Origin of the sequence: Roseobacter sp., assembly GCF_045106495.1 — a bacterium.
In the GTDB taxonomy this organism is placed as follows: Bacteria; Pseudomonadota; Alphaproteobacteria; order Rhodobacterales; family Rhodobacteraceae; genus Roseobacter.
This window is the reverse complement of the sequence record NZ_JBGCEQ010000003.1, coordinates 168,202-283,544: the sequence shown is the minus strand read 5'-3', so window position 1 is coordinate 283,544 and position 115,343 is coordinate 168,202. Positions and strand designations below refer to the sequence as shown.

101 protein-coding genes (2 of these 101 only partly in view) are annotated in these 115,343 nt (G+C 54.6%); 43 read left to right on the top strand and 58 right to left on the bottom strand.

Annotation, left to right across the window (positions count from 1 at the left end):
- The 5 genes from AB8B75_RS03295 to AB8B75_RS03275 all read right to left on the bottom strand — a co-directional run.
- Positions 1 to 741 carry the 5' portion of a branched-chain amino acid ABC transporter permease gene (locus AB8B75_RS03295; protein WP_405359809.1) on the bottom strand. It extends 273 nt beyond the left edge of the window, so only the first 741 of its 1,014 coding nucleotides appear in the window; its start codon is at positions 739 to 741; its stop codon lies off the left edge, out of view.
- 132 nt (positions 742 to 873) lie between these two features.
- Positions 874 to 1,749, bottom strand: coding sequence for a helix-turn-helix domain-containing protein (locus AB8B75_RS03290; RefSeq protein ID WP_405359807.1), 876 nt, complete (start codon positions 1,747 to 1,749; stop codon positions 874 to 876).
- 153 nt (positions 1,750 to 1,902) lie between these two features.
- A complete protein-coding gene (locus AB8B75_RS03285) occupies positions 1,903 to 3,333 on the bottom strand; it encodes an aldehyde dehydrogenase family protein (protein WP_405359805.1) in 1,431 nt (476 codons plus the stop codon).
- On the bottom strand, positions 3,330 to 4,394 hold the full coding sequence (locus AB8B75_RS03280; RefSeq protein ID WP_405359803.1) for an iron-containing alcohol dehydrogenase: 1,065 nt from the start codon (positions 4,392 to 4,394) through the stop codon (positions 3,330 to 3,332). The genes AB8B75_RS03285 and AB8B75_RS03280 overlap by 4 nt, the downstream gene beginning before the upstream one ends.
- A gap of 86 nt (positions 4,395 to 4,480) precedes the next feature.
- The gene (locus AB8B75_RS03275; RefSeq protein WP_405359801.1) at positions 4,481 to 5,749 is read right to left on the bottom strand and encodes an ABC transporter substrate-binding protein; all 1,269 of its coding nucleotides are present in this window, start codon (positions 5,747 to 5,749) and stop codon (positions 4,481 to 4,483) included.
- 277 nt (positions 5,750 to 6,026) lie between these two features.
- Between AB8B75_RS03275 and AB8B75_RS03270 the strand changes: the two genes are divergently transcribed.
- The 6 genes from AB8B75_RS03270 (at position 6,027) to AB8B75_RS03245 (ending at position 14,813) form a co-directional block, all read left to right on the top strand.
- Complete coding sequence (locus AB8B75_RS03270; RefSeq protein WP_405359799.1) at positions 6,027 to 7,154, top strand: efflux RND transporter periplasmic adaptor subunit; 1,128 nt, start codon at positions 6,027 to 6,029, stop codon at positions 7,152 to 7,154.
- Position 7,155: 1 nt separating this feature from the next.
- Positions 7,156 to 10,314, top strand: a complete 3,159-nt coding sequence (locus AB8B75_RS03265; RefSeq protein ID WP_405359797.1) for an efflux RND transporter permease subunit — start codon at positions 7,156 to 7,158, stop codon at positions 10,312 to 10,314.
- A 536-nt stretch (positions 10,315 to 10,850) separates the two neighbouring features.
- On the top strand, positions 10,851 to 11,789 hold the full coding sequence (locus AB8B75_RS03260; protein WP_405359795.1) for a sugar ABC transporter substrate-binding protein: 939 nt from the start codon (positions 10,851 to 10,853) through the stop codon (positions 11,787 to 11,789).
- A gap of 99 nt (positions 11,790 to 11,888) precedes the next feature.
- The gene (locus tag AB8B75_RS03255) at positions 11,889 to 12,971 is read left to right on the top strand and encodes an ABC transporter permease (protein WP_405359793.1); all 1,083 of its coding nucleotides are present in this window, start codon (positions 11,889 to 11,891) and stop codon (positions 12,969 to 12,971) included.
- A gap of 10 nt (positions 12,972 to 12,981) precedes the next feature.
- Positions 12,982 to 13,758: an ATP-binding cassette domain-containing protein gene (locus AB8B75_RS03250; protein WP_405359791.1), complete on the top strand. Its 777-nt coding sequence runs from the start codon at positions 12,982 to 12,984 to the stop codon at positions 13,756 to 13,758.
- A gap of 53 nt (positions 13,759 to 13,811) precedes the next feature.
- Positions 13,812 to 14,813, top strand: a complete 1,002-nt coding sequence (locus tag AB8B75_RS03245; RefSeq protein WP_405359789.1) for a LacI family DNA-binding transcriptional regulator — start codon at positions 13,812 to 13,814, stop codon at positions 14,811 to 14,813.
- Positions 14,814 to 14,846: 33 nt separating this feature from the next.
- Here the strand turns inward: AB8B75_RS03245 and AB8B75_RS03240 are convergent, their stop codons facing one another.
- Genes AB8B75_RS03240 through AB8B75_RS03230 form a run of 3 tightly spaced genes read right to left on the bottom strand, consistent with a single transcriptional unit; the run spans position 14,847 to position 17,991 of the window.
- Positions 14,847 to 15,980, bottom strand: coding sequence for a Gfo/Idh/MocA family protein (locus AB8B75_RS03240; protein ID WP_405359787.1), 1,134 nt, complete (start codon positions 15,978 to 15,980; stop codon positions 14,847 to 14,849).
- Positions 15,981 to 15,991: 11 nt separating this feature from the next.
- A complete protein-coding gene (locus AB8B75_RS03235) occupies positions 15,992 to 16,882 on the bottom strand; it encodes a sugar phosphate isomerase/epimerase family protein (protein ID WP_405359785.1) in 891 nt (296 codons plus the stop codon).
- Between the two features lie 11 nt (positions 16,883 to 16,893).
- Positions 16,894 to 17,991 carry a Gfo/Idh/MocA family protein gene (locus tag AB8B75_RS03230; RefSeq protein ID WP_405359783.1) on the bottom strand — a complete coding sequence of 366 codons (1,098 nt, stop codon included), beginning with the start codon at positions 17,989 to 17,991 and terminating at the stop codon, positions 16,894 to 16,896.
- A gap of 117 nt (positions 17,992 to 18,108) precedes the next feature.
- Between AB8B75_RS03230 and iolD the strand changes: the two genes are divergently transcribed.
- From iolD to AB8B75_RS03200, 6 genes are all read left to right on the top strand, one after another.
- Positions 18,109 to 19,974 (top strand): 3D-(3,5/4)-trihydroxycyclohexane-1,2-dione acylhydrolase (decyclizing), encoded by a 1,866-nt coding sequence (gene iolD, locus AB8B75_RS03225; protein WP_405359781.1) that lies wholly within the window; start codon positions 18,109 to 18,111, stop codon positions 19,972 to 19,974.
- Positions 19,974 to 20,951, top strand: coding sequence for a PfkB family carbohydrate kinase (locus AB8B75_RS03220; RefSeq protein ID WP_405359779.1), 978 nt, complete (start codon positions 19,974 to 19,976; stop codon positions 20,949 to 20,951). Before iolD ends, AB8B75_RS03220 begins: the two co-directional genes overlap by 1 nt.
- An 11-nt stretch (positions 20,952 to 20,962) precedes the next feature.
- Positions 20,963 to 21,802 carry a 5-deoxy-glucuronate isomerase gene (locus tag AB8B75_RS03215; RefSeq protein WP_405359778.1) on the top strand — a complete coding sequence of 280 codons (840 nt, stop codon included), beginning with the start codon at positions 20,963 to 20,965 and terminating at the stop codon, positions 21,800 to 21,802.
- Positions 21,799 to 22,629 (top strand): class II fructose-bisphosphate aldolase, encoded by an 831-nt coding sequence (locus AB8B75_RS03210; RefSeq protein WP_405359776.1) that lies wholly within the window; start codon positions 21,799 to 21,801, stop codon positions 22,627 to 22,629. The genes AB8B75_RS03215 and AB8B75_RS03210 overlap by 4 nt, the downstream gene beginning before the upstream one ends.
- Position 22,630: 1 nt before the next feature.
- Complete coding sequence (gene iolG / locus AB8B75_RS03205; RefSeq protein WP_405359775.1) at positions 22,631 to 23,617, top strand: inositol 2-dehydrogenase; 987 nt, start codon at positions 22,631 to 22,633, stop codon at positions 23,615 to 23,617.
- A 415-nt stretch (positions 23,618 to 24,032) separates the two neighbouring features.
- Positions 24,033 to 25,592, top strand: a complete 1,560-nt coding sequence (locus AB8B75_RS03200; RefSeq protein WP_405359774.1) for a phosphate ABC transporter substrate-binding/OmpA family protein — start codon at positions 24,033 to 24,035, stop codon at positions 25,590 to 25,592.
- A 2-nt stretch (positions 25,593 to 25,594) separates the two neighbouring features.
- On the opposite strand, the gene radC is transcribed toward AB8B75_RS03200, so the two are convergent.
- The 3 genes from radC to dnaK form a co-directional block, all read right to left on the bottom strand.
- Complete coding sequence (gene radC / locus AB8B75_RS03195; protein ID WP_405360179.1) at positions 25,595 to 26,356, bottom strand: DNA repair protein RadC; 762 nt, start codon at positions 26,354 to 26,356, stop codon at positions 25,595 to 25,597.
- Positions 26,357 to 26,483: 127 nt separating this feature from the next.
- Positions 26,484 to 27,632, bottom strand: coding sequence for a molecular chaperone DnaJ (dnaJ, locus tag AB8B75_RS03190; RefSeq protein WP_405359773.1), 1,149 nt, complete (start codon positions 27,630 to 27,632; stop codon positions 26,484 to 26,486).
- Between the two features lie 76 nt (positions 27,633 to 27,708).
- Positions 27,709 to 29,619: a molecular chaperone DnaK gene (gene dnaK / locus AB8B75_RS03185; RefSeq protein ID WP_405359771.1), complete on the bottom strand. Its 1,911-nt coding sequence runs from the start codon at positions 29,617 to 29,619 to the stop codon at positions 27,709 to 27,711.
- A 212-nt stretch (positions 29,620 to 29,831) separates the two neighbouring features.
- Here dnaK and AB8B75_RS03180 point away from each other — a divergent pair, with 212 nt between their 5' ends.
- Positions 29,832 to 30,443 (top strand): alpha-ketoglutarate-dependent dioxygenase AlkB family protein, encoded by a 612-nt coding sequence (locus AB8B75_RS03180; RefSeq protein WP_405359769.1) that lies wholly within the window; start codon positions 29,832 to 29,834, stop codon positions 30,441 to 30,443.
- Positions 30,444 to 30,676: 233 nt separating this feature from the next.
- Positions 30,677 to 31,729, top strand: coding sequence for a Hint domain-containing protein (locus tag AB8B75_RS03175; protein WP_405359767.1), 1,053 nt, complete (start codon positions 30,677 to 30,679; stop codon positions 31,727 to 31,729).
- A 129-nt stretch (positions 31,730 to 31,858) separates the two neighbouring features.
- Here the strand turns inward: AB8B75_RS03175 and AB8B75_RS03170 are convergent, their stop codons facing one another.
- Positions 31,859 to 32,683, bottom strand: a complete 825-nt coding sequence (locus tag AB8B75_RS03170; protein WP_405359766.1) for an ABC transporter permease — start codon at positions 32,681 to 32,683, stop codon at positions 31,859 to 31,861.
- A 118-nt stretch (positions 32,684 to 32,801) separates the two neighbouring features.
- On the opposite strand from AB8B75_RS03170, the gene cysQ reads away from it, so the two are divergent.
- The 7 genes from cysQ to AB8B75_RS03135 all read left to right on the top strand — a co-directional run bounded on the left by cysQ (position 32,802) and on the right by AB8B75_RS03135 (position 40,558).
- Positions 32,802 to 33,599, top strand: coding sequence for a 3'(2'),5'-bisphosphate nucleotidase CysQ (cysQ, locus tag AB8B75_RS03165; protein ID WP_405359765.1), 798 nt, complete (start codon positions 32,802 to 32,804; stop codon positions 33,597 to 33,599).
- Positions 33,599 to 34,399, top strand: coding sequence for a manno-octulosonate cytidylyltransferase (locus AB8B75_RS03160; protein ID WP_405359764.1), 801 nt, complete (start codon positions 33,599 to 33,601; stop codon positions 34,397 to 34,399). Before cysQ ends, AB8B75_RS03160 begins: the two co-directional genes overlap by 1 nt.
- Positions 34,400 to 34,653: 254 nt before the next feature.
- Positions 34,654 to 35,547 carry a UTP--glucose-1-phosphate uridylyltransferase GalU gene (gene galU, locus AB8B75_RS03155; RefSeq protein ID WP_405359762.1) on the top strand — a complete coding sequence of 298 codons (894 nt, stop codon included), beginning with the start codon at positions 34,654 to 34,656 and terminating at the stop codon, positions 35,545 to 35,547.
- Positions 35,548 to 35,564: 17 nt separating this feature from the next.
- Positions 35,565 to 36,548, top strand: a complete 984-nt coding sequence (galE, locus tag AB8B75_RS03150; protein WP_405359761.1) for a UDP-glucose 4-epimerase GalE — start codon at positions 35,565 to 35,567, stop codon at positions 36,546 to 36,548.
- Positions 36,549 to 36,637: 89 nt separating this feature from the next.
- Entirely contained in the window at positions 36,638 to 37,615 is a 978-nt protein-coding gene (locus AB8B75_RS03145; protein ID WP_405360178.1) for a glycosyltransferase family 2 protein, read from the top strand.
- 193 nt (positions 37,616 to 37,808) lie between these two features.
- Entirely contained in the window at positions 37,809 to 38,795 is a 987-nt protein-coding gene (locus AB8B75_RS03140; RefSeq protein ID WP_405360176.1) for a glycosyltransferase family 2 protein, read from the top strand.
- Complete coding sequence (locus AB8B75_RS03135) at positions 38,792 to 40,558, top strand: beta-1,6-N-acetylglucosaminyltransferase (RefSeq protein WP_405359760.1); 1,767 nt, start codon at positions 38,792 to 38,794, stop codon at positions 40,556 to 40,558. The genes AB8B75_RS03140 and AB8B75_RS03135 overlap by 4 nt, the downstream gene beginning before the upstream one ends.
- A 28-nt stretch (positions 40,559 to 40,586) precedes the next feature.
- On the opposite strand, the gene AB8B75_RS03130 is transcribed toward AB8B75_RS03135, so the two are convergent.
- The 24 genes from AB8B75_RS03130 to AB8B75_RS03015 form a co-directional block, all read right to left on the bottom strand.
- Positions 40,587 to 41,051, bottom strand: a complete 465-nt coding sequence (locus AB8B75_RS03130) for a PTS sugar transporter subunit IIA (protein ID WP_405359758.1) — start codon at positions 41,049 to 41,051, stop codon at positions 40,587 to 40,589.
- Between the two features lie 43 nt (positions 41,052 to 41,094).
- A complete protein-coding gene (gene hpf / locus AB8B75_RS03125; RefSeq protein WP_405359756.1) occupies positions 41,095 to 41,661 on the bottom strand; it encodes a ribosome hibernation-promoting factor, HPF/YfiA family in 567 nt (188 codons plus the stop codon).
- Between the two features lie 251 nt (positions 41,662 to 41,912).
- A complete protein-coding gene (gene lptB, locus AB8B75_RS03120) occupies positions 41,913 to 42,671 on the bottom strand; it encodes an LPS export ABC transporter ATP-binding protein (protein ID WP_405359754.1) in 759 nt (252 codons plus the stop codon).
- Positions 42,671 to 43,162: an LptA/OstA family protein gene (locus AB8B75_RS03115; RefSeq protein ID WP_405359752.1), complete on the bottom strand. Its 492-nt coding sequence runs from the start codon at positions 43,160 to 43,162 to the stop codon at positions 42,671 to 42,673. The genes lptB and AB8B75_RS03115 overlap by 1 nt, the downstream gene beginning before the upstream one ends.
- 3 nt (positions 43,163 to 43,165) lie before the next feature.
- Complete coding sequence (locus tag AB8B75_RS03110) at positions 43,166 to 43,774, bottom strand: hypothetical protein (RefSeq protein WP_405359750.1); 609 nt, start codon at positions 43,772 to 43,774, stop codon at positions 43,166 to 43,168.
- A gap of 6 nt (positions 43,775 to 43,780) precedes the next feature.
- Positions 43,781 to 44,743, bottom strand: coding sequence for an SIS domain-containing protein (locus AB8B75_RS03105; protein WP_405359748.1), 963 nt, complete (start codon positions 44,741 to 44,743; stop codon positions 43,781 to 43,783).
- Positions 44,740 to 45,354: a ribonuclease D gene (locus AB8B75_RS03100; RefSeq protein ID WP_405359747.1), complete on the bottom strand. Its 615-nt coding sequence runs from the start codon at positions 45,352 to 45,354 to the stop codon at positions 44,740 to 44,742. The genes AB8B75_RS03105 and AB8B75_RS03100 overlap by 4 nt, the downstream gene beginning before the upstream one ends.
- Positions 45,355 to 45,718: 364 nt before the next feature.
- Positions 45,719 to 46,858: a Gfo/Idh/MocA family protein gene (locus tag AB8B75_RS03095; protein WP_405359745.1), complete on the bottom strand. Its 1,140-nt coding sequence runs from the start codon at positions 46,856 to 46,858 to the stop codon at positions 45,719 to 45,721.
- Complete coding sequence (locus AB8B75_RS03090; RefSeq protein WP_405359744.1) at positions 46,855 to 47,913, bottom strand: sugar phosphate isomerase/epimerase family protein; 1,059 nt, start codon at positions 47,911 to 47,913, stop codon at positions 46,855 to 46,857. The genes AB8B75_RS03095 and AB8B75_RS03090 overlap by 4 nt, the downstream gene beginning before the upstream one ends.
- A gap of 10 nt (positions 47,914 to 47,923) precedes the next feature.
- Positions 47,924 to 48,991, bottom strand: a complete 1,068-nt coding sequence (locus tag AB8B75_RS03085; protein ID WP_405359743.1) for a LacI family DNA-binding transcriptional regulator — start codon at positions 48,989 to 48,991, stop codon at positions 47,924 to 47,926.
- A 20-nt stretch (positions 48,992 to 49,011) separates the two neighbouring features.
- Complete coding sequence (locus AB8B75_RS03080; protein WP_405359741.1) at positions 49,012 to 50,634, bottom strand: dihydroxyacetone kinase subunit DhaK; 1,623 nt, start codon at positions 50,632 to 50,634, stop codon at positions 49,012 to 49,014.
- 13 nt (positions 50,635 to 50,647) lie between these two features.
- The gene (locus tag AB8B75_RS03075) at positions 50,648 to 51,643 is read right to left on the bottom strand and encodes an ABC transporter ATP-binding protein (protein WP_405359739.1); all 996 of its coding nucleotides are present in this window, start codon (positions 51,641 to 51,643) and stop codon (positions 50,648 to 50,650) included.
- Positions 51,636 to 52,733 carry an ABC transporter ATP-binding protein gene (locus AB8B75_RS03070; RefSeq protein ID WP_405359737.1) on the bottom strand — a complete coding sequence of 366 codons (1,098 nt, stop codon included), beginning with the start codon at positions 52,731 to 52,733 and terminating at the stop codon, positions 51,636 to 51,638. Before AB8B75_RS03070 ends, AB8B75_RS03075 begins: the two co-directional genes overlap by 8 nt.
- A gap of 6 nt (positions 52,734 to 52,739) precedes the next feature.
- Positions 52,740 to 52,928, bottom strand: a complete 189-nt coding sequence (locus AB8B75_RS03065; protein ID WP_405359736.1) for a hypothetical protein — start codon at positions 52,926 to 52,928, stop codon at positions 52,740 to 52,742.
- Positions 52,925 to 53,863, bottom strand: coding sequence for a carbohydrate ABC transporter permease (locus AB8B75_RS03060; RefSeq protein ID WP_405359734.1), 939 nt, complete (start codon positions 53,861 to 53,863; stop codon positions 52,925 to 52,927). Before AB8B75_RS03060 ends, AB8B75_RS03065 begins: the two co-directional genes overlap by 4 nt.
- Positions 53,860 to 54,807, bottom strand: coding sequence for a carbohydrate ABC transporter permease (locus AB8B75_RS03055; RefSeq protein WP_405359732.1), 948 nt, complete (start codon positions 54,805 to 54,807; stop codon positions 53,860 to 53,862). Before AB8B75_RS03055 ends, AB8B75_RS03060 begins: the two co-directional genes overlap by 4 nt.
- Positions 54,808 to 54,904: 97 nt before the next feature.
- Complete coding sequence (locus AB8B75_RS03050) at positions 54,905 to 56,224, bottom strand: ABC transporter substrate-binding protein (protein WP_405359731.1); 1,320 nt, start codon at positions 56,222 to 56,224, stop codon at positions 54,905 to 54,907.
- A 188-nt stretch (positions 56,225 to 56,412) separates the two neighbouring features.
- Positions 56,413 to 57,324, bottom strand: coding sequence for a DMT family transporter (locus AB8B75_RS03045; RefSeq protein ID WP_405359730.1), 912 nt, complete (start codon positions 57,322 to 57,324; stop codon positions 56,413 to 56,415).
- A 90-nt stretch (positions 57,325 to 57,414) separates the two neighbouring features.
- Complete coding sequence (arfB, locus tag AB8B75_RS03040) at positions 57,415 to 57,837, bottom strand: alternative ribosome rescue aminoacyl-tRNA hydrolase ArfB (RefSeq protein ID WP_405359728.1); 423 nt, start codon at positions 57,835 to 57,837, stop codon at positions 57,415 to 57,417.
- 8 nt (positions 57,838 to 57,845) lie between these two features.
- A complete protein-coding gene (locus tag AB8B75_RS03035) occupies positions 57,846 to 58,208 on the bottom strand; it encodes a VOC family protein (protein ID WP_405359727.1) in 363 nt (120 codons plus the stop codon).
- 260 nt (positions 58,209 to 58,468) lie between these two features.
- On the bottom strand, positions 58,469 to 59,089 hold the full coding sequence (locus AB8B75_RS03030; protein WP_405359725.1) for a queuosine precursor transporter: 621 nt from the start codon (positions 59,087 to 59,089) through the stop codon (positions 58,469 to 58,471).
- A gap of 87 nt (positions 59,090 to 59,176) precedes the next feature.
- Positions 59,177 to 60,094, bottom strand: coding sequence for an esterase-like activity of phytase family protein (locus tag AB8B75_RS03025; RefSeq protein ID WP_405359723.1), 918 nt, complete (start codon positions 60,092 to 60,094; stop codon positions 59,177 to 59,179).
- Positions 60,073 to 61,002, bottom strand: a complete 930-nt coding sequence (gene mepA, locus AB8B75_RS03020) for a penicillin-insensitive murein endopeptidase (RefSeq protein WP_405359721.1) — start codon at positions 61,000 to 61,002, stop codon at positions 60,073 to 60,075. The genes AB8B75_RS03025 and mepA overlap by 22 nt, the downstream gene beginning before the upstream one ends.
- The gene (locus tag AB8B75_RS03015; protein ID WP_405360175.1) at positions 60,999 to 62,366 is read right to left on the bottom strand and encodes an MFS transporter; all 1,368 of its coding nucleotides are present in this window, start codon (positions 62,364 to 62,366) and stop codon (positions 60,999 to 61,001) included. The genes mepA and AB8B75_RS03015 overlap by 4 nt, the downstream gene beginning before the upstream one ends.
- 155 nt (positions 62,367 to 62,521) lie before the next feature.
- On the opposite strand from AB8B75_RS03015, the gene AB8B75_RS03010 reads away from it, so the two are divergent.
- From AB8B75_RS03010 to yaaA, 3 genes are all read left to right on the top strand, one after another.
- Positions 62,522 to 62,809 (top strand): YggT family protein, encoded by a 288-nt coding sequence (locus AB8B75_RS03010; RefSeq protein ID WP_405359720.1) that lies wholly within the window; start codon positions 62,522 to 62,524, stop codon positions 62,807 to 62,809.
- Positions 62,810 to 62,921: 112 nt separating this feature from the next.
- Entirely contained in the window at positions 62,922 to 64,967 is a 2,046-nt protein-coding gene (gene recQ / locus AB8B75_RS03005) for a DNA helicase RecQ (protein WP_405359719.1), read from the top strand.
- Positions 64,968 to 65,018: 51 nt separating this feature from the next.
- Entirely contained in the window at positions 65,019 to 65,798 is a 780-nt protein-coding gene (yaaA, locus tag AB8B75_RS03000; protein ID WP_405359718.1) for a peroxide stress protein YaaA, read from the top strand.
- Here yaaA and AB8B75_RS02995 read toward each other — a convergent pair.
- From AB8B75_RS02995 to AB8B75_RS02975, 5 genes are all read right to left on the bottom strand, one after another.
- Positions 65,783 to 68,119: a response regulator gene (locus AB8B75_RS02995; RefSeq protein WP_405359717.1), complete on the bottom strand. Its 2,337-nt coding sequence runs from the start codon at positions 68,117 to 68,119 to the stop codon at positions 65,783 to 65,785. The two genes, yaaA and AB8B75_RS02995, sit on opposite strands and share 16 nt — an antisense overlap.
- 127 nt (positions 68,120 to 68,246) lie before the next feature.
- Entirely contained in the window at positions 68,247 to 70,289 is a 2,043-nt protein-coding gene (locus AB8B75_RS02990) for a hypothetical protein (protein WP_405359716.1), read from the bottom strand.
- Positions 70,286 to 73,063, bottom strand: a complete 2,778-nt coding sequence (locus tag AB8B75_RS02985) for a DUF4159 domain-containing protein (protein WP_405359714.1) — start codon at positions 73,061 to 73,063, stop codon at positions 70,286 to 70,288. The genes AB8B75_RS02990 and AB8B75_RS02985 overlap by 4 nt, the downstream gene beginning before the upstream one ends.
- Positions 73,060 to 73,941: a DUF58 domain-containing protein gene (locus tag AB8B75_RS02980; protein ID WP_405359712.1), complete on the bottom strand. Its 882-nt coding sequence runs from the start codon at positions 73,939 to 73,941 to the stop codon at positions 73,060 to 73,062. Before AB8B75_RS02980 ends, AB8B75_RS02985 begins: the two co-directional genes overlap by 4 nt.
- A 20-nt stretch (positions 73,942 to 73,961) precedes the next feature.
- Positions 73,962 to 74,969 (bottom strand): AAA family ATPase, encoded by a 1,008-nt coding sequence (locus AB8B75_RS02975; RefSeq protein ID WP_405359711.1) that lies wholly within the window; start codon positions 74,967 to 74,969, stop codon positions 73,962 to 73,964.
- Between the two features lie 66 nt (positions 74,970 to 75,035).
- On the opposite strand from AB8B75_RS02975, the gene AB8B75_RS02970 reads away from it, so the two are divergent.
- From AB8B75_RS02970 to AB8B75_RS02960, 3 genes are all read left to right on the top strand, one after another.
- Positions 75,036 to 75,611: a DUF1285 domain-containing protein gene (locus AB8B75_RS02970; RefSeq protein WP_405359709.1), complete on the top strand. Its 576-nt coding sequence runs from the start codon at positions 75,036 to 75,038 to the stop codon at positions 75,609 to 75,611.
- A gap of 373 nt (positions 75,612 to 75,984) precedes the next feature.
- On the top strand, positions 75,985 to 76,749 hold the full coding sequence (locus tag AB8B75_RS02965) for a hydroxypyruvate isomerase family protein (RefSeq protein ID WP_405359708.1): 765 nt from the start codon (positions 75,985 to 75,987) through the stop codon (positions 76,747 to 76,749).
- A gap of 97 nt (positions 76,750 to 76,846) precedes the next feature.
- A complete protein-coding gene (locus tag AB8B75_RS02960) occupies positions 76,847 to 77,077 on the top strand; it encodes a DUF2798 domain-containing protein (protein WP_405359707.1) in 231 nt (76 codons plus the stop codon).
- 13 nt (positions 77,078 to 77,090) lie between these two features.
- Here AB8B75_RS02960 and polA read toward each other — a convergent pair whose 3' ends face one another.
- From polA to AB8B75_RS02945, 3 genes are all read right to left on the bottom strand, one after another.
- Positions 77,091 to 79,895 carry a DNA polymerase I gene (polA, locus tag AB8B75_RS02955; RefSeq protein ID WP_405359706.1) on the bottom strand — a complete coding sequence of 935 codons (2,805 nt, stop codon included), beginning with the start codon at positions 79,893 to 79,895 and terminating at the stop codon, positions 77,091 to 77,093.
- A 292-nt stretch (positions 79,896 to 80,187) separates the two neighbouring features.
- Complete coding sequence (locus AB8B75_RS02950) at positions 80,188 to 80,364, bottom strand: zinc-finger domain-containing protein (protein WP_405359704.1); 177 nt, start codon at positions 80,362 to 80,364, stop codon at positions 80,188 to 80,190.
- Between the two features lie 80 nt (positions 80,365 to 80,444).
- Positions 80,445 to 80,912 carry a DUF1203 domain-containing protein gene (locus AB8B75_RS02945; RefSeq protein ID WP_405359702.1) on the bottom strand — a complete coding sequence of 156 codons (468 nt, stop codon included), beginning with the start codon at positions 80,910 to 80,912 and terminating at the stop codon, positions 80,445 to 80,447.
- Positions 80,913 to 81,040: 128 nt separating this feature from the next.
- On the opposite strand from AB8B75_RS02945, the gene AB8B75_RS02940 reads away from it, so the two are divergent.
- The 4 genes from AB8B75_RS02940 to AB8B75_RS02925 all read left to right on the top strand — a co-directional run bounded on the left by AB8B75_RS02940 (position 81,041) and on the right by AB8B75_RS02925 (position 88,026).
- On the top strand, positions 81,041 to 83,956 hold the full coding sequence (locus AB8B75_RS02940) for an error-prone DNA polymerase (protein ID WP_405359700.1): 2,916 nt from the start codon (positions 81,041 to 81,043) through the stop codon (positions 83,954 to 83,956).
- A gap of 81 nt (positions 83,957 to 84,037) precedes the next feature.
- On the top strand, positions 84,038 to 85,555 hold the full coding sequence (gpmI, locus tag AB8B75_RS02935; RefSeq protein WP_405359698.1) for a 2,3-bisphosphoglycerate-independent phosphoglycerate mutase: 1,518 nt from the start codon (positions 84,038 to 84,040) through the stop codon (positions 85,553 to 85,555).
- Entirely contained in the window at positions 85,540 to 86,673 is a 1,134-nt protein-coding gene (locus AB8B75_RS02930) for a murein hydrolase activator EnvC family protein (RefSeq protein WP_405359696.1), read from the top strand. Before gpmI ends, AB8B75_RS02930 begins: the two co-directional genes overlap by 16 nt.
- Positions 86,674 to 86,688: 15 nt before the next feature.
- A complete protein-coding gene (locus tag AB8B75_RS02925; RefSeq protein WP_405359694.1) occupies positions 86,689 to 88,026 on the top strand; it encodes a S41 family peptidase in 1,338 nt (445 codons plus the stop codon).
- A 446-nt stretch (positions 88,027 to 88,472) separates the two neighbouring features.
- Here the strand turns inward: AB8B75_RS02925 and AB8B75_RS02920 are convergent, their stop codons facing one another.
- Both AB8B75_RS02920 and ilvD read right to left on the bottom strand, forming a co-directional pair.
- Positions 88,473 to 89,246 carry a DUF6478 family protein gene (locus AB8B75_RS02920; RefSeq protein WP_405359692.1) on the bottom strand — a complete coding sequence of 258 codons (774 nt, stop codon included), beginning with the start codon at positions 89,244 to 89,246 and terminating at the stop codon, positions 88,473 to 88,475.
- A 167-nt stretch (positions 89,247 to 89,413) separates the two neighbouring features.
- Positions 89,414 to 91,177 carry a dihydroxy-acid dehydratase gene (gene ilvD, locus AB8B75_RS02915; RefSeq protein WP_405359691.1) on the bottom strand — a complete coding sequence of 588 codons (1,764 nt, stop codon included), beginning with the start codon at positions 91,175 to 91,177 and terminating at the stop codon, positions 89,414 to 89,416.
- A 206-nt stretch (positions 91,178 to 91,383) separates the two neighbouring features.
- Between ilvD and AB8B75_RS02910 the strand changes: the two genes are divergently transcribed.
- From AB8B75_RS02910 to AB8B75_RS02895, 4 genes are read left to right on the top strand one after another with little or no spacing between them, the layout of a single operon-like run.
- Positions 91,384 to 94,476 (top strand): ABC transporter transmembrane domain-containing protein, encoded by a 3,093-nt coding sequence (locus AB8B75_RS02910; protein WP_405360174.1) that lies wholly within the window; start codon positions 91,384 to 91,386, stop codon positions 94,474 to 94,476.
- 11 nt (positions 94,477 to 94,487) lie between these two features.
- Complete coding sequence (locus AB8B75_RS02905; RefSeq protein WP_405359690.1) at positions 94,488 to 95,387, top strand: CPBP family intramembrane glutamic endopeptidase; 900 nt, start codon at positions 94,488 to 94,490, stop codon at positions 95,385 to 95,387.
- 58 nt (positions 95,388 to 95,445) lie between these two features.
- Entirely contained in the window at positions 95,446 to 96,399 is a 954-nt protein-coding gene (gene accD, locus AB8B75_RS02900; protein ID WP_405359689.1) for an acetyl-CoA carboxylase, carboxyltransferase subunit beta, read from the top strand.
- Entirely contained in the window at positions 96,396 to 97,670 is a 1,275-nt protein-coding gene (locus AB8B75_RS02895; RefSeq protein WP_405359688.1) for a bifunctional folylpolyglutamate synthase/dihydrofolate synthase, read from the top strand. Before accD ends, AB8B75_RS02895 begins: the two co-directional genes overlap by 4 nt.
- Positions 97,671 to 97,757: 87 nt before the next feature.
- Here AB8B75_RS02895 and zapE read toward each other — a convergent pair whose 3' ends face one another.
- Positions 97,758 to 98,816 carry a cell division protein ZapE gene (gene zapE / locus AB8B75_RS02890; RefSeq protein WP_405359687.1) on the bottom strand — a complete coding sequence of 353 codons (1,059 nt, stop codon included), beginning with the start codon at positions 98,814 to 98,816 and terminating at the stop codon, positions 97,758 to 97,760.
- 131 nt (positions 98,817 to 98,947) lie between these two features.
- Here zapE and AB8B75_RS02885 point away from each other — a divergent pair, with 131 nt between their 5' ends.
- The gene (locus tag AB8B75_RS02885; protein WP_405359686.1) at positions 98,948 to 100,189 is read left to right on the top strand and encodes an MFS transporter; all 1,242 of its coding nucleotides are present in this window, start codon (positions 98,948 to 98,950) and stop codon (positions 100,187 to 100,189) included.
- Here the strand turns inward: AB8B75_RS02885 and AB8B75_RS02880 are convergent.
- The 7 genes from AB8B75_RS02880 to mbfA all read right to left on the bottom strand — a co-directional run bounded on the left by AB8B75_RS02880 (position 100,186) and on the right by mbfA (position 105,954).
- Entirely contained in the window at positions 100,186 to 101,109 is a 924-nt protein-coding gene (locus tag AB8B75_RS02880) for an alpha/beta fold hydrolase (RefSeq protein WP_405359685.1), read from the bottom strand. The two genes, AB8B75_RS02885 and AB8B75_RS02880, sit on opposite strands and share 4 nt — an antisense overlap.
- On the bottom strand, positions 101,106 to 102,023 hold the full coding sequence (locus AB8B75_RS02875) for an ornithine cyclodeaminase family protein (RefSeq protein ID WP_405359683.1): 918 nt from the start codon (positions 102,021 to 102,023) through the stop codon (positions 101,106 to 101,108). Before AB8B75_RS02875 ends, AB8B75_RS02880 begins: the two co-directional genes overlap by 4 nt.
- Complete coding sequence (locus AB8B75_RS02870) at positions 102,020 to 102,640, bottom strand: HAD-IA family hydrolase (protein WP_405359681.1); 621 nt, start codon at positions 102,638 to 102,640, stop codon at positions 102,020 to 102,022. Before AB8B75_RS02870 ends, AB8B75_RS02875 begins: the two co-directional genes overlap by 4 nt.
- A 24-nt stretch (positions 102,641 to 102,664) precedes the next feature.
- The gene (locus tag AB8B75_RS02865) at positions 102,665 to 103,120 is read right to left on the bottom strand and encodes a YaiI/YqxD family protein (protein WP_405359680.1); all 456 of its coding nucleotides are present in this window, start codon (positions 103,118 to 103,120) and stop codon (positions 102,665 to 102,667) included.
- A complete protein-coding gene (gene fghA / locus AB8B75_RS02860) occupies positions 103,117 to 103,947 on the bottom strand; it encodes an S-formylglutathione hydrolase (RefSeq protein WP_405359679.1) in 831 nt (276 codons plus the stop codon). The genes AB8B75_RS02865 and fghA overlap by 4 nt, the downstream gene beginning before the upstream one ends.
- A 66-nt stretch (positions 103,948 to 104,013) precedes the next feature.
- Complete coding sequence (locus AB8B75_RS02855) at positions 104,014 to 104,943, bottom strand: AEC family transporter (RefSeq protein ID WP_405359678.1); 930 nt, start codon at positions 104,941 to 104,943, stop codon at positions 104,014 to 104,016.
- A gap of 36 nt (positions 104,944 to 104,979) precedes the next feature.
- Complete coding sequence (mbfA, locus tag AB8B75_RS02850; protein ID WP_405359677.1) at positions 104,980 to 105,954, bottom strand: iron exporter MbfA; 975 nt, start codon at positions 105,952 to 105,954, stop codon at positions 104,980 to 104,982.
- A gap of 137 nt (positions 105,955 to 106,091) precedes the next feature.
- Here mbfA and AB8B75_RS02845 point away from each other — a divergent pair, with 137 nt between their 5' ends.
- From AB8B75_RS02845 to AB8B75_RS02835, 3 genes are all read left to right on the top strand, one after another.
- Positions 106,092 to 106,709 carry a TetR/AcrR family transcriptional regulator gene (locus AB8B75_RS02845; RefSeq protein WP_405359675.1) on the top strand — a complete coding sequence of 206 codons (618 nt, stop codon included), beginning with the start codon at positions 106,092 to 106,094 and terminating at the stop codon, positions 106,707 to 106,709.
- Positions 106,710 to 106,794: 85 nt separating this feature from the next.
- On the top strand, positions 106,795 to 108,456 hold the full coding sequence (locus AB8B75_RS02840) for a Y-family DNA polymerase (protein WP_405359674.1): 1,662 nt from the start codon (positions 106,795 to 106,797) through the stop codon (positions 108,454 to 108,456).
- A gap of 864 nt (positions 108,457 to 109,320) precedes the next feature.
- Positions 109,321 to 109,668, top strand: coding sequence for a DUF2794 domain-containing protein (locus AB8B75_RS02835; RefSeq protein ID WP_405359673.1), 348 nt, complete (start codon positions 109,321 to 109,323; stop codon positions 109,666 to 109,668).
- Positions 109,669 to 109,673: 5 nt separating this feature from the next.
- Here the strand turns inward: AB8B75_RS02835 and AB8B75_RS02830 are convergent, their stop codons facing one another.
- From AB8B75_RS02830 to AB8B75_RS02820, 3 genes are all read right to left on the bottom strand, one after another.
- Positions 109,674 to 110,465: an NlpC/P60 family protein gene (locus AB8B75_RS02830; protein WP_405359671.1), complete on the bottom strand. Its 792-nt coding sequence runs from the start codon at positions 110,463 to 110,465 to the stop codon at positions 109,674 to 109,676.
- Positions 110,462 to 111,847 (bottom strand): leucyl aminopeptidase family protein, encoded by a 1,386-nt coding sequence (locus tag AB8B75_RS02825; protein ID WP_405359670.1) that lies wholly within the window; start codon positions 111,845 to 111,847, stop codon positions 110,462 to 110,464. The genes AB8B75_RS02830 and AB8B75_RS02825 overlap by 4 nt, the downstream gene beginning before the upstream one ends.
- A 63-nt stretch (positions 111,848 to 111,910) precedes the next feature.
- Positions 111,911 to 112,291: a hypothetical protein gene (locus AB8B75_RS02820; protein WP_405359668.1), complete on the bottom strand. Its 381-nt coding sequence runs from the start codon at positions 112,289 to 112,291 to the stop codon at positions 111,911 to 111,913.
- A 148-nt stretch (positions 112,292 to 112,439) separates the two neighbouring features.
- Between AB8B75_RS02820 and AB8B75_RS02815 the strand changes: the two genes are divergently transcribed.
- Genes AB8B75_RS02815 through AB8B75_RS02800 form a run of 4 tightly spaced genes read left to right on the top strand, consistent with a single transcriptional unit; the run spans position 112,440 to position 114,885 of the window.
- Positions 112,440 to 113,090 (top strand): carbonic anhydrase, encoded by a 651-nt coding sequence (locus AB8B75_RS02815; protein WP_405359667.1) that lies wholly within the window; start codon positions 112,440 to 112,442, stop codon positions 113,088 to 113,090.
- A 57-nt stretch (positions 113,091 to 113,147) separates the two neighbouring features.
- A complete protein-coding gene (locus AB8B75_RS02810) occupies positions 113,148 to 114,125 on the top strand; it encodes a sodium-dependent bicarbonate transport family permease (RefSeq protein WP_405359665.1) in 978 nt (325 codons plus the stop codon).
- 4 nt (positions 114,126 to 114,129) lie between these two features.
- Positions 114,130 to 114,441, top strand: a complete 312-nt coding sequence (locus AB8B75_RS02805; protein ID WP_405359664.1) for a P-II family nitrogen regulator — start codon at positions 114,130 to 114,132, stop codon at positions 114,439 to 114,441.
- 36 nt (positions 114,442 to 114,477) lie between these two features.
- A complete protein-coding gene (locus AB8B75_RS02800) occupies positions 114,478 to 114,885 on the top strand; it encodes a hypothetical protein (protein WP_405359662.1) in 408 nt (135 codons plus the stop codon).
- A gap of 120 nt (positions 114,886 to 115,005) precedes the next feature.
- On the opposite strand, the gene AB8B75_RS02795 is transcribed toward AB8B75_RS02800, so the two are convergent.
- Positions 115,006 to 115,343 carry the end of an aspartate-semialdehyde dehydrogenase gene (locus AB8B75_RS02795; protein ID WP_405359660.1) on the bottom strand. 685 nt of this gene lie beyond the right edge of the window, so only the last 338 of its 1,023 coding nucleotides appear in the window; its start codon lies off the right edge, out of view — the gene reads right to left on this strand; its stop codon occupies positions 115,006 to 115,008.

Genomic DNA, 115,343 nt, shown 5'->3' with positions numbered 1-115,343 from the left:
AAAGGCGAAAACGCCAACAAACACCAATTGAATACGCGACCCGGTGGCCGAAAGCATATCGCGGTCATCAACCCCTGCACGGATCATCATGCCGATGCGGGTTTTGTTTAAAGCCAGCCACATGCCCACGCCCACCACCACAGAGGCCGCAAAAATCACGATGCGTACCATCGGGTACTTCATGTAAATCAGCTCACCCGAGGAGCGTTTCACACCGGTGACGAAAAACGTCTCTAGCGGTCCCGACAGCCATTTAGGTGGCGAAATGTTGAAAAAATCCCCACCAAACCCCCAAAGCATCAGATCTGCCATCACAATGGAAATACCAATGGTCACAAGAGTTTGACGCAAATCGTCCCCTTCCATGCGGCGAAAGATCAGGATCTGGAGCAATACACCGAAAAAGGCGACGACGATGAATGCGACCGGGAAAGCCAGAAGCCACATACCGGTTCCATCAGCCACGTAGAAACCGACGTAGCCCCCCAACAAATAGAGCGAGCCATGAGCCAAATTCACGTTTCGCATCAAGCCGAAGATCAGCGTGAACCCAGAGGCCACGAGGAAATAGAGACCGCCAAGGGTGATGCCGTTAAAGAGCGCGTTCAGGAAGACTTTCTTGCGGCCGATGACGTCGATTAGCCCCGGTGGCCAAATGGCAAAGATCAGCCATAGCAGGACCGCCGCTACGACAACCAGCACAGCGGTCCACCATGGGTGCGTCTGGGCGAAATCCCTCACAGGTATACCTTTGGCACACGCTTACCGCGAGCAGGCTTGCTGCAATACAGACAGATCAATGATGTCCTCCCTACGCGCCGGTTCAAGTCAAAAGACTGCGGCGTCCTTTGCAACAGGGTAGTGCGAGAAGGGCTAACTCGGCATACCTGAAAGTCTTGTCGGTTGGCCCATCATCGCAAAAGTGGAGCCGCTGACATGGGCCACGCGCCGGTATTCACTTGGCGCGATCCCGACGTTTGACGAGAAAAATCGCGTGAAGCTGGCTTGGCTCGAAAAACCGAGATCAAAAGCAATATCGGTGACTGTTTTGTCGGTGGTCAAAAGATCGTCGATGGCTTGTTCTGAGCGCAGCGTGTTCATGTAGACGCTTGGCGTGACGCCCAATTGCTGTTTGAATAACTTGAAGAAATGCGGCCGCGACAGTCCAACCGTGCGTGCCAGTTCTTCCATCTCCACATCTTCCGTCATTCGCTCCTGCATCACGCGCAAGGATTTACGTACGCGAAAATCGCTGAACCGACCGCTTACATTGCGCATCTGGCTGTCGTTGGTGTTTTTCCACGACCAGTCGAAGCATTCCCGGGTTAGGCAATAGAGCAGGTTATCAAATTGCGAATGCACTTCTTCTTCCAAAAGATGTGCAGTTAGGCGTTTGGTCAGGTCCGAAATCGCAGGTGTGATCCTGAGGCGTGTAGATCCAAAATTCAGTGCATATTCGGCTGACACACTGTTCTCTAGAAACCACATTGGCTTGATGTAAAGCGTTAGACAGATCGTTTCGCCGTTTTCAAGCTGGTTGTAGCTGTGCGGCGCCCACGGGCTGACTGCAGTGGCGAACTCAGGGTTGTTCGGATGGGTCTCATCGGACACGGTCACCGAGTTGGGCGTGCCGTCGACGTAAAAGATCAAATGCCCCTCGCGGTGGGCATGCGTAATGATTGGTTTGTTCAGTTTGTAGAGGGCGGCGCGGCCGAACTCTCCATGTGAAACTGCGATTGCATGGCTCATGATGTCCTCCCAAACATCAGCCAGCACCTCTTGTCCGGGCGCTTGACTGACCCACAGTGCGGCACAGATGACGATCAATAAGCAAGTGTTTACGCGCAAAAATCATACTTTGAGATATTTAAGGAGATGCTGCGCAGGCTTCGACACAAGCCTTTAGGGAGCGGTATAGGCGGTTTTGACCGTCGTAAAAAACTCGCGCGCATGGCTGCCTTGCTCGCGCGGGCCATAGCTGGAAGCTTTGCGCCCTCCAAAAGGAACATGATAGTCCACGCCCGCGGTGGGCAGGTTTACCATCACCATGCCAGCCTCGGCTTTACGCTTGAAATCACTGGCATATTTCAGGTTGGTGGTACAGATGCCCGCCGATAATCCATAGGTGCTATCATTGGCCACGTGAAGCGCCTCTTCATAGTCCCGCACCCGAATGACAGAGGCGATCGGACCGAACACCTCTTCGGTATTTATCCGCATCTCGGGAACTGTTTCGGTAATCAACGCGGGTTCGAGGAAGAATCCCTGAGTCTCATGGGTCATACTCGAGTTACCGCCGCGCAAAGAGCCCCCCTGACGGCAAGCGATGTCGATGTATTCGAGATCTTGTGCCAACTGAGTCGCATCCACGACGGGCCCGATCTGGGTATCGGCGGCCAGAGCATGCCCGACTTTCAGACCCCGCATGCGTTGGCTCAGACCATCGACAAAACGACCGTGAATTTCCTGTGTGACGATCAGACGCGAGGATGCGGTGCAACGTTGGCCTGTTGAGTAAAAGGCGCCGTTCAAAGCCGCTTCGATCGCGACATCCAAATCAGCGTCGTCCAAGACAACCAACGGGTTTTTCCCACCCATTTCGAGTTGCATTTTGCGCATATGTGTCACGCAGGCCTGGGCCACCCGCGCACCGGTGGCTTGTGACCCTGTGAAGGTGATGGCATCTATGCGAGGATCGTCCAACATGGTCTGACCAACCACGGAACCGGGACCCATTACCAGATTAAGTACGCCTTCAGGCAACCCGGCGCGGTGCAGAATGTCAGTGAGTTCCCAAGCGCTGCCCGGCACCAGTTCAGCCGGCTTGAACACGACTGTGTTGCCAAAACAAAGTGCGGGTGCGATTTTCCAAGCGGGTATCGCCACGGGAAAATTCCATGGTGTAATAACACCCACAACACCTATTGGTTCGCGGGTGATTTCCACACCAATACCCGGCCGTACGGAAGCGACAATTTCACCGGTTTGGCGCAGCGCTTCGCCTGCAAAAAAATGGAAAATCTGGCCGGCACGCGTGACCTCTGCAATGCCTTCGGACAAGATTTTGCCCTCTTCCCGGCTCAGCAGGGTTCCCAGTTCGTCTTTGCGAGCGATGATTTCGTCACCAGTCGTTTTCAACACATCATGTCGTTCTTGCGGTGTCGAAAACGCCCACCCTTCAAACGCCGCCCGTGCCGCTTGAATCGCGGTTTGAGTTTCGGCCACGCCGGCCTGCGCATATGTATCAATAACATCTGAAATGTCAGAGGGGTTAACATTCTCGACAGCCGAAGAGGTCGTAACGCGTTCGCCTCCAATAAAAAGTGGCTTCAAAACGCGGCCTCCATAATTTCCATGACATCGCCGCCACCTCTTTGCACCGGCAAGGTCAACCGATCCGACAGGTCTTGCGCCACCTGAGCCATGTCACTTCGCGTGACTCCCAGTGCGGACAGCGACTGCGGCATCTGAACATCCTTCAGAAGATGGGCCAGACCTTCCGGCAGATGCGTTCCATCACTGAAATTCAGCATCTTGCGGGCAAGTTCACGTTTTTCCTTGGTCAAAGACTGCGATCGCAATACGCCGGGCAAGAGCAAACTTGCGGCGATATTCGCATTCAAGTCTCCGTGGTGGATGGTTTGCAGAGCCTCGCCAATGACCTGAGCTGGTCCGACACCTTTTTGTTGGCACAACATCGCGTTAAATGCGGCGGCCATGAGATCGCGGCGCACCTCTATGGTTTCATTCTCCAGTCGGGGCAGCATTTGAGTCACCCGGTGCAACCCATCAAGCGCCATGCCATCAGCAGGTGGATTGAAGGCAGCTGACAAATACGCCTCCAAACATTGCACCAGCGTCTTTACGGCCGCACGCTCGCTATCGGCTGGATCGGCGCCCATGGTAACTGTTGGGTCGCAGATCAGAAGAGAGGGTAGACCCGTTCGCACGGAAAGATCGGAAGGAACCTCGTCGGGTCGGCACCCCTTGCGACAAGGACCTGGCAACCCGTCAACGCCGGGTATCGCAAAGAGATCGACTTTGGTCCCAGAAATTCGATCATGCTTCAAAACATGTCGGCACTTACGAGCGTATTCGATCGCTCGAGCAGATCCGTAGGCAATGAGCACATTGGGGGTCTTTTGTCGGGCGCGCTCAAGTACTCCTTGGGCAACATCGGCCTTACTGGTGCCCGCCGCAATAATATAGTGCTCCGGCCGATACGCGCGCGGAAAACTTGAAAACAAACGCTCAGAGAATTCGCTGCCCAATTCTGCCTCTTCCCCGATAATTAGGGGCGCGTCAAAGTGATGGGTCTCGAGCTCTGATCGGAGCGCCTCTTCGAGCACGCCGTCCGCAAAATGGGCGCGCACAGGATATGTGATCAGCGTCATGGTCGGGCACCGCTGGCGGGGAAAGAAAAAGTTGAGAATGACATCCAGGCTGCTAATCGAGCGGCCTGGATGTCAGAGAAGTTTCATCAATAAGATGATTTGCACTCAGGCACATCGCGTCCAGGCAAACCTATGGCATCAAATGCCTCTTTGCTCAGACCTAATGTCTGGGTGACGCCTTCTTTCATTGACACCAATTTGGTGGCCAATGTGCCGTCGTCCTGTTCGAAGACTTCGGTCACGAAGTTTGTTCCAATCGCCTGCCGGTTGCCATCCAATGTGATTTTTCCGTTTGGCGCATCCAGTTCCAGATTGGTCAAGCATTCTCTGAACGCCGCATGTCCGTCACTTAAATCACCGCCAACTTCTCCGACACAGATGTGCATCGCAGTTGTGGCGTTGTAGTAACCGGTGCCCAACAGTGAGGGGCTTGGGAAGCGATCTTCCGGTGCGAAGGTATCCTGATACTTTTTCACATAGGCCTGCCAAGCTTCGTTGTCCCATGTGTCGGCCTGTGGTCCAGAAGAAGGTACACCCACCAAAGCGTCCTTGGCCGATCCCTTCGAGTTCAACACTGTCCCGTCGACCATGATCGAGCCGCCGATCAAGTTCGCGTCACCGCCAGCTTGTTGGTACTGGTTGAGAAAGTTGACAGCATCGCCGCCGCCAAGACCCAGGTAGATCGCGTCAACATCATCCGGCAGAGCCGCGATGATCGAACCGAAGTCTTTTGTCCCGAGTGGTACCCAAAGCCGCTCGGTTATTTCACCGCCTGCAGCGCAATATTCCGTCGCGAACCCGAAGACCTGCGTATAGATGAACGAATAGTCTTCGCCAACTGTTGCAACTGTTTCGTAGCCCTTTTCGTTGAATACATATTCGCCAAGGCCAGCAGACCATTGCGAACCATCCGTGTTAAAGCGGAAAAAGTTCTCTGATGGCGTCACATAGGTGGTTTCCATCGCGCCAGAGATGCCGTTGATAAAGGTAACCTGAGGTTGGGTTTTCGAATAATCCCGGATCGCGATGCCTTCGCTTCCGGACAACGGTCCAAGCACAATATCGACGCCATCCTGCTCGACCAGCTTGCGCGCGCCGCGCACGGCTGAATCCGGTGTGGTATCCGTCGAGGTGATGATCAGCTCAATTTCACGACCCCCGGTTTCATTGCCAAGCGTTGCAAGCGCTGTTTTAAGCCCGCGGATACCATCTTCACCAAGCGCCGTGTAGGTTCCTTCAAGAGTAGCGAGAACGCCGACTTTCAACGGTGCGCTATGACCATCTGCATAGGACGCACTGGCCGCAACAGCAACAAGTGCACCAACAGACAAGCTATTTAAGAACGTTTTTTTCATTGAATCCTCCCTTAGACGAATCCGCTGCACATCACGTGCAGAAATTCTGCTCTCAGCGTTGCAGGCAAACGCAGTTCCGCTGATCTCGCAGAGTGCGGTTGCATATCAATGGGTCTTATTATTATGGCGTGGTGGAGAATCTACGCCGCGCTATTCAAAGAGGGCTTGTGTCCAGAATGATACGTGTTAACGTTTTCCTTGAGTGGCATTCCCTGCTTCTAAGTGGTTGAAAAAATTCACCTTAGGAGACTCGAAAAACAATCAAGCCGGTTGAGCAATGAAAAAATTCGCACGTACATTAGTCGCATTGGTCGCGGTCTTTCTGGCCTCCTCTGTCGGTGCCCAGCAAGGACCACCACCGGTGACGGTGGCGCATCCGGTGGTCAAAACAATCGTCGAAGACGATGAATTCGTAGGGCGTTTTGAAGCGCGTGCGGATGTTTCGGTGCGCGCAAGGGTGACAGGTTATCTGGAAGAAGTGCATTTTGCTGACGGCAGTCTGGTCGAAAAGGGCCAGGTGCTGTTCACGATTGATCAAAGGCAGTTCCGGACTGTGCTTAGGCAATCACAGGCACAAATTGACGTGGCTCAGGCGACATACGACTTTGCCGAAGAGCAATTGCAACGCGCCGAGTCCCTGATTGCCAACGGCAACATTGCACAAAGTTCGCTGGACTCGCGTAGGGAGGCCTATTTGGCGGCGCAAGGTACGTTGGAACAGACCCGCGCTGCGCTTGAGCTTGCGCAGTTGGATCTGGAATACTCGGAAATCAAGGCGCCAATGTCTGGACGCATTGATGAGGCGGAAGTCGATCCAGGCAATCTGGTCCTGGCCAACGACACGATGCTGACATCGATCGTCTCTTCGGATCCGATCTACTTTTTTTTCGATATCGATGAACGTTACTTTTTGGCCTATGCACGCGATGCGCGTGCGCGGGGCGCGACGCTTCAAGAAGGGGGCGGTAAACTTGAAGTGACGGTCTCTGTCTCTGACGAGACGATTCCGCCCCAAAAGGGATATCTCGACTTCTCGGAAAACAGGATTGATGATGAAACCGGCACCATGCGGGTGCGCGCCGTGCTGGAAAACCCGGATGAAATACTGACACCAGGGCTTTTTGGGCGGGTTAACGTGCCCGGATCGCTGCCTTACGAGGGGATACTTGTCCCCGATGCGGCGATTGTTTCCGACCAAAACCGGCGATTGGTGATGACCGTTGATGACGCGGGTAATGTCACGCCGGTACCCGTGCGTCCCGGCCCGAGGATTGACGGCTATAGGGTTATCCGAGATGGATTGGACGGATCGGAAGTTATTGTTATCGAGGGCGTCATCCGGGCACGACCGGGGAGTGTTGTCACACCCGAAATGGTTGAACTGCCACTGATCGCGCAAAACTGAGATGGGCCGATTTTTCGTCAGCCGCCCGATCTTTGCCATCGTCATTGCCGTCATCACGACAATTGTCGGGCTGATTTCCTATACGCAGTTACCGATCGAGCAATACCCAGAGATTGCGCCCCCTTCGATCGTGGTGCGCGCCAATTACCCCGGTGCCGATGCCGAGACAATTGCGGCCACCGTCGCCACGCCATTAGAACAGGAAATCAACGGCGTCGAGGACATGTTGTACCTGTCGTCCTATTCCACGGCGGATGGGTCTATGAGTCTGTCGATCACCTTTGAATTGGGCACAGATCTGGACGCGGCACAGGTGCTCGTGCAAAACCGGGTCGCCATTGCTGAGCCGCGTCTGCCTCAGGAAGTCAGAGCGTTGGGGGTCACGACCACCAAATCTTCGCCTGACCTTATGATGGTCGTGCATATGCTGTCGCCGGATGAGAGCTTCGATCAGCTCTATGTATCGAACTACGCGCGAGCGCGGGTGCGGGATCGGTTGGTGCGACTTGATGGTGTCGGGGATCTTCTGATTTTTGGCGAACGCGAGTTCTCTGCGCGCGTTTGGCTGGACCCTGACAGGCTGGCGTCTCTTGGTCTTACTGCGGGTGACGTTGTTGATGCGTTGCGAGAACAGAATGTTCAGGTGTCTGGAGGTTCGCTGGGTGCGCCCCCAAACGATACCGACAGTGCGTTTCAGGTCACCATCACAACACAGGGCAGACTGGAAAGCCCGCGCGAGTTTGGCCGGGTCATCATAAAGGCCTCGGAAGAAGGGCGTGTGGTACGGGTGCGAGACGTGGCGCGTGTCGAAATTGGCGCGCGTTCTTATGTCAACAATTCCTATCTAAATAACAAACCTGCTGTGGCGCTGGGGATTTTCCAGCGACCAGGCTCTAATGCGCTCGCGTCGGCGGATGAGATCATAGCCGTTATGGACGAATTGGCAGAAGACTTTCCCAAAGGCCTCGAGTACCGCGTCGTTTACAACCCGACAGAATTCATTGCGGCCTCTGTCAACGCAGTCTACGAAACCCTCTTTGAAGCTGTGCTACTGGTGGTCATCGTGATCATCGTCTTTTTGCAAAGCTGGCGGACAGCTATTATACCCCTGCTTGCCATTCCGGTGTCGTTGATCGGGACTTTTGCCGTGATGTTGGCAATGGGTTACACCTTGAACCTGTTGACCCTCTTCGGTCTGATCCTGGCTATTGGTATTGTGGTAGATGACGCGATTGTCGTGGTCGAAAACGTCGAGCGCAACATCGCAAACGGGATGACGCCGCATCAGGCATCTGCGCGCACCATGGAAGAAGTGCAGGGCGCGATCATTGGCACAACGCTTGTCCTTATCGCAGTGTTTGTCCCCGCGGCCTTGGTGCCGGGTATCACCGGGCAGTTCTACCGGCAATTTGCTGTCACGATCTCCGTGGCAACGGTGATCTCCACAATCAACTCACTCAGCCTCTCGCCTGCTCTTGCGGCCAGTGTCCTCAAACCGCATACAACGATCCCGTCCAATAACCCCCTTGCTCGACTGACGACACCTTTGGCCAACGGTTTTAACCGGGGATTTGACAAGCTGACCACGTGGTACGCGAGAGTGGTGACCCTCCTTGTCAGCTCTTCAAAAGCGCTGGCTCTGTCACTCGTGGTGTTTGCCGGGCTTTTGGCATCGACCTATTGGATCAATCAGAAAGTTCCAACGGGCTTCATTCCGGATGCCGATCAAGGCTATGCCATTGTTGTTGTGCAACTGCCGGACGGGGCATCACTGGAACGCACGGACGCCGTGATCCGACAAGCCACCGAATTGGCACTGGACACCCCCGGCGTAACCAACGCTGTCGCTTTTGCCGGGTTTTCCGGGGCAACCTTTACCAACGCCAGCAATCAGGGTGTGATTTTCACCACCTTTGACAGCTTCGAGTCACGCGCCAAAAGTGGATTAAGCGCCGGCGCGATTGTCGGCCAGCTATTTGGCCGTATGCAGTCACTTCGGGAAGCTTTCATCATTGCCATAGCACCCCCGGCCGTACGTGGCGTCGGTAACGGCGGCGGGTTCAAACTGCAATTGCGCGAAAACGAAAGCGCGGACATGTCCCGCGTGTTGGGCACAGCCTATGCCATCATGGGCGCCTCTGCTCAATCGGACCAGGTACAGGGTGTTTTCACAACCTTTTCTGCAGGCTCGCCACAGGTCTATCTGGAAATTGACCGCGTACGCGCACAGATGCTGAACGTCCCAATTGGCGCGATCTTTGAGACCCTGTCGATCAATCTCGGATCTGCCTATGTCAACGATTTCAATGCTTTCGGCAGGCTTTTCCAGGTGCGCGCACAGGCAGATGAACAATTCCGCCTGGAAGAGGCGGATATCTCTGCGTTGAAGGTGCGGTCGGCGACCGGCGCCCTTGTGCCGCTGGGTACGCTCGTCTCTATCGTCGAAACCGCTGGGCCCGCGCTGGTGCAGCGTTACAATCAGCAAGTTTCCGTTCCAGTTCAAGGATCTACTGCGCCCGGTGTTTCAACTGGTGAAGCTTTGATCGCCATGGAGGAAATGGCGGCAGCGCTCATGCCACCGGGGGTTGACTTCGAATGGACGGAACTGGCCTTGCAAGAACGAAACCAAGGTGACACGGCGACCTACATATTTGCGTTCTCGCTGCTCTTTGCATTCCTTTTTCTTGCAGCCCTTTATGAGAGCTGGGCGCTGCCTTTTGCGATCATCCTTGTGGTGCCTTTGTCCGTGTTGGCGGCTTTGGCTGGCGTCATGTTCCGTGGCATGGACAACAACATCCTGACACAGGTCGGTCTGATTGTCCTTGTTGGACTGGCGGCCAAAAACGCGATCCTGATCGTTGAATTTGCCAAACAGGCGCAGGAAGAACGCGGTATTTCGCCGGTTGCCGCAGCCATCGAAGCAAGCCGGTTGCGCCTGCGTCCCATTCTGATGACGGCTTTTGCCTTTATCCTAGGTGTGGTGCCTCTCCTGATTGCGACGGGTCCTGGCTCAGAGATGCGTCAGGCACTGGGGACTGCTGTGTTTTTCGGGATGTCTGGAGTGACCTTGCTAGGCTTGTTCTTTACGCCGGTTTTCTATGTCGCGATCAGACGGATTTTCCCACATAAGATGGTCGTGGCAGAGCAGGCAAAGGGCTGATTACAATAGGTTTCTCATAGTACCGACCAAGGCTTAGCCCGAAACTGACTCAGAAAATTGCGTGTGCTGCCTTTCTGCTTGAAATCGCTCGCCTATCCTCGAGCGTTTATTTGGTTGCTTGCGAAGATCTCTGTTTTACATTTTTTGTTCGTGCGCACAGAAAAAGTAAGATTCGAATGCACGGTGTCCTGCGCTTAAGCCGCTCACTTTGTGCATTGGTGAACGCGACCTGTGCTGATGAATGCTTGGGCGATCTCGAAACTTCCCAGTATTTTCTGATACTTGCTCGTCACAAAAAAAAATAATTGCAACCGGTTGCAAAAAACCGAATAACACGTAGTCTTTGTCATGGAAGTTGGTTGTCAGACGAACGTCAACCATCGATCGTTTTTGGGGAGAGACGGCTGACAACTGGAATTCATCACTTGGGAGCAGCACATGCTACGGGTGATCAGACTTTACCGGCCAAATAAATTCTACGCTGGATAATCCCGGATTTGACACATGCGTGATCCGGGCACGCACTGGGAGGTACTATGAAAAAACTACTTTTGACTGCGGGCATTTCCGCACTGCTTGCAACATCTGCCGTCGCTCAAACCATTGGTGTTTCGGTCGCGCGTTTTGATGATAATGGATTGACCATCATGCGTAACGGTATGACCGACCATGTTGATACACTGGACGGTGTCGATCTTCAGGTTGAGGATGCGCAGGACGATGTGGCCCGCCAACTGGACCAGATCAACAACTTTGTGGCATCGGGCGTCGACGCGATCATCGTGAACGCGGTCGATACAAACGCAACGGATGCCATGTCTGTTGCGGCTGCATCCGCGGGTATCCCGCTGGTCTATGTCAATCGTCAGCCGATCAACATGGACACATTGCCAGATGGTCAGGCGTTTGTGGCGTCAAATGAAGTCGAGTCCGGTACTCTTGCCGCCTTTCAAATGTGCCAGGATCTGCGCGCTCAAGGCAAATCAGGTGGGGCGCAAGCCTATATGCTGATGGGTCAGCTATCGAACCAGGCCGCTGTACAGCGGTCGAAAGACTTCCACGATGTGATCGGCATGGACATGTGCAATTTCATCACGCTGATCGATGAGCAGACCGCAAACTGGTCACGCGATGAAGCGCAGGATATGATGACCAACTGGATTTCTTCAGGTGAGCCTTTCGACGCTGTGTTCGCAAACAATGACGAAATGGCCATTGGTGCTATCCAGGCCATGAAAGCATCAGGTCTCTCGATGGAGGAAATTGTCGTCGGCGGTGTCGACGCAACAGCAGACGCATTGGTTGCCATGCAAGCCGGTGAATTGGATGTGACTGTATTCCAGGACCTCGCAGGTCAAGGCGCCGGCTCGATCGACACGGCGCTGAAACTGGCGGCAGGTGAAGAGGTCGACAAAACTGTCTTCATCCCGTTCAAGCTGGTCACCCCGGAAAATGTCGCGGACTTTTTGAACTAGATCGAATTTCGAAAGTCAAAAGCGTAGGGCGATGCTGCTGCATCGCCCTATCGCGAAATTCAGATCCGGCCACAGGCTATGGCAAATGGGAGAGTGAACATGTCTGACACCTCACACGGGACAGGGGGTTTAAAGTTCGATGCGACGAAGCGGAGCTGGCCAAACGAACTGAACATTTTCTTTGCGCTGATCATCATCATAGCGGTGTTCGAAGTTCTCGGGCAGACGCTTCCCTACATGAACAGTCAAAGCTTCTTGTTCGATACGCGAGACCGCTTTGACTCGATTTTCAACGAAGCGCGACTCCAAATCATTATTTTACAGGTCTCTATCATTGGGATCATCGCTTTGGGTGTGACCCAGGTCATTATTTCCGGCGGAATCGATCTGTCATCTGGCCCGCTCGTGGGTGCGACGGCCATGATCGTGATGTCGTTTGCTCAGACCGAACTGGTCAATGGCAACCCCAATCCCAAAGCTGTCTTTGGGTCCTGGGCCTTCGACTTGCCGGTCTTGATCCCTATTGTCGTCGGCTTGGCCTTCGGCGCATTCATAGGATCCATAAACGGGGCCTTGATCGCTTTCACGCGGATCCCGCCGTTTATAGCAACCTTGGGTATGTTCCTTATTTGCCGCGGGATTGCCCAGGCCTGGACACGGGGCCAACCGGTCTCTTTCCCAACGGAGAGTTTTGCAGCGCTCGGTAAAGGCATGATGCCGGTTTTCTGGTTTCTGATGCTGGCAATTCTGTGCCACATCGTATTGCGATACACGCTTTACGGTAAACACACATACGCTATTGGTTCCAATGAGGACGCAGCGCGGATGTCCGGCATCAACGTCAAGCGTCACAAGGTGCGGGTCTATATGATCGCATCTATGCTGGCTGCATTTGCCGCGGTGATCCTAAGCTCCAAGAACCTGACAGCGCAATCTGGCATGGGCATCTTCTATGAGCTTTATGCGATCGCCATGGCTGTGATTGGGGGCGTGAGCCTGACGGGCGGGCGCGGATCGATTATTGGAACGGTTCTGGGGGCGATGGTCTTTGGTGTCATCCAATCGGGTTTCACCTACATCAAGCTTGATGCCTTCTATCAACTTATGGCGATGGGCGCGATTATCATCAGCGCGGTGGTTTTGGACAAAATTCGCCAAGAACGTTCGGCGTTGCGAAGTTAGGGAGAAAGACATGAGCAATATCATTCTGGAGACCAAAGGCCTTACAAAACACTATGGCGGTGTGCATGCCCTAACTGATGCGAATTTTGTACTGCACCAAGGCGAGCATGTCGCGATCATGGGCGACAATGGCGCGGGTAAATCCACATTTGTCCGTCAGATAACTGGGGTTGAGCAGCGTACAAGCGGCACAATCATGTTTGATGGCCAAGACGTGCATTTCGCCGGTCCGATTGACGCGCGTGAGGCTGGGATTGAAACGGTTTTTCAAACGCTCGCCCTAGCCGATGATTTGGACGTGCCGGACAACTTGTTTCTGGGGCGGGAAAAGACCTGGGCCAATTGGTTGGGCCCGTTTCGTTTTCTGGATTACAAGGCGATGCGAGAAGACACAATTGCCGGATTGAAGAAGACCGCCGTTAAGATTCCAAACATCCGCAATACCATCCGCAACATGTCGGGCGGCCAACGGCAATGCGTGGCGATCGCACGCACGGCAACGTTCCACTCCAAGCTGACGATCATGGACGAACCCACTGCCGCTTTGGGAGTACAGGAAACGGCGCAGGTCGAAAACATTGTACGCACCTTGAAAGAGGCAGGCGAACCCCTGATTCTGATCAGTCACAACATGCGTCAGGTGATGGATCTCGTGGACCGTATTGTCGTTTTCCGGCGGGGTCGGATCGTTGCCAATCTTCGCAAAGAAGAGACCGACGGTCAGGATATCGTAGCTTACATCACCGGGGCGAAGACACAGCCTGAATATGACCTCGAAACCGCATGATCGTTTTCGCCGCAGCTTCGCGTTTAGGTCCGTGGCGGTCTGGGGTCCCCTAGATGGCAGTGACGCTTAAAGAAGTTGCGGCATTGGCGGGCGTATCACGGTCCGCCGTTTCAAGGTTCTTTACCGAAGGCGCATCGGTGTCGCCCGCAACCCGCGCCAAAATCAAGAAAGCAGCAGACCAACTCGAGTATCAGCCCAACGCCCTGGCCTCGTCGCTGACAACAGGGCGCACCAAGTTAATCGGACTGGTCAGCAACAACTTTCACAATCCGTTTTTTCTTGAGGTTTTTGACCTCTTTACGCGCAGCCTGCAGGAGCGTGGTTTACGTCCTTTACTGGTGAATTTGAGCGACGAAACCGATCCTGACAAATCAGTCCGGATGCTCCAGCAGTACTCCGTCGATGCTGTGATTGTCGCATCTTCCACGCTCCCTGTGAGCTTTGCTGAGAGTTTTCAAGCGGCTGGAGTTCCGGTCGTGCACTCCTTTGGACGTTATGCTGAACACCCCAAAGTAAATGTTGTAGGAATAGACAACAAGGAAGCCGGACGAATGGCCGCTCGGGAGTTCATCCGCCGTGGCTACCGTCATATCGCCATGTTGGCGGGTCCCGAAGACGCGACATCCACGCAGGATCGCATGTTCGGGTTTCTGGATGCTTTGAAATCCGAACCAGACGTAAAGGTTTCAACCTCCTTTGCTGCGGCATACTCTTTTGATGCAGGTTGGGACGAGATGCAGCGTCTCATGGCATTGGGGCCATTAGCGGAAGCGTATTTTTGCGGCGATGATGTTCTGTCAATTGGAGTGTTATCTGCGCTGCAAGCGGCGGGCATCCACGTTCCGGACGACGTCGGGTTGATCGGACTTAACGATATGGAAATGGCGCGGTGGCGCAACATCAACCTCACGACAATCCGCCAACCCATATCCGAGGTAATCGGTCTGTCAGTTGATATGGTTTGCACCATGTTGGCGGAGAACGACCCAGTGCCACAGGCACATCTTTTGCCGTGCGAATTGGTCGAACGTGGCACCCTGCGCCCCGTCAAGTGAGGGAGCTGGCCTATACAGCCAACTCTTCACAAGCTAACGCAGCGAAGCTGGCCGTGCATCGACCCAAGTTCCGCCGCCTTTGGCGGAAGCCACACATTGGTGTACCGCTGACATGGACCGTAAACCGTCTATAGCCGTCGGAAAAGCGCCATGTGGTTGTCCTTGGATAGCAGCTGCCAGATCAACGTAAATATTCGCAACGGCCATTGGGAAGCCTTCTGGATGGGCGATGGCGACGCGACTGAGGCGGCTGGCTTCTTCCGATAACTCCGCTTCGCCCTTTTCCATGATCTGGGTACGACCTCCAAGAGGCGTGTAATAAACTTGGTTTGGTTGCTCGGCCCACCACTTCAACCCGCCCGTTTCACCAAACACCTGAATCTCGAATCCATGCTGGCGTCCGATTGCAACGGAAGACGTCCACAAGCGCCCAACAGCGCCTGCTTCCAGGCGGAAATTGACCATTGCGTCATCTTCCAGAACACGACTCGCAATGGTTGATGCAAAGTCTGCCGAGACGGTTTTGACATCGCTGCCAGCAACAAAACTGGCCAAATGCAAGGCGTGAATGCCGCAATCGGCAAACTGACCTGACACGCCCGCCATGGTCGGGTCATAGCGCCAACGGACCCGGGGATTGTCAGCATCACCTGCGTCTCCATGGTGACCGTGGCTGAAGTTCGCAACGATCACGCGCACCTTGCCGATATCGCCCCGGGTCACCATGTTGCGCATTTCGCGCACCATGGGGTAGGCGGAATAGCAATAATTGACGGCGCAGACATTGCCTGTGGACTTGGCAATTGCGACGATCTCCTCGCCTTCTTCAACGGTCATGGTCATCGGCTTTTCACACAGCACATTGAAACCGTTTTCCAGAAAGGCCTTAGTAATTTCAAAATGCGTCGCGTTCGGTGTGGCTACCGTGACCAAATCCACCCGATCCTCACGGCCTTTTTCGCCTTCCAGCATCTCTTTCCAATTGCCGTAGGCGCGGTCGCCTGCAATGCCGAGGCGCTGCGCATAATCTTTTCCCTTACTTGCATCGTGATCCAGCGCGCCAGCTGCCAGAACAAAGTTGCCATCAGCCTGTGCGCCCATGCGGTGCGCTGGTCCGATCTGGCTTCCCTCGCCGCCGCCGATCATACCCCAATTCAGTCGTTTCATCGCACGCCCTTTCAAAAGCCGATGGATTGCAGATATTCGCGGTTGGCACGGGCGTCGTCCGTGGGTGTACCCGGCAGTGTTGGATCGCAATCCTGCTCAACGGTGCACCAGCCATCAAAACCAGCCTGCAGGAGTGTCTCACGCACCATCCGGAAATCGACATCTCCCTGGCCCAGATTGCAAAAAATTCCCTGACCACAGGCTTTGTAAAAGTCTGTGCGATTTGCGACGACATCCGCTTTAACGGCCGGGTCAATGTCCTTGAAGTGCATGTAGCTGATGCGGCCCATGTGACGTTTCATGAAGGCCACCGGATCGAACCCCGCGTAAGAATGGTGTCCGGTATCAAAACAGATCTTCAATGTGTCATCGCTGACTTCATTCAACAGCCGTTCCAATTCCGGTTCAAAATCAACAAACCCGCCGGCATGGGCATGAATGCCCACTGTCAGACCATGATCGACCCCGATCCGCGCCGCTTCGGCAATTCTGTCTCGAAAAGCGGCCCATTCAACAGCGTCCATCTGTTCCGCCTCAGCGGCGCGGCCCGCCGTTGGGGCGCGGCGTGGTGAGATCGAATCAATCAAAACAAGATGCTTTGCGCCATGGGCCTGCAAGGATTTGCAGGTACGCAATGTGCCGTCCAACACATCGTCTTCCCATTTTAAGGCATCATGGAATGGGCGAAAAACAACACCGCCGATTAACGTCAAATCAAATTCATCTAAGGCCTCGCGCAACTCAACCGGGTCTTCCGGCATGAAGCCAACAGGGCCCAGTTCAATGCCTTTGTATCCCGCCTCGGCACACTCCTGTAGAACAGTGCGCCATGCAGGATTGCGAGGGTCCTGAGCAAATTCAACACCCCATGAACAGGGCGCGTTGCCAATGAGAATGGTCATCTTTGGTGTCCTTATGAATGGGAAACGTCTTCCCAACGTCCGCTTTCAGCAGAGCGCAGGGCTGCGTCGGTGACTTGGATGACGCTGAGGCCATCCTGAAAGGTTGGCCAAACCGGTTGTCCCGTGTGAATTGCCGTCAAGAAGTCTTTAGCTTCGATGATGATTTGGTCCTGGTATCCGGTGCCATGCCCGGGGCCCTGGCAAAATGGTTCATAGTCGGGGTGGCTTGGTCCGGTCAGGATCTTTGTAAAGCCGCGAGTGGCATCAGGCCCGTCCATTTTGTAGAGCCACAGAGCATTCTGGTCTTCCTGATCGAAACGGATCGAACCCTTGGTGCCCATGATTTCGTAGGCGTATCCCATTTTTCGACCAGTCGCGACACGGGACGCATATATGTGGCCCATCACGCCAGAAGAAAACCGGCACATCATCTGCATGTGGTCGTCGTTTGTTACAGTGCCACCGGGACGTTTTGCATGGACGGTTTCAATCTCGGCGTTGACGCGATCGATGGGACCCATGAGAGCCAGCGCCGCATTGAAAATATGCGGGGCCAGATCACCGATGCACCCGTTGGCCATGCCATCCGTGCGCCATGTGGTTGGCAGCGCCGGGTCCGCAAGAAAATCCTCAGTCATCTCTGCGCGGAACCATGTCACATCGCCTATCGCGCCTTCTTTCAACAGCTTGCGCGCATATTGGGTCGCAGGTGTGCGGACATAGTTGTATCCGACCATATTCGCATGGCCTTTGGCCGCGGCTGTCATCGCTTTTGCATCTTCCAAAGATGCACCCATTGGTTTTTCGCACAGGACGGGCTTACCAAGTGCAAATGCCAATTCGGCGATCTCGCGATGAAACTTTTGCGGCGTCGCAATAACAACGGCCTCAACCCTTGGGTCTTCAACGAGCTTGCGCCAATCGGAGGTAGCGCGCGCGAAGCCAAAACTGGCGCGGTATTTTTCGGCCGAGGCATCTGACGATGCCGAGATCATTTCTAATCGGGGTCGCAGTGCAGTATCAAAGAGGGCTGCAACCGCGGACATGGCAACCGAATGGGCCTTGCCCATATAGCCGCCACCAACAATCCCAATCCCAATTTCCGCCATTTTGCCCCCTCCCCAGAAAACACTTGCAACCGGTTGCAAAGTTGATACCTTCTGAATCGCCAAGGCTCAAGCGGCAATATGCGTCCATGGCAATTTTGCCGCGATCGGGGAGGAACCATGAAAATTCAATCGGTGCGCCTGACGACGACGCAGGCGATAATTCGCTATCTGGAAAACCAGTATATCAACATTGCTGGTCGAGGGCTTCGGGTCTGCGGTGGCGGCTTGGGCATCTTTGGTCATGGCAATGTCACATGCCTGGGCGAGGCTCTTTACGGTGCGCGCGGCACCTTGCCGCTATACCGTGGCCAAAACGAGCAGGGCATGGGTTTTGCGGCCGCCGGATACGCCAAACAATGGTTGCGCCAACGGTTTATGTTTTGCACTGCGTCGGCAGGTCCTGGCACTGCAAACCTACTGACGTCAGCGGCACTGGCCCATGCCAACCGTCTGCCGGTTCTGATGCTTTGTGGGGACACATTTTCTACACGTTTGCCGGATCCTGTCTTGCAACAGCTCGAACACTTCGGTGATCCGACATTTGGCTTGAATGACGCATTCAAAACGGTGTCGCGCTATTGGGATCGGATCACCCATCCGGCGCAAATCATTCAGTCCCTGCCTGCAGCGCTTGCGACCATGCTGGACCCTGCAGATTGTGGCCCCGCGTTTATTGCCTTGCCGCAAGATGTTCAGGGGTGGACTTATGACTACCGGGTCGAGATGTTCGAGAAAAAAGTGCATCGTATTCGGCGTGTGACACCAGATGCGGCAGAAATCGCAGATGCGGTTGCCGCCCTCAAGGCAGCGCAGCGCCCGATGATCATCGCCGGTGGCGGAGTGCAATATTCTCGCGCTGTTGACGAATTGACGACTCTTGCCGAAACGCACAATATACCTGTTGTCGAGACCATTGCCGGACGAGCCAATTTGGTTGCGACACATGCCTTGAACATTGGTCCCGTGGGTGTCACCGGATCGAATAGCGCCAACACGATTGCTGAACAGGCGGATGTGATTTTGTCGGTCGGCTGTCGCCTGCAGGATTTCACGACCGGATCTTGGACAGCTTTTGCCAAGGATGCGCAGATAATCAGTCTCAACGCAGCCCGTCACGATGCAGGCAAACATCGGTCATTGCCAGTGGTGGGTGATGCAAAACTAGGCCTTGAGGCCCTGAGCGTGTCGCTGGCAGGTTATGCCGCACCTGACGAATGGACGACAAAGGCCAAAGCCGAACGTACCAAGTGGGATGCCTATGTTGCCAAGAATGTATCGGTTGGAAACAGACCGAACTCCTACGCGCAGGCCATTGGAGTGGTCAATGATCTTTGTGACCCACGCGATCGCGTGGTTGCAGCAGCGGGCGGGCTGCCAGCAGAAGTAACGGCCAATTGGAGGACGCTTGAGACCGGTACAGTGGACGTTGAATTCGGGTTCTCCTGCATGGGCTATGAAATTGCCGGCGCCTGGGGCGCACGTATTGCGCAAATGCAGCGTGAACCAGAGCAAGACACGATCGTGTTTTGTGGAGATGGGTCCTATTTGTTGATGAACTCGGACATCTATTCCTCGGTTCTGACAGATAAGAAGTTGATCATTCTGGTTCTGGATAACGGAGGTTTTGCGGTCATCAACAAGTTGCAGAACAACACCGGGAACGAAAGCTTCAACAACCTGATAGCGGATACGCCAACAGCGAGCACTCAAGTCAGCGTTGATTTCGCAGCACATGCAGCCGCTATGGGAGCGCATGCGGAAACGGTTGCCAACCCTACAGAACTTGGTGAAGCATTCAAGCGTGCCAAGGCTGCTACGGGAACATGCGTTATTGTCATGAACGTTGACGCCTATGACGGCTGGACAACCGAAGGGCACACCTGGTGGGAGGTCGGAACACCGCATGTAACCGAAAGCGAGCGCGTGCGTGATGCCCATGCAGAGTGGGAAAGCAGCCGCATCAAACAGCGACGCGGTGTGTAATGACTGACTTATATGCAGGAATAGAGCAAAACAACTTCGTTGTCGTTGGGCGAGCAGGTATCGACTTTTTTACTGACGCAGGGGTCGCCGCAGAAGATGCCGACCGGGTGACTGTGGGGCTTGGTGGATCATCCGCCAACATTGCCGCAGGGATCTGCAAACTGGGCGGCCAGGCGGCACTTGTTACTCGTGTATCAGATGACAGCGTGGGCAGCTATTGCGTAGGGCAGTTGAAACGCTACGGGGTGGCCACCGATTACGTGACACCGGTTGGCGGGGAGTATCGCAATTCGCTGGCGTTTTATGAAAGCCGGGTCGAAGGCCATCGCAATGTGATCTATCGCAACGGTGCGGCAGATTTTCAGATGACTGATGACGATGTCGCAGCGGTTGACTACAGCCGCTTTGGCGCGCTGATCACTGCAGGCACTGTATTTGCTGCAGAACCGTCACGATCCGCCACATTCAAAGCATTTGAGTTGGCCAAGGCGGCAGGACTGCCAATTATTTTTGACGTCGATTACCGACCCTATTCCTGGCCTTCCACAGCAGTCGCGCAAGAGGTTCTGTCGAAGGCTGCTGCACAATCTGACATGATTGTGGGCAACGACGAAGAATTCGGTTTCATCGCAGGTGGGTTTGATAAAGGGCTGGCCAAGGCGCGCGCGCTGAGCGCCACCGTTCCGTTGATTGTCTACAAAATGGGTGAGAAGGGTGCGTTGACGTTTTCCGATGGTGCGGAGATCGCGACGGGGATTTACCCGGTTGAGGCGTTGAAACCGACTGGGGCCGGCGACAGTTTCATGGCGGGTGTCATGACGTCATTGGCGGATGGGCATAATCTGAAAACATCTCTGTTGCGCGGGTCCGCTTGCGCGTCGATCACCGTATCGCGACCCGGCTGCGCACCTGCCATGGCAGATCGCGCAACACTTGAAGAATTTTTGAGCGCTCATCCGGGCCCAACTGCTGCTTAAAGGAGCCTGCCATGCATATCGCCCCGTACAACAATGAAAACAAACCCATCGTGGATGTTGAAGATTCAACAGTTCCACTGAACTATTTCAATATCGTCAAACTCGATGTTGGACAGGCATTCGAATATCAAGTGCCAGGGTTTGAAACCTGCGTCGTGCCCGCGACCGGAACCGTAGACGTGGAAGTCGAGGGGTTTGCCGCGTCAGATCTGGGCGGACGCGGTGAAGATGTCTGGGACGGCGAACCGGAAGGTGTCTATGTCCCCTCAGGTGCCAAGGCCACCATCATTGCCAAGAACACCTGCGAAGTTTTTGTTGCTGGCGCCAAATACGACGAAGTGCTTGACCCATTTGCCGTGCGTGCGGATGAGCTTGATTTGGTGCAATACGGATCGGACGACACCAATACACACCGCAAGATCAAACACATTCTCGGGCAAAAGCATCATGACAAGGTGGGGCGCTTGCTTGTCTCCGAACTCTTTACAGTGGGGCAGGGCGGTTGGTCCGGTTTTCCCAGCCATAAACACGACACCGACCGTTTGCCGGACGAGACGCGCCATGACGAGACCTATAATTTTAGGTTTCGACCCAATCATGGTTCCGGCGTGCAGATGTTACAACGCGAAGACGGGAAATCCGGCGATGCCTATCACATCGTAGACGGCTCTACGATCTGCCTGGACAAAGGGTATCACCCCTGTGCTGTGCTGCCCGGCTATGAGATGTACTATTTTACCATTCTAGCAGGACTCTCCCAGAGGTCGCTGGTGCAATATTTCCAACCCAGCCATGCCTATCAGATCGAAACCATCCCAGGCATCAAGGATATGATTGCGAAATTCAAATGAGTCTGGTGACGCTTGCGCAGGTTTTGCAACCTGCATTGAAGCAGGGCCATGCCGTTGCGGGTGTGGTGACGCTTGGATGGGAAGATATGCGCGCTTTTGTGGCGGCGGCTGAAGCCGAGGAGTGTCCTGTTATCCTGCAGGCCGGGCCGGGATGTCGCGAACACACACCGCTATCGGTATTAGGTAAAATGTTTCGCCATCTGGCTGAAAACGCCAGCGTGCCGGTGGTCGCACACTTGGATCACGGGTACACATTTGAAGATTGCCAGGAGGCGTTGGATGCCGGATTTTCCTCGCTGATGTTCGATGGCTCCCGCAAGCCGCTTGCTGAAAACATTGATGAAACATCGCGCGTCGTTGAACTTGCTAAGTCCGCAGGCATCTCCTGTGAAGGCGAGATTGGTTTTGTAGGCTATGATGGTGGCGAACAATCACTAGGCACGGACCCTGAAGAAGCTGCGATTTTTGCCAAAGAGACCGGCGTGGACGCGATGGCCATTTCGGTCGGCAATGTTCACTTGCAACAAGACAAAACAGGCGGGTTGGATGAAGTAAGGATCGCAGAAATCCAAGAGCGCACCGATGTACCTTTGGTGATCCATGGCGGGTCCGGCGTACCAAGCGCACAGCGTTCCAAACTCGCGCGCGAGACCCATGTTTGCAAATTCAACATCGGGACGGAATTGCGGATGGCATTTGGTGCGGCGATGCGCACTGCAGTGAATGCAGATCCTAATCGATTTGACCGGGTTCAAATTCTCAAAGACACCCATGATCCTGTTGTTGACGTGACCCGCAGGGTGCTGCGTGGTCTAAAGGGAGCATAAGATGGTAAGAATTGGTTTGCTCGGGTGCGGTCGGATTGGGCAGGTCCATGCTCGCGCTATCAAGGATATCCCTGATGCGACGGTTGTTGCGGTTGCCGATGCGATCAACGCAGCTGCATCGGACTTGGCGGCGCGCACTGGCGCCGAAGTGCGCGATAGCCAAGCTGTTTTGGAAAGTGCAGACATCGATGCTGTTGTCATCGGCACGCCAACGACGACCCACTACGATATCATTCATCAAGCCGCTCGTGCGGGTAAGGCCATTTTTTGCGAAAAGCCGGTCGATCTGTCGTCGGACCGCATCCGCGATTGCATAACGGTTGTCGAGGAAAATGGCGTTGCGTTTTTCACTGCCTTTAACAGGCGCTTTGATCCCAACTTTGCCAATATGCAAACCCGTATTGTCGCCGGGGAGATAGGGCAAGTGGAACTTGTGACCATCCTGTCACGGGATCCAAGCCCGCCGCCGATTGGCTATATCAAATCATCAGGCGGCCTGTTTCGAGACATGATGATCCACGATCTGGATATGGCCCGCTTCCTGATGGGCGAAGAGCCCGTGTCCATTTACGCCACCGGATCTGCACTGGTTGACCCTGAAATAGCCGCAGCGGGTGATGTTGATACGGCAGCCGTGACATTGACAACGGCACGTGGCGCAATTTGCCAGATCTCGAACTCCCGTCGCGCAACTTACGGGTACGATCAGCGAATCGAAGTGCACGGGTCGGCGGGCATGCTGCGGGCTCAAAACATGCTGGAAAACACTGTCGAAGTTGCAACGGCTGCTGGTTTCACCACGGCACCCGCACAGAACTTTTTTCTGGAACGCTACGAGCGGGCCTATGCCGCCGAAATGGTGGCTTTTGTATCAGCGGTGCACACTGGCACTTCGCCAAGACCGGATATTCACGATGGGTTGAAAGCCCAACTTTTGGCGGATGCGGCAACCCTCAGTTTTGAAAGTGGTAGATCGATCACGCTTTGAACCGTCTACAGCTTTGCCGTTCTTTAAAAATTTTGGAACTCGCACCGCGGGCTTCGATCCGTATTTTCACGTAGGCGTAATCTTCCACGAGGACACAGCATGTTTTGACGTTTCGTTCGTGTCACAAACGGCCAGCGTTTAAGCGGCACTACGAACGTTTTGCGTTGAAGGCTTGAGACTATAATGCACTGATCCAAGCAGCCCGCGTGATTTTAATCATTTTGTCATTTCTTTTGTGATTGGTCGGGAATGGATGTGAATGCTCTTTCTTCTGTGAATTATTCTGACTTAACTCAAACCTTGTCTTTTCATGTGGTAGAGCCGGAGCGTATCGTCAGTATTGTTGTTCTGTATCGAAAAAGGTGTTCTCAGACTTGAAAATCGCAAAAAAACAACTCTGCGATGGGACGCAAAAATGCTCGTGAAACGTGCAGGCCTGTATGTCGCACTTTTTCTATTTCTGACTGTTCAAGCTGCCATGGCTCAGGATGTGACACTCACATCGCGAGACGGCCGCGTGGAATTGAACGGAACCTTGCTTGGGTTTGATGGTGAATTCTACCGGATTGAAACACTTTACGGAGAGTTGACAGTGGATGGGTCGGGCGTTCTTTGCGATGGCCCTGGGTGCCCGAACCTCGATGACTATGTAGCTGAACTCAGCATATCAGGGTCGGCGACAATGGGCGCAGTTCTTATGCCAGCGCTGATCGAAGGATTTGCATTGCGCAACGACTATATCCCGACCCGCCAAGTCGAGGACAAAACCCATTTTTCCTATACCCTGACTGATGCACAGACAAAGAAACGCGCCGCTGTTTTTCGGTTTCGGGTGACAAACACGAATGAAGGGTTCGCTGATTTGTTGGCCAATGAAGCCGATATGGTAATGGCACTGCGAGAGATCCGACCTGATGAACAGCTGCGCGCGGAAGAGGCTGGCATGGGTGATCTGACTGGCGAAAATCGCAGCCGTGTTTTGGCGCTTGACGCGGTTGTGCCAATCGTTGCTCCAAATAACCCCGTTCGTGATATTTCCCCGGTGGATTTGGCGCAGGCCTATGCGGGGAAAATTACGAATTGGTCTGATCTAGGCGGGCCCGACGCGCCGATTACACTTCATGGACCCGCATTGGGCACCGGGTTGGGTCAGGCCATCGAAGATGAGGTGATTGCGCCAATGGGATTGCAATTGTCTCCCAACATTGTGCGACATGACCGTGGTGTTGAACTGGCAATGGCGGTGACCTCTGATGCATTCGCCTTGGGTGTTGCTAGTTTTGCGGAGATTGGAAATGCGGAGGCGCTGACCCTGACTGGGCCGTGCGGTCGCGCCCTGCGAGCCACCCGTCGGTCCATTAAAACTGAGGATTACCCGCTCACAGCTCCCATGTTTGTTTACTTGCCCGCGCGCAGATTGCCCAAAATTGCGCGTGAATTTCTGGCGTTTACGCGGGGACCTACGGCACAAATTGTCATCCGACGCGCTGGTTTCGTTGATCAAGCACCTGAAGAAATTCCCGTTGATGAACAAGGAAACCGACTGGCGAACGCCATCGCAGCGGCAGGTCCTGAAGTCAGTTTGAACGAATTGCAACGCATGACGGCAACGCTGGCGCCGATGACCCGTCTTACAACGTCCTTTCGCTTTGAGGCTGGTTCTGTCCGATTGGATGCACAATCTCGTTCCAACGTACAGCAGGTGGCCCGTGCCCTTGAGCAGGGCCGCTACGATGCTCGGCGTCTCTTGTTTGTCGGCTTTAGCGACGGTGATGGGCCTGCAGAGATCAACAAGGGAATCGCATTGCAGCGTGCCGACGCCGTGCGGCGCGCGATCGTGGAAGCTGCAGAAACTGCTGATCTCGACCAGCTTGCCCTTGATATAGATGCTTTTGGAGAAGCGATGCCTATGGCGTGTGACGGTAGCGCTTGGGGCCGCCAGGCAAACCGTCGCGTCGAGGTTTGGGTGCGTTGACCCTAGAGAAGGCCTTCGTCGCGAAAACTCAATTCGCATGATTTTCCAATGATCAAATGATCATGTAAAGTGAGACCCAAAGCGTGGCATGCATTGTTGATCTGGCGGGTCATTTCGATGTCGGCTTCGGAGGGTGCCGGATCGCCCGATGGATGATTGTGAACTAAAATCAATGCACTGGCATTGAGCTCCAGAGCTCGCTTAGCCACTTCGCGAGGATAAACCGGAACATGATCCACGGTGCCCCTGGCCTGCTCTTCATCCACAATCACCACATTTTTGCGATCCAGAAAAATCACGCGGAACTGTTCGGTTTCCCTATGCGCCATGGTTGTATGGCAATAGTCCAAGAGCGCATCCCAATTGCTCAAAACATCTTGCTTGATCACGCGGGAACGGACCATACGGTGCGCAGAAGCTTCAACTATTTTTAGCTCAGTGATGACAGCTTCTCCGACCCCGGAGATGTCACGCAAACGTTCCGCTGGCGCGGTCACTACGCGGTTAAAGTCCCCAAAGCGATCCATCAACACATGGGCGAGTGGTTTGACATCTTGCCGCGGGATGGCGCGAAACAGAACCAGTTCAAGCATTTCGTAGTCTGGCAATGCGTCGGCTCCCCCTTCCATGAAGCGGGTTCGCAAGCGTTTCCGGTGATCGACAATATAGGAAGGCGTTTTGCTGCCTGTGATGGGGACAGGGCGCGCTTCATCCAACAAGAGCGGCAATGAAGATTCGGTACATGAATTGGTGCTGTGTGTCATGACCACAAGGTGTCGGATCATGGTTTCTGATTGATTAACAAAAAAGGCTGGGAATGAAACCCAGCCTATTCAAAATACTCTTGTTGAGGAAGTGCGATATCGTCCTCAAAAGCAACGCGCCAGCGTGTCACCCTTTCATCGAGTCCCAGAAACTTTTCACGTTTGAGAAAAAGCTCGATGTTTCGGGATTGTTGTTCTCGGACAAGTCCTCGAATTCGGCGAGCAATTCTTTTTGGCGTGCGGTCAAGTTTACCGGAGTTTCAACAGCCAGCTCAATAAACATGTCGCCCTCTCCAGCTCCACGCAGGGCAGGCATTCCCTTGCCGCGCAAGCGCATTTGTCGGCCGGATTGACTTCCCGCAGGTATCTGAACGCGGCCTCGGCCACCATCGATTGTGGGCACTTCGATGGACCCACCCAAAGCGGCCTTGGCCATCGAAACCGGCACGCGACAAAACAGGCTTCCCGCGTCTCGTTGGAACAATTCATGCTCGGCAACATCGATGAAAATGTACAGATCGCCCGACGGACCACCGCGCATGCCGGCTTCACCCTCTCCGGACAGCCTGATCCGTGTACCGGTTTCAACGCCTGCAGGAATGTTGACACTCAGGGCACGGTCTCTTTCAACTCTGCCAGCACCCTGACAGGATTTGCATGGGTTTTTTATGATCTGACCCAAGCCGGAACAGGTCGGGCATGTCCGTTCAACAGTGAAAAAACCTTGTTGAGCGCGCACTTTTCCCATTCCGGAGCATGTGGGGCAGGAAGTTGGTTCCGCGCCGCCTTCAGCCCCAGAGCCCTTGCAGCCATCGCAGCTGACGGACGTTGGTACGTTGATGGTTTTTTGCAGACCGGAGTAGGCCTCTTCGAGAGTGACGCGCAAATTGTAGCGCAAATCCGAGCCCCGCGCCGCGCGACGTCCGCCGCCTCCACGCTGCTGACCGCCCATGAAATCGCCAAAAAGGTCGTCAAAAACATCAGAAAATGCTGACCCGAAATCGCCTTGACCACCACCTGGACGTGCGCCACCGCCGCCGCCCATGCCACCTTCAAACGCAGCATGGCCATATCGGTCATAGGCGGCTTTTTTGTCGGCATCTTTCAGGATTTCGTAGGCTTCATTGGCCTCTTTGAATTGCGCCTCGGCGTTTGGATTGTCTGCGTTTCGATCCGGGTGTAGTTCTTTCGCCTTGGTGCGATAGCCTTTTTTGATCTCATCAGCAGTGGCGCCTTTGGCAACCCCAAGCACGTCGTAGTAATCACGTTTTGCCATTCAAATAGTCCCTAACTGGAACGTGAGAGGCCGACCCGGAGGTCGGCCATGTCAGATGTTCCGGGTTAACCGCAAGTTACGCGCGCTTGTCGTCGTCGAGATCTTCGAACTCAGCATCTACGATGTCATCATCGCCATCACGGGGCTCGTCTGCCGCATGGGGGCCGTCTTCGCCTTCTTCTTGTGCGGCCCTGTAAATAGCTTCGCCCAGTTTCATGGCCGCCTCGGTCACGTTCTGAATACCGGATTTGATTTTGTCCGCATTCTCTGTTTCCAGTTCGTCCTTGAGCGCAGCAATGGCCAGTTCGATGGCTTCCACTGTGGTCGGATCCACCTTGTCAGAATGCTCTTCGACCGACTTTTCTGTCGAATGGATCAGCGATTCTGCCTGGTTTTTCGCCTCGATCAGCTCACGGCGTTCTTTATCCGCTTCTGCATTCTCTTCGGCGTCCTTGACCATTTTTTCGATGTTGTCATCAGACAAGCCGGCAGAGGCCTGTATCGTGATCTTTTGCTCTTTCATCGTGCCCTTGTCGAGCGCGCCCACGGAGACGATGCCGTTGGCGTCAATGTCAAAAGTCACCTCGATCTGAGGCATACCGCGCGGTGCAGGTGGGATGTCTTCAAGGTTGAATGCACCAAGGATCTTGTTGTCCGAGGCCATTTCACGCTCACCTTGGAACACGCGGATGGTCACTGCATTCTGGTTATCTTCTGCAGTCGAGAAGATTTGCGACTTCTTGGTCGGGATTGTGGTGTTGCGGTCGATCAGGCGCGTGAAAACGCCACCAAGCGTCTCGATACCAAGGGACAATGGTGTAACGTCCAGCAGAACCACGTCTTTGACGTCGCCTTGCAGAACACCCGCCTGGATGGCTGCACCCATGGCAACAACCTCATCCGGGTTGACCCCTTTATGTGGCTCTTTTCCAAAGAATTTGGTGACTTCTTCAGCAACCTTTGGCATCCGTGTCATACCGCCGACGAGGACAACCTCATCGATGTCTGATGGCGAAAGCCCCGCATCTTTCAGCGCTGCCGCACAGGGTTTCATCGATGCTTTGATCAGATCATTTACAAGGCTCTCCAGTTTGGAGCGGGTCAGTTTCATCACCATGTGCAATGGCTGACCATTTGCACCCATGGAGATGAACGGCTGGTTGATTTCTGTCTGGCTGGCACTCGAGAGTTCGATCTTGGCCTTTTCAGCAGCTTCCTTCAGGCGCTGCAAAGCCATTTTGTCCTGTGTCAGGTCCACTGAATGCTCTTTTTTGAACTGATCAGCCAGGTAATTGACGATACGCATGTCAAAGTCTTCACCGCCCAGGAAGGTATCCCCATTGGTGGACTTCACTTCAAAAAGGCCATCGTCGATTTCCAGAATGGTCACATCGAACGTTCCACCACCCAAGTCATAGACAGCGATGGTCTGTGTGTTTTCCTTGTCCAGCCCGTATGCCAGTGCAGCTGCCGTTGGCTCGTTGATGATCCGCAGAACTTCCAAACCGGCAATTTTACCGGCATCTTTTGTCGCCTGACGTTGAGCGTCATTAAAATAGGCGGGTACGGTAATCACCGCCTGTGTTACGTCTTCGCCCAGATAGCTCTCGGCGGTCTCTTTCATTTTCCCCAAAATAAATGCGGAAATTTGCGAAGGAGAGTACTTCTCATCCCTTGCCTCAACCCATGCGTCGCCATTACCGCCATCGATGACGTTGAACGGCATGTTCTTTTTGTCCTTGGCAAGATCAGCGTCGTCAAACCGGCGGCCAATCAGACGCTTTACGCCAAAAATGGTATTTTCCGGGTTGGTGACGGCTTGCCGCTTAGCAGGTTGGCCCACGAGACGCTCATCATCCGTAAAGGCAACAATGGACGGGGTTGTCCTTGCGCCTTCCGAGTTTTCAATAACGCGGGGTTGGCTGCCGTCCATGATTGAAATGCAGCTGTTGGTTGTTCCTAGGTCGATGCCGATGACTTTTGCCATAATTTTGATCCCTCTTTTTCTCAAGGCGATGACGCGGAGCTGCTGGCCCTTTATGGCGCCATCGCCCCGATCTCAATTCACACGAAACGGGTCGCTTCGTGCTGTTCGAGGGGTATATAAGGAGGGGTCACCTGCGCTGCAAGCTCTTCAGGGTGCCTCGCATGGGATTCTTACGGCAAATTCTGCGCAATTGTGACTTTCAGAGAGGAAACATGGCTCGACTTACGGTTTCTGGCTTTGAGATATACAAGTCATATCTTGCAATAGATCGGCAAATCGGCCTTCGGGATGCATTGCGCGATGTGGCGCAGGCGGCACCGTTCATTTCGCCAGTTACGCCGCAGGGGAAAACCATGTCCGTGCGCATGACCGCCGCAGGGCGATTTGGTTGGATCACCGATCGGCAAGGCTACCGTTATTCTGAAATGCACCGGTCCGGAATGTCCTGGCCTAGCATCCCAGAGCTGGTGTTGGATATTTGGCATGACGTGACCGGGCTTTCCCTGCCGCCAGAATGCTGTTTGATCAACTACTATGGCGAAGGCGCTCGAATGGGACTGCATCAGGACAAAGATGAAACCAGTTTCGACTGGCCTGTCGTCTCGATTTCGCTGGGGGATGATGGTTTGTTCCGAATGGGTAACCGTGAACGTCGCGGCAAAACGCAATCCATCTGGTTGCAATCAGGCGACGTTGTCGTGATGGCAGGGGCGGCCCGATTGTCCTATCATGGGGTAGACCGTATCCGTTTTGGTTCTAGTACGTTGTTGCCCAAAGGTGGGCGGATCAACGTGACCTTACGCGTTGTGACGGGCGTCGGTTGATTTTCTGGATAAGCTGGAACAACAAATTTTGGTAGCCATTGAAGTTTGTTTCGCTCGCTGCAGCCACGGTTTTTCGGTGACAACCTGGCCGGTTTCTCGCTGGGCATTCCCGGGATGTTGATTGACAAACCGTGCCGTTTACAGGAAATTCAAGACGTCGTTCTTGAGTGTGGTTTTAATCGTTTTTCAGGCATTCTGATGTAACCAGTCCGCTAAATAAGATTGGAGATCAGATGGCTGATATCGATGGTGACGGCAGCGACAACACGATAAATGGCACGACTGGTTCCGACAATATAGAAGGTAAAGGCGGCCAAGACACGCTCGATGGTAATGGTGGCAGTGACATCGTTTCCGGTGGTGATGGGGATGACAACGTTGACGGTGGTGCCGGTAATGACATCGTTTTCGGCGGTGATGGCAACGATGTTATTACCGGGGGTTCCGGGGATGATATCATCGTTGGAGGACGAGGCGACGATACGATGTCTGCGGGCAACGGGTCGACCACGGATACATTCGTCATTCGGGACGGCGACGGTCACGACACGATAACCGACTTTGATGCGTTTGAACCAGATATCATCAGGTTCGATATGGCAGAAATCTCCACATTTCAGGATGTCATGGATCGGGTCACAGTCGATGGATCTGATACCGTTATTACCTACGACAACGGTTATACCACTCGACTTGTCAACACCGATCCGAACGACCTGAGTTCTACTAATTTTGAAACGGGGTCAGGTCCGGTTTGTTTGGGCAAAGGAACTTACATTGACACACCGACTGGCCCGCGCTTGATCGAAACCCTTAAGCCAGGCGAATTGGTCACAACGCTGGATCATGGGCCGCAACCTATTGTGCAAGTGATTGCGGAGACGATGCACTTTCGCGGCGAAAATGATAGGCGAAAGCCGATTCTGGTTGGTAAAGGCGCATTGGGTCAGGGAAAACCCGTTTTCGACATCGTGGCATCCCCGCAGCATCGTTTTGTCTTAGCCAGTCCCACAACAAACAAAAGCCATTTGGTCGCGGCTGTGAAGTTGACACAGAGGAAAGGCATTCGCCGTATGAAGGGTCGAAAACAAGCGGACTACTTCAATCTGCTGATGGATAAGCATGAAATCATATTTGCCAACGGATGCGCTGTTGAAACGCTTTTGATCACGCCGAATACTGAGCTAAAGTTGGGAAACTTGAATGTCACTTTTGACCTGCAGCAGTCTGGCATGCAAAGTGCGCGGCCGATTACGCAGGAAGACCCGTTTTACGAAGAGCACTAACACTGTTCAAAAAACGAGACTTAACTCAATTTTGCGTAGTACGACTACATCGTTGGACACGGAGTATCGCCGTACTTCTGGCGCCTGAATGGTAGTGTTCCAGTGCCCGCGCTGAGTTTCGCCAAAGTGCTACCTTCGCGCACTCCAGCTTAGCGAGGCGTGACGTCGGGTGTAGAATTCGCCCATCAATCCGACCATGATCAGAACAACGCCCACCCAAAAGGAATAGTGCCAGTCCGTATACCGGGGATTGTAGTTGATGAACACGAATCCGCGCACCTGGTCGATGGCATGAAAAAGAGGGTTCCAGTCAAACATCGCAAGCATGAAGCCAGGCAGGCTATTGGCGACAAACATTTTCCCGGATGCGACCATATTTGCCCGCTGGTAGACCGTGCTGAAGATAGTAACCAGTTGCGGGTACCAGGGCTTGAGTGACAGAAGGAGCAGCCCCAATGCGGCACCTGTAAACCAGGCCAAAAGCAGCATACCAAAGGCGGCCGCGGGTTCTTCGATAACAACTGGCGTAAAGATGACATGGTAGCCAAACAACATGAACATCAAAGACAAAACCTGGATGTAGAGCGTGCCCGCAGCAGCAGATACAATCGCAATAATTGTATTCATGGGGGCATGCTGCATCATCGGACTGGCAGGCCCTTCGGACCCAAGGACCGCGCTCATCGTTTTAGTGTGTGTCATGAACAGGAAGACCCCTGTCATGATGTACAGTAGAAAATCACCCCGAATGGCCGATCCCTTCAAGCCAAGAAGCGAGAACATGACGTAGAACGCAGTTACGAAGATCACTGTTTGTAACAGATTGATTCCAATGGCCACAAAAGCGTTGCTGTGTCCCTTGCGAACCGATCGCACAACCGAGTGATAGATCAGCTCCAATATCGTGAGAGCCGATACAAAGTTATTTTCGTTTCTCTTTATTGCCTGAAACATACCCATTGCGCCTTTTGTTGTTAGCCACTTTCGCACGCAAATCTTGCTGTTCCGTTAGAGCGGGCGCATAAGGGGCCTCGATTTGATCGTCATCAACGGAAAAATTGGGAAATTTTGGATGGATTACACGAAGTTGGTAGAGGTGATGCGCAAGCTTTCATTGGAAGCCGGTGCACGCATCATGGAAATCTATGAAGCAGATGATTTCGACGTGAAGCTAAAATCCGACGAAAGCCCGGTGACAGCAGCGGACGAAGCTGCAGATGCCCTGATTTCCGCAGGTCTTCGCGCGGCGTTTCCCGATGTCATGCTGGTGACTGAAGAACAATCCGCCACCCACACCACGCAAGGAAAGACCTTTCTCATCGTGGATCCGCTTGATGGTACCAAGGAATTCATCCATCGACGCGGTGATTTCACCGTCAATATCGCACTGGTCGAAGATGGGGTGCCGACGCGTGGTGTCGTTTTCGCCCCTGCGAAGGGTCGGATGTTTTACACGGATGCCTCTGGTCAGTCGGTTGAGGAAACGGGTGACCTTTCTCCCGATCGTGTGGGCGCGTTGAAACCCATTTCCGTCTCCGACGCGGATAACGACGCACTTATGGTGGTCGCCTCAAAATCTCACCGGGATCAGGCGACGGATGACTACATTTCCAAGTACAGTGTCAAGGATTCGAAAAGCGCAGGGTCGTCTCTCAAATTCTGCCTTGTGGCCACGGGAGAAGCGGATCTTTATCCGCGCGTTGGGCGCACTATGGAGTGGGACACGGCTGCGGGACATGCTGTGCTGGCTGGCGCCGGGGGGGCCGTGGTACGGTTTGATGACCTAACGCCATTGCAATATGGTAAGGCAGATTATGCCAATCCGTTCTTTATCGCCTACGCGCCGACTGTTTCGCTCAAAGAAGCCTAATGTCGGTTCTCATCGCAATTCCAGCGCGCTATGCATCGAGCAGATATCCCGGAAAGCCGCTTGTGAAGTTGCGTGGCGCATCCGGCAAATCCCTCAGTTTGATTGAACGTAGTTGGCGTGCTGCCAAAGAGGTTGGTGGGGTGGACCGTGTTGTGGTCGCAACAGACGACGACCGGATCAAAGCCGCTTCTGAGGCTTTTGGCGCGGAGGTTGTGATGACCTCTCCAGATTGCACTAACGGCACGGAGCGTTGTGCCGAGGCGTTCGCGGCTCTCGGCGGCGGTTATGATATTGTCGTCAACCTGCAAGGGGATGCCCCGCTTACGCCTCATTGGTTTATTGAAGACTTGATTTCCGGGTTGCGCGATGCGCCAGACACGGAAATTGCGACTCCTGTTCTGCGCTGCGATGGCGTGACATTGAATGGCTTTCTCAAGGACCGCAAAGAGGGCCGTGTCGGCGGAACTACTGCTGTTTTTGCACAAAACCGGAAGGCCATGTATTTCTCCAAAGAAGTCATTCCCTTTACAACCCGTGCCTATGGTGACGCTGAAGAAACACCCGTATTCCACCACGTTGGTGTTTATGCCTATCGGCCAGATGCTTTATCCGCCTACCCTTCTTGGCCAGTTGGGCCCTTGGAGCAGCAGGAGGGGCTCGAACAATTACGGTTTATGGAAAACGGCCGGTCTGTTTTATGTGTCGAGGTTGCTTCGAAGGGCCGGCAGTTCTGGGAGTTGAACAATCCCGAAGATGTACCAAAAATAGAAGGTATGATGGCCGACATGGGGTTGGATTGATTTGGCCAATGATACGTCGGCCACTCTTGACCCATCAATTCTTCACAAAGTAACCTCGCTTCCGTAGGTTTTTGTACGTATTCGCGGTATGCGGGAATATTAGGCGAGACCCTGCTAAAAAACTCAATTTTATCGATTTGACCGGAAAAACTACTTTATTTGACAGAGTAGTCGTGTTTTTGACGTAATGCTTAGGTACGTCAGGTTGTATCAGGTTGTAAGCGAGTTGTTAACTAAGTGAATAAGGATCCAAAATGAAACGTGAAGTGACGAAAGCAATATTTCCTGTTGCGGGAATGGGTACGAGATTTCTTCCAGCTACCAAGTCTGTTCCAAAAGAAATCATGACGTTGGTTGACCGTCCCTTGATCCAATATGCGATCGACGAAGCCCGAGCGGCGGGCATCAAGGAATTTATTTTTGTCACATCACGCGGCAAAGGCGCGTTGGAGGATTACTTCGACCATGCACCACAGCTGGAGCAGGAACTACGCCGAAAAGGCAAAAGCGAGCTGCTTGAAACGCTCCAAAGTACAAATATGGACAGCGGCGCTATTGCGTACATACGTCAGCACAAAGCCTTGGGTCTGGGGCATGCTGTGTGGTGCGCCCGCCGTCTGATCGCGGACGAGCCTTTTGCAGTTATTCTGCCAGACGATGTGATCGCCGCTGAAAAACCGTGCCTTCAGCAGATGGTTGAAGCCTATGCGGAAACAGGCGGCAATATGGTCGCGGCAATGGAAGTTGCACCTGACAAAGCGTCTTCGTACGGCGTGTTGGATGTGTCCGACGACATGGGCTCAATGGTTAAAGTAAGGGGTATGGTTGAAAAACCAAAAGCTGAAGAAGCACCATCCAATCTTGCTGTGATCGGTCGTTATATCTTGTCGCCTAGTGTTCTTTCTAGCTTGAGCAGTATGGAAGCAGGCGCAGGCGGAGAAATTCAACTGACTGACGCAATCGCTTCGGAGATTGGCTCAGAAAATGGCGTCTACGGCTATCGGTTCCGGGGCCAGCGGTTCGATTGTGGCTCCAAATCCGGCTTCCTTCAGGCAACAGTAGCATTTGGCTTGCAGCGCGAAGAGTTGCGCGACGACCTGTCGGACTATTTGCATGATATTGTCAACATGGGCAAAGCTGCGGAATAAGTCGAGAAGGGCAATCGTTGAACACTGTATTGGTCACAGGTGGGGCGGGCTATATCGGCTCGCACGCCTGCAAAGCGTTGAAAGCCACCGGGTATACACCCGTTACTTACGACAATCTTGTGACAGGGTGGGAAGACGCCGTCAAATTCGGCCCTTTTGAATGTGGCGATTTGTTGGATCGCGCGCGACTTGATGCGGTTTTCCAAAAGCACAATCCAATTGCCGTGATGCACTTTGCCGCGCTCAGTCAGGTCGGCGAGAGCATGCAGGATCCTGGAAGCTACTGGCGCAACAACGTTGCCGGATCGCTGACACTGATCGAGGCGGCGGTGGCCGCGCGTTGTACAAAATTTGTCTTTTCCTCAACCTGCGCGACCTATGGCGACCAGGATAATGTCGTGCTGAACGAAGATAGCGCACAGCATCCGATAAACGCATACGGGGCATCCAAACGGGCGATTGAAGACATTCTCAAAGACTTTGAAGCCGCCTTCGGTCTGCGTCATGTGATATTTCGCTATTTCAATGTGGCAGGCGCCGATCCCGATGGTGAGGTTGGCGAATTTCATCGTCCAGAAACACATTTGATCCCAGTTTTGCTGGACGCCATCGACGGAAAACGCGATGCATTGACGATCCATGGAACTGACTACGCAACACCCGATGGAACCTGTATTCGGGACTACGTGCATGTCTGCGATCTGGTGGACGCGCATGTCCTGGGGTTGAAATGGCTGCAGGAAGACAAAGGCAGCCGCATTTTCAATCTGGGGACGGGTAGCGGATTTTCCGTGCGCGAGGTTATGGATCATTCTCGCACCGTTACAAATCGTGACGTTCCCCATCGAGAAGGGCCACGTCGGCCTGGGGATTGTACAAAACTGGTGTCTGGTTCGGTGCGAGCGGAGCAGGAACTTGGGTGGCGTCCTGAACGGTCGACGCTGAAGCATATGATCACTGATGCTTGGCGCTGGCATCAAAACGGGCATTATGACAGTTAGGCAACTGGAGCTTTGCACAATTCATAGGTCTCGGCTTGAAAGCAAAACTGTCATTACCTTCGATCCTCTGGACCAAATACAAGCTTAGGGTGCGACGTAAGCGGCTTCTGTGGCGGGCTTTTCGAAGTCGGCACAGCCTTGAGACTGTCCAAAACAATACCAGAGAAATAACTGCAAACGATATTTTGTTATTTTCGGCAGTGCGCAACGAGGCGGTTCGACTGCCATTTTTTCTAGATCACTATCGGGCCATGGGCGTGCAGCATTTTTTATTTGTCGACAACGGGAGCGATGATGGCACGCGGGAACTTTTGCTTGGGCAAAAGGACGTATCGCTTTGGTCCACGAATGCAGGATACAAAGCAGCCCGCTTTGGGATGGATTGGGTGACTTGGTTGCTGATGCGTTATGGCCACGGGCATTGGACAATAACTGCCGATGCAGATGAACTGTTAGTTTATCCCGACCATGACACGCGATTGTTGCCTGAATTGACCACTTGGTTGGAAGACCAAGGGATGGAGGCGATGGGCGTCATGCTATTGGATCTGTATCCCAAAGGTCCGCTTGACAGCCACTTTTACCAACCGGGGCAAAACCCTTGTGAAGTTTTGCAGTGGTTCGATGCTACCGGGTATTGGTCGGAGAGACGCGGACAACACAACACTGTATCGATCTTGGGCGGTGCGCGGTCACGCATGTTTTTTGGCGAAGCGCCCCATCAGTCACCTGTTCTGAGCAAGGTGCCTTTGGTGAAATGGCGTCGTTCTTACGCATATTTCAGTTCCACTCATGTGGTCTTGCCGGTGCAGGTAAATCAGTGCCTGGACGACCCGAGATCGGATCGACCAGACGGTGTTTTCCTGCATACAAAAATGCTCCCTTCGGTTGTCTCCCGTGCGGTAGAGGACAAGGCCAGGGGTCAGGGGTATACAAAGGTGCCACTGCATGACGCGTATTATGAGGCGTTGGCCAAAGCACCGGATTTGTGGACAACTGGCTCTACACCTTACCAAGGCTGGCAACAGCTCGTTGATCTTAAACTGATGTTTCGCGGTAACTGGTAAGTGAATTGTCGGCAAATTAGATGAAATTTCCCAAAAAAAGCACTGATTGCCACCAGAGCAACACATTCTAAAGAAGTAGCAAATAACTCTCTCGCGTATAGTCCACCGCGGTTTTCTAGGGGCCATCCCGGGTTTCGCGGCAAGAGAGGCTAACAAGAAGGGCAGAAGCTTGGGTGTTCTGGGTTCATACCGGATGCGTTTGGCGCGTAAGCGCTTGCGTGCGCGTTCCCGATGGAAAAGTCTGGAATTGCGCGCCGTGGTCGATCGAACGTCACAGATCCGAGATAATGATATTCTATTGTTCTCTACCCAGAGAAACGAACAGATTCGTTTGCCTTACTTCCTGAAATACTACCGTGACATGGGCGTGAGTCACTTTTGCATCGTCGACAATGACAGTACTGACGGAACGGCTGATTACCTGAAGTCCCAAAGTGATGTTTCGGTTTGGCACACGCAAGGCAGCTACAAATCTTCGCGTTACGGCGTGGATTGGTTGAATTACCTGCAAGGAAAATACGCTGACGGGCACTGGTGCGTCGTTGCTGACCCCGATGAGTTCCTTGTCTATCCGTTTTGCGATACCCGACCTCTGCGTGCTTTGACAGACTGGCTTGATACTTGTTCGATCCGGGCGTTCTCCGCGATGCTTTTGGATATGTATCCGAAAGGCCGTATTGAAGACGAACCCTACCAGTCCGGGGAAAACCCGATCGACACAGCCTGTTGGTTTGACAGCGGGAATTATACGATTTCGCGCAATAGTCGCTACGGAAACTTGTGGATTCAAGGCGGCCCTCGCGCGCGGATGTTTTTTGCCAACGAGCCAGAACTGGCGCCAGCGTTGAATAAAATCCCACTGGTAAAATGGGACAAACGCTACGCCTATGTCTCGTCGACCCACATGCTACTGCCTCGAGGATTGAACCGCGTTTATGACAGCTTGGGCGGAGAAAAAGCGTCTGGCGTTCTATTGCATGCCAAGTTCATCGATACCTTTGCCGACAAGGCCGCGGAAGAGATCCATCGTCGACAGCATTTCGCAGCGTCGGGCGAGTATAAGGCCTATGCCAGAAACTTGCCTGACCATCCGGAACTTTGGTGCAAGTGGTCCGAAAAGTACATCAACTGGCGGCAGCTTGAAATTCTGGGTCTTATGTCTAAGGGAAATTGGGCGTGAGCCTCGGTATTGTCATGCTGGTGCATGCTGCATTGGAGCGGGCAGAGCAGGTGGCTCGGCATTGGGCAACAGCGAAGTGCCCGGTCGTGATCCATGTCGACAAACAGGTGACGCATAGAGCTTACGATGCATTTGCCAAAAAGCTCTCTGATCTACCAAATGTCACCTTTTCCAAGAGATACCTCTGTGACTGGGGGTCTTTTGGGATTGTTGCGGCAACGCAGTCCGCGTCAGAGCTTATGTTGGCTGAATTTCCGCAGGTACAGCATGTGTATCTGGCATCCGGTTCCTGCCTGCCTTTGCGTCCGGTTCGGGAATTGATCACTTACTTGTCGGATCGCCCCCAAACCGATTTCATTGAAAGTGCCACAACCGCCGATGTCCCCTGGACCGTGGGTGGTCTTGACGCCGAGAGGTTCACTCTTCACTTTCCATTTTCGTGGAAACGGCAGCGTTTTCTGTTCGACAGGTATGTGGCTTTGCAGCGTTTTTTACGCTTACGACGCAAGGTGCCCGACGGGCTTGTGCCGCATATGGGCTCGCAGTGGTGGTGTCTGACACGGCAAACACTGTCCGCCATTTTACAAGATTCCGCGCGCCAGCAGCACGACAGTTTCTTTCGCCGGGTTTGGATTCCGGATGAAAGCTATTTCCAAACCCTTGCGCGCCGGCATGCGACCGACCTTGAGAGCCGGTCACTAACCTTGTCAAAATTTGATCATTATGGGAAACCCCATCTTTTTTATGACGATCACCTTCAGTTGTTGCGTCGTTCACGTTGTTTTGTTGCGCGAAAAATATGGCCACATGCAAATGGACTATATGATGCTTTCTTGACGGAAGCGTCAGCTACCGAGCAGACTGCAGAACCTGACCCTACCAAAATAGACCGTATTTTTTCGAAGGCTGTAGACCGTCGAAGCCGTGGCCGACCCGGGCTCTACATGCAAAGCCGGTTTCCGCGCAACGATCATGCCAGCGGCACAACAGCCGCACCTTACTCGATTCTGCAAGGATTCAGCGAGCTGTTTGACAATTTTGAACCTTGGTTGGCGCGCGCGACCGGTGCACGGATTCACGGACATCTATTTGCTCCTGAAAAGGCTTTTTTTGCCGCAGATCAAACGGTTATTGATGGTGCGTTGAGCGACAGTGCTAAATTGCGAGACTACAATCCGCAGGCCTACTTGACGAATTTGATTTGGAATACACGTGGAGAGCGGCAGTGTTTTCAATTTGGACCAAGCGACAAACAGCAAATCAACTGGATTGTGGCCAATGACGCCAATGCACACATCTCCATTATCACTGGCGCATGGGCAGTGGCGTTGTTTCGATCAAACGAAGACTTCGCGACGGTGCGTAAAATGGCGGCGCAGCTTCAAAAGACCGAAAGCAAACAATTGGAGGTTTTGCGCTCCACCTGGGTCAAGGCGCGGGTGCGAGTTTGGACATTGGCGGAATTCAATGAGACGCCTATGGAGTTGCTCCAGCCCATACTGGCAGAAATGGGTGCGACGGCACCGCATCGGCTACCTGGATTGCCTCGGATGACGGATTTGACCGGGTTCTCCAAATTTCTCCAAAATCTCAAGAATCAGGGCATGCACCCATATCTGGCAGGCGATTTTCCGATCGAAACGGGCTGGCACGAACAGAAACGCCAAAAATCTCGAAAACCCTATGTCGTGCGCAAAACCAACAATATGCGAAAAGCAAGTTCATCACACTTGCGCGGTTTTACTAGATCAAATTTGAATTAGACTACTGAATTTTGGAAAGGTTGCGCTACTAGGCAGCCTGTTCGGATTCAGCAGATGTCAGAATGGTATGCAGTGTTGCCGGGTTTGGGTTGGCCCGCAATTTCGTGCAAATGCTGGCGTCTCTGAGTGTGCGCGACACCATTGCCAAGGCTTTCAGATGCTCGACGCCCGCATCTTCTGGCGCGAAAAGAGCGAATGCAATGTCAACGGGCTGTCGATCCACGGATTCGAAATCGATGGGTTTGTCCAAAAGAACGAAAGCCCCAACAACTTCATCCAGCCCTTCTAGACGTGCATGTGGGAGGGCAACACCGTGGCCCACCCCTGTTGGTCCCAAAGTTTCACGTGCCAGCAAAGCTTCCAGCACGCGGCTTGTTTTCAGCCCATAGGCATGTTCTGCTAAATCGCCCAAATCCTGCATCAGCCGCTTTTTACTCGTGGCGGAAGTCAAAACCTTCACTGCCTCCGGCTTGAGAAGTCTGTTAAAGTCCATTCTGCTCGCATTTCAATGGAGGCATTTTCGCCCCGCAGGAGTTCTACTCAGGATCAATCCAGCCAATGTTTCCGTCGTCACGACGATAAACGACATTCAAGCCCTCTTTGCCTTCGTTTCTAAATACCAGAACCGGCGCGCCGGCGAGTTCCATCTGCATAACCGCCTCTCCGACTGACAGTAACGGAATCTTGGTTTCCATTTCAGCGACGATGATCGGCTGCAGAGTCTCTGGCTCCTGTAACTCTGAGTCGTTTTCTGATGCGAGGATATATGAGGACGCGCCGTAGATTTCAACCGGTTCGACCCGATCTTTGTGATGATCCTTCAACCTGCGTTTGTAGCGTCTGAGTTGCTTTTCCATCTTTGCGTTGCAAGCATCAAAGGCAGCGTAGATTTCGGTCTGATGTGCCTTGGCTTGTGCAGTGAGGCCGGTTGACAGATGTACAGTCGCTTCGCAAACGAATTCATGTGCCGATCTTGAAAACACTACCACGGCTTCAGTAGGGCGTTCGGCGTATTTCTTGACCGCTTCACCCAGTTCTTCTTTCACATGGATTTGCAGTGCTTCGCCGATGTCAATCTGTTTGCCGCTGATCTGATACCGCATAGTCTCTCCTTTATTAAAGTGAATTCTGAACTCTTTCCAAGGCGCATAAACGCCGGGAGGGTCAAGTAGAATATCACGGGAAATGGCGTTCCATTTTTGTTGTGATCGAACGGCCCTGCGAATAAGGCCGCAACATTTTTAGACAGGAACTGGTACATGCCATACGAGCATTGAGCCCGATTTCAGAACCCAGAGTCAAACAAAAGAGCACTCTTTTGTTGGAAAAAATGGTTAACGAAAAGTAACCAAGGTTAAGAAATCTTGAAGTTTTCGCCAAGATAAACTCGGCGTACGTTTTCGTTTTGTACAACTTCATCCGGTGTTCCTGACATCAACACCCGGCCTTCGTGCAAGATATAAGCCCGATCTACAATCTCCAAAGTTTCTCGAACGTTATGATCCGTGATTAGCACACCAATGCCGCGCTTTTTGAGATCTGCAACAAGATGACGGATGTCGCCGACCGAGATCGGATCGACCCCGGCGAAGGGTTCGTCCAGCAGTAGGTATTTTGGTTTTGCTGCCAGGCATCGGGCAATTTCCACACGTCGCCGTTCCCCACCTGACAGTGCTAGCGCAGGTGCCCGGCGCAGATGTTCTATGGAAAATTCGCTAAGTAGTTCTTCGAGCCGTTCGCGACGCTTGTGATGGTCCGCTTCAGTAATATCGAGGATGGCGCTTATGTTATCTTGTACAGAAAGGCCTCTAAAAATACTCATTTCCTGCGGCAAATACCCAATTCCCAAACGCGCCCGCCGGTACATTGGCAGATTGGTTACATCCTGACCATCGATCACAACACTGCCCCCTTCCGGCGTGACCAATCCGGCTACCGCGTAGAATGTGGTGGTTTTGCCCGAACCGTTTGGTCCAAGAAGAGCCACAACTTCGCCTCGTTCGAGATACATCGAAAAGTCTCGGATGACGGTTTTTTTGCGGTATGATTTGCGCAGATGCTCGACGTAAAGCCCTGCAGATCCTTTCTCCACGGTTAAAGTTGGGCGCGCCATCACTCGTTGCCAGTTTGGAGAATTGTCTTCACAGAACCAGTCATCTGCGCCGTGCCGCTGTCCAGTTGCACGGTCATTTGATCAGCAGTCAGCGCAGAAGGTCCTTGTGTAAGCAGAACGTTGCCGCGCATCACAATAGTACCGTCGTCGATATTGTAGTCTGCACTTTCCGATTCGGCTGCATCTGGCCCCGAAACCAAAACGACGTCACCCGTTGCCTCCAGGCGCTCGATGCCTTGGGTGTTCTCTCGGTAAACCACCAGCAGACGTTTAGAAGACAGGCGCATCTCGCCCTGAGCGGCGACGACATTGCCGGTGAAAACTGCCGTTCCGGTTGCCTGATCCACGGCCAGGTTTTCCGCCGTCACTTCGACGGGTAGCGTTGTGTCCTGTTGCAATGCACCAAAGGCAACCTGCGTTCCCTGCGCTTCTGACGTTGTTGCAGCGACCGCGAGAAAGAGGGGGAAAATCAAAATATTTAACAGCTTCACAGATCAGTCTTTCGCCTTTTCGGGGATGTATATCAGCTTTACCCCATTTGTGAAAATCAATTGAGCGGGGGCATTTGGTTCGGGAGTAGACAGTCGCATGGAACCTGCCACCAACTCGCCAGCAGGCGTGTCAGCAAAAATCGTGTCTGGAGATCTGATGTCCAAATTCGCTATCCTTGCGGTAATTGCTTCGCTGGTTATGACGAACCCTGTCGAGGTGGTGATCACGACATTACCCGTCAAGTCGCTGAAATCCTGGGCAATGTCTATGGACGCAGTCTGAGAAGTAACGTTAACAACGCCACCATCAGCAAGATCGATTTTGACGAAAACATCATCGGCGTTGCTGGCGCCGGTAAAACCGTTTGGTGTCACAACAGTTTGCGCAACGAAAGCGATTTGATCACCGTCTGCCGTGGTTCCTGAGTAGTATGGGCCGGAGACACGTTGGTTGCGAAGCCTGTCCTGTATTTCGGTATCTGCAAAAGGGATCGTTTGGGTTGGATCCACCACACGCGAGAGCAAGAATAGCGTCGAAAGGATGCCCAATGCTGCAAGTGGCAGAGCAACTTTTAACCATGCCACCATGCGCGAATACCGATCACCTTGCATGGCGGATTACCCCAAACCAACGCGGAGACAATCGTGAATGCGGATCAGGCCAAGTGGTTTGTGCGACCCTTCGGCGTCGAGAACGAAAAGGCTGGTGATTTTGCGCGCTTGCATCACTGCAACAGCCTTTTCCGCCAATGCGCCGGGTTCGATGGTAATAGGAGACGCCGTCATCACATCTTTTGCGAGAAATGATAAAAGCCCGTCCATATGCCGTCTGAGATCGCCATCGGTGATGATCCCGACAAGGTCTCCTGCAACGTCAGTAACACCAACGACACCGAAGCTCTTCTGACTGATCTCGATGAGCGCATCCGACATCGGTGTCTCTAACCGGACGAGCGGAATGTCCGCGCCACTGTGCATCAGGTCGGACACACGACTAAGTTGTGCACCGAGTTTGCCGCCGGGATGAAAGTCGCGAAAGTTCTCCGGAGTAAAGGCACGATGTTCCATCAAGGCGATCGCCAACGCATCCCCGAGAGCGAGCGTCATGGTGGTCGAGATGGACGGCACAACACCGGTGCCGCAAGCTTCACCTAATTTAGGCAAAAGCAAGACAACGTCGCATTCACGTCCGAGACTTGAACTTGCAACACTTGTAATTCCCAGAAGTGGTATATCGAAACGTCGCGAGTAGACCACCAGATTGGCAAGCTCGGGTGCTTCGCCAGAATTGGAAATTGCCAGCACTACGTCGGCGCTCGTGATCATGCCAAGATCGCCGTGGCTGGCCTCTGCCGGATGCACAAATTGGGCAGGCGTGCCAGTGCTCGCCATCGTCGCCGCAATTTTGCGTGCGATGTGTCCGGATTTTCCAATACCCGTTACAATCACACGGCCTTTGCTATTGAGCAACAACTCGACAGCTTCGCGAAATCGCCCGTCCAATTCATCCGCCAGCGTATCGAGAGCATCAGCCTCCGAGCGGATTACCCTTTTGGCGGTATCAAGAAAGGGCGTGTTCATGAATGTGCAAAGATGTCCGTATCTGGCCAACCCGACAGGTCGAGCTGCGCGCGCATGGGGAGAAAGTCAAAACAAGCCTGCGCCATGTGCATCCGACCTTCGCGTTCCAGCATAGCATTCAAAGCGTCGCGCAGGCGATGCAGGTATAGAACATCGGATGCAGCATATTCCACTTGCGCGTCGGTGAGCGTTACAGCGCCCCAATCGCTGGATTGCTGTTGCTTCGAGATATCGATGTTTAACAGTTCCTGTAACAGTTTTGCCAACCCATGTCGGTCGGTGTAAGTGCGCACAAGACGGCTGGCTATTTTTGTACAATACACCGGAGCTGCAGTTGCGCCAAAGGAGTTCAGCATCGCGGCGATGTCAAAACGCCCGAAGTGAAACAGCTTGAGCACGTCGGGATCCTCCAAAAGCGAACAGAGGTTTGGCGCGCTGGTCTGACCTTGTGCAATTTGCAAGAGATGCGCGTTACCATCCCCTCCCGAAAGTTGCACAACGCAAAGCCGATCACGATGCGGGTTTAGGCCCATTGTCTCGCAATCAATCGCCACAACAGGCCCAAGATCGAGGTCATCTGGCAAGTCATTTTTATAAACGGTATGTGTCATACGGTTCCTATATCCTGCCTTTTTGGCATGTGGAAGCGCGAGGTTTTGTGGGAGTGCTCCGCGTGAAAGGGCCTTGGAAAGCGGTTTGCAATTGTAGCACCCCTACGCGACAGTCGTGTCGTTTTCAATTACGCGTGTAAAGCGCTTCCGTTGCAACCCGTTACTGTGGACAAAACAGCGCCAGTTTCAGCCAATCATGCGGCGCAGTATTGCCGCCTCAAATGGTATTTGCAAACCTACCAGCTCTTTTGGAAGGTCATGTTGCAAGCGGCGAAATCCTGCTTTGGGCATCTTGATTTCTATGCGCAAGTTCTTGGGCCGCGCAGTCGATGCGCACTATTCCCGATGTCGTTCGAGTTCCGAACTATTCTGGCAAATTCACCCATGCAGAATTGCGGGCGGATGAACGGACACAGGCATCGACAAATTGCATACCGCGTAGGCCGTCATAAACTGTTGGGTACGTAACCTCGGCATCCATCGCCGTGTCAGAACGGTGGGCGATGATGGCATCGGCCGCTTCGCTATAGATGTTCGCAAAACCTTCCAGGTAGCCCTCAGGATGACCTGAAGGGATTCGGCTCATCCGGGCGGCTGCCTCTCCCGCACCCGCTCCGTTTCGGGTGATCACGCGCTTGGGTTCGCCAAAGGGTGAATACCACAAGTGGTTAGGGTGTTCCTGTTCCCATTCCAAACCGCCCTTTTCTCCGTAGATGCGCAACCTTAGAGCATTTTCATTTCCAGGGGCGACCTGACTGGACCACAACATGCCCCTTGCTCCCCCGTGAAACCGCAACAAAACATGGGCATTGTCGTCTAATTGGCGCCCCGATACGAAGGCCTGTAAATCGGCGGCCAAGCTCTCAACGGTCAGACCGCTGACAAAGCAGGCCAGGTTGTGCGCATGGGTGCCGATGTCACCTGTGGATCCGCCTGCACCCGATTGTGCCGGATCGGTGCGCCAGGCGGCCTGTTTGAAGTCTTCGTGCCGGGTCAGCCAGTCTTGCGGGTATTCCACCTGCACCACACGTATCTTTCCCAGATCGCCACGCGCTACCATCTCGCGTGCCTGACGCACCATAGGGTACCCGGTGTAATTGTGGGTCAGCACAAAAAGCGCATCAGAGTCTTCAACGGCTTTAAGCATTTTTTTGGCGTCTGCCATGGTGGAGGTCAGAGGTTTGTCGCAAATCACGTGAATACCGCGTTTCAAAAACTCTCGTGCGGCTGCGAAATGCACGTTATTGGGCGTGACGATGGCCACCGTTTCGATCCCATTTTTCAAGCGTGCTTCGCGGATCGCCATTTGTTTGAAATCATCGTAAATCCGGTCTTCCGGCAAACCGAGCGCTGCCCCTGAGGCGCGTGCTTTTTCCGGTGTAGCAGACAACGCGCCTGCCACCAGCTCAAATCGGTCATCCAGTCGCGCCGCGATGCGATGTACGCCACCAATGAAGGCATCATTGCCACCGCCGACCATGCCCATACGAATACGGTTGCTCATGATCCTATCCCTAACATTTTGCGATTGGCCGCTTCATCCGTCCCGCCGTCAGCAAAATCGTCAAAGGCGCGCTCGGTCACGCGGATGATGTGATCCTTGACGAAAGCGGCCCCTTCTCGGGCGCCGTCCTCGGGATGTTTCAGGCAGCATTCCCATTCGACCACAGCCCAGCCATCAAAGTCGTTCGCCGCCATTTTCGAGAAGATCGCTGCAAAATCAACCTGCCCATCGCCCAGAGAACGAAACCGTCCAGCCCGATCCACCCAGGGTTGGTAGCCCGAATAAACACCCTGCCGCCCGGTCGGGTTGAACTCTGCGTCCTTGACATGAAACATCTTGATCCGCTCGTTGTAGAAGTCGATGTGTTCGATATAATCTAGGCATTGCAGTACAAAATGCGATGGATCGTATAGCATGTTGCAGCGTGGGTGATTGTCGACTCTCTCCAGAAACATCTCGAATGTCACGCCATCATGCAGGTCTTCACCGGGGTGAATTTCATAACAAAGATTCACATCGTTTTCATCAGCGTGATCCAGGATAGGTCTCCAACGTGCGGCCAGTTCGTCAAAGGCCGTTTCGATCAATCCTGCCGGGCGTTGAGGCCATGGATAGATATAGGGCCATGCCAGCGCCCCGGAAAATGAAACATGATTTTTTATGCCCATGTTTGCAGACGCGCTGATGGCTTTCTTGACTTGATCGACAGCCCAGGCCTGACGCGCTTGTGGGTCGCCATGAACGGATGGGTCGGCAAATCCGTCAAAAGCGCTGTCGTAAGCGGGGTGGACAGCAACCAACTGGCCTTGCAAGTGCGTGGAAAGCTCGGTGACCTCAATACCATTTTCCTCCGCCTGTCCCTTGAACTCATCGCAGTAGGTTTTGCTGTTGGAGGCCTTGTCCAAATCAAACAGACGCGCGTCCCAACTCGGCACTTGAACACCTTTGTACCCGCAGTCGGCAGACCACTTGGTGATTGCGTCCCACGAATTGAAGGGCGCTTCATCGCCCGCAAACTGCGCCAGAAACAACGCCGGTCCTTTGATGGTTTTCATGCTATCCTCCCTAGGTGCCCCCGGTATCTGGCGGCAGGTTTTCATTCAGGTAAATATCGATACGTATGCGCTCTTGAGCAGGATTGATCGGTGAATTGTCACTATGCGCACGCATGATCCTAACAGCGCTGCGCACCAGATGCCCGGCATCCTGACTAATGACCGCGTCAAAAAGACCCGATGCCAAGGCGCTGCGCGACAGCGGTGTCAACTCATGCGCAATGATAACAGGCTGAGCCAATTCGGATGCTGATTCGAAGTGACGGATTAAACCGGCATTGCCAGCAGCGGATGAATAAATGCCAACAACATCTCCGGCGCCCGCTAGCGTCTGAGGCAGAAGCCGCTCGATCAAATCCGGGTCGTCGCGCCCTTCCAGTGACGCTAACACTCTCAATTGCGGAAAGTCCCTTGCAATGACCCTGTCAAATCCCAATCGCCGTTCAAGATGATCGCGGGCGAGCATTGAACCGGTCACTACAAGTATATTGCCTTGGACCGATCCAAGAAAACGACCCATCAGTTGTGCTGCGGTGCGACCAGCGGCGACATTGTCGATGCCCACATAGGTGTTGCGCTCAGAACTTGGGATATCGGCAACAAGCGACACTACAGAGACACCATGCGCGCGTAATCGGGAAATACTGTCCCTGATAGAAGGTGTTTCCGGACCGAACACCGTAACACCATCAATTTGCAGAGGATCAAGTGCATTAATGGCCTCCGCGAGTGCCATTGGGTCAAATGCGGGCACGCGCATACAGGAAATCTGCGTGCGCTCGCTTTTCAAACCCTTTGATAAATGGGCGATCTGGCTTTCGAGCAGATCAACGAATTCATTGTTTGCAGCTGGCAAAATAAACAAAAAACGGTAGATTTTGCCGCGTGCCAGATTGGCTGCGGCTGTATCGCGCACGTAGCCAAGCTCGGCAATTGCCCGATTGACTTTTTTTACCGTAACATCGCGCACGCCCGGGCGCTCATTCAATACACGATCGACAGTCGCGAGACTAACCTGCGCGACGCGGGCAATGTCGTTGACTGTCGGGTTTGATGGGGCGTCGTGGCTGTTTTTCATTCCGCGCGTTGCTACCGTTTCTATGCTGTCGCCAATCCTTCGAACAAGCGCGCAACGGCCTCCGCACCCGGATCATTGTGACCGATCAGGTTCCCCTCAGGCACGTATGACGCCCGTCCGGCTCTAGCCTTGCCCATAGCCGCCGTACCATTCGCACCCGTACGGGCTTGAATTGCCGCAGCCTTCAACCCTTGGGGCAAAGCTTCGAGTGCAGGTTGCAACGCGTCAATCATTGTGCGGTCACCTTGTCGCGCGCCGCCGACCTGACTGATGCGATCCAGGGCGATCAAAAGAGCTTCCTGTGTTGGTCTTCCGTTGGCACATGCATCACCAGCTGCACCAAAGAAGATTGCAAGAATGACGCCGGAGCTCCCACCCATTGTCTGGCTCAGTTCATTCCCTACGGCACGGAACAGTTGGGTCAAATCGGCCAGTGGCATCCGGTCCATCGCACCCTTCAATGCCCGTGCTGCGGTCGAAAGCGTGCTGCCTGTATCGCCGTCGCCGGACTTTGCGTCCAACGCGTTGAGATCCCCTTCCGCGGCGATCAGCAGGTCACAACAGGTTTCGATCAATCTACGTGTTTCGGCATTTTCAGAAGGGATTGGTTGGATGGGGCTTAAACCGTCGGGCAAGGGTTTGACAGATACAGGAGCCAGTGTCGCCATGCCCGGCCAGTTTGGTAAGGGAACATTTCGACTGAGCGCCGCGCGGCGATCTGAATTGAGAGGCAGAACTGACACAGAAAACCCATGCATATCCAGCGATGTCATCAACGGCGCAGGGCCGATGATGGTTTTTATCCCCACAGCTTTTTCCGAATTTGCCATTGCATGTGTCAAAACTGCCATCTCCAAAGGTGTTGTGGAGCCAAGGTTGTTGACCAAGGCGACGCAATCTTTGCCTGCAACATGCGGCATGAGTTTATCCAACACCATATCCATGGCTGATGTGGCACTCTCAAAAGGAACTTGCTCAACACCAGCTTCGCCATGAATGCCTAGCCCAAGTTCAGCCATGCCAGGTGCGATGCGACCTTCTTTGACTGATCCCGGCACGGTGCACGTGTCCAGTGATTTGCCGATGGAGGCCATGTCGTCTACGGTTTCTTGCGCCGCGGTGGTAACCGTGTCCAGATCTGCACCGTCATGGGCCAAGCTTCCCGCGATCTTGTGGACAAACAATGTGCCGGCGACACCACGCGCCTGCGGTAAGTCAGGAAGTGCGATGTCGTCATCCACGATGACCATGGACACCTTCAAACCATACGCTCGCGCACGTTCGGCAGCGAGGCCAAAATTCAATCTGTCGCCGGTGTAGTTCTTGACGATCAGCAAGCAGCCCGCTTCGCCTGTCACAGCGAGAATACCGGCTAGAACGGCGTCAACGGACGGGGACGCAAAAACTTCGCCGCATACCGCTGCCGTTAGCATGCCTTCGCCGACAAATCCGGCGTGTGCGGGTTCGTGTCCAGATCCGCCGCCAGAGATCAGAGCAACGTTCGATTTGTCCCAATCACTGCGGCACACGACTTTGATATGCGGATACCCGTCCAAGCGGTACAATGCCCCATTTGAAGCTGCCAAAAGGCCATCTATGGCATCTGTGACGAGAGTGTCCTTGCCGTTGACGAATTGTGCCATATGTCTCCCCTTTTCAGTAAATTCTGTCGCCTGATGCATCGAAACAAAGTGGATCCCGGGGGGCGATTTTCACCTCACTGCCCGGTGCATAGGCCGTGTGTGGATCAGCCAGGGTTACAATGTCATAACCTTCCAGACGTAGATGCAATCGGGTGTGATCGCCTAACCTTTCTACACGTCCTACTTCTGCCATGCGGCCCTCGCCTTGCGTCACATGCTCGGGTCGCAAGCCTATTTGATGCGCGCCTTTAGGGGATGTACCAAAAAGATCGGCCGGCAGAATATTAATGCGCGGTTGCCCCAGGCGGGAAGCAACGTAAACCGAATTGGGGTTCTCGTAGATCTCGCGCGGGGTGCCGAATTGAACAAGCTTGCCTTCATTCAATACGCCGACGTGTGTTGCCATGGTCATGGCTTCAATCTGGTCATGGGTCACGTAAAGGATCGTAGCACCCAGGCTGGCTTGAATCCGTTTAAGCTCAATCCGCAGGTCAGTGCGCAGTTTCGCATCCAGCGAGCTCAGCGGTTCATCCATCAGATAGACTTGCGGTTCGCGCACCAGCGCTCGCCCAATGGACACCCTTTGCATCTCGCCCCCTGAAAGCGCAGTCGCTTTATTGTCGAGCTTGTGACTGATCTGCAGAACGGATGCGACCTCATCTACCTTGCGTTTAATCTCGTCGGCAGGCGTCTTGAGTATCGGTGATTTAAGCGGAAATTCGAGATTTTCCCGCACGGTAAGATGCGGGTAGAGGGAGTATTGTTGAAACACCATTGCTACATCGCGTTGCGCAGGTGTTTCGTCTTTGACGTCGCGTCCGCCTATGCTGATTTCGCCGGCGTCGAGCTTTTCCAGCCCGGAAATCAGACGCAGGGTTGTGGTTTTTCCCGCACCGGTAGGACCCAGGAGAACGACAAACGCGCCATCAGGAATGGTCATGTCGATATCGGATATCGCTACGGTGTCGCCAAAGGATTTCGAAACATTTTTGAGGATCACTTCAGCCATTGGACAATACCTCGTCATTCAACTCAGAACGCAGGGCGCGACCCGTGTTTTCTTCGAACAGCGTTACAGCATCCGACTTGAACGTAAGGCCGATCTTTTCGCCCACGGTGGCAACCTGCCCTGAAGGCGCGCGCGCTTTGAGTTCGCCATTCGGCGTATCCAGCGTGATGATCTGAGTGGTCCCAAGGTATTCGGTGGCAAGCACCTCGCCACGATAGGCACCGTCGTCATTCAAAAGGACATGTTCAGGTCGTACGCCAAACACCAACTTCCCGGTTGCATTGTCCATCTGGCGCGGCACGCCCAAGACCTGGCCGTTCAATTCGATCGCATGGGCACCCACATTGACACTGCCCTCATACCGCAAAAAGTTCATTGACGGGGAACCGATGAAGTCAGCAACAAACATTGTGGCGGGTTTGTCGTAGATCTCTTGCGGTGTGCCAAACTGTTCAACAACGGCATTGTTCATCACCACAATCTTGTCACCCATTTGCATGGCTTCGAGTTGATCGTGGGTGACGTAAACGGTTGTGGCGCCCATACGGTCATGCAAAGCGCGGAGTTCTTCGGCCATATGCTCGCGAAATTCTGCATCGAGTGCGCCCAGTGGTTCGTCCATCATGAACGCCTTCGGGTCCCGTACAATGGCTCGACCAAGCGCCACGCGTTGACGATCACCGCCGGACAGCCCGCCCACGGGCTTGTTCAAGATTTTTTCGATGCCAAGAATACTAGCGACTTCAGCAACCTTGGCCTTTACAGCCGCGCGGGGCATGCCTTGCGACACCAGCGGGTAACTGAGATTTTTGCGCACGTTCATATGCGGGTAGAGCGCGAACATCTGGAACACAAAAGCGATGTCGCGCTGGCTTGGGGGTTTTTGGCTGATCTCTTCGCTATCGAGGTAAATCTCTCCTGATGTCGGCAATTCCAGCCCGGCGATCATGCGCAAAGTCGTTGTCTTACCGCAGCCTGACGGCCCCAACAGCATAAAAAACTCGCCGTCTTCAATGGTGAAGCTGGAGTCTTTGACGGCTGTAAAATCGCCAAATTCCTTGCGAACATTTTTGATGATGATCTGCGCCACGTTCGTTTACTCCGGAAAATGACTGACGATGATGAACATCACCGTGCCGATCAATGTTGTGATGAAAGAATAAGTGTAACCCCACATCACGAAGGGCTGCATCAACATGAAAACACCCAAGGCTATGAGAACGGTTGCGACCATTTCCCATGGGCCACGTTTGAAGCGAAGCAGGCCAGAGATGAAGTTGCTCATTTGCGAACCGCTCCGAATGTAATGCCACGCAGAAGATGCTTGCGTAGGGCCACAGTGAAAATCATCACGGGCAGCAGGAAGATGGTGGCGCCTGCAGCCACAGCGGGCCAATCGAGACCCCCGACGCCGATGATTGTAGGGATAAAAGGCGGTGCCGTTTGCGCGGTGCCCGACGTCAGCAAAACAGCGAAGGCATACTCGTTCCAGGCAAAGATCAGGCAGAAGATTGCGGTTGAGGCGATCCCTGTGGCGGCCTGAGGCAGCACGACTTTGTAGAATGCCTGAAAGCGTGTGTAACCATCAATAAGCGCGGCCTCTTCGTATTCTCGTGGGATTTCGTCGATAAACCCCTTGAGCAGCCAGACGGCGAGGGAAATATTCACTGCTGTGTAAAGCAAAATCATGCCGAGGTGCGTGTCAGAGAGACCCAGTTGGCGATACATCAGAAAGATGGGGATCGCGACGGCGATCGGTGGCATCATTCGCGTGCTCAGAATGAAAAACAGCAAGTCATCGGCCAAAGGTATTTTGAACCGTGAGAAGGCATAAGCGGCTAGCGTTCCAAGGAAAATACTAAGGAAAGTCGAGCCAAAACCAATGATTACGGAATTCAAGAACCGCTCTCCAAATTTGGAGGGGCCTGCGATGACCATATCGTATTGGCGCACAATGTCTTCATACCAGGTTTCTGGCGGATTGGCGGCCAGGAACTCGTCTGTTTGCCGGGTGCGGGTGGTGAAGAGATTCACATAGCCTTCAAGCGTCGGTTCAAAGAAAACTTTGGGAGGGTAGCTGATGGCATCACTGGGTGATTTGAAACCGGTGAGCATGATCCAAGCCAGAGGGATCATGGTGATCAGCGCATAAAGGATGACCAACGAACCGGCGAACCACTTAGAGCGTTTGCTGGGTTCTGTGACGGAGAAACTGCTCATCGTTCTTTGACCTTGTTCAGGGCTTTGACGTAGATGCTGGCCAGACCAAACACCGTCACGAAGAGGATAATCGCATAGGCCGACGCGTAGCCTGTGCGCCATTTCTCGAACGCCTCGCGTTTGAGGTTGATTGAGGTAAGTTCGGTTGTAGACCCAGGTCCACCGCCGGTAAGCTGCACCACCAAATCGAACATTTTGAAGTTCTCAATGCCGCGAAACAAAACCGCCAACATCAGGAAGGGCAGAATCATCGGTATTGTGATTGTAAAGAACTGCCGCAGCTTTGACGCGCGATCAACCTCAGCGGCCTCATATATATAGTCAGGTATCGACCTGAGACCGGCCAGGCAAATCAACATCACAAATGGCGTCCACATCCAAGTGTCCACAATAACAATGGACCACGGTGCGAGGTCCACGGACCCGAGCATCTCGAAACTAGAGGGGTCTTTCCCGCTGAAAAAGGCGATGATGTAGTTGAACAGTCCAATCTGCGGTTGATACAGGAATTTCCAGAAGTTCCCGACGACCGCCGGTGACAGCATCATGGGCAGCACAATGATTGTGGTCCACAGATCGTTGCCTTTGAATTTCTTGTTGATCAGATAGGCAAGGGTGAACCCGATCACGACCTGAAAAAAGATCGTCCAGAACAGGAAATGCGCCGTGGCCTGCATATTCAGCCAGATATCGGTATCGGTCAGGATACGCTCGTAGTTGCGGAGCCCGACATACTCGACTTCCCGGTTCAAACGGTTGGCGCGGAAGTTGGTAAAGCTGAGATTGATTGTCCAGATCAAAGGAAAAATATTGATCGCGAGCAGCAGAAAGATTGTTGGCCCAACGAAGATCCACGCGATTGTACGATCGCTCAGACCTTTGATTTTCCGGGCGAGGTTCGGAGGCGTGGCATCCGCGGCGCGTGATATTGGGGTGTCGGGCATTGAGCACAGCTTTCCCTGAGCAGGGGGGCTTGACGGCCCACCTAGCCTGTTGAAGGGCGTGGTAAGGTGGTTTTCAAGCCACCTTACTTTTTGGTTTCTAGAGTTTGCCTTCGTCTTCGAAGGTCTCGGTCCAGTCTTCTATCAGTTTATCCAACGCCTCTTGCGCGGTACCCTGATCGGCGACCACGTAGTCGTGGATCCGCTTTTGCATGGCCAACAGGAGTTCGGCATACGCCGGTTCCTGCCAGAAATCCTGAACAGCGCCCATGGCTTCCAGGAAATCACCCGCAAAAGGCGCGCTATCTTTGAAGCTCGGACTCTCCAGCACGGATTTATGCGCGGAGTACCCGCCCAAGTCCCACCATTTTTGTTGGACTTCGGGGTCAGCAAACCACTTGATGTATTCAAGCGCTGCATCCTGTTTGTCGGAATAGGCAACGACCGAGATACCCTGGCCGCCCAAAGTGGAGCCAGCCTGGTTTTGTGGCGGATTTACAAAGAAATCAATTTTGTCACCGCCGGTATTTGGGTCCGCATAGAGGCCGGGAAAGAAGGCAAACCAGTTCATAGCCATGGCGACCTGACCGGATTTGAAAGCGTCGAGGCTCTCTCCCATGTAGGAGTTCGTATAGCCTGGAGGGGTCGCTGTTTGATAGAATTCTTTATAAAATTCAAGTGCTTCAACGGCTTCCGCCGAGTTTACAGCACCTTCCATATCATACGCGCCAGGGGTGTTTTCGTATTTGAATCCCCAAGGATATAAGGCTGATGTGACCCCCATAGTGATTCCTTCGGATCCGCGTTCGGTGAAAATTGCAGCGCCGTAAACCGTTTGGCCATCAATCTCGCGACCTTGGAAAAATTGCGCAATTTCGAGCATTTCCTTTTGCGTTTTTGGCTCGGCCAACTCACGCCCTGTCGCATCTTGGAAGGCCGTACGGATGTCTTCGCGCTCAAACCAGTCTTTTCGGTAGAACCAGCCATTGGCGTCGCCCATTGCAGGCAAGGCGTAGTAGTTCTCGGTGCCTTTCGGCCAGGTGGAGTAGGCGTAAACCGTCGCATCGGCGAAATCGCCCATGGAGATGCCTTCGGCGTCAAAGAAATCGTTCAGCTTCACGTAGTGACCGTTTTCTGCGCCGCCACCAATCCACTGGCTGTCGCCAATCAGCAGGTCGCAAAGTTTTCCGCCTGAATTCAATTCGTTCAGCATACGGTCTGCGAAATTAGGCCACGGAATGAACTCGAAGCTCATGGAATGGCCTGATTGAGCTTCAAATTCCTTGCTAAGCTCAACCAGAGCGTTTGCCGGGTCCCATGCAGCCCAGCACAGTGTCAAGTCCTCGGCCTGTGCAGATGCACCCAAGCTCGCGATTCCGAGGCTGAGGGCGCTGACTGAAGCCAGTTTTGAATATTTCATGTGGTTCCTCCCTAAAATCCCTTCCGACCGATCCATGTCGATTCGGAAATCAGACAGGTTTACGCTAGATGAGGGGCGTACCTCATGTCGACACATTTTTTGAGGGACGTACCTCAAAAATGCTTAAATTGTTGATATAATTAAAAAGTATTTCTAACCTACACTGAGCTTGAAAAGGTTGAACATGGCTATCGTATGATCCTTGTTTTGGTCCGTTTGAGCAAAACGCGCTCTCGCCAAATAATCATTAAGCCTCCGACTGTGATCAGAATTGCACCGGGAAAGAGCGTATCAAACGGCGTTTCGTCGAAGAAAATCCATCCCAGAATGAATGCCATCGGTATGCCAAAGTAACTAAACGGGGCCAAATTGCTTTGCTCGGTCATTCGATAGGAGATCACCAGACATAAAACCGCTGTACCACCGACAGTACCCATGGCTACGATCCAAAGCACGTCAGAGCCATTGGCGAGGGGGCTGAAGCCGCCCCAAAAGAATGCGATACAAAATGCACCTAAAACTGATGCGGCTGAGGAGTACAAGTTCACCAATGGGCTCGCCACGTCATCATCGAAGAGACGGGCCGTTACACCAACCAGAGCATAGAGAACCGCGGCGACAAGCGGCAACAACGCGTCCGGTGTGAAAGCTTCGGAACCGGGTCGCATGATCAGCACCACCCCGATGAAGCCAACAATGACGGCGAACCATCTTAAAGGGCCCACTTTTTCACCGAGCAACGGCACAGCCAGTGCGGTCATGAAGAGGGCATTTGCGTAGGTGATGGTGGAAGCCGTTGCAAAATCCATTCTGGCGAGAGAAAGGTAAAAGGACAACTGTGCGCCTGTGACGATGGCACCTCGGCAAAAGGCCAGCCGCCATTGGCGAATGCGAAGTTTTCGACCCATCGCGCGCCATGTCCTTGAAGACCACAAGGCGAGACATGCGGGAAAAATCCCAAAAAAGTTGCGCCACGCGGCAAGTTCTGCAGCGGAATAACTTCCGGACAAGTGTTTGATAATCAGACCCATTGCGTCAAAGAACGCCAACGCCAAGAGGCTCAGGAGAATCGCGAATCCGGTTCGATCCTGTGGGCGCATGATACATCCTTTCTTAGGTGCGAAACCTCGGGTGCGATCATTAATGGATCGCGAAAAACAGCCAATTTTACAATTGTGAGAGAGCGGCAGTCAGTTATCAGGGTCTACGCGGCCTCGCAGGGCCTTCACGTCGCCTCGGACCTTTTTTGCCTTCAGGCGCCGCTTTTTTGACCCCAGGGTTGGTTTGGTCGCAATGCGCCTTTTGGGTGCGACAAGGGCTTTTCGGATCAATTCGGCAAGACGGTCTCTTGCAATGTCGCGATTGCGAGCTTGGCTGCGGGTTTCGTCGCATTGAATAACCAGCGCACCTTCCGTTGTCCATCGCCGTCCGGCCAGTCGTTTCAGGCGGTTTTTTACTGCACTGTTCAGCGAAGGGGACCGGGCGGCCTCAAACCGCAACTCGACCGCCGAAGAAACCTTGTTGACGTTTTGCCCACCGGGACCTGACGCGCGCATAAAGCTCTCGCTCAACTCCCAGTCTTGAATGCTGATCTCGCCTTGTATGTGCAGCATAGGTCCGACTATTGCCCTGAAAATCGTCCCGACACGCTCACCGAATTGCCTGACGGGTCTTTGGTGTTGGCAAAAACATAGCCGTCGGCTTGATGCAAGGTTCCGAATTTCAAACCTTTTTGGGCGCAGGCTTCACAAAAACCAGCGACATCTTGTGAAGTGAATGTGAGTTTTACCGCAGCCTGACCCTGACGCATGCCTTTGGCGGCAGGGTGCAACAGCAGTATTGCACCTGGACCGGGCGAGCGCAGTTCGACCAATCGGTCACCTGGAATGTCATGCCGTTTATAGGAGAAAAAATCGCAATAGAACGATGCCATTTCATCTATTTTCGGTGTGTAAAGTATGATGCTGGACAACGCAGGCGTCATGGTTTGCTCCAAAGATTGCATGAAAAAGGGCCGCACCTGAAAAAGTGCGGCCCAATCGAATGGTTTCAGGAGGGGGATCGGTTAGACCGATGTCCACTCAAGTGGTCTGCCCGTCAAGGGCTGCCTCAGCAGGCGACCTCCAAAGCTGTTCCGACACCTCGCTCCAATACCTTTCTTGACACTGGATCACCTCCTTTACCTATCTGTTGACGCTGGATGAATCGTCGCACAGGTTTTGAAAATCACCAAGCCTTTTTTCGTTAATGCGCCGCGGTAAGTCGTGCAGTGATCAATCGAAACGGAACAAGCGCTAACAAGGCCAAGCCCAATTTTACTGACCAGTCCGCGATTGCCAGGGAAACCCAAAGCGGTGCGGCTGTTCCAAAACCCAGAATGGGCAGGACTTCACCGGCCCAGCTGACGTCATTTGCAGGCTCTAAAAAGGCCAAATTGGCAGAAAAGGCGATGGTAAAGAAAAGAGCTGTATCGACGGTGCTACCGAGCAAAGTCGAGGCCAATGGTGCGCGCCACCAACGGCCAGTGCGCAAAGCCGAAAATACTGCAACGTCTAATAATTGTGCGATTAAAAATGCGATCCCGGACCCGAGTGCAATACGAAGCGTCACCAATGGGCCAAATTCACCCATGATTTGCGTTCCGATCAGCGAATAGATCAACCCAACGCCAAAGCCCACGAAGACGACCCGGCGGGCGGCTTGAGTACCATAGACGCGGTTCATAACGTCGGTCACGAGAAAGGCGAGTGGATAGGTGAAAGCCCCCCAAGTCAGCCATTGGCCAAAAAGGAATTGTACAAGAATATTGGAGGCCACCACGATGGTCGCCATGGCAAGGATGCCGGGTATGTGAGCGCGTGTCATTTGAATATCCGTTTTGGCAAGGGTGCGGCACTTGATCTGACGATGCCAGATGCGCGGTCTTTAGGGTCTATGTAATACAAGCGCAAGCTATTCCTGAACGACGTATTCGATAACCTCAGTGCGCAGGAAAGGCAGAAAGTTATCGTCGCTGACCAGAATCATCCGCATGTTTCCATCCGCATCGGCCCAAACAGCGAGACCCTCTACATTGTCGTGTCGGCGAACCGGCGTTTGAAGCAAGGTTTCAATATTATCAAAACCAACGTCTGTGACTGTCATGCGGCGGATTTGGGTGCGAAACCCATAGGCCGAAAAAGCGCGTTCGAGCAGATAAAGCCTGCCGTCAGGGCCGATGTCGCCGCCAACGGGCAAAAAGTCCGGTGTGAGGGGCAAGGTGAACGGTTGATCCCATTTTTTACCTTGAAGACGTCGATACACCCATGCTTTGGTGGCGTCAGGGGCTGCAGCCTCCGGTATAGCATAAAGGTCGCCGTCTTCATCCACGGCTACCATTTCTAACCCCTTGTTTCCGCTCAAGGCCCGCCAAGTGCGGGTGTAAGACGGCCATTTTGCCTGTCCGCCCCAAGTGTCATAGCGAAGAACACGGTGCGCGTGTTCAAATGACACATTCAGACGACCCAGATCATCAAGCGCAAGGCCTTCAGCATCATTGTGCGGAAATTCTTGAATCTCACCATTTTTATCGACAAGCGGTTGGACATCGACAACATCCATGGCCGTCAACTGGTCGGCGTCTCGTCTCACCGTGCCGCGCACAATGTGTCCGCGATCCGTGACAGCGAAAAATGTCTGCCCGTCTGCGGTAACTTCGATACCTGAGAAGCCGCCAAACCAGTCCGCATCAACGTTCCAACGCAGCGTCGAGACAAGCTGCGCGGTTTGATCCGTTGCGGCAATAGCGGGTGAAGCCGGTGGTGGGTAAATGGCGTACACCGGCGCAACAATGGCGATTGCGACAAGGACTACTGCAAGACTGCGGCGCATTGAGCAGGCAGATCAGCAAGCAGAATTTCGCGTTTGGGTCTTGGCTTTGGCGCGTTCGGATTGGGCGGCGGCGGATTTAGAATGTTGTTGACCCAAGCCTGGGCATCTGCACAGCCGTCTCCTGCTGGTGGTGGCGTCTGATCTACACAGCCTTTTGCGTTCTTTGGACATGCAAGGCGCACATGAAAATGGTAGTGGTGGCCGTACCAAGGTCTGATTTTGCGCAGCCAACTACGGTCCCCCTTGGCATCCTTGCACATCTGTACTTTGGCGCCTGGGAAAATGAAAATGCGTGCGACGCGCGGATCCGATGCTGCCGCCTTGAGGATCTCATGGTGTGCTGGTGTCCAGTTATCGTTGACAAATGCACCGGCATTACGTCGCATCGATATGGACGAAATGCTTTCCCGGGTGGCAACGGATAGGTTTAGATCGGTGGCGGGACGTAGCCAGATGTCGGCATCCAGACCGATCTGATGGCTCGCATGACCCGAGAGCATGGGACCGCCGCGGGGTTGGCTCAAATCGCCCACATAGAGACCATTCCACCCCGGTTGTGTCGCGGCTTGGGCGCTCAGATCCCGGACATAATCAACGGTTTCCGGATGCGCCCAATTGCGGTTTCTTGACAGCCGCATGGCTTGCCAGGTTGACCCCGTTTCCGCGAGCCGCGCAGATCCTGCAAGGCAGCCCTTGGCATAGGTCCCAAATGGGGCCGGTGCCGCGGATGATCCTGCTTTTTCAGCGCCAAAAAGTTGTTTTGCGGGCTTGCTCGCTTGTGAATGTCCGGAACTGCCAATGGTTGGCAAGATGGCCGATGCCTGTTGTTGCGATTGCGGTGTGCCATCAGAACAAGCCGACACCATGCCGGCTAGAATTGTTATGATCGTGAAATTGCGCAGGTTCATGTTTGGAAATCCCCTTTTGGCTTTACCCATGCTAACAGAACGAGCCCCAGAATGAACAGCCCAGCAATGGGTGTGACACCCATTCTTTGACTTCCGCTCAGGTCACTGGCCAATGCAATGAGCGCGGGTGCTAAAAAGGATGTTGCTTTGCCAGACAGGGCGTAAAGACCAAAGGCTTCAGTCATGCGTTCCGGGTTCGCCTGATGCGTCAGCATATTGCGCGATGAGGCCTGCAGGATGCCGCCCGCAGCCCCGATCAGAGCGCCAGCGACGTAGAACATTATGTCTGGAAGCACTGATCCCGCAGGCAGCGAGACACCCAGAATAGAAACAGGCGTAAGCGAGATGATAAGGGCCGACGTCAGGATCAGGATCGTGCAGCATGCAACGATGATGGGTTTTGGTCCGATCCGGCGGTCCAGCCGTCCGCCGATCCAACAAAAGATGGCGCCACTGATGGCTGCAAGAATGCCGAACACGCCTATCTGCGTTATGGACCAGTTCAGAACACCCAGTGCGTAAATGCCGCCAAATGTGTAAAGACCATTCAAGGCATCACGGTAGAACATCGATGATCCCAGATAGGCAAATAGCGAAGGATGTCGCGGTAAGGATTTCAGCGTTCCCACCAAATCGCGCAGACTTTCGCCCAATTGGTAGGACTTGGCGTTGGGCACAAATCGGTCCCGGGTGTAGAGAAAAAACGGTATCATAAAGAGCGCAAACCAAATTGCGGCCAAAGGACCGACAATGCGCGTGCTGGCGCCTGTTTCTGGATCCAATCCGAAAAGCGGTGTCAGACCTGCAATGGTGCGCCCGTTCTCACCCGTCTGAAACAAGGCAAGCATCAAGATCAGCGCGATCACGCCGCCCAGGTATCCAAAAGCCCAACCTGACCCCGATATGCGCCCGCGTTCCCCCGCGTCTTCATGAAGTTCCGGTAAATAGGAGTTCGTGAAGATCGTCGCAAATTCCATCCCGACCAGACCAAGCCCGAAAAAGAAAAGAGCCCAAAGCACCGAGAAATCCATCGGTGCTGTCCACCAAAGTGCCCCCGCGCCTATGACATAGAGCATCGAGAATAACCAAATCCATGGTAACCGCTTGCCTGAACTATCCGAGATGGCACCGAGAAGGGGCGCAAGGGCCGCAATGAAAATTCCTGCTGCTGTCAATCCATAGCCCCAATAGGCTTGTGCCTGAGCTTTGGCGGCCTCCACTCCCATCCCCTCGGCCAAAAGGGAAGCCGTTGCGGTCTGGGCGAAGTAGGGGCCAAAAATAAAAGTCAGCAACAAGGTGTTGTAAGGCTGGCTGGCCCAATCGAAAAAATACCATCCCCAGATGCGTTTGCGCGCGCTGATCATTGATACGCCTGCTTTGCTGTTTGGGCTCAGATAGAGCAGGCTGGCAGAGATCAGGCAAGCAAAGCTTTGGGCTCCGTCAACCATGACCGTTCTGGTGGCCTTGCTTATTCAAACCGGCTTGCCTATTTGAGACAAACGCAAAGAAAGGTCTGTCGATGCAATCCTTGTTTCAAATCCTGATGCTGCTCCTTGATGTGGTGTGGTTCTTTATCATCGCCCATGTGATCATGAGTTGGTTGATCAACTTTCAGGTGCTGAACACACAGCAACAGCTGGTGGCACAAATCTGGTACATGCTGAACCGAATTCTCGAACCAATCTATGGCCCGGTCCGGCGCGTGCTGCCTCAGATGGGCGGTATTGATCTGGCCCCTCTGGCCGTGCTGCTCGGGGTTATGATCCTGCGAATTGTGCTGACAAACAATGCAGCCTTATTTTTCTGATTCATTCTGGAAACTGGCCCATAATCCAATTGGCATAAGCCACAAGGGCTTGTTCGCGAATCCTTAGTGTGGGAGTCTGCTGGAAAAGAGCAGATCGTATTAGGGTTTACAGATGACAGGCGCTGCCGGGCTGTTAAAGAATGTCTTTGGCTTTGATGATTTCCGTCCGGGCCAGGGCGAAATTGTCGATGCCGTAACGGCGGGCCAAAACGTGCTGGCCATCATGCCAACAGGTGGTGGTAAATCACTTTGTTTTCAACTACCTGCTTTGCTGAGGAGCGGCGTCACGGTCGTGATTTCTCCGCTCATTGCGTTGATGCGCGACCAAGTACGCGCATTGCAGGAAGCGGGCGTGTGTGCAGGGGCCTTGACCTCTGGTAACACGCCAGAGGAAACCGACGCTGTTTTCGACGCGCTCGCTGATCGCCGATTGAAATTGCTCTACATGGCGCCGGAACGTTTGGCGGCGGGGTCTGCCGTTGGCTTGCTGCGCAAAGCAGGTGTGTCACTTATTGCCGTCGATGAGGCGCATTGTGTCAGCCAATGGGGTCATGATTTCCGGCCTGATTACTTGCGCATTGGAGAATTGCGACGCGATTTGGACGTACCACTGGCGGCTTTCACAGCAACAGCAGACGCAGAGACGCAAGCAGAGATTGTCGAAAAACTGTTTGACGGCGTGCCACCACAGGCATTTCTGCATGGGTTTGACCGCCCCAACATTCATCTGGCCTTTGCTGCAAAAGACGGCCCGCGTCGTCAAATCCTAGACTTTGCAGCGGCCCGAAAAGGTCAGTCGGGCATCGTATATTGTGGCACCCGGGCAAAAACCGAAGGCTTGGCAAAAGCACTGCGCGATGCCGGTCATGCGGCGTTGCACTATCATGGCGGTATGGAAGCCGAAGACCGACGCAGCGCCGAGATTCGTTTTCAGCGCGAGGATGGGTTGATTGTTGTTGCCACAGTGGCTTTTGGCATGGGCGTGGACAAACCTGACATCCGTTGGGTGGCGCATGCCGATTTGCCCAAATCCATTGAGGCCTATTATCAAGAGATTGGACGTGCGGGCAGGGATGGCGCACCTGCTGAAACCATGACGCTTTTTGGTCCGGAGGACATCCGATTGCGTCGCTCGCAAATTGACGAGGGGCTCGCTTCGCCAGAGCGTCGTGTGGCAGACCATGGACGTTTGAATGCGCTTTTGGGCCTCGCAGAAGCCTTGAAGTGTCGTCGTAAAACCTTGCTCCAGTATTTCGATGAAACAAATGTCACCTGCGGAAATTGTGACCTTTGCGACCGCCCAGCGGATGTTTTTGATGGGACAACCGCCGTGCGCAAGGCCTTGTCCGCAATATTGCGGACGGAGGAGTGGTTCGGCGCCGGGCATCTGATCGATATTCTCATCGGGAATGAAACCGACAAAGTGCGTCAGCACGGGCACCAGTCTTTGCCCACATATGGCGTCGGCGCAGAGTATGACAGGCGCCAATGGCAAGCCATTTTTCGGCAGATGATGGGTCACGATCTGGTACGCCCTGATCCGGAACGTCATGGTGCGCTGCGGATGACCGATGCGGCTCTGCCAATCTTGAGAGACCAATCGCGTATTGACCTGAGGCGAGATAGTATCAAGGCGGCTGCCGGAACAAGACGCCCAATGGTAAAAGCCATGGTCTCAGAAGAAGATGCACCGCTTCTGTCTGCGTTAAAAGCCAAGCGTAGGGCTTTTGCTGAAGCCGCGAAAGCCCCAGCCTACGTGATATTCAATGATCGTACTTTGATTGAAATGGCTGAAGTCCGACCGCAATCTCTGGATGAGATGGCGCGGATCGGCGGCGTGGGTGCCAAAAAGTTGGAGCGCTATGGCGCGGCGTTTCTTGAGGTGATCGTGGGGGAGGCCCAGAGTATGCACCCGACGCGTCGTAAACTGGCCGGGCGTGATGCAGGGTCAGTTTTTGACAGGCTCCTCGCCGCGCAGGCAGATTTAGCGCGGGGTGCGGACGGTATCGATAAGCCTCTGAGTTGCTCTGCATCACTGCTGGCGAAGGTCGCACAAATGCGAAACGCGGACCCAACGGCGCTTGAGCGATTGCTGGGAGGAAAGCGGGCGGAAAGATTTGGCCCTGCTTTTCTGGACGTGTTGCGACAGGCGAGCTAAGTGCTTGGACAGGGACGCAATCGTGCGTGAAAACGAAACAGAGGTGATGGTATGTTGGTGGTGATTTCACCGGCCAAAAGGTTGGACTGGGCACAACAAGATGTTGCGATGACGCAGCCTGCGTTTCAGGATGACGCGGCGCGACTGGTCAAAACCGCGCGCAATCTGACACTCGGGAATCTCAAGGGTTTGATGAGTCTGTCGGATGATCTGGCGCGGCTCAACCGTGATAGGTTCGCTGCCTTTGAAACAGCGCCTCAAGCCGACAGCACACGTCCCGCCGCGCTGGCGTTCGCCGGGGACACCTATCAGGGGTTGCAAGCCGCAAGTCTCGACCATGACGATGTGATCTGGGCGCAGGAACATCTGAGGATCTTGTCCGGTCTATACGGCTTGTTGCGGCCCTTGGATGCGATCCAGCCATATCGGCTGGAAATGGGCAGTCGCCTCAAAACGCGACGCGGCGCAAACCTGTACGAGTATTGGCGTAATGATTTATCTAAAGCTCTGAATTCGCAGGCGGAAAAACTGGGTGCGGATTTGCTGGTCAACTGTGCAAGTCAGGAATACTTCGGAGCGGTTGCGCCGAAAGCGTTAAAGCTGAAAGTTGTAACGCCGGCATTCTTGGAAGATAAGGATGACGGCAAGGGGCCAAGGGTCGTTAGCTTCTTTGCCAAAAAAGCCCGGGGCGCAATGGCCCGTTACATCATTCAGAATAGATGCGTTTCGCAACTGGATTTGCAGGGCTTTCAGCATGGTGGATACATATTCAAAGAAAATATGTCATCCGAAGGCAAACCAGTTTTCGTGCGTCCTTACCCGACGGCTTGATCTGGTACATCGGGTCGCGGATTGATCGCTTCAGCCGGGCAATATTCCATAATGCGTGTATGCATTTCCGCCTTGCGAACAGGCTTGGACATATAGTGATCGAGCCCGCAGGCTAAAATTTCTTGGCTGTCGCCTTCCATTGCATGTGCTGTGAGCGCAACAATCGGAATACGGCGGTCGCTGCCTTCTTCCTTTTCGCGAATTGTGCGCGTGGCTTCCTTGCCATCCATCCGCGGCATTGAAATATCCATGAAAATAATATCGGGTTCAAAAGACTTGTAGGCTTCAACGGCTTCCAAACCATCGTTCGCGAATTTGAGTTCGACGTCCAAACCCTTGAGCATCTTGCGAAAGACCAACTGGTTCGTTTTGTTGTCTTCTGCTGCAAGAACACGCATGCGCCTTAATCCAGTTTCAGCGGGTGGGTTTTCCGCTTTTGCAGGCACGTTTTCCACTTTTGCGGGTGCGTTTTCCACTGGCGTGGATGGTTGTTCTGCTGGAGCGGTTTTTTTGGTCGGACTGCCCTGGGCCTTTGAGCGCCGATGAGAAAAAGCGGGGACTGGGGCCTCCAGGCACGTTTCTTCTTCGGCAATATGCGGGTCTTTGACATGTCCAAGCCACTGGACAATTTCGCGTCTGGGGTAAGGGCGCGGCGTTATGGCGGTGAAGGCATCTTTGGCAGCATCAGCTTTTGCATGACCGACGTTTGAGCTGATCAGGATCATTGGCATTTCGTGCCCAGCTTTCCTGGCACATTCCGAAAATTCCAAACCATTCATCTCAGGCATTACGTGATCCACCAGAACGATATCAACGCTACGGTCCAATAAAGCTAACGCGCTTGCGCCATCCGAGCATGTTGTGACTTTCAGACCCAGGGCTTCCAACTGGTGTCTTAGAATGCCGAGGTTCGGTTCAAAGTCATCAATCACCATGACATGGCGCAAGCTGTTTACCAGCTCAGGGGTATCTGCTTTTTCATCTGGCACGGTCTCGAATGTGATCTCAAAGCCAAAACAAGATCCCACAGCTTCTTCAGATGTCAGCCATATCCTGCCGCCCATCATCTTGATCAAATGCTTGGTAATCGCGAGCCCAAGTCCGGTCCCGTCAAATTGACGATTCCGTTCGTTTTCAACCTGATTGAACTCACCAAACACATGATCGATCATGTCTTCCGGGATACCGATGCCGGTATCTTCGACTGTAACACTTAGTGTGAATTTTTCCCCGCTTTCGTCTCCCTCGCCTCTGACTTTTACCAGGACATGACCTTCTTGCGTGAATTTTACAGCATTCCCCATCAGGTTGGTCAGAATCTGCCGTAGTCTGCCCGGATCGCCAATGAAGTGAGACGGGAGCAGCATCCCATAATCCAGAAGCAGGTGAAGTCCTTTGTCGCGTGCTGAGGATTGCAGCAACATCATAATCTCAAGGATAGATTGCTCCAGATCGAATGGCTCCGGATGAAGTTGAAGCCGTTCGGCTTCAATTTTTGAATAGTCCAGCACGTCATTGATGATGACCAGCAGGGCCTCACCAGAGTTTTTGATCGTGTCCACATAAAGCCGTTGTTCTTCGGTCAAGGGCGTGTCTGCAAGCACATCCGCCATTCCCACCACACCGTTCATTGGCATTCTGATTTCATAGCTCATGTTGGCCAAGAAAGCTGATTTCGCCCGGTTTGCGGCTTCAGCACTTGTGCGTGCGGCCTTCAGGTTCTTTTCGTATTTCACGGTCTCCGTAATGTTGAGCCCTAACGAAATTATGTCGCCGTCGGGTCCGCGCTGATCGATTATCTTGACGTATTCATCATTCCACAGGCGGATGATAACAGGTTCTGGTTCCGGTTTTTGAACCCGCTCGATCATTTTTTGGCGCCATGCCGAGGGCTGCATGTCTCCGATATTGACGATTCCTTCATCTGTCAGAATCTGCAGAATCGTGACGTAACTCACGCCTGGTACGACCTCTTCAAGCTTGTCGAAAACCGCTAAGTAAGATCGATTTGCCATGATCATTTCCAGATCCGGCGTGAAGAAAGCAAACCCGTCATTGATGGTTTCAATTGAGTGCCAAAGGCGACGTTCGACCAGTTCGATCTTTTCATGTGCGGCAGAAAGATCGGACTTTACCCGCTGGTTTTCGTTGCGTACCGTCGCCACTTCCGCACGGGTTTCGACGATCTCATGTGAAAGCGCTTTGGCATGCTCACCAAGTTTTCTGTTGGCAGCAAACAGTTCCGCCTGCTTGAGTTCAAGCAGGCGTTCTGCGGCCAATCTACCGCGCCGTTCTTCTGCCAATTTGTTGGCGAGACTCATCCATGCACCGGGGTTGAAATACTTTCGTGCTTATTGCCACGATCAGGGTGAATATCTGTTTAATTCGGGCAATACGGGCGCATTTAGGCCACTAAAAGTCCACAATCCAACAGTGTGACTGTTGGTATTACCTGCGTCCTTCCCGTAGCCATGCTGCCGTCATCAGCGCGGCCGAGAGAAACAATACCAACCACCCCGGCAAAAGGTTGGTTTGCCGGACATCGCGGGTTTCAAATGCGTCGCGCGGTGTCAGGCCGATCCATCCACGCCCGGCGGCAGGCCGCCCGGGGCGTACGTTGCGCAGTCTCGGCAATCCGTCTTCGATCTTTAATGCACCGCCGCGCAACGCGGTCAAAACGGGTGCCAAGACTTCTGCAGTAGCAATTGTTTTTTCAAATTCACGTGGCGCTGCAGGTCCCAGCCCTATGACCGCGGTTTTGTCGCCGTTTGTCAGTCTGTAGAGACCAATCTCCGGACCTTCGAACGCACCCTCAAAAACACCAGGGCTTGTCTCGGAAAGAGTGAGCTCTGTCTCGTTACCGAGTGGGTCAACAAGTGTCACGGGCGGCGTGCTATCTTCAAGAGTGCGGCGTTTTATGCGCATGGTTTGGCCCGTCGCCTCAGCGGTAAGCGCTTCTTCTTCCAGTTCGGGCTCTTTCATCATCCAATGTGCAAGCCTGCGCAGTAGCTCCAGTTGCGGACCGCCGCCTTCGTAGCCGCGGTTCCATAACCAAGCGTGATCTGATGCAAGCAAGGCCACGCGACCTTCGCCGGCACGGTCCAGGATCAACAACGGCCGGTCGTCAACACCGGACATAACCACATTTCCGGCGGTTTCGGACACGTCAATCTGGCGCAGCCATCTGCCCCAATCCCCGCCACCCGGCAGGTCTGCCGTCACCGGATGACGCGCGCCCAAATCGGTCACATTGGGTCGGTAGGGCTCATCAAGAACTCTGGCTGTGGGTGCGGCGGGTAAAACAGTACCCAAAGGAGAGCGGAAAATACTGTCGGCACCGGCGAAATCTGCACCGGCGGCGACAAGGACAGCGCCGCCCTCGCGAATATAATTCGCGACATTGTCGAGATAAAGCGCGGGCAGGATACCGCGCCTTTTGTACCGATCAAAGATAATCAGGTCGAAGTCATCGATCTTCTCCAGAAACAGTTCGCGGGTTGGAAAGGCAATCAGCGACAATTCACTGACCGGCACGCCATCTTGTTTTTCTGGGGGTCGCAGGATTGTAAAATGAACCAGATCTACAGAGCTATCTGATTTGAGCAGGTTACGCCATGTACGCCCACCGGGATGGGGCTCGCCGCTGACCAGCAAAACACGCAATCGGTCGCGCACTCCGTTCATCTGAATAAGCGCCGTATTGTTGCGATCCGTAAGTTCACCCTCGGCCATGGGCACCGTAAACTGTATCACGTTCCGCCCGCCGTGGGGCAGGGTCACGGGCAATTCGATGTCCTCACCTAGAGGCACCTGAAAACTCTGGGGTGGCGCGCCGTCGACCGAGATCTCGAGAGGCGCCACGCCTGATGTGTCCGGGGTTGCTCCCATGTCTTCAATCCGAAGGGTTAGCGTGACGGGTTCCCCTATGATCGCAAAAGCTGGCGCGTTGCGAACGCTCAAGCGCCTGTCCCAATCGGTCGATTTGCCCGTGAGCAACAGATGCATGGGCGCTGGCAAGTTAAGAGGCAGGTCTGTGTCGTGGACCCGTCCGTCGCTAAAGGCGAGTATTCCAGCAATGCGGGCGCGCGGCTCTTCGGCCAGGGCATTCGACAGGGTCGTCATCAACTGTGTCCCTGCATCCCCATCGCCATCAGGCACGGTGATCCTGCGTACTTCCGTATTTGGACGCGCTGCTATCTGAGCAGCCAGAGCGTCAGCGGCTGTTGATGTTTGTTCCGGGCGGTCAGAAAGGCTTTGGCTGGCGCTTTCGTCTTCCAACAGCATTACAATATCCGCCAAAGGTGCGCGGTCTTCTTGTTGGTAAGACGGACCAGTCAGCGCCGCCAGAACCACCACCGCTGCGAGCCCACGCAATGGCCACCCATTCAGACCCCGTGCGGCCGCCAAGATAACGCCGGCCATCGCAATCGCGGCCACGATCAGAACGAAAGCCCAAGGGACCAATGGATCAAAAATGATTGTCCCTGTCATTGGCCCAGCCGATCAAGAAGTGCAGGCACATGGACCTGATCTGATTTATAGTTGCCCGTTAGCACATGCATGACGAGGTTCACGCCAAATCGAAATGCGAGCTCTCTTTGTCGCTCTCCTGTGAAGCCTCGACCGATGGGAACCATAGGCGCGCCCGATGGGCCGACGGCCCAGGCTGCGGCCCAGTCATTGCCGCCGATCACCACGGGCGTGACCCCATCGTTGAGGTTGCGAAACGGCATACCCTCTACCCGCTCGGCATCCGGGGGGGCAGCTTCGACCCAAACATCACGGCTTGAGTGGCGCCCTGGGAAATCCTGCAACAAATAGAACGTGCGGGTCAGCACGTGGTCGCTGGGTAGGGGTTCGAGCGGCGGAATGTCGAGCGGTGCCGCCAGATCCTGCAGCTTGCGCCCATTAGGGCTCGCGGCGCCAAATCGCGCGACGTCCGCATCCCGGGTGTCAAACAGGATCAAACCGCCTGACCGTAAATAGGCGTTTAGCTTACCATAGGCCACAGAAGAGGGGCGCGGTTGGTCTGGCGTAATGGGCCAGTAAAGAACCGGAAAAAATGCCAGCTCATCCATTTCGAGGTCCAATCCCACCGGAGCGGCCGGTTCGACAGAGGTGCGGAAGAAAAGCGTGTCAGACAAGCCACGCAACCCGGCATCAGAAAGCTCATCCACGCGGCTGTTTCCAGTACGGACGTAGGCCAGCACCAGATCGGATGTTGCATTGAGTGCAAAGGCGTCCTCCTCGGCCGTCTGTGCCTGCAAAGCATATGGAGATCCCAGTACGATCAGAGTTGCCAGAGCAATGGTCGCTGTGCGGTTCACCGATCCAAGCAGACGCCCTGACAAAGAAAGTGACGCGACCACGTCGGCGAGCAGTAGCAGAATAGAAAGGCTCAAAAGCCATCCGGCGATTGGCTGTTCCGGCGGGACAGCAAAGCCTTTGACTGGAATATGCGCAGGCCAACTGACAGGTGTCAGCGCTGCCTCTGCGGAAAGGACGTTGCGCGCGAGACGGCGATCGCCTGATGCATAGATGCCAGGCTGCATGTCTGGGCCAGCGGGTGCGTTGAGCAGGTCAGGACCGGGGATGCCGGGAAGTGTGCCAGCGTCGCTCAGCGTGCCAAAACCATCCATCACCTGCTCCGGCGTCCACGTGGTACCATCAAGTTGTGTGGCATCTGGTCGCGTGGCCGAGGTCGAGATCGCCAAGCGTTCCATCATCTGCACAAAAAGACCTGACAGCGGCAAGGTGGACCAATCTGCTGTGGCGGTGACGTGGAACAATACGATCTGACCCTGCTCTCGGGTTTTGCGCGTCACTAGCGGTGTACCATCGGTCAATTCCGCGATCACCCGTTCCGCAAGCGTCGGATCGGGCTGCGCCATCACTTGTGACGTAATCTGCACGTCATCCGGAATTGCAAGTCCGAAGAAAGGGGAGGTTTCGCGAAATGGTGCTAACGCCTTCGGCGCGCCCCAGCTCATGGCGCCGCCGACTGTACGTCCGCCCGTGCGCAGGCGCACTGGCATCATCGGGTCTTCGTCAATGCGGCTGACATCGCTGGCGGCGATGCGCGGCCCTGCAAAACGAACCAACATGCCGCCTTGGTCCAGCCAAGCGCCTAAACCTTCTGTTTCGGATTCCGACAGCGTTGCGATGTCTGCCAGTACAATGACGTCCGGATTGGCAGGCAAAACGTCACTAATTGCGCCGCGTATCAAGTCTGCGTTCGTGATCAAAGCCTGCTCGATGTAGTGCAGCGGGGATAGAAGTTGCAGCCCTTCGCGATTTTCGCGGCCTGCGATCAACGCAACTTCCCGTCGGCGCAATCCGTCGTCCGCAAGCATGGTTGCCCCGGCAGAGCGCTGTCCCTGTATGTCAAATCGGGTGATCCGAGCGCGCAACTCTGACGGCAGAGATAGGGCTGTTTCAGCAAGTGTTTCCCCAGCAGGGAACGTAGTGCTGGCTGTGGCAAGAATACTTGGGTTGCCGGCAGGATCGCGTCCTTGGGCTTGCAAAATGACTTCTCTCTCAGGTCCGGGTGTTGCGCGCACTGCCGACAATTGCACAGCGCCATCCTCAAAACCGGCGGGCCTGAGCGCTAAAACATTCGCTGCTGTTTGATAGACTTCAACCGCACCTTTGGCTTCAAATGCCGCCAGCACGTCTTCGCGCCCGGCATAGTCGAGTCCGTCGCTAAACCACAAGGTGTCAAAATCGGCAGTGGCTTCGGCAAAAGATACCGCTTGTGCCGCGCGCGATGCATCTGGTTGCCAGGGCGCAGGTCGAAAACCAGGTAGCCTGCTGCGCCAGGCATCTGCGGTTTGGAAAACCGGGGGCTGCGGGCGCGCCATATCCAAAAAAGCAACGGGTCTTTCGGCGCGGCTGGCGCGGGTCAATTGGGCTGCTATGGCATTTTCCTGCTCCGGCCATCTTGTGGCACCGGCCCAGCTGCCATCCAGCACAATCAACAGCGGCCCCGTTCCCTGCGCCTGATCATCATTTGGGTTCAATACCGGGCCAGCCAGGCCCAGAATGATAGCCGCCACGGCCAACATGCGTAGTAGCAGTAACCACCAAGGGGTTCGGTCTGACACCGATTCATCGTCTTTGAGCCCCAGAAGCAGTGCCACGCCGGGAAAGCGACGTCGGATCGGGGCAGGCGGTACGGCGCGCAGGATAAGCCACAGAATGGGCAATGCAAGCAATGCCAACAACAGCCAGGGGGCTGTAAATCCAATGCCGCCCAGAACCGTCAACGGACACCTCCAGTATCGAGTGCACGATAGAGCCACAGAAGGGCCGATTGCGCAGAAGCATCCGTGTGGTGCAGCCCGTATTGCCAGCCCGTAACCGCGCAGAGTTTTTGCAACTCGGCTTTACGCTCGGCAAGGCGTTCTAGGTAACGCGTCTGAAGATCGCTTGCCTTGAGCGTTTCATGTCTCAGACTGCCACCCACGCTTTCGAAAATAGTGCGCCCACGAAACGGGAAGGTTTCTTCACTGGGGTCCAGAACATGCATCAAAACACCGCGTACGCCACGATCGGCAGCTTTGGTCAAGGCCAGCTTGACTTCTTCAATGTCGCCCAGGAAGTCCGAGACAAAAAGAGCGCGGGCCGACGGGATCATTGCGCGATGTTCAGGGGGCGCGTAGTCGTCCGCTGCATCTTTCGTGAAGGTTTCTGCGAGCCGGAGAATTTGCGCATTTCCACGTCGTGGTGGCAGGGTCGTCCCGGTGAGGCCTACCCGCTCGCCACCGCGCACCAGCAGTATGGCGACGGCCAGCCCCAACAGACGCGCGCGGTCCGTCTTCATTGGCAGCGCGTCGTCACTGGAAAACCGCATGGAGGCACCTTGATCCACCCACATCATGACTGACTGCGCGATTTGCCATTCACGTTCGCGCACAAATTCCTGATCACCGCGTGCCGATCTGCGGTGGTCAATCAAACGGCGGCTGTCGCCGATCTGGGCTGGCCTGTATTGCCAGAAGTCGTCACCCATGCCAGCACGCCGCCGACCGTGATCTCCCAAGAGAACAGCACCGGCCAGATGCTCAGCGCGCGCGAGCAATGCGGGTAATTTTGACGCCTGCTCTTCGGCGCTGGCACGCAGCGCGGTAGGCTGAGACGTCATATGAAGGGGTGCGGGTGAGGTCACGCGGCGGCCTTCGTGCCCGCAAGTTCAGCAGCTGTTGTGTCGATTAGCTCGGCGAGGCTGTCTCCCCGCGCGCGCGCCGCGAAATTGAGTGCCATTCGGTGGCTCAACACCGGACGCGCCATATCCAGCACATCCTCCGCTGAGGGTGCCAGGCGCCCCTGCAGCAAAGCCCGCGCGCGCACCGTGAGCATTAGGGCCTGTGCTGCCCGCGGCCCCGGGCCCCAGGCAACGGTTTCGCGCACTTGCTGCGAGACGCCTTCTTCTTCAGGGCGGAAGGCACGCACCAGATCGAGGATCATCTCGACCACACTTTCCCCTACCGGCATCCGGCGCAGCAGGTGCTGGGCGTTCAAAAGCTCATCCGCTGTGAACACCTCGGTGGACAGGGCTTCGGAATCGCCTGTGGTTGCCAGCAGTATGTCGCGCTCCGTTTCCCGATTGGGGTATTCCACGTCAATTTGAACCAAAAACCGGTCCAACTGCGCCTCGGGAAGCGGATAGGTGCCTTCTTGCTCAATCGGGTTCTGTGTCGCCAAAACATGAAAAGGCACGCCAAGCTTTCGGTTTTCGCCGGCCACGGTGACCGTTTTCTCCTGCATTGCCTGCAACAGAGCTGATTGCGTGCGCGGGCTGGCGCGGTTGATTTCATCGGCCATCAGCAGTTGGCAAAAAACCGGACCCTGAATAAACCGAAAGGCGCGGCTGCCATCGGCCGCCGTGTCCAACACCTCAGAACCCAGAATATCAGCGGGCATCAGATCAGGTGTGAACTGGATTCGGTTTCCATGCAGTCCCATGACGGTGGAAAGGGTTTCGACCAAGCGGGTTTTGCCCAATCCGGGGAGCCCGATCAAAAGTCCATGCCCGCCGCAAAGCAATGCTGTCAGGGTCAGCTCGACAACACGTTCCTGACCGATAAAGCGTTTGGTGATCGAAGAACGTGCTTCGGCCAGTTTGGCTTCCAGCGCTTCGATTTCCGCGACCATATCTTCTGCTTCGCTCATGACAACCTGCTCCATTAGATTATATCTGATGTAACTCTATCGCGCTCAAGGGGAATGGCAAAAGCAATGAGTGGACAAAAATCCGTGACACCCTCGGCAGAAAGCCTTGCTGCATCCTTAACTGGCACTAAAACACGCGGATTGCCGCCCGTACACCTTTGGAATCCGCCTTTTTGCGGGAATCTCGATATGCGGATCGCCCGTGATGGCACATGGTTTTACCAAGGCACACCCATTGGACGACCCGGATTGGTCAAACTTTTCTCATCGATTCTCAAAAAAGAAGGCAATGACTTCTTTCTGGTAACGCCCGTAGAGAAGGTTGGTATTGTCGTTGATGACGCCCCCTTCGTCGCCGTGGACTTCGAGGTCAAGGGTCGCGACGAAAACCAGGTTTTGACCTTTACCACTCAGGTTGGTGACACGGCAGTTGCCAGCGATGCGCTGCCAATACGCGTGGTTCGGGATGCAGCAACAGGCGAGCCGTCGCCTTATGTGTTGATGCGCGCTGATCTCGAAGCCTTAATTGATCGCAAGAGTTTTTATCGGCTGGTGGATCTGGGCGCGCATCACGATGGTTGGTTTGGCATTTGGTCGAGCGGCGCATTTTTCCCAATCATTCCCAGTGTCGAATTGCCGTAAGAGTTTTCAAATCAGCAAATTTAGTTACGACGTGAGATTTGGGCTGCTGTGATGCAACACTTTTTTTGAACACTGCAAACCATGTATCGACAAAGCCACAGCAGTCATTCCATGCGATTGAAATGCCGCGCTGTGGTCGCGGCGACGAAGGGCAAGGGTTTTGACAACTTTGCGCCGTGAGCCATGCGAATGTCGGCATGATGATTTGGGCTCATTCGATCGGGTGTAAGCTGCTTGGTTCAGCGCGTGTCGTGGCTTATCTGCAACTGATTCATACCCGCCGATCCGTGTGGCGGTTTAAAGTCTAACTGCACCCTTGGGTGGGAACCTTCAGAGGCCTAGGCTTTCGAACAAATTTTTTCGCTGAGGTGACATGTTTAAAATCGCTGCCAATCTGAGCTATTTGTGGCCAGAACTGCCTTACCTTGATCGATTTGGTGCTGCGGCGGATGCCGGGTTCGAGGGTGTAGAAGTTTTGTTTCCATACGATATGCCCGCAAAAGAAACCCACCGGGCGTTGCTGACATGCGGTTTGCCGCTGGTCCTGATGAATGCGCCGCCGCCAAATTATACAGGCGGCGCGCCTGGTTTTGCCGCTGTGCCTGGCTTGCAAGATCGCTTCCGCTTCGACCTACGCCGAACAATGCGCTATTGCGAGATGCTTCGGGTTCCCATGTTGAGTGTCATGACAGGTGCTGCTGAAGGTCTTGAAGCCCGTCAGACTTTGATCGAAAATCTGCAGTGGGCGTCAAGCGAAGTCCCTGAGAACGTAACGCTTTTGCTGGAACCAACCGATGTGGTCAGCATGCCCGGCTACTATCTGCACGACTACGGTTTGGCGATCGACATCCTGGAAGAACTTGGCGCACCGAATGTCGCGTTACAATTTGACAGTTTCCATGCTCAGAGCATTCACGGCGACGCATTGGACGTCTACGAGACGCACAAATCATGGGTACGACACGTACAAATCGGCGATGCACCGGGTCGGGTGGCACCAGGACAAGGACAGGTCGATTTTGAGGGGCTGTTCGACAAACTAAGGGCCGATAGCTACGCGGGTTGGGTCAGTGCCGAATATACGCCCGGCTCTCAGACGGAAGACAGTCTGGCATGGTTGCATGAACTGCGGGAGTGATCTCTTTCTCAAAATCAGTGCCTTAGGTGTGCGTTGTTGCACATTTTACTGCCCAGCCAAAGCTCTATGATGCTGAGTAAAGGATTGGATGTCTTAAATGATTCCCGCACGCTACGAGCATTTTGTCTTTGGACTGGTTCTTTCCGGTTTGATGTCCTTCATGGTCTCCGGAATCGCTACGTTCCGCAGCCTCGGCATGATTGACGGTTTTGCGGTTCTTTGGATCACCAATTGGTTGCCAAGTTGGATCGTTGCCTTTCCTACCCTGCTGATTGTATCGCCGGTTGCGCGGCGTCTTGTGTCAAAACTTGTGCGCGCCGAAACATAGCCCGCCCTTGTTTTTAATGCGCGACAGCCCAATTGGGCCCTTGCCCTGCGTCCACATTGAGCGTGACATCGAGTTTCACAACTGGATCCGCAGCCGCTTCCATCACTGCGCGGGCCGCCGTGATCAGATCATCCTGCGCCCCTTCATCCACCTCAAAGAGCAGCTCGTCGTGCACCTGAAGCAGCATTTTTGCAGGTATACTGGCGATGGCATCAGGCATGCGGATCATTGCGCGGCGAATGACGTCGGCGGCCGTGCCCTGAATGGGCGCGTTGATCGCCGCGCGGGCTGCAAACCCAGCGTGCGGACCTTTGGCCCCGATGTTTGGTGTATGGATGCGCCGCCCAAACAGGGTTTGAACGTAGCCATGCTCTTTGGCAAAGGCCTTGGTGTCGTCCATATACGTGCGAATGCCGGGGAAGCGCTCAAAGTAGCGATCAATGAAACCCTGTGCTTCACTGCGCGGGATCCGCAAATTGCGTGCCAACCCATAACCGGAAATGCCGTAGATGACCCCGAAATTGATCGCCTTGGCGCGGCGCCTGATATCCGGCGTCATCTCGTCCATTGGCACGTCAAACATCTCGGATGCGGTCATGGCGTGAATGTCCTGACCGTCTCTAAAAGCCTGCTTTAGAGCCTCGATATCGGCAATATGGGCCAGAATGCGCAGCTCGATCTGGCTGTAGTCCAATGCAACGAGGGTCTTGCCTTCTTCTGCCACAAACGCTTCGCGGATGCGGCGGCCTTCTTCGGTACGGATCGGGATGTTTTGTAGGTTCGGATCGGTGGAGGCCAGTCGCCCGGTAGACGCCCCGGCGATGGAATAGGAGGTATGCACGCGTCCGGTCTCAGGGTTGATGTGGTCTTGCAGCGCATCTGTGTAGGTCGATTTCAACTTCGACAATTGCCGCCAATCGAGCACACGCGCCGGCAGTTCATGTTCCGTTGCAAGATCTTCCAGAACATCGGCTCCGGTGGCATAGGCGCCTGTCTTGCCTTTTTTGCCGCCCTCAAGGCTCATCTCATCAAAGAGAATTTCTCCCAATTGTTTGGGCGAGCCCACGTTAAATTTGCGCCCGGCGAGAGTGTAAATCTCGTCTTCAAGACCCGCCATACTCTGGCTGAACGCATTGGACATGCGGCTCAATGTGTCCCGATCAACCTTGATGCCCGTGCGCTCCATCTGTGCCAGCACAGGTACAAGAGGCCGTTCGAGAGTTTCATAGACCCGTGTCACCTGCGACCTGTGAAGCGACGGTTTGAACTGCTGCCATAGCCGCAGCGTGATATCCGCGTCCTCTGCCGCGTAAGGTACTGCTTCTTCGAGCGGGACTTTGTCGAAGGTGATGGCTGACTTTCCCGACCCCAGAAGTGGTTTAATCGGAATGGGCGAGTGACCAAGATACCGTTCCGACAAAGCATCCATGCCGTGCCCATGCAGGCCACCGTGCATGGCGTAGGACATCAGCATCGTATCGTCGATGGGGGCGACGTCGATCCCTATTTGCGCGAAAATCTTCGCGTCATATTTCATGTTTTGCCCAATTTTGAGGATGGATGCGTCCTCCAGCATGGGTTTGAGCATCTCCAAGGCCTCCGACACAGCCATCTGGCCTTCTGCCAGATCGTCCGAGCCAAAAAGATCGTCCCCTCTATGCGCCTTGTGGATTAATGGGATGTAGCACGCCTGCCCGGCTTCCACGCAGAGCGACACGCCCACCAAATCCGCAGTCATTTCATTCAGGCCCGTGGTTTCGGTATCGACTGCCACGTAGCCCCGCTCATAAATGCGATCTATCCATTCCTGAAGCTCCGTGTTGGTGCCCACCTTGGAATAGCCCGTCTTATCAAAGGGGATGTCTTCGATGTCTGGTGCATCTGGTGCCGCCGCAGGCGTGTCGTCGATGGTTGGCGGTTCAACCCCCAATTGATCCGCGATGCGCTTTGTCAGCGTCCGAAATTCCATTTCCGCCAGAAACGGCATCAACAATTCTGCATCGGGTGCGCGGACTTCCAGATCGTCGAGAGTAAAATCCAGAGGTGTGTTTTCATCCAGCAAAACCAACCGGCGTGAGAGCCTGATTTGATCCGCATGGTTGATCAGAGTTTCGCGGCGTTTGGGTTGTTTGATTTCCTCGGCCCGCTCCAAAAGTGCGTCGAGATCACCATATTCATTGATCAGAAGAGCGGCCGTTTTGATCCCGATCCCCGGGGCGCCCGGCACATTATCAACGCTATCGCCCGCCAGCGCCTGCACATCCACAACGCGTTCGGGGAAAACGCCGAATTTTTCGAACACGCCGTCCCGATCAATACGCTTGTTTTTCATGGCGTCCAACATCTCAACACCGTCGCCGACAAGCTGCATCAGGTCCTTGTCCGAGCTGATGATCGTACACCGCCCCCCAGCCGCACGCGCCTGAACTGCCAGCGTTGCAATGATGTCGTCCGCCTCGAACCCTTCCTTTTCCTCGCAGGCAATGTTGAAAGCGATGGTCGCCCGCCGGGTCAGGGGAATCTGCGGACGCAAGTCTTCGGGCATTGCATCCCTGTTAGCTTTGTACTGATCGTACATGTCGTTACGAAATGTATGGCTGCCCTTGTCAAAGATCACGGCGACATGAGTGGGGGCGTCCGCGCCAGTATTGGTCTCGACATAGCGTTGAAGCATATTGCAAAAACCTGAAACCGCCCCAATTGGCAGCCCGTCGGATTTGCGCGTCAACGGCGGCAAAGCGTGGTAGGCGCGAAAGATGAAGGCCGATCCGTCGATCAGATGCAGATGACACCCTTTGCCAAAACTGTTTTCGCCCATTTACGTTCCCCTTTACGCCACTTGCCGCGTTTTTACATGACGCGTTTGACAATGACGAGCCTTCTTGCCGTATGGTGGCCGGATTTCCGGTGAAAACGAGCTTTCGCAAAAAGCCGGGTACCTTGTCTTGAAATCAACCAGGAAATGCTGCCAGCAAGCGTCGGACGAGTTAGGGGGCCGCGCGGGGTGTTGGACAGGTCACAAGTGCATTTCTCACGTGTTTTCTGATCAGGCGGCGCGCTAGTGCGGCTTGCACGCGTCACCTAGCCTGCAAAAAGGAAGGCAATCGCCCTCAGGCGTCCGTTGCAAAGTCCTTGTGGATAAATTTGCAATCGCAATAGCCGCATTCGACCCAACCTTTGTCTTTGGGTATTTGCAACCAGACGCGAGGATGTCCCAAAGCGCCCTCGCCGCCATCACAGGCAATGCGGTAACTCTCAACAATTTTTGTCTCGGGCGGTTGCTGCATGATGGGCTGTCCTCGTGGCTATCGCTGTACGTTATGACCAAAGCGCGGAGATGGAGCAAGCCTATCAGGTTGCGAATTATTCAATCTCTTTCGATCCGGGCCAAGTAGCAATTGTTTCGGGCTGACCGCACATGGATAAATGCGACATCAGGGTTTTGGAAAACATCCGCGGCTTTCTCTAGTATCGCACCTTTTGTGACAACCTCTCCCGTGCCGTAAACGATGCGCTCGTCTGATGCATATCCCTTGACCAGGTAGTCAGGTGAGTTTGTCAGTATTTCGGGCAGTTCGCCGGTGTCGCTGCCCCGCGCGCAGGGCTGAGCACATAGGAATATTGGCCCCGTTTCAGTATAGGCATGCACGGTCTCAAATGGTCTATGGGCGAGAATCAACATGTCTTCGCTGGCGGGAACATCTTTCAAGCAGTGTCGGCAGGGTGTTCCATCTCCGGCTGAGATTTTACGCTCCGGCATCTGATTGTGCACATCCCCACCGCCTTTTTGATAATGGCGTACGGTTTCAGTATCTAGTGCAATGAATTTGATCATTTTCGCGTCTCTCGGTAAGGGTTTTTCGATATCCATCATGTCCTCTCGGCCGGGATTTTTCGACCCGAATGATGCGTGTTCGAAAAAGACTCCAAATTGGAACAAAAAGTGAATATTATCGACACATCATGTTCAGCGAGCTCAACGTCACGTCCAATTTCTCCTTTCTGAAAGGGGCCTCTCATCCGGAGGAATATATGTCCCGTGCGGCTACTCTTGGCATGCAGGACATCGCGATAGCGGATGAAAACTCTGTCGCGGGGATTGTCCGTGCGCATGCAAGGGCGCGCGAAATTGCCCGGCAGGTGCAGGAACGTCAGGCATGGGAAGCGGTCCATGGTCCGATGGGTCCAGAGGATCCCGAAGGGACTCGTAAAGCCGCAGGCCTCCTTGATGTCACCCCGCGTCTGATCCCCGCCGCTCGGCTCGTTTTTACGGATGCCTGCCCAGTGACGGTTTTGCCAGAGAACCGGAGGGGCTGGGGCGCGCTGTGCCGTATTCTCTCCAAAGGACGATTACGCGCGAAAAAAGGTGCCTGTGATCTGCAACTCATCGATCTGCTGGAGTGGGGCGATGCCTTGCAGCTGATCCTCTGGCCAAATGCGCAAACCTCACCTTGCGGCGCGGGCGGATGGGTGCAAACAGCGCAAGCGCTGACGCGCCGCTTTGCTGACAAAATACATATTGGCCTGGTGCCACACTACGATGGTCGCGACCCGGATCGCTTTGCGGAACTGACCCATCAGGCGGACCACCTTGGCTTGCCAACGCTTGCGAGCGCCGCACCTTTGATGCACCACGGCGCGCGACGCAAACTGGCAGATGTGGTCACCGCGATCCGACTGGGACGCCGCGTTGATGATCTGGGCCGGAAGGCGCTGCCCAACAGTGAGGCGCGTTTGCGCTCTGAAACCGAGATGAGGCGGCTTTTCAAGGGGTTTGAGGCAGCAGTAGATCGCGCCTTTGTTCTGTCACAGCGCCTGACGTTTTCACTCGATGAACTGCGCTATGAATATCCCTCGGAAGGCACCGAGACAGAAACACCTTCCGCGCGTCTGCGCCGCCTGGCCTATGAGGGTTTGAAGTGGCGCTATCCCAATGGCGCGCCGGAAAAAGTGCATAAATTGCTTGAACACGAGCTGACCCTCATTGGTAAGCTGAAATATGAGCCTTATTTCCTGACCGTTCGTGACATTGTGGCTTTTGCGCGCGCGCGCGATATCCTCTGTCAGGGGCGTGGGTCCGCGGCCAACTCGGTGGTGTGTTATTGTATGGGCGTCACTTCCGTCTCACCCGAGATCGGCACCATGGTCTTTGAGCGTTTTGTCTCAGAAGCGCGGGATGAACCGCCTGACATTGACGTGGATTTCGAACATGAGCGCCGCGAAGAGGTGATCCAGCACATCTATGAACGCTACGGTCGTCACCGTGCGGGCCTGTGTGCCACGGTCGTGCATTACCGGGGCAAACGCGCGATCCGCGAGGTGGGTCGCGCCATGGGCCTGACGGAAGACACGATCTCAGCGCTCAGTTCTCAGCTCTGGGGGTTCTTCTCCACCAAGGGGATCGAGGCCCAACGCATGGCCGAGATCGGGTTGGACGCAGGTGATAAACGCCTGCAACAGACGCTTGCCTTGGTCTATGAAATCAACGGTTTTCCGCGCCATCTCAGTCAGCATGTGGGCGGGTTTGTGATTACCGAAGGACGTCTGGATGAGCTGGTGCCGATTGAGAATGCAACGATGGAAGACCGCACGGTCATCTGTTGGGACAAGGATGACATAGAAGCTCTGGGTATTCTGAAGGTCGATGTGCTGAGTCTTGGCATGTTGACCTGCATCCGCAAGGCTTTTGATCTGCTCAAGATGCATCACAACACGCATCACACCCTGGCCACGCTGCCCCCCGAGGACCCACGCGTCTACGATATGCTCTGCGCTGCCGACAGCATCGGCGTGTTTCAGGTCGAATCGCGTGCCCAGATGAATTTTTTGCCGCGCATGCGCCCGCGATGTTTTTACGATCTGGTGATTGAGGTGGCGATCATCCGGCCTGGCCCCATTCAGGGCGATATGGTGCACCCTTTCATCCGCCGCCGAAATGGGGAAGAGGAGGTTTCTTTTCCTTCCGACGAGTTGGGTGCTGTGCTGGGCAAGACGCTGGGCGTGCCGCTTTTTCAAGAACAGGCGATGCAGATCGCGATTGTCGGCGCGGGCTTCACGCCCGATCAGGCCGATCGGTTGCGGCGCTCCCTGGCGACCTTCAAGAAACACGGCAATGTCAGCGAGTTTCGAACGCTCTTCCTGCGGGGCATGGCCCGCAAGGGCTATGATGCCGATTTCTCGGAACGTTGTTTTTCCCAGATCGAAGGGTTTGGCTCGTATGGGTTTCCCGAGAGTCACGCTGCCAGTTTTGCGCTCCTAGTCTATGCGTCAAGTTGGTTGAAATGTCATCATCCAGGCATATTCGCCTGTGCGCTGTTGAACTCTCAACCCATGGGGTTTTATGCGCCCGCGCAGATCGGTCGGGACGCGCGCGAACATGGAGTCGAGGTGCGCCCCCTCTGCATCAATGCCAGTTTCTGGGACAACACGATGGAGCCAGACGGACAGGGTGGCTTTGCACTGCGGCTGGGCTTCCGGCAGATCAAGGGATTAAGCGAGGAGGACGCCACCTGGCTGACGGCGGCGCGTGGCAATGGCTATCGGTCGGTGCGAGATGTCTGGCGACGGGCCGGTTTGGTCCCGGTGGTGGTAGCCCGGCTGGCAGAGGCGGATGTTTTTGCAGATATTGATCTGAACCGGCGCGAAGCTTTGTGGGAAGCCAAGGCATTGGTCGCGGGCGCGCCCTTGCCGCTTTTTGCGATGGATCTGGATGCAGAGGCGATCGACGAACCCGCAGCGCTGCTTCCGGAGATGACGCTGGGGGAAGAGGTTGTGGAGGATTATGTCTTGATGCGGCTGACGCTGAAGGCGCATCCATTGGCGCTTTTACGGCATCTTCTGACGCCTGGCGCGCAGAAGGATGAGATATTTAAGTTATAATGCGGGCAGATCCGGGAAAGAGGTTCACCCCGCGCCCCGCAGTCGCTAAAAGGCAGCAAACCCGCCCGAGGAGATGAGCAGATGAGCGCCCGCAAACCAGTGGTTTTATGCATCCTAGATGGCTGGGGGATCGGTGATCGCGGTGCGGGAGACGCGCCATTTCTAGCAAATACACCGACCATGGACCGGATCATGGCCACCTGCCCAAACGCGACGCTGACCACTTTTGGCCCCGATGTCGGCTTGCCCAAAGGGCAGATGGGGAACTCCGAAGTGGGGCACACAAATATCGGTGCCGGGCGTGTCGTGGCCATGGATCTGGGGCAGATTGATCTGGCCATCGAAGAGGGCACGTTTGAAAAAAACGAGCGCCTCTGCGCTTTTGCGAACAAGCTCAAAACAACTGGTGGCACCGCGCATTTAATGGGCGTTGTCTCGGATGGTGGCGTGCACGGGCACCTGACCCATATGATCGCAGCAGTCAAGGCGCTGGATCACTCTGGCGTGCCAGTGGTCATCCATGCACTCACGGACGGGCGAGACGTCAGCCCTCAATCGGCGTTGGGGTTTTTCGAGACCCTTCAAGCCGCCTTACCCAACGCCGCGAAAGTTGCAACGGTCACGGGCCGCTATTTCGCCATGGATCGCGACAACCGGTGGGACCGCGTCGCAAAAGCCTACAGCGCAATTGTCCAAGCTAAGGGTGATCACGCTGAGACTGCATCGGCCGCTGTAGAGGCGGCCTATGCGCGCGGTGAAACCGATGAATTCATCGCTCCGACCGTATTGGGCGGATACGCAGGTGCAAAAACGGGCGACGGTGTCTTTTGTCTGAACTTCCGCGCGGATCGGGCGCGTGAAATCATGGCGGCCATTGGGCATCCGGGGTTTGAAGCATTCGAGACTGGTGCGCGGCCGAACTGGGCGGCATTGATGGGCATGGCGCAATATTCGGAAGCCCATTCCGAGTATATGTCCGTGGTCTATCCCAAACCTGAGATCGTGAATACTCTGGGCGACTGGGTGGCGCAAAAGGGTCTCAGGCAATTTCGCTTGGCAGAGACGGAAAAATACCCGCATGTGACCTTCTTTCTGAATGGAGGAGAAGAGGTTCCCTTTACCGGTGAAGATCGCAAAATGCCGAAATCACCTGATGTTGCGACCTATGATCTGCAACCAGAAATGTCCGCGCGCGAAGTTTCCCAGGCGTTGGTCGCGGCGATTGAGACGGGATATGACCTGATTGTGGTCAATTTTGCCAACCCGGACATGGTCGGCCATACCGGCGATCTGGCTGCGGCGATCAAGGCCTGTGAAGCGGTGGATCAAGGCTTGGGGCAGGCATTGGAAGCTCTGCAACGGGCAGGCGGTGCCATGATCGTGACGGCGGATCATGGCAATTGTGACATGATGATGGACCCAGAAACCGGTGGTCCGCACACGGCGCATACGCTCAACCCGGTGCCAGTCGTTGTTGTTGGAGGGCCTGAGGATACGCTAATGTCTAACGGGCGGCTGGCGGATTTGGCACCGACAGTTCTATTTCTGATGGGTCTTGATGCGCCGGCGGAAATGACGGGCAAATGCTTGCTGTCATGAAATGGCTTTTGCTCATCAGCTTTTTGGCAATGCCCTCGGTGACCTGGGCTCAACAGGCAAACGCCGAACGTGCGCGCGCCGCAATGGAGATGCTGGAAGCCGCCTCAGTGCAATTGGAAGAGGCCCAATCCGCGCGAGACCGTGTGCGGGCATTGACCAGCACCATTCAGGCATTTGAAGAAGGGTTGAGCGCGTTGCGCAGCGGCTTGCGCCAGGCGGCCTTGCGCGAACAACAATTGAACGCAAAATTGCAGGCACGAGACGAAGAAATTGCCGACTTGTTGGTGGTGTTGCAAAAAATCAGCGTGCAACCGTCACCGGTCGCCTTGCTGCATCCGGGTGGTCCGACTGGCACTGCGCGGGCAGGCATGTTGCTGGCAGAAATGACACCGGCGTTGACAGCACGTGCAACGGATCTGCGGCGCGACCTTGAGGATTTGCAAACTTTGCGGGGGATGCAAACAGAAGCAGCAGATAGTCTTGCGGAAGGGTTACGTGAGGTTCAGGACGCGCGCACGACGCTCAATCAGGCGATTGCGGAGCGCACCGAACTGCCAATGCGCTTTACCAATGATCCGGTGCGCGAAGCAATTCTGATCGCGTCAACCGAAACGCTTGCGAGTTTCGCCGATGGGCTGGATTTGATTGTAGGTGAGGTCAATGCTCCGGCACCCAGCTCAATTGAGGGCACCAAGGGCAGCTTGCCGCTGCCTGTACTGGGCATTTTATTGCATGGTGCAGGTGAGACGGACGCCGCAGGCATCGCCCGACCAGGTATCATCATGGCCACTTTGCCCCGCGCCATTGTGACCAACCCGGTTGCAGCCACAATCCGCTATACCGGCTCCTTGCTCGATCTGGGACAGGTGATGATTTTGGAACCTCAGGCCGGAGTTCTTTTCATCTTTGCGGGTTTAGACGTTGTTTACGGTACTGCAGGAGAGGTCATTGACGCAGGCGCGCCATTGGGGCTTATGGGCGACGCTGCGGCAGAAAATAGAGCAGAGCTGTCAACAGATGGTGATGACACTGGCGCTGAGCGCTCAGAAACGCTCTATATAGAGGTAAGAAACGAAAACTCACCGGAGGACCCGGCCCTTTGGTTCGGAACCGACTAGGATGGATAGAGAAAAATGAAAAAATTTGCCATGGCGGCGGCTGGCGGCATCATCGCGGGCGTGATTGCAACGACCCAGATTGCCGGACCATTGCTGGCGCAGGAAACCGCCAAATCGAGCAGTGTCTATGAGCAGTTGGATCTGTTCGGTGATATTTTTGAGCGCATCCGCGCGCAATACGTTGAAGATGTCGAAGCAGGTGAGCTGATTGAGGCCGCAATTGACGGCATGCTCACATCACTTGATCCGCACTCCAGCTATTTGTCACCGGATGATGCAGCTCAGATGCGCGTTCAGACCCGCGGCGAGTTTGGCGGGCTTGGTATCGAGGTTACTCAGGAAGAGGGTTTCGTCAAAGTGGTCTCTCCCATAGACGGGACGCCTGCAGATGAAGCGGGTGTCGAAGCGGGTGATTTCATCACGCATGTGGATGGCGATTCCGTTTTGGGTCTGACGCTGGATGAAGCCGTTGACATGATGCGCGGACCCGTCGGATCGGAGATCTTGATTACGATCGTCCGGGAGGGCGAAGCGGAGCCCTTTGATGTGTCGATCATCCGGGATACGATCAAGCTGACAGCAGTACGTACGCGGACACAGGGTGATACAGTTGTGTTACGGGTCACGACCTTTAACGACCAAACGTACGCCAACCTTGAGTCGGGCCTAAACGAGCAGATCGAAATCGCAGGCGGCATGGACAATATCAACGGGATTGTCGTTGATTTGCGCAATAACCCCGGTGGTTTGCTAACACAGGCCATCCGCGTTTCAGATGCCTTTCTCGAAGAAGGTGAAATCGTCAGCACGCGGGGTCGTAACATTCAAGATGGGGAGCGGTTCAACGCGACCGCAGGCGATCTTGCGCAGGGCAAACCGATTGTTGTGTTGATAAACGGCGGATCTGCGTCGGCTTCGGAAATCGTTGCCGGGGCGTTGCAAGACCACCGTCGTGCGATTGTGGTGGGCACAAAGAGCTTTGGCAAAGGTTCCGTTCAAACAGTCATGCCATTGCGCGGCGACGGGGCGATGCGCCTGACCACAGCTCGGTATTACACGCCATCGGGACGCTCCATTCAATCGCTGGGCGTGTCGCCTGATATTATTGTTGAGCAACCGCGTCGGTCGCCGGATGAAGAGGACGAAGAGGAAAGCCCCGCGCGTTCTTTGCGGTCTGAGGCGGATCTGCGTGGAAGCCTTAACAATGACAGCCTGACCGAGGACGAGATCAAGCAAATCGAGGAGGAACGGGCGAAAGTCGAGGCGGCCGCTGCGCTACGTGAAGAGGACTACCAGTTGGCCTATGCGATCGACATTCTCAAAGGGCTGAACGCGTTGGGTCCGGTCGATTAGTCGAGCCATCATTGTATCAATAAAAGCTGCGTTGGTTTGCCAACGCGGCTTTTTTTGTGACGCACCTAACCAAAGATATTTATGAAGGACACCCAAACGGCGCCATTGGTTGGGATCAGGGCAGGGATTTCATCACGACCTCTCCAAAATCTTCTCTCTGAACAGCCCGGCAGGTGCTCTTCGATCCGAGGCTTTAGATAGCCGTTTTGTAAAGGCGGTCGTTAGTCACTTTGATGTCGCAATATTACGTCTGGTGGATGTCCCGTTTCGCGACAAACCGGGTCGTTCGCGACATTTGGTGTTCTCGTCAGGACCTTGTGCCTGCGTGTAATGGGTCACGGAACCGCCTTTGAGAGCCGTTCTCGGCGTGCAGTTGGCGCCAGCTCACGCATTTGGTTCTGCGGTCGAAGGTGTTGGATTTTCTTACCGCGACATGTTGGTTTTTCTTAGATATTTGCCCGCGGGTGGCGTGAAAAAGTGAGGTCGCTTAACAGGAAAACGTTAGTCTCGGGGTTTTCAAAGATTACATCCACCCAGGCTCTTTCGATCCGCTTTTCATTTATTTTTGAATAAGCGAGGTCAAATTCAACACTGGCATTTGCGCGGGCCGGTTGAAGCTCCCGCACGAGTGTCTCGGTGTTTGGGCCGTGTTTTATGTTCAGCCGAACAAATACTCGAATGGTGCGCGACATCTTGATCGGGCTGTTGACCATAAGGATGTGGTCGCGTGTTAAGCTGACAATCGGTTCTTTCGGCAGATCCAAGACAACAGACAGAAAACCGCCATCAAACCGCAATAGATCAAGCCGCAATCCATACGGAACCGTATCTTCGAGCTGCATATTACGAAATTGCCGGAGTGTGATGTCCGAGTTGTCGCAATCATGGAAAAGGGTCACTTCATCCCCGAATTTGGTCTGATCTTGAACGGATCCAATGTCTTGCGATTGTGAAGCGAGGCGCCATGCTTCCGGACGCCAGAACCAATCTGTATTGTGTGGCATTGGAAAACGTTGAGACGCTCCGGCGGTTGGTGCCCGCCGGTTGCCATTGGCGCGGATCAAAGGGCCAAAGTGACGACGCACCTTGGCCGTACCCAAGGATTGTTGGTGAAAAGCACTATGTACCGAGCAACTGACTTTATCAGTTGATCGTACCCAACGCGGCAAAAAACGACGATTGATCGTCGTATTCCAAATCAAACTCTCGCTCTTGTCCATTGCGATATGGCAGTCCTTCTGGTCGGCGCTGTCGCGTATCTCACAAAAGAGTTTCCGACAGATAAACCGTCATGCAATCAAAGCGTAATTGAACCGGAGATTCTGGTGTTTTGTCGCAGGTTTTGCACCTCTGCACACGGGGCCGCCATGCGCACAGGTACCATGCTTTAGAGCGCCATATAATCGTGACCTTCTTCTTTCGCGCCCGGATGTGTCACAGCGCCCAGATAGGTAGGGCCGACTAGCTTGGCGTATTTCCAAAGCGCTCCTGCGCCATAGATTGTTTGACGCGGGCCGGTCCATTCCGCCTTGCGTGCAACCATGTCTTCGTCGGAAATGTCGACGGAAATGGTGCCTTCGATGGCGTTCAACGTGATCACGTCACCGTCTTTCAGCAAAGCAATGGGTCCGCCATGTGCGGCCTCAGGGCCTACATGGCCTACACAAAAACCGCGTGTGGCTCCGGAAAACCGACCGTCTGTGATCAGCGCGACTTTCTTGCCCATACCCTGGCCAGAAAGAGCCGCCGTCGTCGCCAGCATTTCGCGCATGCCTGGGCCGCCCGCAGGTCCTTCATTGCGGATGACGAACACATCCCCTTCTTCGTAGGTACGGTTTTGAACGGCTTCAAAAGCATCCTGCTCACACTCGAACACGCGCGCAGGACCGGTGAACAGCTGGTGCTGGGGTTCCATCCCAGCGATTTTGACAATTGCTCCTTCAGGAGCAAGATTGCCTTTGAGGCCAACCACACCGCCGGTTTTGGAAAGAGGTGTTTCCACCGGATAGATCACGCGACCATCCGCTTCGAGAGATACCTTGTCGATCTCTTCGCCGATGGAATAGCCCGTTGCCGTGATGCAGTCCTCATGGATCAAACCGGCTTTGCGCAGTTCTTTCATCACGACCGGCACGCCGCCGGCTTCATAAAGATCTTTTGCTACGTATGCGCCGCCGGGCTTCAGATCAACGAAATAGGGCGTGTCGCGAAAAATCTCGCAGACGTCGTCCAGAAAGAAATCAATGCCCGCTTCATGCGCCATTGCCGGCAAATGTAACCCGGCGTTGGTTGAGCCCCCGGTACAGGCGACAATACGGGCAGCGTTTTCAAGCGACTGCCGTGTGACGATGTCGCGCGCCCGGATATTTTTCTCGATCAGGTTCATTACAGCCGCTCCGGAGGCTTCGGCATAGGCATCGCGGCTTTCATAGGGGGCGGGCGCGCCTGCCGAATTTGGCAGCGCAAGGCCAATTGCCTCGGAGACACAGGCCTTTGTATTGGCGGTAAACTGGCCACCACAGGCGCCCGCTGATGGGCAAGCGACACGTTCGAGAACCTCAAGCTCGGCCTCGGTCAGGGACCCGTTTTGCTGGCGCCCGACGGCCTCGAACATATCCTGCACTGTAAGATCGCGATTGGCGTACTCTTCAGGAATGTCGGCACCCGCGGGTGCGCGGCCTGGCAGGATTGATCCACCATAGAGAAAGACCGATGGCACATTCAGTCGGATCATCGCCATCATCATCCCGGGCAGGGATTTGTCACAACCCGCCAGGCCCACAATCGCATCATAGCAATGCCCGCGCATGGTCAGCTCGACTGTATCGGCAATCGCTTCGCGTGATGCCAGAGAGGAGCGCATACCCTCGTGCCCCATTGCGATGCCATCCGTCACGGTGATGGTGGTAAACTCGCGCGGTGTGCCGCTCTCGCGCTTTACGCCCATCTTCACAGCTTGTGCCTGACGGTTCAGCGCAATGTTGCAAGGTGCCGCCTCGTTCCAACAGGTTGCCACACCTACAAGAGGCTGGTGAATTTCTTCGTCCGTCATGCCCATGGCATAGTAATATGACCGGTGCGGCGCACGCGCGGGTCCTTCGGTCACATGGCGGCTGGGCAGTCTAGATTTATCAAAACGCTGGCTGGACATGGGCTCTCTCCCCTTCAAAACTATTGGGTCCCGAATAGCCAACAGCCCGTGGAGCCGCAAGTCGCAAGCGTTCAGTACTGCACAACGCTTGACCATTTGCGCGCTTGTATTGGCATATCTGCGGCCCTAAGTTGAGTGAACCTGCACCGCAGCGCGTTGGCGACCCGCAGTGGCTCAGACGTCAGCCCGATACCGAAAGCCGTATGATGGAATCCTCTCTCTTTGCGTTCATTTGGAAATTTTCCAAGCGAGAACAACTGTTTTTGCTGTTCTTTACGCTGTTCACCTTCCCATTTCTCTACGCCACGCTGGAGCTGCCAAAGCGCATCATTAACGATGCTATCGGGGCACTGGACAACAGTATTGACGTATTCAGTTACACGTTGACCCAAACGGAATTCCTGATGGTTCTGTGTTTCCTCTACTTGGCCGCGGTTCTTTTACACGGGGTGCTGAAAATGCGCCTGAACACAATGAAGGGCGTCCTGGCCGAGCGGCTTTTGCGGCGTTTCAGGTATCAGCTGATCAACCGAATGACCCGTTTTCCAAGCGCCTATTTCCGAAACACCAGCCAGGGTGAATTGGTATCAATGGTGACTTCTGAGGCCGAACCTATGGGCGGGCTGATGGGTGACGCGGTTGCGCAACCGGTGTTCCAGGCCGGGCAGATGCTGATTATCGTCATTTTTCTCTTTGCGCAGAGCATTTGGTTTGGTCTGGCCGGTGTCGCCTTGATCCCATTGCAAGCCTACGTCATTCCGATCTTGCAACGGCAAATCAATCAGCTGAACAAAAAGCGGATCGTCGAAGTGCGCAGTTTTGCCTCCGAGATCGGGGAAACGGCCGCAGGTATAGGAGATTTGCGCACAAATGGCGGCCTGCGATTCCGTTTGGCAGGGTTCACGGACCGACTGGGGCGTCTTTTCGACATTCGGTTCCAGATCTACAAAAAGAAATTCTTCATGAAGTTTCTCAACAACTTCATTACACAGCTGACACCTTTCTTTTTCTATTCTGCGGGCGGTTATCTGGCAATCCAAGGCGAGATCACAGTTGGCGCATTGGTAGCGGCATTGGCGGCCTACAAGGATCTCAGCTCTCCCTGGAAGGAGCTGTTGACTTACTACAATCAGGTGCAGGACATGTCGCTGCGCTGGGAGATCGTAACCGAGCGTTTCGCGCCCAAAGGTATGATTGACGATCACCTTATGGAAGGGGAGCCAGAAGAAGTCCCGCATTTGGATGGCGCGATATCGATCCGAAATGTCACGGTGCGTAATTCAGACGGGAATGCGGTGTTAGAGAACATCAATCTGGAAATTCCAGCCGGTGCACGCGTCGCTATTCAGGCCAGCAGCCAGATCGAGCGCACGGCGCTTGCGGAAGTTCTTACCCGAGAGGTCATGCCAGCGCGCGGCAGCGTCACAGTTTCGGGTCACGATCTTGCTGAATTGCACCAAGCCGTGATCGCGGCACGCATCGGTTATGCACATTCGAGACCCTACTTGTTTGACGGAACACTCGGCGACAACCTTTTGATGCCGCTCAAGTCCAGTCCGAAAACTGTTTTGTGGGATCCTGACCGCAAAGATAGAAAAAAGATGGAGGCGGAACGTTCTGGGAACAGTCTAGACAGCATCCAGGCAGATTGGATTGATCCGGGTCTTGCTGGGTTGAACAGTGCAGAAGAAATCCGCGGCTGGTGGTTCCAGTTGGTCGAAGCGATGGGGCTGGACGAGCTTATGTTCCGCCGCATGCTGATGTCGCGCATCGATCCGGAAATGCATACAAAGCTTGCTGCCGATGTGGTGGGCCTTCGCGAGGAGGTCTATGAAAAGCTTGTGGAGCGCAAACTCGATGGTTTTGTGAACCGCTTCAATCCTGATGAGTTCAATCCTTCCACCCCGCTAGGCGGCAACCTGATGTTTGCATCGCCAAAACGCGACATTTCGCAGCGCGGCCTCGCTGCTGAACGCAGTTTTCTGGCTTTGATTTCGGAATTGGGTCTCGCAGAGCAGGGGATCGCAATCTCGCAAACTCTGATCGAAACCTTGCACCAGACCTTTGGCCGGGATGGGACCGGCCACCCGCTTTTCACCGCGTTGGGCATCGAAGATGAGCTCTATGAGCGGTTGGTCGATATTGCCACCCGCCGTCAGGAAAAGGGTGATCAGGCGCTTACCGAAGAAGAGTTTTCGTTGCTTCTTACAGTGCCCTTTGCTTTCACAGCGGAGCAGATTGGACCGGGCTTCCCCGAAAGCTTCAAACAGGAAATTCTTGAAATCCGCCGGACCAAAAGTGAAGAAATGCGCGAACGGATGCGCGGGCTTTTTGTACCCATCGCGATAGAGAACTACTTGCCGCGCCTCACGCTTTTGGAAAACGCTCTCTACGGCCGTATTTCTGCAATGGCAGGTGTGCAGGGTGAATTGATCGAAGACCTGGTGGGCGAAGTGCTGACGGAACATCACCTCAAGCGACAGGTAGCGGAGACCATTCTCGACATTCGAACGGGTTTGGGTGGGACAAACCTAGCTAGCGTATTTCAGGAACGCGCCGCTTTCAGCCGCGCCGGGATCAAACGTCCAGATATCCTGATCCTGGATACTGTTTTGGCCAGCCATGATGCGGAGAACCGGAAACAAACGCGTGCGAAACTGCGGGATCTGCTGCCCAAGGCCACAATGCTCTTTCTAGAGAACAAATTCGAAAACCCCACGGCCTACGATATGTTCGTCGAGATCAAAAATGGGCGCATTGACGGCGTTGAACAACCAGAAGTGCAGGCGGGTGCTGACAGCGGATCGGACGATCTGCGCCGCAAAATACGCGTGATATCCCGCACTGATCTGTTTGCTAATTTGGACTCGCGCAGCCAGCGCTTGCTGGCGTTTTCGGCGCAATGGTACCATGCGCCAGAGGATACGCGGATCTTTGCAATGGGCGAGCGGGCGGATGCAGCCTATTTGTGTCTATCTGGCGACGCAATGATGGGATACCGCGATGATGACGACGTTTGGCATGATGTTACAGCTGTCGGTCCGGGTCGGTTGATCGGCGATCTTGCGGTTATTCTGGATGAACCGCGCCAGCTCGACCTTGTTGCGCAAAAGGACACGAAATTTCTACGCATTGGCGCCGATGAATTCCGCTCGGTGATCGAAACGGATCCAAATGTGTTGATGCAGTTGTTGAAGACTGTGGCAGGGCATTTAACCGGTGCGGCAGGGCTATTGCGCGAAGCGCGTGTCAGCGTTCCTCAGGGAACACAAGGCACAGACGAAAAGACGGACGGTTAAGGGAAGCGCGCATGTTGCTTACCTCCGCATATCGTGCGTACCTGCAATTGCTGAGCCCCTTGCGAGAGACAGCTCAGATCTGGCGCCTCATCATTGGGCTGATCATCGCCACCGGCATCTTCCTGATCTGCAATCAAACGCTACTTCGCACGCTTTTGACCTGGCAGGGCAAGAACGCGCCAGCTTTTTCGGAAAAACTTCTGGCGGGATCCACACCTCTTGCGATGTACGTGGTTTTGGGAGGTTTTGGCTTCATTATCCTCGGCGTTGCGATCGCCTTGCGCGTTGTTCACAGTCGCGGTTTTGCTGGTATTTTCGGGGATTTACCACTCTGCTGGGCGCAGATGCGCGCCGTTCTGACCTTGTTGGTGCTAATCAATCTCTTGATCTGGATCCTGCCTCCTTGGGACATGGGTGCTCCGGTTGAGTTCAACATGAAGCTGAGCAGATGGCTCATTTTGCTGCCATTTTCACTGTTGGCGGTTCTGATTCAAGTAAGTGCCGAAGAGGTGTTGTTTCGAGGTTACATCCAGCAACAACTTGCGGCGCGATTCAACTCACCGCTGATCTGGATGCTCTTTCCCGCGGTCCTTTTCGGCCTTGGGCATTACATGCCGGAAGAGGCGGGTACGAATGCAACCGCGATCGCGATCTGGGCCGTTGCGTTTGGCGTGCTGATGGCGGATCTGACGGCGCGAGCTGGCACTTTGGGCCCTGCCATTGCGGTGCATTTCGCCAACAACGTCACTGCGATCCTGATCATTTCCTTGCCAGACAATCTATCGGGACTTGCGCTTTATCTGAGCCCCTTTTCGCTGGGAGACAGCGAGGCGGTGCGTGCCTGGTTGCCTGTCGACTTCGGGTTCATGATCGTAAGCTGGCTTGCGGCTCGGCTTGCGATCCGGCGTTGATTGCACTTTGCCCGCGACGCGATTAACTAGAGTCTAAGGGACGCCAAAGGATAGCCACATGAACTGGATCACAAACTATGTCCGGCCGAGAATCAATTCGATTTTCTCGCGCCGTGAGACGCCGGACAACCTGTGGACCAAATGCCCTGAGTGCGGCACCATGCTGTTTCACCGCGAAGTCTCTGACAATTTGAATGTGTGCACAAATTGCGACCACCACATGCATATCACGGCGCGTGACAGGTTTGTTGCGCTCTTTGATGGTGGTATTTTCACCGAAATTGAAGTCGAAGCGCCGAAGCCGGACCCGTTGAGTTTTCGCGACCAAAAACGGTATCCGGATCGCTTGAAGGCCGCGCAGAAACAAACCTCCGAAACCGAGGCGATGTTGGTTGCTGCGGGCGAAATTGGGCGTACGCCCATTGTTGCCGCGGCGCAGGATTTTGATTTCATGGCTGGCTCAATGGGCATGTATGTCGGTAATGCCATTATTGTTGCAGCGCAGGAAGCCGTGAGACTCAAGCGCCCGTTGATCTTGTTCTCAGCGGCCGGTGGTGCGCGGATGCAGGAGGGCATTCTGAGCCTAATGCAGATGCCGCGAACAACCGTTGCGGTGCAGATGCTCAAAGAAGCCGGGCTGCCCTATATCGTCGTTTTGACGCATCCGACGACCGGTGGCGTGACGGCAAGCTACGCCATGTTGGGAGACGTCCACATTGCCGAACCAAACGCGCTGATCTGTTTTGCCGGACCACGTGTGATCGAACAAACAATCCGAGAAAAGCTGCCCGAAGGGTTCCAGAGGGCGGAGTATCTGCTGGACCACGGCATGCTGGATAGGGTGACACCGCGCGGCAAGATGCGTGATGAATTGATCACGATTACGCGGATGTTGCTGGGATTGCCACCAGCCGTTCGCGGTGATTTGCCACCGCCTAAGGTCACCGCGGAGGTTGCCCCCTCAACGGCCAGTGGTGCGAAAGATACCCCGCCAACGACCGCCAAAAAATGACCGCTCCAAACTCGGACACCATCCTGGAGCGGATGATGGCCCTGCACCCCAAGATCATTGATCTGACACTGGATCGCATGTGGCGGTTGCTCGATGCCTTGGGCAATCCGCAAAATGCGTTGCCCCCCGTGATCCATATTGCCGGCACAAACGGCAAAGGGTCTACGCAGGCGATGATCCGCGCGGGTCTTGAGGCCGCGGGCCACCGGGTGCATGCCTATACCAGCCCGCATCTGGCGCGGTTCCATGAGCGTATCCGCGTCTCTGGAACATTGATATCGGAGCCAGATCTGACGGCAGTTTTGGATGAGTGCTATGCTGCCAACAACGGCGAAAACATCACCTATTTCGAGATCACGACCTGTGCGGCTTTGCTGGCGTTTTCTCGCGCGCCTGCGGATTATACTCTGCTCGAAGTGGGGTTGGGCGGTCGGCTGGACGCCACCAACGTGATCGCAAACCCCAGAGTTACGGCCATCACGCCGGTCTCGATCGACCACCAGCAGTTTTTGGGCGACACCCTTGCCAAGATTGCCTTTGAAAAGGCGGGCATTCTGAAGCGCGGGATACCTTGTGTCGTTGCACGTCAGCAAGAGGACGGTTTAGAGGTCATTGAAGAGGTGGCAGAGCGCACCGGTGCGCCATTGTGCGCCTTTGGTCAGCACTGGCACGCAGGGCCTGAGCGTGATCGCATGATCTATCAGGATGACACCGGTCTACTGGATTTGTCGCGCCCGAACCTGCCAGGGGACCATCAGATCATGAATGCAGGGACAGCACTTGCCGTGCTTCGATACTTGGGCTGCGGGTCTGATGTCTGCGAGGCCGCGGTGACGCAGGCCGAATGGCCCGCGCGCTTGCAGCGCTTGGTAAGCGGCCCGCTGGTGAACGGTGCGCCAGATGCGGAGTTATGGCTTGATGGGGGGCATAATCCGGCTGCGGGCGAGGCCCTCGCGACGCATTTGCGTAACATGTCTGCGCGCCCAACCTACCTGATTTGTGGCATGCTCAACACCAAAGACGTCGTTGGATATTTGCGGCCTCTGGCTGATGTGGCCGATGGATTGAGTGCCATTTCCATTCCTAATGAGGCCAACACATTGCCCGCTGAAAAGACAGCCGAGGCCGCCCGTGACGTGGGTTTCGATGTACAAACGGCGGATAGTCTACAAGAGGCCTTATCGGGCATTGTGACGCACACCCCAAATGCGCGTGTACTCATTTGCGGCTCGCTCTATTTGGCCGGGGCGGTGTTGCGAGAAAACGCCTGACAAGCTCTAATTATTCGTGGTGCACAATTTGCGGCGAAATACGTGGGCATAATGGACACTTGCCAAAGCCAGATCCAAGAGCCCACCTTAAAGGCCCCAACCTTCGGATTGCATCTCGCGCAGTCGCGACGCTGTGCGCTCAAACTCAAACGTACCTTCACCCTCGAGATAGAGCATTTCCGGCTTCGCAGCTGCCGAACAGATTAACCTGACCTTGGCCTCGTAGAGTGCATCAATAAGCGTCACGAACCTTTTCGCTTCGTTGAAATTGTCGCGCGAGAGAGTGGGTATGCCATCGATCATCAAAACCTTCACGGCTTCTGCCAGTGTCAGAAAATCGGCGGGCCCCAAAGGTCTGCCACACAGCTCATGGAACCCGGTGCGCGCGACGCCGTTGCGAAAAGCGGGTAGTGTCACCTCACGACCCTTAACCTTAAGGGTCAAAGGCGCGCCCGGTCCTCCTGCGAGATCGCGCCAAACGGTATCCATCGTGGCGCGTGCCTCAGCATTCACCGGTGTGAAATACACCGGCTGCCCGCCCAAACGATCCTGCCGATAGTCCGTTGGGCTGGCCAGTTCGATGACGTTCATTTTCTCTTTGATCAAGGCGATGAAAGGTAAAAACAGGTCGCGGTTTAGCCCGTTCTTGTAAAGTTCATCCGGTATCCGGTTGGAGGTTGTTACAACAACGACGCCGTCCTCAAAGAGCGCCTGAAACAACCTGCCAACAATCATGGCATCGGTGATGTCACTGATCTGCATTTCGTCAAAGGCGAGTAGACGCACCGACGCTGCGACATCCGCAGCAACTGGCGCAATGGCATCTTCAACCTCGGTTTTGCGCACTTCATGTATCGCAGAGTGGATTTCTTGCATGAATGCGTGAAAGTGGACCCGGCGTGCGGGAATGTCGCCCAAATGTTCCACGAACAGGTCCATCAGCATAGATTTTCCACGCCCGACGCCGCCCCAGAGATAGAGACCGTTCGGAGGTTCCGGGGCCTTGCGAAAAAGACCCTTTTTAACCGGCGCACTGAGTGCAGCCCGGATGCGGTCAAACTCCGGCATGACGGTGAGTTGCGCTTCATCTGCTTGCAATTCACCCGCGTCAATCAGGCCGTGATAAATGTCGTTGAGCGTTTCCATGATGTTTCAATAACTTGCTGTTGTCTCTTAGAAAAGGCTGCTGATGTATCAGACGTTATGATGGCTTTTTCACGATCGTTGATTTGACCCCAAAAACAACATGGTTACTGTCGCGCGGAGGAGTACATGTCATGCAACCTCGCACGCCGCTTTTTACGCCAGTCCTTATTGTCAGCTGTGTCATCATTATCGTCAGTTTTGCGATCCGATCGACTTTTGGCGTTTTTCAGATTCCCATTGCAGAGGAATTCGGCTGGCTGCGGGCCGAATTCTCGCTGGCGATTGCCATTCAAAACCTGGCTTGGGGTATCGGCCAGCCGCTGTTTGGCGCTTTGGCCGAAAAAATTGGAGACCGAAAATCGATTGTATTGGGCGCATTTGTCTATGCCCTTGGGTTGGTATTGTCGGCCCAGTCGTCAACGCCCATAGAACATCAACTCTATGCTTGGCTCATCGGCTTTGGCATTGCCGGCACGGGTTTTGGCGTGATTTTGGCAGTGGTAGGCCGTGCCGCATCCGATGAAAACAGGTCGATGTCACTCGCAATTGTTTCGGCGGCGGGTAGCGGTGGGCAAATCTTTGGACCGCCCATTGCCGAATGGCTACTGGGTTTCATGACTTGGCAAAGCACGTTTTTGCTCTTTGCTGCCGCGATCATTCTGGTGTTGCTGAGCTTGCCGATGATGCGCGCGCCGGTGATGGCCACAAGGTCAGATCTGGAAGAAAGCCTTGGACAAATCCTGGTCAAAGCCTTTCGCGACCCATCCTATACGTTCATCTACTTGGGTTTTTTCTCCTGCGGATACCAAATTGCCTTTATCACCGCGCATTTCCCAGCCTTTGTCACAGAGCTTTGTGGTCCGATAATGCCGGGTGGTACTTTGGACTCAATGGGGATCAGCACAACGTCAGCACTCGGCGCGGTGTCCATATCGCTGATTGGCATTACGAACATTGGGGGCACATTGCTGGCTGGATGGGCTGGCAAACACTACACCAAAAAATACCTCCTGGCTGGCATATATACGGGCCGGACCGTTGTTGCGGCCTTGTTCATCATCTTTCCGATCACACCCGCGAGCGTCATCTTGTTCTCCATTGCTATGGGCTCGCTGTGGCTTGCGACAATCCCGCTAACCTCTGGCCTGGTCGCGCATATCTATGGTCTGCGCTATATGGGCACGCTTTATGGAATCGTTTTTCTAAGCCACCAATTGGGCAGCTTTCTGGGGGTTTGGCTGGGAGGGCGGATGTATGATGTCTATGGCGACTATACACTGGTGTGGTGGATCGGTGTGGGTGTCGGCGCCTTCAGTGCGCTGATCCACCTGCCGATACGCGAACGCAGGCTGGAAGGTTTGCGTACAACCTAAACGGACTGCCGGGTGAAGTGATCGATGTGTTCCAAAACATCTGCAGTGTGGGAGTAAATCAAGCCATGGCCCGCCCCTTCAACCGCTTCGTTCTGAGCATTTGCGTTCAAATCCGTAAGCTTGTCCGCACAAGTCAGAGGGATGACGTCATCCTCAGCGCCCCAAATAGCGAGCAGCGGTACGCCTTCAGTCTTGAGGGTCATATGGTCATTAGCCAAATCTTCAGAAAGCAGACCGGTCAAACTTGCTCTTACAGAGCGAATGAAGCCGCGCCAGTTCAGCTCGGCCTTTTGCCGGTCGCTGATGCCTTCAACGCGGTTCGGTCCGGATTTCTCCGTAGCAATCGCCTTGCGCAATATCGCTGGATATCGGGACAATATCAGCCATGCGCCGATCACCGGCAGCTTTAGAGCAAATCCCAGATTGCCTGTTTGAACGGGTTTCATCCCGGCGGGTGCCAGTAAAATCAGTTGCCTGATACGATCCGGTTGGCTGGCCGCAAAGATGGCCGAAATCGCCCCGCCCATCGAATATCCCAAAAGGGTGATATCGTCTTCCAGGCCTTGATCGGCCAGAAGATCGGCCAGTTGTTGCATGAAGAATGCACGATCTTGCAGGCCGTGGGGACGATCAGAAAAACCTCGACCGTAGAGGTCGTATACCAGAACGCGAAACCCCATCATTACCAGACCTTGTGCCACCCCGCGCCAAACAAAGCTGGGAGTCGTCAATCCGTGTATGCAGACTGCGACTGGGCCGGTATCTGCGCCATACCACTGATAATGCGTGACGCCCTGCGACAGGTTGGCGAAGCTTCCAGGTGCTTGCGCGCGCGCCTTCTGGTTCATCGGTTTGCGCATCGCCTCGATGGCCCACGGGTAGGCCAAAATGCTTACGGGAATGAAAAGGAGCCAGATCAAGCCGTATCCTCCCACCGTTCCAGAATGTAGCGACATGTCATCAGGTCGAGATGTGCGCCGCCGCCATTTTTGAAAATGGTGATTTCGTTATCGGATTCGCGCTTGAAGTCGCCCGGTCGGTAATAATCTGCTACGATATTTTCTGCGGTGATCACGCCGGTTTCGATCGGAATTTTAAGCTCGCCGATATGCCCCACGGTCGTATCGAGGCTGTCGACAAACAATCTCCCACGGGTAAGGGCGGTGTCATCTACCTCTCGCATATCGGGGCGGTAGGCGCCTATCAGATCAATGTGTTGGCCCGGCTGAAGCCAGTCACCCATTATCAACGGATCGGTTGACATGGTCGCACTGGCGACAATATCCGCAGTGCGCACCGCACTTTCCAAATTGTCCGCAACCGTGAGATTTGGAAGGGTCGCCACCATTTTTTGTGCTGTTTCCCGAGTCCTGTTCCACACAGTAAAATGCGCTTGTGGAAAGACTGCACTGTAGGCCGCATACAACGCGTGTGCTTGCGTGCCTGCGCCCACGAGCAGGATGATTCGGCTGTCAGGCCGTGCAAGCCGTCGGGCGGCCAGCAAGCTGTCGGCCGCCGTTTTCCATTTGGTGACAAGGTGGAAATCAATGATCGCCTGCAATGTCCCGTGGTCGTCTGAAAACAGCATGACGCCACCGTTGATGGCACTGTTTCCCTTTTCCAGGTTTCCCGGGAAAATCGTTGCGGATTTTACGGCGAGGCCCAAACCATCGATCCAAGCGGCGCGGTTCAAAAGCGTGTCGGGATCGCGGTAGAGAAACGTATCTGCGATCTCGGCCTTGGGCAACAAGTGCCCGGCGGCTAGCGCATCTGTTAACGCAATCCATTCCAGCCGCGCTTCGCCTGCGTCAAACGGTATGATTGCTGTGCTCATTGCGCTTCGCTCTGAGATAACAAACCTACGTCAACCAGCCGGTTTGCCCACCCTTGCGGGCCTTCGAAAAGATGCGTTTGCCAGCCGTAATCGTCGGCTGCGTGAATGTTCTCGGTTCGATCATCGGTGAAGATGATCTCGGACCCTTGCAGGCCGGATGTGGCCTGGACCTGACGATAAATCTCCGGGTTTGGTTTCGTCACGCGCATGTGGCCGGAGATGAAATCCCGATCAAAAGCGTTCAAAAACGGGTAATGCGTGGCGGCAAACGCATAGCTGTCAATGCCAAAGTTCGTCAGCGAAAACACCGGTACGCCCTTGGTCTGCAGAGCTTTCATCAAACGCACTGAATGATCAATCACCGGGGTCGCCATTTCGATCCAGCGGTCGTGCCACATTCGAATTTCGTCCCGCCATTGCGGCAGCGCATCGGCCTGCGCATAGATGGTTTCGGCAAAAGGATGTCCCAGATCAACAAGTTCGTTCATCGCATGCAAATCGACGTCGGCAAACATGGCGCGGCGGCGGTCTTCGCCAATAACGGCGTCATAAAACCTTTCGGGTTGCCATTCTATCAGGACATTCCCGATGTCAAAAATCACCGCTTTTGGTTTCATGACAGGCCCTATATTTCAGTCTAGTCAGAGGGTTGATTTGGCGCTTCTCAGAGATCGTTCCAACGCGTCCAGAAAACGGGAGCGGTCGGCTTTTGTAAAGCCCTTGCCGCCGCCCTGGCGAAAAGGATCGGCGGCGCGCAGATCTGTCATCAGGTCTCGTGTTGCCAAAACGTTGCCGATATTGGCGGATGTCAACGCTTCGCCATTGTGCTTGAGCACCTGTGCGCCGGCTTCGACACATTTTGCAGCCAGTGGAATGTCGCCCGTGATCACCACATCGCCCCTGCCGCACCGGTCGGCGATCCACATATCTGCCACATCCGGGCCGTCCGGCACGATCACGGTTTCGACCAATGGATTTTGTGAAGGCCGAAGCCCGCCATTTGACACAACGTACATTTTGACGCGGTGCCGGGTTGCGACCTTTTCAGCCTCGGCTTTGACCGGGCAGGCATCCGCATCAATGTAGAGCGCGGTCATGTGTGGAGCGCGTCTGCGTGAAAGGCCAGGTGTTCTTCCATGAAGGTGGAGACAAAAAAGTAGCTGTGATCATACCCCGGTTGCAGGCGCAGTGTTGCCTGTTGTCGCCGTTTTGCAGTGGCTTCAGCGAGAGCTTCGGGCTTCAGCAAGTCTATGAACTGATCCTTGCTGCCAGTGTCGATGAGGATCGGCCCGTCAAAGCCGTTTTCCTGCATCAGCAATGTGGCGTCATGTCCGGCCCATTTCGTTTCATCTGTGCCCAGATAGGCGGTCAGCTGTTTGCGACCCCAATCGCTGGCGGTGGGGTTCGATATTGGCGCAAACGCCGAGACAGATCGGAAACGCCCCGGCAGTGACATCGCCATTGTCAGCGCACCGTGCCCACCCATCGAGTGCCCGGTTATCGATTGACGCGACATGTCCAAATCGAAATTCCGCTCCAGCAGTGTGGGCAAATCGCTGGTGATGTAGTCCCACATCTGAAAGTGGGGCGCCCATGGCGTTTCCGTGGCGTTGACATAAAAACCGGCGCCCTGACCGAGATCATAGGCTTCGTCATCTGCAACGCCTTCGCCACGTGGCGAGGTGTCCGGGAAAACCAGCGCGATGCCGTGTTCAGCCGCCCAGCCCTGCGCGCCAGCTTTGGACATGGCGTTTTCATGGGTACATGTCAGACCGGAGAGATACCAAAGCAATGGGACGGGGGCATCTTTGACTTCCTGTGGCAGAAACAATCCAAAGGTCATGTCGCAGGCACAGCTTTCCGAGGCGTGGGTGTAAACACCCTGGGTGCCTCCGAAACAGGCATTTTCCGAGATGGTTTCCATGGCAGTCTCCTTGCAGGTGTTTTCTGTTGGCTACCCTTTGCTGGGGTATCCGGCAAGCCCTGGCCTTCAGCTGGGAGCAACGATTGCTATGATCCCGCTGACTGTCAGAATACTGACTACGGTGGATACCAGAATCGCAGCTGACACACGATGGGGTGCAACGGCGTAGTGCTGCGCCAAGATATAGACGTTTCCGGCGACGGGCAGGGCGGCCGCCGCGATGATGACGGCAGCGAAATAGGGGTCAGCAGGAAAGAGATAGAGCACGCCAATGGCGACCAGAAGCGGGTGCAAACCAAGCTTGCAAAAGGTGAGCCATCCGGCGATGTGTAGCCTTTCCGCAGACTTTGTGGCAAGTGACCCGCCGATCGCAAACAATGCGCCGGGCGTTGCAGCGGCGCCCAGAATGGCCAGAAACTCATTGACCGGAGCCGGGATCGGGATGTCGAAATAAGACCACGTCAGACCTGCGACAATTGCCATGATCATAGGGTTCTTGATCAGCCCGAGACTGACCGTGCGCAAGACGCCAATTTGCAGACGACCGTCGCGTGAACCGGTTATCAGGATGACAATCAGGCTGGAAAATACAATCAGATCAACGGCCAACGCCATCATTACCGGGCCAACAGCTGCCTCCCCCATCAAGAGTGTTAGCATTGGCACACCCAGAAAGCCCACGTTGCCGATGGCCGCGCATTGCGCCTCGACGGCGGCGGTGGCCACGTCGAGTTTGCGCAAGTATCCGACAAGCGTTGCGATCAGATAGACCGCCATGGTGCCTGCCAGATAACCGGCAACAAGATTTGGATCCCAGACTTCCTCGAGCGACAGGTTCGCTGAAAAGCGAAACAGCATCGCGGTTAGGGCGAAGTAAAATACGAACTTGGTCAGATAAGCGGTCGCTTCTTCCGTAAAAAACCGAGTGTAGCCCGCCCAGTATCCCAAACCGATCAGAGCGAAAAAGGGAACTGTCTTGAAAAAGATTTCAATCATGATCGGGTGTTAGAGCGAACCGTACAGTTGCGCAAGTTAGCCAGAGCCGATCAATGCGCCTGCGCTGAAAACAAGGGCGCCTCCGACGACTACTTGCAGGGTTGCCCGCCAAAAGGGTGTTTCCATGAAACGGTTCTGGATCCAGGCGATGGCCCACAATTCCACAAATACGACCGCGATGGCGATAGCGGTTGCGGTCCAGAAATCTGTAATGAGATAGGGCAGCGCGTGGCCCAAACCGCCGACTGTGGTCATGATGCCGGAAGCGAACCCGCGTTTTACCGGTGAGCCACGGCCCGAAAGTTGACCGTCGTCAGAAGCGGCCTCGGTAAAACCCATCGAGATGCCCGCGCCCACAGATGCCGCCAGACCCACTAGGAAAGTTGTCCAGGTGTCCTGGGTCGCGAAAGCCGTTGCAAATATGGGAGCCAGTGTTGAGACGGAGCCATCCATTAGGCCCGCAAGCCCGGGCTGAACCCAGGTCAACAAAAACTGTCGGTGCGCGGCTTCTTCTTCGGTTTGGCGGATTTCCGGTCCAAGGTGCTTGGCTTCAAGATCGCCCGCGATGATCTGATGCCCGGCTTCTGCGGCGGCAAGATCACCCAACAGTTTTCGGGTGGCAGCATCGGTCGCATGGGCCGCTGCAGTTACGTAGAACTTTTCTGCCTCGCGCTCCATGGCTCCGGCTTCGGCGCGGATCCGTTCCAACCCGAGGTTTTCCACCAGCCAGACGGGTCGACGCTGAAAATAGCCAGCAACATGTTCGCGTCGGATCAATGGGATTACATCGCCGAAACGCTCTTGGTGGAGGTCAATCAACTGCTGCCTGTGTCGGTCTTCTTCTTGTGCCATGCCGTCAAAGACATGGGCAGAATCGGGAAATTCCTGGCGCAGGGTTTCGGCATAGCCTCGATAGATACGGGCGTCATCCTCTTCGGACGAGATCGCCAGAGCCAGTATTTCCTGTTCGGTCAGATCCCGGAACCGTTTGCGAAAAAAGGAAGATCGCATTGTGTAAACCTCAAATATTAGAATCATTCTAATGTACTTGTAGTCGTCGGGCAATCAAGTTTGCAGAAGCTGTTTTGGAATTTGCTTGGAACTGAACGGTTCGGTTTATATTGTGGTTCTGAACAGCCGGGGGCGCTATGACAGCTACAGCCGAAATGATCCGCAAGGGGCGCAAGTTCGATCAGGTGCTGGAAGGCGCTCGTCAGGTTTTCATGGCAGATGGGTTCGAAGGTGCCAGCGTGGATGATATCGCACGGGTCGCCAATGTATCCAAGGCGACGCTCTACAGTTACTTTCCCGATAAGCGGCTTTTGTTCATGGAGGTCGCCACGACCGAGTGTCAAAGGCAATCACGCTATGCGCTTGACAGCATCGATATGGAGGCGGAGCCGCGCGAGGTTCTCAAGCAAACGGGCCAGCATTTTTTGAGGTTTATTACTTCCAAATTCGGGCAGCAGATTTTCCGGATGTGTGTGGCTGAGTCCGATCGTTTTCCTGAGTTGGGTCAAAAGTTCTACAACTCTGGCCCGGCAGTTTTTCGGTCGGTCATTGCGGCCTATTTCGAACAGGCCGAAGCGCGGGGCCAGTTACAGATCGAAGATCGCATTCTGGCCGTGGATCAGTTCGGTGAATTATGCAAAGCGGATATTTGGCCGCGTTTGATTTTTGGCATGATCAAAGGTGTCACCCCAGCTGAGATTGACCGCGTTGTTGATGGGGCGGTTGAAACCTTCATGGCGCGCTACGGGGTGTAACAGGGGGGACTCGACTCGCGTGCTCCCGCGATTTACTGATAAGAACAAATAAAGAACAAATCGAATCTGATCGTCCTGCTGCCCTATGACGGACCGCCGTATCCTTTCGCTTTGGTTCCCGCATCTGGGGGCCGACCGGCTCATGCGTCGGGAACCGCAGCTTGCGGATGTGCCCTTGGGCGTGGTGCAGGATCTAAATAACATGCAGGTCTTAACGTCTCTTAACCCCAGCGCCTTGCGGTTTGGGTTGCGGGTGGGTCAGCCCGTGCGAGATGCCCATGCCATGTGCGAAGGATTGATGACCCGAACCCGCTCTGTGCAGGGCGAGGCGGGGTTTCTGACATTGCTTCAGCGCTGGGCGGGTAAATTCAGCCCCTGGGTGGCGACGGAAGCCGACGATGGGCTGGTGGTTGACCTGACAGGTTGCGCGCATCTTTTCGGGGGCGAAGAACCTTTGATCGCCGTGGTGCAACAGGATTGCACCGATCTGGGGCTCACTGTGCGTATGGGGTTGGCAGACACGCGGGGCGCGGCCTGGGCATTGGCGCGTTTTGCAGGTCAGGCGGCTGGATCACACCGGTCGGGTGACGCCATTGATCAGGAAGCCCGCGCCACCCGGTCGCGTTCTGGAAAGCGACGCCATTGGACCAAAGGTGGTGCCGCTCCGATGGTTACGTTGGGCCGTGCTGAGGCCGCGCACCGCATCGCGGCGCCGGGTCAGATGTACTCCGCACTGGGCCCGCTGCCTGTTGCCGCGCTTCGGCTGGATCCGGAGCTGACGGCACAATTGGCGCGGTTGGGCTTGCGCCGGATCAGTGATCTGCTGGGCCAGCCGCGCGCAGGCCTGGCGCGGCGGTTCGGGCGCGGTCTGGTGATGCGCATGGATCAGGCGATGGGCTCTGCGCCCGAACCTGTCTCCCCTGCCAAACCGCCCGATCATTTTGCCGTTCGGTTGACCTTGCCAGACCCTATTGGGTTGGAGGCAGACATACTTGCGGGGCTAGGTCGGCTGCTGCCACGTCTTTGCAAAAGCCTTGAAAACAAGGGGCGTGGCGCGCGGCGCGTCCGCCTTCAGGCCTTTCGCAGTGACCATGGGATCGAAAGCATCGAGGTGGGTCTGGCACGCCCTTCCCATGATCCCGACCGCATCCAACCGCTGTTGGCACTGAAGCTTGGTGAGATCGATGCAGGTTTTGGGATTGATATGCTGCGGGTGGAGGTGATCCAATCCGAGCCGCTCCATGAGCGCCGTGTCGTGGGTCATCTGGAGGCTGGCCATGCAGTTAACAAGCGGCTGGCGCAGAATACAGCGCTGGACGATCTCATCGGACGGATCGGCGCGCGTGTCGGGCTGGAAGCCATCACCCGGCGGCATCCTGCCTCAAGCCATATCCCCGAAAAGACCAGTACGGTTCAGGCCGCCGCATGGTCCGTGCCCCATGAAGGGGATTGGCCCAAAGCGCCCAATTCGCGCCCCATGCTGATGTGGCAGCCGGAGCCGATAAATGCACCAGATGCGCCGCAGGTCCCTCAGGCGTTTCGCTGGCGGGGGCAGAGTCTGGAGCGGGTGCGTGCCATCGGCCCCGAACGGATTGCGCCTGAATGGTGGCTGGATGATCCCAATTGGCGCAGCGGCGTGCGCGACTACTGGGTGACGGATACAACAGATGGCCAGCGCTTGTGGCTGTTTTACGGTCATGGTGGCACGATGTCGTCTGGCTGGTTTTGTCAGGGGGCTTTTGCCTGACAAACGATATACGCGTCAATGCGGTCTTGAGCTCCTACGACGTTTTCTGCGACGCTCTTTGTTCATCGCCCGCAACCTGTCAAAGGTCGCATCTCCCAAAACACCGCGCAGGAGTTATTTCGCGTTCAAGCCTGATTTTATTGTAGTCTCGGCAACTGTCTCAGAATGAATTCGAGGCGCGTATTTGAAAGTCTGTGCCCCAACGCCAAACTGAACATCCTTTAACAGTTGCGTCCGGATTTTATGATATTGGGCATCAGAAACGGCTGGTTTGATCGCTTTTCGCAAATGAACAAAGAATTCATGCCCTCTGATTTCAAAGGTTTCGAAGTCCAGCAGGTCTGGTCGGGAAACGGAGTTAGTCAAAACAGGTTCGACAATCAGGTATCGCCATGCTCAGAATGCCGCACTCCCTCAAAACATCCACACATCTCCTCAAGAATTTGATCGGATTGAGTATGTGCTCAACGTTGTACGACAATACGGCACATACACCTTGTCAACGCCCTGTTGCGCAAGGCACAAATCTGCAATGTTGCTCGCATCTCCTGCAATATCCACGTTTTCAATATCCGACAGCTGATCATCGGGTATATTGGTATCTGTGCATTGGCCGCGCATACTTACAAGAGTGGTCTGCCTACCGGCGACTTTACTGATGTACATACCGCCGAGCTTTTACCGTGGACGAGTTTCCAAGCGAAAACTCGACAAGTATTTTAGCATATGCTTCATATGTCTGTGCGCGCACCAATTGCTTCTCCTAAGCCATGATTTGTCTAAGCCCCCGCAACATGCAGCTGATTAGAAACCGATTGTAATCTCGGGGCTTGATTTGAAGTCCGAAGAGCGCAAGTCTAAGGCATGAATTATCAGGTGCCTCCGTCCAGCAATCTGCACCATCTACCGCCCGAGCAGATTGCCTTTCACCGCACAGAACTCTCGGTGATCCTATCCCTTTACGGCAAATTTGTTGCAGCCGGTGAATGGCGTGATTACGGTATTTCCTGTTTGCGCGAAGTGGCCATATTTTCCGTTTTCAGACGTACCGCCGAGAACCCGATGTATCGGATCGAAAAGCGGCCCAAGATGCGGGACAAGCAAGGAATGTATTCGGTTGTGGGCATGGATGGTCAGATTTTACGCCGTGGACATGATTTGAAAACTGTGGTGCGCGTGCTGGAACGCAAGCTGATCCGCGCCGTAGACTAGCAAAGTCAAGGCCGCGGCAGGCGTTTGTGCCCGGTGACCGGCCCGTCGCCTTGCGTCAGAATACGGGCGATGCCTGCTTCGATGCCTTCTTCGGTGACAGCCATATGGCCAGCGTTTGCATGGATCATTGTGCCCGCATCCATCACAAGGGCGACGTGACCTTTCCAGAAAATGAGATCACCACGGGCGTAGGGTGTGCCCTCAGGCAAATTTCTCCCAAGTGCCGCCTGTTGCAGGTCAGTGTCGCCGGGGCAGGGAATGTTGCATGCGTGACAGGCCCATTGCACCAGTGCAGAGCAATCCAAACCCCAACCGCTGTTCCCGCCCCATAGATAGGGGGTGCCGAGAAAGAGTGACGCGACAGCAATCGGATCGGTCGCGGTGTCGGAGGTTCTATGCAGATGCTGGCGTGGGATGTGACCCAGTTCGGTTTCAATGAAGATTGGCGTTTCTGCAATCGCGGTCAGTCGGCTCCCGAAGGACAGGGTCACGCGGTCCGATGATTTGATATCTGGCGCCGCGTACGCCTGCGTCATGCGGGCGGTTACCGCATGCGTTGCGATCGCCGGAGCCCCCAGGACATCCGCCATGACATAGCCGCAGTAGCCGTCCTTTTCTGACTTGATCAGCCGCCAGTTGCCATCGTGTTGCAAAACGGTCACGGGGTCGCCGTAGATCAGCTGGCGGTCGCGCGGTCCCGTCGGTGTGCGGTGCAAATCAGCCACCGGCACGGTCACCCGCTTGGGGTCGGATACGGACACAAGATCCGGGTCTGGTGTTGTGCGTGGGTCTCTCATGTCTGTGCCATGCCGTTTAGCGTTTGCAACAATGCGCGTGTTGCCTGACCGACACCGCCCTTTGGCCGCGCGGGGGCGTCGCTGGGTTGCCAGCCGTAGATGTCAAAATGCGCATATGTTGATGTGTCTACAAAACGACGCAAAAACAGTGCGGCAGTGATTGAACCGGCAAACCCGCCCTTGGGCGCGTTGTCCAGATCGGCAATGCCGGGTTCGATCATCGCTTCGTAGGGGGTATGAAAGGGCATGCGCCAGACCGGATCGGCCTGGGTTTGCGCGGCTGTTTCCAGCGCGGCGACAAATTGTAGATCGTCACAATAATAGGGTGCAAGGTCGGGGCCCACGGCAACACGTGCAGCGCCTGTCAGTGTGGCCATGGAAACAATCAGGTCAGGCTCGGCCTCTTGCGCATAGGAAAGCGCGTCGGCAAGCACCAGGCGGCCTTCCGCATCAGTATTGTTAATCTCGGCCGTGAGACCCTTGCGCGAGGTCAGAATATCGCCGGGTCGAAAGGCGTTGCCTGACACAGAGTTTTCAACGGCAGGGATCAACACGCGCAATTGGATAGGGACACCCGTGGCCATGATCATATGCGCCAGGCCGAGGACGGAAGCCGCACCTCCCATGTCCTTCTTCATCAACCCCATCGAGGCCCCGGGTTTCAGGTTCAGGCCGCCGGTGTCAAAACAGACACCTTTGCCGACCAAAGTGATCTTTGGACCCGCATCGCCCCATGACATATCCAGCAAACGTGGTGCGCAATGGGCGGCGCGTCCAACCGTATGGATCATCGGGAAATTTTGCGCCAAGAGGTCGTCACCGGCGATGACACTCAAGTCCGCACTGTGGATCGCAGCAAGGTCACGTGCCGCCTCCTCCAGGTTGTCCGGACCCATATCAGAAGCAGGCGTGTTGATGAGATCGCGGGTGAGTGCCTCCCCCGTTGCGATCGCATGAAGGACGTGCGCATTGCTGCTATTGGGGGCGGCAAGCTCTGCTGCCATGGGCGTTTGTGGGCGGTATCGGTCAAATCGATAGCCGGCAAGCAGACAGCCCAAAGCTTCGACTTCCGCGTCGCCTTCAGGCAAGCCAGATGCGATGGCATAGGCGCCTTTGGGAAGCTTGGATAGGGCTGATGCCAGATGGAAACGTCCCCGCGCGCGGGTATCTTCTGTGCCATAGCCTGCCAGAGCGAGCTTCGGGGTGCCATTTGAATCAGGCACCAAGACAGCCTGCCCCAGGCTGCCTGCGAACCCCAGCGAAGACACCCAAGCCGATACTGGGTAAGGCTGCTCAGACAGCCAGTCTTCAAGCTGGGATTGCGCGACGAGATGAAGTGGAATTGCTGGTTCAGATGGATCGGCAAAGGAGGGCATCGACATGACAAGGGGCCTTTCAGGCGAATTCCGTGTCAGATTAGACTGTCGTGTCTCCGGTGCAAGGGATCAGATCGTGATGTCCTGTAAATCCCAGATCGCCGTCAAAGACTGCTCGCCGATACGAATAAGGCGCGCAAGCGTCGCCGCAATGGCCGGATCATCGCTGTTGTCTATGGCTGACATCACATCGCCCGCGACGCGCGCCAGCACGTGCATGCCGATTTGATCCGCGATGGCGATCAGCGATCGCGCACATTTGCGTAATTCGGCCGAATTTGATGCGTTGTGCAAACGGCTGCAATGCGACAGCCGCAAAGCTAACTCTTCCATCGCGCGACAAACGACATCTTCAGCAGTCGCTTCGCCCAATTCAGCGTATAGTGCTGCAAGCCGATCCTGATCGACGTGCACGGTTTCTTTCAGCCTGATTTTCAGGAACTGATCCATTGCTCTCACCCTTTTACGCCCCCACGGCACGCAATTGGTATGGCACGCAAATTCTATCCAAAGTGTTTAGGCCCAGGACTGTTTTCGCTCGAATTAGATGTGAATGCGGTATAGTTGCACGCAACTACCACGAAAAAACGGTACCAAAATGAATCAGGCAAAACCGCTTCCGAACTACCTTGTACAGCGCTATCACGGCTGGAAAGCAACAGGTTATGCCGAAAACAAAGCTTGGTATCGCCGATTGGCAAGCGACGGTCAGCACCCGCGGGCTATGGTCATTTCCTGCTGCGACAGCCGTGTTCATGTCACATCGATTTTCGGAGCCGACCAAGGTGAATTTTTCATTCACCGCAATATTGCCAACCTTGTACCGCCTTACCAGCCGGACGGCGATCACCATGGTACCTCGGCGGCAGTGGAATATGCAGTCAACATGTTGAACGTGGCGCATTTGATTGTTTTAGGACACTCTAGTTGTGGCGGGATCAAAGGGTGCATTGACATGTGTAAGGGTCACGCACCGGAACTCGAAGGCAATCACAGTTTTGTGGGCCGTTGGATGGACATCCTCAAACCAAAATATGAATTGGTGGCTGGCGAAAGTGATCCGGTTCTTCAGGCACAACAGCTTGAAAAACATGCTGTGATGACAAGTCTGGAAAATCTTTTGACTTTCCCCTTTGTCCAATCCCGAGTTGAGGAAGGCCTGTTGACCTTGCATGGGTTGTGGACAGATATCGGCGAAGGCAGCCTCGAATTCTACAATCCTGAAAAACAGCAATTCCAACCACTTTGATGTTGCTTAAATGAACGATTGTTCTTATTCCACTGGGCAACCTTTCAGGAGCGTCTCATGGAGCAGATAATAACGTTGGCATCAAACAACCTGTTGTCACCGATCATTCTGTCTTTTGCCCTGGGTGTCGCTGCATCCCTGGCGCGCTCGGATTTGAGTGTGCCCGAAGCCGCCGCCAAGGCCCTGTCGATCTATCTGCTTTTCGCGATTGGGTTCAAAGGCGGCGTCAGTGTTTCATCGCATGGGATTGATGCAAGACTTGGTTTGACGCTCTTGGCGGGGATCATTCTGTCCGCCCTTTTGCCATTGATCGCTTTTGGCCTGCTTCAGGTGATGACAAAGTTGTCACGCCTGGACGCGGCGGCGGTTGCGGCGCATTACGGCTCAATCTCAATTGTCACCTTTGTTGCCGCGACCTCGGTGCTGGAAAGCAGCGGCATTGCGTCAGAGGGCTACATGGTGGCCGTGGCCGCCGCGATGGAAGCGCCCGCGATCCTGTCGGCACTTTGGCTGATTTCACGCGGTGGTGAGGGCCGCCGGATGGACAGCGACCTGTGGCGCGAGATCATGCTCAATGGATCGATTGTGTTGCTTGTCGGGTCGTTTTTCATCGGATGGGCGACAGGCGAAGAGGGGCTCAAGGAAATTTCAAGCTTCATCGTTGCCCCTTTCAAGGGCGTGCTCTGCCTGTTCTTGCTGGATATGGGGCTGGTCGCCGGGCGCGGGTTACGTGGCGGTAGCGGTGTATTGCGTCCGGGTGTCTTGGCTTTTGGCGTTCTCATGCCAATTATTGGCAGCCTCTTTGGGCTGGGCACCAGTCTGCTCTTGGGTTTGTCCGCGGGTGGTGTAGCATTGATGATGGTGTTGTCGGCATCGGCGTCTTACATCGCGGTTCCTGCCGCGATGCGTGTCGCCTTGCCCGAAGCAAACCCGTCGATTTACCTGACGCTGTCACTAGGCGTAACATTCCCTTTCAATCTGACGCTGGGCATTCCGCTCTATATTGCAATTGCAACAGCCCTGACAGGAGTCTGAATACATGGAAACGCATCAAGCCAAACGTGTTGAGATCACAATCGAAGCCATCATGCAATCACGCCTGTGTGAAACCTTGATTGACGCGGGCGTTACAGGTTTCACAATACTTCCGGTGCTGGGCGGATCGGGTCGATCCGGTGATTGGGTCCGTGCCGGTGAGATTGGCCGGGCCAGCGGTATGGTGCAGGTTATTTGCATCATTCGTAGCGAAAAATTGGACGATCTATTGGACGCTGCCTTCGGCGTGGTTGAGCGCCATATCGGCGTTGTCAGCATTGTTGATTGTGAAGTGCTACGTGCCGAAAGATTTTAACCTTTTTTAAACCAAAATTAAGGAAACCTCTGCGGTATGAACAGCCGTACAGTGACGATACAATTGCCCGCCGACCTCATGCTTGCCGTGCACGATCTGGCGACGGAGCGCGAAGGCACAGTTGGGAAGATCATCGAAGATCTTTTGGTTACCCATCTTGCTGCGCAAAATGGATCAAAAAAGAAAACAGAAGCAGCAGATCAACGCCTGGTATTTGCGCTGCAGAATTTGCTATTTCGGGATATGGCTGAGGCCTCCGGCTGGGATGATCTAGACGCGCGCCTGCGTCGGCACGGCTATTACCTCAAGATTGCATGGGGCGGGTTGTCGCTGCATACTGAAACCAGCGGTCAGTGGCTTTGCAATTCCTCTGATCTGGGTTTTTCCTACCTCACATTCTTGCGCCGCTTTGGACCCGGAAAGCCAAAAGGTCCAAGAGACTGACGGCGCGCCTTAGATCTGTTTGTCGATCAACAGGATTTTCTCTCTGAGCAGCATTCTGACCGCCGAGAAAAAAAGAGGCACGCAAAACGTGCCTCTTCGGTGTTGATACTGACGTATCTTTTAGCCCTTTTTTAGCACCCGGTTGCCCAGAAGTTCCGCAATTTGCACGGCGTTCAGAGCGGCTCCTTTGCGCAGGTTATCTGACACACACCACAGGTTCAGACCGTTAGCAATTGTACTGTCCTGACGGATGCGGCTGATGAATGTTGCGAAATCGCCAACACACTCAACCGGCGTGACATAGCCACCGTCCTGGCGCTTGTCGATCACCATGACACCTGGCGCTGTGCGCAGGATTTCGCGCGCTTCGTCTTCGTCCAGATGTTCTTCGAATTCAATGTTCACGGCCTCTGAGTGGCCGACAAACACCGGCACGCGCACGCATGTGGCGGTTACTT

What these genes read in the sequence shown, in the direction of transcription:
- AB8B75_RS02835 (WP_405359673.1), top strand. Translation starts at nt 109,321, where the DNA reads ATGAATTATCAGGTGCCTCCGTCCAGCAATCTGCACCATCTACCGCCC.
- AB8B75_RS02885 (WP_405359686.1), top strand. Translation starts at nt 98,948, where the DNA reads ATGCAACCTCGCACGCCGCTTTTTACGCCAGTCCTTATTGTCAGCTGT.
- AB8B75_RS03060 (WP_405359734.1), bottom strand. Translation starts at nt 53,863, where the DNA reads ATGAGCAGTTTCTCCGTCACAGAACCCAGCAAACGCTCTAAGTGGTTC.
- AB8B75_RS03055 (WP_405359732.1), bottom strand. Translation starts at nt 54,807, where the DNA reads ATGCCCGACACCCCAATATCACGCGCCGCGGATGCCACGCCTCCGAAC.
- AB8B75_RS02815 (WP_405359667.1), top strand. Translation starts at nt 112,440, where the DNA reads ATGAATCAGGCAAAACCGCTTCCGAACTACCTTGTACAGCGCTATCAC.
- AB8B75_RS03210 (WP_405359776.1), top strand. Translation starts at nt 21,799, where the DNA reads ATGAGTCTGGTGACGCTTGCGCAGGTTTTGCAACCTGCATTGAAGCAG.
- yaaA (WP_405359718.1), top strand. Translation starts at nt 65,019, where the DNA reads ATGTTGGTGGTGATTTCACCGGCCAAAAGGTTGGACTGGGCACAACAA.
- mbfA (WP_405359677.1), bottom strand. Translation starts at nt 105,954, where the DNA reads ATGCGATCTTCCTTTTTTCGCAAACGGTTCCGGGATCTGACCGAACAG.
- AB8B75_RS03095 (WP_405359745.1), bottom strand. Translation starts at nt 46,858, where the DNA reads ATGAGCAACCGTATTCGTATGGGCATGGTCGGCGGTGGCAATGATGCC.
- cysQ (WP_405359765.1), top strand. Translation starts at nt 32,802, where the DNA reads ATGGATTACACGAAGTTGGTAGAGGTGATGCGCAAGCTTTCATTGGAA.
- AB8B75_RS02840 (WP_405359674.1), top strand. Translation starts at nt 106,795, where the DNA reads ATGACGGACCGCCGTATCCTTTCGCTTTGGTTCCCGCATCTGGGGGCC.
- AB8B75_RS03230 (WP_405359783.1), bottom strand. Translation starts at nt 17,991, where the DNA reads ATGGCGGAAATTGGGATTGGGATTGTTGGTGGCGGCTATATGGGCAAG.
- AB8B75_RS02945 (WP_405359702.1), bottom strand. Translation starts at nt 80,912, where the DNA reads ATGATCAAATTCATTGCACTAGATACTGAAACCGTACGCCATTATCAA.
- AB8B75_RS02920 (WP_405359692.1), bottom strand. Translation starts at nt 89,246, where the DNA reads ATGGACAAGAGCGAGAGTTTGATTTGGAATACGACGATCAATCGTCGT.
- accD (WP_405359689.1), top strand. Translation starts at nt 95,446, where the DNA reads ATGAACTGGATCACAAACTATGTCCGGCCGAGAATCAATTCGATTTTC.
- iolD (WP_405359781.1), top strand. Translation starts at nt 18,109, where the DNA reads ATGAAAATTCAATCGGTGCGCCTGACGACGACGCAGGCGATAATTCGC.
- lptB (WP_405359754.1), bottom strand. Translation starts at nt 42,671, where the DNA reads ATGGCGCGCCCAACTTTAACCGTGGAGAAAGGATCTGCAGGGCTTTAC.
- AB8B75_RS02950 (WP_405359704.1), bottom strand. Translation starts at nt 80,364, where the DNA reads ATGCAGCAACCGCCCGAGACAAAAATTGTTGAGAGTTACCGCATTGCC.
- AB8B75_RS03265 (WP_405359797.1), top strand. Translation starts at nt 7,156, where the DNA reads ATGGGCCGATTTTTCGTCAGCCGCCCGATCTTTGCCATCGTCATTGCC.
- AB8B75_RS03100 (WP_405359747.1), bottom strand. Translation starts at nt 45,354, where the DNA reads ATGACACATACCGTTTATAAAAATGACTTGCCAGATGACCTCGATCTT.
- mepA (WP_405359721.1), bottom strand. Translation starts at nt 61,002, where the DNA reads ATGAACCTGCGCAATTTCACGATCATAACAATTCTAGCCGGCATGGTG.
- AB8B75_RS03105 (WP_405359748.1), bottom strand. Translation starts at nt 44,743, where the DNA reads ATGAACACGCCCTTTCTTGATACCGCCAAAAGGGTAATCCGCTCGGAG.
- AB8B75_RS02980 (WP_405359712.1), bottom strand. Translation starts at nt 73,941, where the DNA reads ATGACGTCTCAGCCTACCGCGCTGCGTGCCAGCGCCGAAGAGCAGGCG.
- AB8B75_RS03065 (WP_405359736.1), bottom strand. Translation starts at nt 52,928, where the DNA reads ATGAGCAACTTCATCTCTGGCCTGCTTCGCTTCAAACGTGGCCCATGG.
- AB8B75_RS03010 (WP_405359720.1), top strand. Translation starts at nt 62,522, where the DNA reads ATGCAATCCTTGTTTCAAATCCTGATGCTGCTCCTTGATGTGGTGTGG.
- AB8B75_RS03140 (WP_405360176.1), top strand. Translation starts at nt 37,809, where the DNA reads ATGCGTTTGGCGCGTAAGCGCTTGCGTGCGCGTTCCCGATGGAAAAGT.
- AB8B75_RS02960 (WP_405359707.1), top strand. Translation starts at nt 76,847, where the DNA reads ATGATTCCCGCACGCTACGAGCATTTTGTCTTTGGACTGGTTCTTTCC.
- AB8B75_RS03215 (WP_405359778.1), top strand. Translation starts at nt 20,963, where the DNA reads ATGCATATCGCCCCGTACAACAATGAAAACAAACCCATCGTGGATGTT.
- dnaJ (WP_405359773.1), bottom strand. Translation starts at nt 27,632, where the DNA reads ATGGCAAAACGTGATTACTACGACGTGCTTGGGGTTGCCAAAGGCGCC.
- AB8B75_RS02965 (WP_405359708.1), top strand. Translation starts at nt 75,985, where the DNA reads ATGTTTAAAATCGCTGCCAATCTGAGCTATTTGTGGCCAGAACTGCCT.
- AB8B75_RS02905 (WP_405359690.1), top strand. Translation starts at nt 94,488, where the DNA reads ATGTTGCTTACCTCCGCATATCGTGCGTACCTGCAATTGCTGAGCCCC.
- AB8B75_RS02925 (WP_405359694.1), top strand. Translation starts at nt 86,689, where the DNA reads ATGAAAAAATTTGCCATGGCGGCGGCTGGCGGCATCATCGCGGGCGTG.
- AB8B75_RS02990 (WP_405359716.1), bottom strand. Translation starts at nt 70,289, where the DNA reads ATGACAGGGACAATCATTTTTGATCCATTGGTCCCTTGGGCTTTCGTT.
- gpmI (WP_405359698.1), top strand. Translation starts at nt 84,038, where the DNA reads ATGAGCGCCCGCAAACCAGTGGTTTTATGCATCCTAGATGGCTGGGGG.
- AB8B75_RS03160 (WP_405359764.1), top strand. Translation starts at nt 33,599, where the DNA reads ATGTCGGTTCTCATCGCAATTCCAGCGCGCTATGCATCGAGCAGATAT.
- AB8B75_RS02870 (WP_405359681.1), bottom strand. Translation starts at nt 102,640, where the DNA reads ATGAAACCAAAAGCGGTGATTTTTGACATCGGGAATGTCCTGATAGAA.
- zapE (WP_405359687.1), bottom strand. Translation starts at nt 98,816, where the DNA reads ATGGAAACGCTCAACGACATTTATCACGGCCTGATTGACGCGGGTGAA.
- AB8B75_RS02970 (WP_405359709.1), top strand. Translation starts at nt 75,036, where the DNA reads ATGAGTGGACAAAAATCCGTGACACCCTCGGCAGAAAGCCTTGCTGCA.
- AB8B75_RS02975 (WP_405359711.1), bottom strand. Translation starts at nt 74,969, where the DNA reads ATGAGCGAAGCAGAAGATATGGTCGCGGAAATCGAAGCGCTGGAAGCC.
- AB8B75_RS02995 (WP_405359717.1), bottom strand. Translation starts at nt 68,119, where the DNA reads ATGAGTCTCGCCAACAAATTGGCAGAAGAACGGCGCGGTAGATTGGCC.
- galU (WP_405359762.1), top strand. Translation starts at nt 34,654, where the DNA reads ATGAAACGTGAAGTGACGAAAGCAATATTTCCTGTTGCGGGAATGGGT.
- AB8B75_RS03090 (WP_405359744.1), bottom strand. Translation starts at nt 47,913, where the DNA reads ATGAAAACCATCAAAGGACCGGCGTTGTTTCTGGCGCAGTTTGCGGGC.
- AB8B75_RS03260 (WP_405359795.1), top strand. Translation starts at nt 10,851, where the DNA reads ATGAAAAAACTACTTTTGACTGCGGGCATTTCCGCACTGCTTGCAACA.
- AB8B75_RS03235 (WP_405359785.1), bottom strand. Translation starts at nt 16,882, where the DNA reads ATGACCATTCTCATTGGCAACGCGCCCTGTTCATGGGGTGTTGAATTT.
- AB8B75_RS03255 (WP_405359793.1), top strand. Translation starts at nt 11,889, where the DNA reads ATGTCTGACACCTCACACGGGACAGGGGGTTTAAAGTTCGATGCGACG.
- AB8B75_RS02825 (WP_405359670.1), bottom strand. Translation starts at nt 111,847, where the DNA reads ATGTCGATGCCCTCCTTTGCCGATCCATCTGAACCAGCAATTCCACTT.
- radC (WP_405360179.1), bottom strand. Translation starts at nt 26,356, where the DNA reads ATGACACACAGCACCAATTCATGTACCGAATCTTCATTGCCGCTCTTG.
- AB8B75_RS02910 (WP_405360174.1), top strand. Translation starts at nt 91,384, where the DNA reads ATGGAATCCTCTCTCTTTGCGTTCATTTGGAAATTTTCCAAGCGAGAA.
- ilvD (WP_405359691.1), bottom strand. Translation starts at nt 91,177, where the DNA reads ATGTCCAGCCAGCGTTTTGATAAATCTAGACTGCCCAGCCGCCATGTG.
- AB8B75_RS02810 (WP_405359665.1), top strand. Translation starts at nt 113,148, where the DNA reads ATGGAGCAGATAATAACGTTGGCATCAAACAACCTGTTGTCACCGATC.
- AB8B75_RS03035 (WP_405359727.1), bottom strand. Translation starts at nt 58,208, where the DNA reads ATGACGCCTGCGTTGTCCAGCATCATACTTTACACACCGAAAATAGAT.
- AB8B75_RS03175 (WP_405359767.1), top strand. Translation starts at nt 30,677, where the DNA reads ATGGCTGATATCGATGGTGACGGCAGCGACAACACGATAAATGGCACG.
- AB8B75_RS03180 (WP_405359769.1), top strand. Translation starts at nt 29,832, where the DNA reads ATGGCTCGACTTACGGTTTCTGGCTTTGAGATATACAAGTCATATCTT.
- AB8B75_RS02940 (WP_405359700.1), top strand. Translation starts at nt 81,041, where the DNA reads ATGTTCAGCGAGCTCAACGTCACGTCCAATTTCTCCTTTCTGAAAGGG.
- dnaK (WP_405359771.1), bottom strand. Translation starts at nt 29,619, where the DNA reads ATGGCAAAAGTCATCGGCATCGACCTAGGAACAACCAACAGCTGCATT.
- AB8B75_RS02865 (WP_405359680.1), bottom strand. Translation starts at nt 103,120, where the DNA reads ATGACCGCGCTCTACATTGATGCGGATGCCTGCCCGGTCAAAGCCGAG.
- fghA (WP_405359679.1), bottom strand. Translation starts at nt 103,947, where the DNA reads ATGGAAACCATCTCGGAAAATGCCTGTTTCGGAGGCACCCAGGGTGTT.
- AB8B75_RS03275 (WP_405359801.1), bottom strand. Translation starts at nt 5,749, where the DNA reads ATGAAAAAAACGTTCTTAAATAGCTTGTCTGTTGGTGCACTTGTTGCT.
- AB8B75_RS03170 (WP_405359766.1), bottom strand. Translation starts at nt 32,683, where the DNA reads ATGTTTCAGGCAATAAAGAGAAACGAAAATAACTTTGTATCGGCTCTC.
- AB8B75_RS03240 (WP_405359787.1), bottom strand. Translation starts at nt 15,980, where the DNA reads ATGAAACGACTGAATTGGGGTATGATCGGCGGCGGCGAGGGAAGCCAG.
- AB8B75_RS03130 (WP_405359758.1), bottom strand. Translation starts at nt 41,051, where the DNA reads ATGGACTTTAACAGACTTCTCAAGCCGGAGGCAGTGAAGGTTTTGACT.
- AB8B75_RS03250 (WP_405359791.1), top strand. Translation starts at nt 12,982, where the DNA reads ATGAGCAATATCATTCTGGAGACCAAAGGCCTTACAAAACACTATGGC.
- AB8B75_RS03270 (WP_405359799.1), top strand. Translation starts at nt 6,027, where the DNA reads ATGAAAAAATTCGCACGTACATTAGTCGCATTGGTCGCGGTCTTTCTG.
- AB8B75_RS03245 (WP_405359789.1), top strand. Translation starts at nt 13,812, where the DNA reads ATGGCAGTGACGCTTAAAGAAGTTGCGGCATTGGCGGGCGTATCACGG.
- AB8B75_RS03050 (WP_405359731.1), bottom strand. Translation starts at nt 56,224, where the DNA reads ATGAAATATTCAAAACTGGCTTCAGTCAGCGCCCTCAGCCTCGGAATC.
- AB8B75_RS03015 (WP_405360175.1), bottom strand. Translation starts at nt 62,366, where the DNA reads ATGATCAGCGCGCGCAAACGCATCTGGGGATGGTATTTTTTCGATTGG.
- AB8B75_RS03030 (WP_405359725.1), bottom strand. Translation starts at nt 59,089, where the DNA reads ATGACACGCGCTCACATACCCGGCATCCTTGCCATGGCGACCATCGTG.
- AB8B75_RS03080 (WP_405359741.1), bottom strand. Translation starts at nt 50,634, where the DNA reads ATGGCACAATTCGTCAACGGCAAGGACACTCTCGTCACAGATGCCATA.
- AB8B75_RS03200 (WP_405359774.1), top strand. Translation starts at nt 24,033, where the DNA reads ATGCTCGTGAAACGTGCAGGCCTGTATGTCGCACTTTTTCTATTTCTG.
- AB8B75_RS02800 (WP_405359662.1), top strand. Translation starts at nt 114,478, where the DNA reads ATGAACAGCCGTACAGTGACGATACAATTGCCCGCCGACCTCATGCTT.
- arfB (WP_405359728.1), bottom strand. Translation starts at nt 57,837, where the DNA reads ATGCTGCACATACAAGGCGAGATCAGCATTCAAGACTGGGAGTTGAGC.
- AB8B75_RS02855 (WP_405359678.1), bottom strand. Translation starts at nt 104,943, where the DNA reads ATGATTGAAATCTTTTTCAAGACAGTTCCCTTTTTCGCTCTGATCGGT.
- AB8B75_RS02845 (WP_405359675.1), top strand. Translation starts at nt 106,092, where the DNA reads ATGACAGCTACAGCCGAAATGATCCGCAAGGGGCGCAAGTTCGATCAG.
- recQ (WP_405359719.1), top strand. Translation starts at nt 62,922, where the DNA reads ATGACAGGCGCTGCCGGGCTGTTAAAGAATGTCTTTGGCTTTGATGAT.
- AB8B75_RS03110 (WP_405359750.1), bottom strand. Translation starts at nt 43,774, where the DNA reads ATGCAAGGTGATCGGTATTCGCGCATGGTGGCATGGTTAAAAGTTGCT.
- AB8B75_RS02830 (WP_405359671.1), bottom strand. Translation starts at nt 110,465, where the DNA reads ATGAGAGACCCACGCACAACACCAGACCCGGATCTTGTGTCCGTATCC.
- polA (WP_405359706.1), bottom strand. Translation starts at nt 79,895, where the DNA reads ATGGGCGAAAACAGTTTTGGCAAAGGGTGTCATCTGCATCTGATCGAC.
- AB8B75_RS02875 (WP_405359683.1), bottom strand. Translation starts at nt 102,023, where the DNA reads ATGAGCACAGCAATCATACCGTTTGACGCAGGCGAAGCGCGGCTGGAA.
- AB8B75_RS02895 (WP_405359688.1), top strand. Translation starts at nt 96,396, where the DNA reads ATGACCGCTCCAAACTCGGACACCATCCTGGAGCGGATGATGGCCCTG.
- AB8B75_RS03290 (WP_405359807.1), bottom strand. Translation starts at nt 1,749, where the DNA reads ATGAGCCATGCAATCGCAGTTTCACATGGAGAGTTCGGCCGCGCCGCC.
- AB8B75_RS03025 (WP_405359723.1), bottom strand. Translation starts at nt 60,094, where the DNA reads ATGCGCCGCAGTCTTGCAGTAGTCCTTGTCGCAATCGCCATTGTTGCG.
- iolG (WP_405359775.1), top strand. Translation starts at nt 22,631, where the DNA reads ATGGTAAGAATTGGTTTGCTCGGGTGCGGTCGGATTGGGCAGGTCCAT.
- hpf (WP_405359756.1), bottom strand. Translation starts at nt 41,661, where the DNA reads ATGCGGTATCAGATCAGCGGCAAACAGATTGACATCGGCGAAGCACTG.
- AB8B75_RS02805 (WP_405359664.1), top strand. Translation starts at nt 114,130, where the DNA reads ATGGAAACGCATCAAGCCAAACGTGTTGAGATCACAATCGAAGCCATC.
- AB8B75_RS03220 (WP_405359779.1), top strand. Translation starts at nt 19,974, where the DNA reads ATGACTGACTTATATGCAGGAATAGAGCAAAACAACTTCGTTGTCGTT.
- AB8B75_RS03085 (WP_405359743.1), bottom strand. Translation starts at nt 48,991, where the DNA reads ATGAAAAACAGCCACGACGCCCCATCAAACCCGACAGTCAACGACATT.
- AB8B75_RS02820 (WP_405359668.1), bottom strand. Translation starts at nt 112,291, where the DNA reads ATGGATCAGTTCCTGAAAATCAGGCTGAAAGAAACCGTGCACGTCGAT.
- AB8B75_RS02930 (WP_405359696.1), top strand. Translation starts at nt 85,540, where the DNA reads ATGCTTGCTGTCATGAAATGGCTTTTGCTCATCAGCTTTTTGGCAATG.
- AB8B75_RS03280 (WP_405359803.1), bottom strand. Translation starts at nt 4,394, where the DNA reads ATGACGCTGATCACATATCCTGTGCGCGCCCATTTTGCGGACGGCGTG.
- AB8B75_RS03075 (WP_405359739.1), bottom strand. Translation starts at nt 51,643, where the DNA reads ATGGCTGAAGTGATCCTCAAAAATGTTTCGAAATCCTTTGGCGACACC.
- AB8B75_RS03045 (WP_405359730.1), bottom strand. Translation starts at nt 57,324, where the DNA reads ATGCGCCCACAGGATCGAACCGGATTCGCGATTCTCCTGAGCCTCTTG.